This window comes from Parerythrobacter jejuensis (assembly GCF_039536765.1).
Taxonomy (GTDB): Bacteria; Pseudomonadota; Alphaproteobacteria; order Sphingomonadales; family Sphingomonadaceae; genus Parerythrobacter; species Parerythrobacter jejuensis.
Genome location: NZ_BAAAZF010000001.1, coordinates 1,643,801 through 1,755,238 on the forward strand (window position 1 = coordinate 1,643,801; position 111,438 = coordinate 1,755,238).

The 111,438-nt window shown below is 59.9% G+C and carries 118 protein-coding genes (2 of these 118 only partly in view); 55 read left to right on the top strand and 63 right to left on the bottom strand.

Annotated elements, in window-relative coordinates:
* Both ABD653_RS08100 and ABD653_RS08105 read left to right on the top strand, forming a co-directional pair.
* Positions 1–1,012, top strand: the 3' portion of a protein-coding gene (locus ABD653_RS08100; protein ID WP_160778207.1) for a DUF885 domain-containing protein. Its footprint begins 827 nt before the window's first position; only the last 1,012 of its 1,839 coding nucleotides appear in the window; the start codon falls outside the window, past its left edge; its stop codon occupies positions 1,010–1,012.
* Between the two features lie 62 nt (positions 1,013–1,074).
* On the top strand, positions 1,075–1,851 hold the full coding sequence (locus ABD653_RS08105; protein WP_234032120.1) for an aspartyl/asparaginyl beta-hydroxylase domain-containing protein: 777 nt from the start codon (positions 1,075–1,077) through the stop codon (positions 1,849–1,851).
* Positions 1,852–1,881: 30 nt separating this feature from the next.
* Here ABD653_RS08105 and ABD653_RS08110 read toward each other — a convergent pair whose 3' ends face one another.
* From ABD653_RS08110 to ABD653_RS08120, 3 genes are all read right to left on the bottom strand, one after another.
* On the bottom strand, positions 1,882–4,080 hold the full coding sequence (locus ABD653_RS08110; protein WP_160778209.1) for a DUF305 domain-containing protein: 2,199 nt from the start codon (positions 4,078–4,080) through the stop codon (positions 1,882–1,884).
* A 115-nt stretch (positions 4,081–4,195) separates the two neighbouring features.
* A complete protein-coding gene (locus ABD653_RS08115) occupies positions 4,196–5,488 on the bottom strand; it encodes an acyl-CoA dehydrogenase family protein (protein WP_160778210.1) in 1,293 nt (430 codons plus the stop codon).
* A complete protein-coding gene (locus tag ABD653_RS08120) occupies positions 5,488–6,837 on the bottom strand; it encodes a phosphotransferase family protein (protein ID WP_160778211.1) in 1,350 nt (449 codons plus the stop codon). Before ABD653_RS08120 ends, ABD653_RS08115 begins: the two co-directional genes overlap by 1 nt.
* 92 nt (positions 6,838–6,929) lie before the next feature.
* Here ABD653_RS08120 and ABD653_RS08125 point away from each other — a divergent pair, with 92 nt between their 5' ends.
* Together ABD653_RS08125 and ABD653_RS08130 are read left to right on the top strand one after the other, a co-directional pair.
* Entirely contained in the window at positions 6,930–7,337 is a 408-nt protein-coding gene (locus ABD653_RS08125; RefSeq protein WP_160778212.1) for a baeRF12 domain-containing protein, read from the top strand.
* Positions 7,338–7,482: 145 nt separating this feature from the next.
* Positions 7,483–8,499: a serine hydrolase gene (locus ABD653_RS08130; protein WP_160778213.1), complete on the top strand. Its 1,017-nt coding sequence runs from the start codon at positions 7,483–7,485 to the stop codon at positions 8,497–8,499.
* 99 nt (positions 8,500–8,598) lie between these two features.
* Here the strand turns inward: ABD653_RS08130 and ABD653_RS08135 are convergent, their stop codons facing one another.
* The gene (locus ABD653_RS08135) at positions 8,599–8,886 is read right to left on the bottom strand and encodes a hypothetical protein (RefSeq protein ID WP_160778214.1); all 288 of its coding nucleotides are present in this window, start codon (positions 8,884–8,886) and stop codon (positions 8,599–8,601) included.
* A gap of 251 nt (positions 8,887–9,137) precedes the next feature.
* On the opposite strand from ABD653_RS08135, the gene polA reads away from it, so the two are divergent.
* Entirely contained in the window at positions 9,138–11,978 is a 2,841-nt protein-coding gene (polA, locus tag ABD653_RS08140) for a DNA polymerase I (protein ID WP_160778215.1), read from the top strand.
* Positions 11,979–12,043: 65 nt separating this feature from the next.
* A complete protein-coding gene (locus tag ABD653_RS08145) occupies positions 12,044–13,132 on the top strand; it encodes a mechanosensitive ion channel family protein (protein WP_160778216.1) in 1,089 nt (362 codons plus the stop codon).
* Here the strand turns inward: ABD653_RS08145 and ABD653_RS08150 are convergent.
* Both ABD653_RS08150 and ABD653_RS08155 read right to left on the bottom strand, forming a co-directional pair.
* Positions 13,129–15,447: a CDC48 family AAA ATPase gene (locus ABD653_RS08150; protein ID WP_160778217.1), complete on the bottom strand. Its 2,319-nt coding sequence runs from the start codon at positions 15,445–15,447 to the stop codon at positions 13,129–13,131. The genes ABD653_RS08145 and ABD653_RS08150 overlap by 4 nt on opposite strands.
* A 280-nt stretch (positions 15,448–15,727) precedes the next feature.
* Positions 15,728–16,471: a class I SAM-dependent methyltransferase gene (locus tag ABD653_RS08155; protein WP_160778218.1), complete on the bottom strand. Its 744-nt coding sequence runs from the start codon at positions 16,469–16,471 to the stop codon at positions 15,728–15,730.
* Between the two features lie 168 nt (positions 16,472–16,639).
* On the opposite strand from ABD653_RS08155, the gene ABD653_RS08160 reads away from it, so the two are divergent.
* The 4 genes from ABD653_RS08160 (at position 16,640) to ABD653_RS08175 (ending at position 20,090) form a co-directional block, all read left to right on the top strand.
* Positions 16,640–17,347: a CoA transferase subunit A gene (locus tag ABD653_RS08160; protein ID WP_160778219.1), complete on the top strand. Its 708-nt coding sequence runs from the start codon at positions 16,640–16,642 to the stop codon at positions 17,345–17,347.
* Positions 17,348–17,458: 111 nt separating this feature from the next.
* Positions 17,459–18,292, top strand: coding sequence for an HAD family hydrolase (locus ABD653_RS08165; RefSeq protein ID WP_160778220.1), 834 nt, complete (start codon positions 17,459–17,461; stop codon positions 18,290–18,292).
* Positions 18,289–18,933 (top strand): CoA transferase subunit B, encoded by a 645-nt coding sequence (locus tag ABD653_RS08170; RefSeq protein ID WP_160778221.1) that lies wholly within the window; start codon positions 18,289–18,291, stop codon positions 18,931–18,933. The genes ABD653_RS08165 and ABD653_RS08170 overlap by 4 nt, the downstream gene beginning before the upstream one ends.
* Before the next feature lie 8 nt (positions 18,934–18,941).
* Entirely contained in the window at positions 18,942–20,090 is a 1,149-nt protein-coding gene (locus ABD653_RS08175; protein WP_160778222.1) for a CaiB/BaiF CoA transferase family protein, read from the top strand.
* Between the two features lie 46 nt (positions 20,091–20,136).
* Here ABD653_RS08175 and metK read toward each other — a convergent pair whose 3' ends face one another.
* The 6 genes from metK to hisS form a co-directional block, all read right to left on the bottom strand.
* Positions 20,137–21,348, bottom strand: a complete 1,212-nt coding sequence (metK, locus tag ABD653_RS08180; RefSeq protein ID WP_160778223.1) for a methionine adenosyltransferase — start codon at positions 21,346–21,348, stop codon at positions 20,137–20,139.
* A gap of 63 nt (positions 21,349–21,411) precedes the next feature.
* Positions 21,412–22,968, bottom strand: coding sequence for an apolipoprotein N-acyltransferase (lnt, locus tag ABD653_RS08185; RefSeq protein ID WP_160778224.1), 1,557 nt, complete (start codon positions 22,966–22,968; stop codon positions 21,412–21,414).
* A 34-nt stretch (positions 22,969–23,002) separates the two neighbouring features.
* The gene (locus ABD653_RS08190; RefSeq protein ID WP_160778225.1) at positions 23,003–23,662 is read right to left on the bottom strand and encodes a DUF4167 domain-containing protein; all 660 of its coding nucleotides are present in this window, start codon (positions 23,660–23,662) and stop codon (positions 23,003–23,005) included.
* Positions 23,663–23,863: 201 nt separating this feature from the next.
* Positions 23,864–24,703, bottom strand: coding sequence for a peptide chain release factor N(5)-glutamine methyltransferase (gene prmC, locus ABD653_RS08195; RefSeq protein WP_160778226.1), 840 nt, complete (start codon positions 24,701–24,703; stop codon positions 23,864–23,866).
* Positions 24,696–25,763 carry a peptide chain release factor 1 gene (gene prfA / locus ABD653_RS08200; protein ID WP_160778227.1) on the bottom strand — a complete coding sequence of 356 codons (1,068 nt, stop codon included), beginning with the start codon at positions 25,761–25,763 and terminating at the stop codon, positions 24,696–24,698. Before prfA ends, prmC begins: the two co-directional genes overlap by 8 nt.
* Positions 25,763–27,010, bottom strand: a complete 1,248-nt coding sequence (gene hisS, locus ABD653_RS08205) for a histidine--tRNA ligase (protein ID WP_160778228.1) — start codon at positions 27,008–27,010, stop codon at positions 25,763–25,765. Before hisS ends, prfA begins: the two co-directional genes overlap by 1 nt.
* Positions 27,011–27,133: 123 nt before the next feature.
* On the opposite strand from hisS, the gene ppa reads away from it, so the two are divergent.
* Positions 27,134–27,664, top strand: a complete 531-nt coding sequence (ppa, locus tag ABD653_RS08210; RefSeq protein WP_160778229.1) for an inorganic diphosphatase — start codon at positions 27,134–27,136, stop codon at positions 27,662–27,664.
* Here the strand turns inward: ppa and ABD653_RS08215 are convergent, their stop codons facing one another.
* Both ABD653_RS08215 and ABD653_RS08220 read right to left on the bottom strand, forming a co-directional pair.
* Positions 27,665–29,056, bottom strand: a complete 1,392-nt coding sequence (locus tag ABD653_RS08215; RefSeq protein WP_160778230.1) for a mechanosensitive ion channel family protein — start codon at positions 29,054–29,056, stop codon at positions 27,665–27,667. It abuts the gene before it with no gap.
* Between the two features lie 73 nt (positions 29,057–29,129).
* Positions 29,130–29,570 carry a hypothetical protein gene (locus ABD653_RS08220; protein ID WP_344705324.1) on the bottom strand — a complete coding sequence of 147 codons (441 nt, stop codon included), beginning with the start codon at positions 29,568–29,570 and terminating at the stop codon, positions 29,130–29,132.
* 136 nt (positions 29,571–29,706) lie between these two features.
* Between ABD653_RS08220 and lptB the strand changes: the two genes are divergently transcribed.
* From lptB to ctrA, 3 genes are all read left to right on the top strand, one after another.
* Positions 29,707–30,504, top strand: coding sequence for an LPS export ABC transporter ATP-binding protein (gene lptB / locus ABD653_RS08225; protein ID WP_199801075.1), 798 nt, complete (start codon positions 29,707–29,709; stop codon positions 30,502–30,504).
* A gap of 26 nt (positions 30,505–30,530) precedes the next feature.
* The gene (gene rpoN, locus ABD653_RS08230) at positions 30,531–32,003 is read left to right on the top strand and encodes an RNA polymerase factor sigma-54 (RefSeq protein WP_160778232.1); all 1,473 of its coding nucleotides are present in this window, start codon (positions 30,531–30,533) and stop codon (positions 32,001–32,003) included.
* A 150-nt stretch (positions 32,004–32,153) separates the two neighbouring features.
* Positions 32,154–32,849, top strand: coding sequence for a response regulator transcription factor CtrA (gene ctrA, locus ABD653_RS08235; RefSeq protein ID WP_160778233.1), 696 nt, complete (start codon positions 32,154–32,156; stop codon positions 32,847–32,849).
* Between the two features lie 65 nt (positions 32,850–32,914).
* Here the strand turns inward: ctrA and ABD653_RS08240 are convergent, their stop codons facing one another.
* Positions 32,915–34,138, bottom strand: a complete 1,224-nt coding sequence (locus ABD653_RS08240) for a mechanosensitive ion channel family protein (protein WP_160778234.1) — start codon at positions 34,136–34,138, stop codon at positions 32,915–32,917.
* Between the two features lie 101 nt (positions 34,139–34,239).
* Between ABD653_RS08240 and trmB the strand changes: the two genes are divergently transcribed.
* Positions 34,240–34,968: a tRNA (guanine(46)-N(7))-methyltransferase TrmB gene (gene trmB / locus ABD653_RS08245; protein WP_160778235.1), complete on the top strand. Its 729-nt coding sequence runs from the start codon at positions 34,240–34,242 to the stop codon at positions 34,966–34,968.
* Entirely contained in the window at positions 34,961–35,671 is a 711-nt protein-coding gene (locus ABD653_RS08250) for a DUF3592 domain-containing protein (RefSeq protein WP_160778236.1), read from the top strand. The genes trmB and ABD653_RS08250 overlap by 8 nt, the downstream gene beginning before the upstream one ends.
* 17 nt (positions 35,672–35,688) lie before the next feature.
* Here the strand turns inward: ABD653_RS08250 and ABD653_RS08255 are convergent, their stop codons facing one another.
* Entirely contained in the window at positions 35,689–37,950 is a 2,262-nt protein-coding gene (locus ABD653_RS08255) for an NADP-dependent malic enzyme (protein ID WP_160778237.1), read from the bottom strand.
* Between the two features lie 115 nt (positions 37,951–38,065).
* On the opposite strand from ABD653_RS08255, the gene mutS reads away from it, so the two are divergent.
* The 3 genes from mutS to ABD653_RS08270 are packed head-to-tail and all read left to right on the top strand — an operon-like array spanning position 38,066 to position 41,578.
* The gene (gene mutS, locus ABD653_RS08260; protein WP_160778238.1) at positions 38,066–40,693 is read left to right on the top strand and encodes a DNA mismatch repair protein MutS; all 2,628 of its coding nucleotides are present in this window, start codon (positions 38,066–38,068) and stop codon (positions 40,691–40,693) included.
* 36 nt (positions 40,694–40,729) lie between these two features.
* A complete protein-coding gene (locus tag ABD653_RS08265; protein WP_160778239.1) occupies positions 40,730–41,089 on the top strand; it encodes a hypothetical protein in 360 nt (119 codons plus the stop codon).
* Positions 41,090–41,125: 36 nt separating this feature from the next.
* A complete protein-coding gene (locus ABD653_RS08270; protein WP_160778240.1) occupies positions 41,126–41,578 on the top strand; it encodes a YidH family protein in 453 nt (150 codons plus the stop codon).
* On the opposite strand, the gene ABD653_RS08275 is transcribed toward ABD653_RS08270, so the two are convergent.
* The 5 genes from ABD653_RS08275 to gluQRS all read right to left on the bottom strand — a co-directional run bounded on the left by ABD653_RS08275 (position 41,575) and on the right by gluQRS (position 44,585).
* Positions 41,575–41,919, bottom strand: coding sequence for a hypothetical protein (locus ABD653_RS08275; RefSeq protein ID WP_160778241.1), 345 nt, complete (start codon positions 41,917–41,919; stop codon positions 41,575–41,577). The genes ABD653_RS08270 and ABD653_RS08275 overlap by 4 nt on opposite strands.
* Before the next feature lie 57 nt (positions 41,920–41,976).
* Complete coding sequence (locus tag ABD653_RS08280; RefSeq protein ID WP_160778242.1) at positions 41,977–42,846, bottom strand: 3-hydroxyacyl-CoA dehydrogenase family protein; 870 nt, start codon at positions 42,844–42,846, stop codon at positions 41,977–41,979.
* Between the two features lie 63 nt (positions 42,847–42,909).
* Complete coding sequence (locus ABD653_RS08285; protein WP_160778243.1) at positions 42,910–43,494, bottom strand: cob(I)yrinic acid a,c-diamide adenosyltransferase; 585 nt, start codon at positions 43,492–43,494, stop codon at positions 42,910–42,912.
* 20 nt (positions 43,495–43,514) lie between these two features.
* Complete coding sequence (locus tag ABD653_RS08290; protein WP_160778244.1) at positions 43,515–43,745, bottom strand: HIG1 domain-containing protein; 231 nt, start codon at positions 43,743–43,745, stop codon at positions 43,515–43,517.
* A gap of 9 nt (positions 43,746–43,754) precedes the next feature.
* On the bottom strand, positions 43,755–44,585 hold the full coding sequence (gluQRS, locus tag ABD653_RS08295; RefSeq protein ID WP_160778245.1) for a tRNA glutamyl-Q(34) synthetase GluQRS: 831 nt from the start codon (positions 44,583–44,585) through the stop codon (positions 43,755–43,757).
* A gap of 151 nt (positions 44,586–44,736) precedes the next feature.
* Between gluQRS and ABD653_RS08300 the strand changes: the two genes are divergently transcribed.
* The gene (locus ABD653_RS08300; RefSeq protein ID WP_199801175.1) at positions 44,737–45,330 is read left to right on the top strand and encodes an HNH endonuclease; all 594 of its coding nucleotides are present in this window, start codon (positions 44,737–44,739) and stop codon (positions 45,328–45,330) included.
* Positions 45,331–45,332: 2 nt separating this feature from the next.
* On the opposite strand, the gene ABD653_RS08305 is transcribed toward ABD653_RS08300, so the two are convergent.
* The 8 genes from ABD653_RS08305 to dksA all read right to left on the bottom strand — a co-directional run bounded on the left by ABD653_RS08305 (position 45,333) and on the right by dksA (position 51,398).
* Positions 45,333–45,782 (bottom strand): GFA family protein, encoded by a 450-nt coding sequence (locus ABD653_RS08305; RefSeq protein ID WP_160778247.1) that lies wholly within the window; start codon positions 45,780–45,782, stop codon positions 45,333–45,335.
* Positions 45,779–46,996, bottom strand: coding sequence for a kynureninase (kynU, locus tag ABD653_RS08310; RefSeq protein WP_160778248.1), 1,218 nt, complete (start codon positions 46,994–46,996; stop codon positions 45,779–45,781). The genes ABD653_RS08305 and kynU overlap by 4 nt, the downstream gene beginning before the upstream one ends.
* Positions 46,989–47,636 carry an arylformamidase gene (gene kynB / locus ABD653_RS08315; protein ID WP_160778249.1) on the bottom strand — a complete coding sequence of 216 codons (648 nt, stop codon included), beginning with the start codon at positions 47,634–47,636 and terminating at the stop codon, positions 46,989–46,991. Before kynB ends, kynU begins: the two co-directional genes overlap by 8 nt.
* Positions 47,633–48,424, bottom strand: coding sequence for a tryptophan 2,3-dioxygenase (locus ABD653_RS08320; RefSeq protein ID WP_160778250.1), 792 nt, complete (start codon positions 48,422–48,424; stop codon positions 47,633–47,635). The genes kynB and ABD653_RS08320 overlap by 4 nt, the downstream gene beginning before the upstream one ends.
* A 60-nt stretch (positions 48,425–48,484) precedes the next feature.
* Positions 48,485–48,901: a DUF4112 domain-containing protein gene (locus tag ABD653_RS08325; protein ID WP_160778251.1), complete on the bottom strand. Its 417-nt coding sequence runs from the start codon at positions 48,899–48,901 to the stop codon at positions 48,485–48,487.
* A 17-nt stretch (positions 48,902–48,918) separates the two neighbouring features.
* Positions 48,919–50,385, bottom strand: coding sequence for an ABC transporter substrate-binding protein (locus ABD653_RS08330; protein WP_160778252.1), 1,467 nt, complete (start codon positions 50,383–50,385; stop codon positions 48,919–48,921).
* A gap of 44 nt (positions 50,386–50,429) precedes the next feature.
* On the bottom strand, positions 50,430–50,804 hold the full coding sequence (locus ABD653_RS08335) for a PilZ domain-containing protein (protein ID WP_160778253.1): 375 nt from the start codon (positions 50,802–50,804) through the stop codon (positions 50,430–50,432).
* 135 nt (positions 50,805–50,939) lie between these two features.
* Entirely contained in the window at positions 50,940–51,398 is a 459-nt protein-coding gene (dksA, locus tag ABD653_RS08340; protein ID WP_160778254.1) for an RNA polymerase-binding protein DksA, read from the bottom strand.
* 300 nt (positions 51,399–51,698) lie between these two features.
* Between dksA and ABD653_RS08345 the strand changes: the two genes are divergently transcribed.
* Positions 51,699–52,025: an SEL1-like repeat protein gene (locus ABD653_RS08345; protein ID WP_160778255.1), complete on the top strand. Its 327-nt coding sequence runs from the start codon at positions 51,699–51,701 to the stop codon at positions 52,023–52,025.
* On the opposite strand, the gene ABD653_RS08350 is transcribed toward ABD653_RS08345, so the two are convergent.
* Genes ABD653_RS08350 through ABD653_RS08370 form a run of 5 tightly spaced genes read right to left on the bottom strand, consistent with a single transcriptional unit; the run spans position 52,026 to position 55,266 of the window.
* A complete protein-coding gene (locus tag ABD653_RS08350; RefSeq protein ID WP_160778256.1) occupies positions 52,026–53,177 on the bottom strand; it encodes a GNAT family N-acetyltransferase in 1,152 nt (383 codons plus the stop codon).
* Positions 53,174–53,902, bottom strand: coding sequence for a glycerophosphodiester phosphodiesterase family protein (locus ABD653_RS08355; protein WP_325065360.1), 729 nt, complete (start codon positions 53,900–53,902; stop codon positions 53,174–53,176). The genes ABD653_RS08350 and ABD653_RS08355 overlap by 4 nt, the downstream gene beginning before the upstream one ends.
* Positions 53,895–54,356, bottom strand: coding sequence for a RidA family protein (locus ABD653_RS08360; protein WP_160778258.1), 462 nt, complete (start codon positions 54,354–54,356; stop codon positions 53,895–53,897). The genes ABD653_RS08355 and ABD653_RS08360 overlap by 8 nt, the downstream gene beginning before the upstream one ends.
* Positions 54,353–54,979 (bottom strand): HAD family hydrolase, encoded by a 627-nt coding sequence (locus ABD653_RS08365; RefSeq protein WP_160778259.1) that lies wholly within the window; start codon positions 54,977–54,979, stop codon positions 54,353–54,355. The genes ABD653_RS08360 and ABD653_RS08365 overlap by 4 nt, the downstream gene beginning before the upstream one ends.
* A complete protein-coding gene (locus ABD653_RS08370) occupies positions 54,976–55,266 on the bottom strand; it encodes a DUF3572 domain-containing protein (RefSeq protein WP_160778260.1) in 291 nt (96 codons plus the stop codon). Before ABD653_RS08370 ends, ABD653_RS08365 begins: the two co-directional genes overlap by 4 nt.
* Positions 55,267–55,312: 46 nt before the next feature.
* On the opposite strand from ABD653_RS08370, the gene ABD653_RS08375 reads away from it, so the two are divergent.
* From ABD653_RS08375 to spt, 3 genes are all read left to right on the top strand, one after another.
* Positions 55,313–55,681: a response regulator gene (locus ABD653_RS08375; protein WP_160778261.1), complete on the top strand. Its 369-nt coding sequence runs from the start codon at positions 55,313–55,315 to the stop codon at positions 55,679–55,681.
* Between the two features lie 115 nt (positions 55,682–55,796).
* Entirely contained in the window at positions 55,797–56,036 is a 240-nt protein-coding gene (locus ABD653_RS08380) for an acyl carrier protein (protein ID WP_160778262.1), read from the top strand.
* A complete protein-coding gene (gene spt / locus ABD653_RS08385) occupies positions 56,036–57,286 on the top strand; it encodes a serine palmitoyltransferase (protein WP_160778263.1) in 1,251 nt (416 codons plus the stop codon). Before ABD653_RS08380 ends, spt begins: the two co-directional genes overlap by 1 nt.
* 56 nt (positions 57,287–57,342) lie before the next feature.
* On the opposite strand, the gene ABD653_RS08390 is transcribed toward spt, so the two are convergent.
* Complete coding sequence (locus ABD653_RS08390) at positions 57,343–58,194, bottom strand: sterol desaturase family protein (protein ID WP_160778264.1); 852 nt, start codon at positions 58,192–58,194, stop codon at positions 57,343–57,345.
* 139 nt (positions 58,195–58,333) lie between these two features.
* Between ABD653_RS08390 and ABD653_RS08395 the strand changes: the two genes are divergently transcribed.
* The gene (locus tag ABD653_RS08395; protein ID WP_160778265.1) at positions 58,334–58,924 is read left to right on the top strand and encodes a Crp/Fnr family transcriptional regulator; all 591 of its coding nucleotides are present in this window, start codon (positions 58,334–58,336) and stop codon (positions 58,922–58,924) included.
* A gap of 11 nt (positions 58,925–58,935) precedes the next feature.
* Here ABD653_RS08395 and ABD653_RS08400 read toward each other — a convergent pair whose 3' ends face one another.
* The gene (locus tag ABD653_RS08400) at positions 58,936–59,583 is read right to left on the bottom strand and encodes a YqaA family protein (RefSeq protein ID WP_234032121.1); all 648 of its coding nucleotides are present in this window, start codon (positions 59,581–59,583) and stop codon (positions 58,936–58,938) included.
* 222 nt (positions 59,584–59,805) lie between these two features.
* On the opposite strand from ABD653_RS08400, the gene ABD653_RS08405 reads away from it, so the two are divergent.
* The 19 genes from ABD653_RS08405 to ABD653_RS08495 all read left to right on the top strand — a co-directional run bounded on the left by ABD653_RS08405 (position 59,806) and on the right by ABD653_RS08495 (position 75,611).
* A complete protein-coding gene (locus ABD653_RS08405; RefSeq protein WP_234032122.1) occupies positions 59,806–60,282 on the top strand; it encodes a hypothetical protein in 477 nt (158 codons plus the stop codon).
* A complete protein-coding gene (locus ABD653_RS08410; RefSeq protein WP_160778267.1) occupies positions 60,279–61,607 on the top strand; it encodes a DNA-packaging protein in 1,329 nt (442 codons plus the stop codon). Before ABD653_RS08405 ends, ABD653_RS08410 begins: the two co-directional genes overlap by 4 nt.
* A 58-nt stretch (positions 61,608–61,665) precedes the next feature.
* Positions 61,666–62,820, top strand: coding sequence for a phage portal protein (locus tag ABD653_RS08415; RefSeq protein ID WP_160778268.1), 1,155 nt, complete (start codon positions 61,666–61,668; stop codon positions 62,818–62,820).
* Positions 62,817–63,125 carry a DUF6127 family protein gene (locus ABD653_RS08420; protein ID WP_160778269.1) on the top strand — a complete coding sequence of 103 codons (309 nt, stop codon included), beginning with the start codon at positions 62,817–62,819 and terminating at the stop codon, positions 63,123–63,125. Before ABD653_RS08415 ends, ABD653_RS08420 begins: the two co-directional genes overlap by 4 nt.
* Complete coding sequence (locus ABD653_RS08425) at positions 63,122–63,511, top strand: HK97 family phage prohead protease (protein WP_160778270.1); 390 nt, start codon at positions 63,122–63,124, stop codon at positions 63,509–63,511. The genes ABD653_RS08420 and ABD653_RS08425 overlap by 4 nt, the downstream gene beginning before the upstream one ends.
* A gap of 58 nt (positions 63,512–63,569) precedes the next feature.
* A complete protein-coding gene (locus ABD653_RS08430; RefSeq protein WP_160778271.1) occupies positions 63,570–64,718 on the top strand; it encodes a phage major capsid protein in 1,149 nt (382 codons plus the stop codon).
* A 131-nt stretch (positions 64,719–64,849) separates the two neighbouring features.
* Positions 64,850–65,395, top strand: coding sequence for a head-tail connector protein (locus tag ABD653_RS08435; protein ID WP_160778272.1), 546 nt, complete (start codon positions 64,850–64,852; stop codon positions 65,393–65,395).
* A gap of 158 nt (positions 65,396–65,553) precedes the next feature.
* Positions 65,554–65,946 carry a tail completion protein gp17 gene (gene gp17 / locus ABD653_RS08440; RefSeq protein ID WP_160778273.1) on the top strand — a complete coding sequence of 131 codons (393 nt, stop codon included), beginning with the start codon at positions 65,554–65,556 and terminating at the stop codon, positions 65,944–65,946.
* An 18-nt stretch (positions 65,947–65,964) separates the two neighbouring features.
* Positions 65,965–66,372, top strand: coding sequence for a phage tail tube protein (locus tag ABD653_RS08445; RefSeq protein ID WP_160778274.1), 408 nt, complete (start codon positions 65,965–65,967; stop codon positions 66,370–66,372).
* An 11-nt stretch (positions 66,373–66,383) separates the two neighbouring features.
* Entirely contained in the window at positions 66,384–66,677 is a 294-nt protein-coding gene (locus ABD653_RS08450; RefSeq protein WP_160780302.1) for a gene transfer agent family protein, read from the top strand.
* Entirely contained in the window at positions 66,674–66,868 is a 195-nt protein-coding gene (locus ABD653_RS08455; protein WP_160778275.1) for a phage tail assembly chaperone, read from the top strand. Before ABD653_RS08450 ends, ABD653_RS08455 begins: the two co-directional genes overlap by 4 nt.
* The gene (locus ABD653_RS08460; RefSeq protein WP_160778276.1) at positions 66,861–67,439 is read left to right on the top strand and encodes a tail tape measure protein; all 579 of its coding nucleotides are present in this window, start codon (positions 66,861–66,863) and stop codon (positions 67,437–67,439) included. The genes ABD653_RS08455 and ABD653_RS08460 overlap by 8 nt, the downstream gene beginning before the upstream one ends.
* 12 nt (positions 67,440–67,451) lie before the next feature.
* Positions 67,452–69,776: a DUF2460 domain-containing protein gene (locus ABD653_RS08465; RefSeq protein ID WP_160778277.1), complete on the top strand. Its 2,325-nt coding sequence runs from the start codon at positions 67,452–67,454 to the stop codon at positions 69,774–69,776.
* Entirely contained in the window at positions 69,773–70,591 is an 819-nt protein-coding gene (locus ABD653_RS08470) for a DUF2163 domain-containing protein (RefSeq protein WP_160778278.1), read from the top strand. Before ABD653_RS08465 ends, ABD653_RS08470 begins: the two co-directional genes overlap by 4 nt.
* The gene (locus ABD653_RS08475) at positions 70,588–71,016 is read left to right on the top strand and encodes an NlpC/P60 family protein (RefSeq protein ID WP_160778279.1); all 429 of its coding nucleotides are present in this window, start codon (positions 70,588–70,590) and stop codon (positions 71,014–71,016) included. The genes ABD653_RS08470 and ABD653_RS08475 overlap by 4 nt, the downstream gene beginning before the upstream one ends.
* Before the next feature lie 3 nt (positions 71,017–71,019).
* The gene (locus tag ABD653_RS08480; protein WP_160778280.1) at positions 71,020–73,197 is read left to right on the top strand and encodes a phage tail protein; all 2,178 of its coding nucleotides are present in this window, start codon (positions 71,020–71,022) and stop codon (positions 73,195–73,197) included.
* A 26-nt stretch (positions 73,198–73,223) separates the two neighbouring features.
* On the top strand, positions 73,224–73,679 hold the full coding sequence (locus ABD653_RS08485) for a DUF2793 domain-containing protein (RefSeq protein ID WP_160778281.1): 456 nt from the start codon (positions 73,224–73,226) through the stop codon (positions 73,677–73,679).
* Between the two features lie 191 nt (positions 73,680–73,870).
* Positions 73,871–74,992 (top strand): OmpA family protein, encoded by a 1,122-nt coding sequence (locus tag ABD653_RS08490; RefSeq protein WP_160778282.1) that lies wholly within the window; start codon positions 73,871–73,873, stop codon positions 74,990–74,992.
* 91 nt (positions 74,993–75,083) lie between these two features.
* Positions 75,084–75,611, top strand: a complete 528-nt coding sequence (locus ABD653_RS08495) for a superoxide dismutase family protein (protein WP_160778283.1) — start codon at positions 75,084–75,086, stop codon at positions 75,609–75,611.
* Between the two features lie 16 nt (positions 75,612–75,627).
* On the opposite strand, the gene ABD653_RS08500 is transcribed toward ABD653_RS08495, so the two are convergent.
* The 7 genes from ABD653_RS08500 to ABD653_RS08530 form a co-directional block, all read right to left on the bottom strand.
* A complete protein-coding gene (locus ABD653_RS08500) occupies positions 75,628–77,202 on the bottom strand; it encodes a spinster family MFS transporter (protein WP_160778284.1) in 1,575 nt (524 codons plus the stop codon).
* Positions 77,199–77,918, bottom strand: coding sequence for a 7-cyano-7-deazaguanine synthase QueC (gene queC / locus ABD653_RS08505; protein WP_160778285.1), 720 nt, complete (start codon positions 77,916–77,918; stop codon positions 77,199–77,201). The genes ABD653_RS08500 and queC overlap by 4 nt, the downstream gene beginning before the upstream one ends.
* Positions 77,919–77,963: 45 nt before the next feature.
* Positions 77,964–78,380 carry a DUF3617 domain-containing protein gene (locus ABD653_RS08510; RefSeq protein ID WP_160778286.1) on the bottom strand — a complete coding sequence of 139 codons (417 nt, stop codon included), beginning with the start codon at positions 78,378–78,380 and terminating at the stop codon, positions 77,964–77,966.
* 82 nt (positions 78,381–78,462) lie between these two features.
* The gene (gene hslO / locus ABD653_RS08515; RefSeq protein WP_160780303.1) at positions 78,463–79,356 is read right to left on the bottom strand and encodes an Hsp33 family molecular chaperone HslO; all 894 of its coding nucleotides are present in this window, start codon (positions 79,354–79,356) and stop codon (positions 78,463–78,465) included.
* A 46-nt stretch (positions 79,357–79,402) separates the two neighbouring features.
* Positions 79,403–80,332, bottom strand: coding sequence for an ornithine carbamoyltransferase (gene argF / locus ABD653_RS08520; protein ID WP_160778287.1), 930 nt, complete (start codon positions 80,330–80,332; stop codon positions 79,403–79,405).
* Positions 80,332–81,525, bottom strand: a complete 1,194-nt coding sequence (locus ABD653_RS08525; RefSeq protein WP_160778288.1) for an aspartate aminotransferase family protein — start codon at positions 81,523–81,525, stop codon at positions 80,332–80,334. The genes argF and ABD653_RS08525 overlap by 1 nt, the downstream gene beginning before the upstream one ends.
* Before the next feature lie 123 nt (positions 81,526–81,648).
* Positions 81,649–82,461, bottom strand: coding sequence for a cold-shock protein (locus ABD653_RS08530; RefSeq protein ID WP_160778289.1), 813 nt, complete (start codon positions 82,459–82,461; stop codon positions 81,649–81,651).
* Between the two features lie 355 nt (positions 82,462–82,816).
* Here ABD653_RS08530 and ABD653_RS08535 point away from each other — a divergent pair, with 355 nt between their 5' ends.
* The gene (locus ABD653_RS08535) at positions 82,817–83,257 is read left to right on the top strand and encodes a protein tyrosine phosphatase family protein (RefSeq protein ID WP_160778290.1); all 441 of its coding nucleotides are present in this window, start codon (positions 82,817–82,819) and stop codon (positions 83,255–83,257) included.
* Here the strand turns inward: ABD653_RS08535 and ABD653_RS08540 are convergent, their stop codons facing one another.
* Positions 83,258–84,679, bottom strand: a complete 1,422-nt coding sequence (locus ABD653_RS08540) for an amidohydrolase (RefSeq protein WP_160778291.1) — start codon at positions 84,677–84,679, stop codon at positions 83,258–83,260.
* Positions 84,680–84,772: 93 nt separating this feature from the next.
* Between ABD653_RS08540 and ABD653_RS08545 the strand changes: the two genes are divergently transcribed.
* From ABD653_RS08545 to ABD653_RS08555, 3 genes are read left to right on the top strand one after another with little or no spacing between them, the layout of a single operon-like run.
* Positions 84,773–85,177, top strand: coding sequence for a hypothetical protein (locus ABD653_RS08545; RefSeq protein WP_160778292.1), 405 nt, complete (start codon positions 84,773–84,775; stop codon positions 85,175–85,177).
* A complete protein-coding gene (locus tag ABD653_RS08550) occupies positions 85,170–86,117 on the top strand; it encodes a sterol desaturase family protein (RefSeq protein WP_160778293.1) in 948 nt (315 codons plus the stop codon). The genes ABD653_RS08545 and ABD653_RS08550 overlap by 8 nt, the downstream gene beginning before the upstream one ends.
* A gap of 25 nt (positions 86,118–86,142) precedes the next feature.
* Positions 86,143–87,735: a GMC family oxidoreductase gene (locus ABD653_RS08555; RefSeq protein ID WP_160778294.1), complete on the top strand. Its 1,593-nt coding sequence runs from the start codon at positions 86,143–86,145 to the stop codon at positions 87,733–87,735.
* A 128-nt stretch (positions 87,736–87,863) separates the two neighbouring features.
* On the opposite strand, the gene ABD653_RS08560 is transcribed toward ABD653_RS08555, so the two are convergent.
* The 13 genes from ABD653_RS08560 to hisN all read right to left on the bottom strand — a co-directional run bounded on the left by ABD653_RS08560 (position 87,864) and on the right by hisN (position 100,687).
* Positions 87,864–89,201 carry an ammonium transporter gene (locus tag ABD653_RS08560; protein WP_160778295.1) on the bottom strand — a complete coding sequence of 446 codons (1,338 nt, stop codon included), beginning with the start codon at positions 89,199–89,201 and terminating at the stop codon, positions 87,864–87,866.
* 32 nt (positions 89,202–89,233) lie between these two features.
* Complete coding sequence (locus ABD653_RS08565) at positions 89,234–89,572, bottom strand: P-II family nitrogen regulator (protein WP_160778296.1); 339 nt, start codon at positions 89,570–89,572, stop codon at positions 89,234–89,236.
* Positions 89,573–89,711: 139 nt separating this feature from the next.
* On the bottom strand, positions 89,712–90,413 hold the full coding sequence (locus ABD653_RS08570; protein ID WP_160778297.1) for an endonuclease/exonuclease/phosphatase family protein: 702 nt from the start codon (positions 90,411–90,413) through the stop codon (positions 89,712–89,714).
* A gap of 2 nt (positions 90,414–90,415) precedes the next feature.
* Positions 90,416–90,991, bottom strand: a complete 576-nt coding sequence (locus ABD653_RS08575; protein ID WP_160778298.1) for a pyridoxamine 5'-phosphate oxidase family protein — start codon at positions 90,989–90,991, stop codon at positions 90,416–90,418.
* A gap of 32 nt (positions 90,992–91,023) precedes the next feature.
* Positions 91,024–92,544: a peptide chain release factor 3 gene (locus ABD653_RS08580; protein WP_160778299.1), complete on the bottom strand. Its 1,521-nt coding sequence runs from the start codon at positions 92,542–92,544 to the stop codon at positions 91,024–91,026.
* 18 nt (positions 92,545–92,562) lie between these two features.
* A complete protein-coding gene (gene pheT / locus ABD653_RS08585; RefSeq protein WP_160778300.1) occupies positions 92,563–94,929 on the bottom strand; it encodes a phenylalanine--tRNA ligase subunit beta in 2,367 nt (788 codons plus the stop codon).
* Positions 94,926–96,026: a phenylalanine--tRNA ligase subunit alpha gene (gene pheS / locus ABD653_RS08590; RefSeq protein WP_160778301.1), complete on the bottom strand. Its 1,101-nt coding sequence runs from the start codon at positions 96,024–96,026 to the stop codon at positions 94,926–94,928. Before pheS ends, pheT begins: the two co-directional genes overlap by 4 nt.
* Positions 96,027–96,126: 100 nt before the next feature.
* Complete coding sequence (locus ABD653_RS08595) at positions 96,127–97,020, bottom strand: helix-turn-helix domain-containing protein (protein ID WP_160778302.1); 894 nt, start codon at positions 97,018–97,020, stop codon at positions 96,127–96,129.
* Positions 97,021–97,183: 163 nt separating this feature from the next.
* Positions 97,184–97,996, bottom strand: a complete 813-nt coding sequence (locus ABD653_RS08600; RefSeq protein WP_160778303.1) for a helix-turn-helix domain-containing protein — start codon at positions 97,994–97,996, stop codon at positions 97,184–97,186.
* Between the two features lie 169 nt (positions 97,997–98,165).
* A complete protein-coding gene (locus ABD653_RS08605) occupies positions 98,166–99,035 on the bottom strand; it encodes a helix-turn-helix domain-containing protein (RefSeq protein WP_344705325.1) in 870 nt (289 codons plus the stop codon).
* A 135-nt stretch (positions 99,036–99,170) separates the two neighbouring features.
* On the bottom strand, positions 99,171–99,530 hold the full coding sequence (rplT, locus tag ABD653_RS08610; protein WP_160778305.1) for a 50S ribosomal protein L20: 360 nt from the start codon (positions 99,528–99,530) through the stop codon (positions 99,171–99,173).
* A gap of 28 nt (positions 99,531–99,558) precedes the next feature.
* Positions 99,559–99,762: a 50S ribosomal protein L35 gene (gene rpmI, locus ABD653_RS08615; RefSeq protein ID WP_160778306.1), complete on the bottom strand. Its 204-nt coding sequence runs from the start codon at positions 99,760–99,762 to the stop codon at positions 99,559–99,561.
* A gap of 154 nt (positions 99,763–99,916) precedes the next feature.
* A complete protein-coding gene (gene hisN, locus ABD653_RS08620; protein WP_160778307.1) occupies positions 99,917–100,687 on the bottom strand; it encodes a histidinol-phosphatase in 771 nt (256 codons plus the stop codon).
* Positions 100,688–100,811: 124 nt separating this feature from the next.
* Here hisN and ABD653_RS08625 point away from each other — a divergent pair, with 124 nt between their 5' ends.
* Positions 100,812–101,810: a helix-turn-helix domain-containing protein gene (locus ABD653_RS08625; RefSeq protein WP_160778308.1), complete on the top strand. Its 999-nt coding sequence runs from the start codon at positions 100,812–100,814 to the stop codon at positions 101,808–101,810.
* A 7-nt stretch (positions 101,811–101,817) separates the two neighbouring features.
* Here the strand turns inward: ABD653_RS08625 and ABD653_RS08630 are convergent, their stop codons facing one another.
* Both ABD653_RS08630 and glpX read right to left on the bottom strand, forming a co-directional pair.
* Positions 101,818–102,753 (bottom strand): ribose-phosphate pyrophosphokinase, encoded by a 936-nt coding sequence (locus ABD653_RS08630; RefSeq protein WP_160778309.1) that lies wholly within the window; start codon positions 102,751–102,753, stop codon positions 101,818–101,820.
* Between the two features lie 131 nt (positions 102,754–102,884).
* Entirely contained in the window at positions 102,885–103,874 is a 990-nt protein-coding gene (gene glpX / locus ABD653_RS08635) for a class II fructose-bisphosphatase (protein WP_160778310.1), read from the bottom strand.
* A gap of 56 nt (positions 103,875–103,930) precedes the next feature.
* Here glpX and ABD653_RS08640 point away from each other — a divergent pair, with 56 nt between their 5' ends.
* The gene (locus ABD653_RS08640) at positions 103,931–104,386 is read left to right on the top strand and encodes a hypothetical protein (protein ID WP_160778311.1); all 456 of its coding nucleotides are present in this window, start codon (positions 103,931–103,933) and stop codon (positions 104,384–104,386) included.
* An 8-nt stretch (positions 104,387–104,394) separates the two neighbouring features.
* Here the strand turns inward: ABD653_RS08640 and ABD653_RS08645 are convergent, their stop codons facing one another.
* The 3 genes from ABD653_RS08645 to ABD653_RS08655 form a co-directional block, all read right to left on the bottom strand.
* Complete coding sequence (locus ABD653_RS08645) at positions 104,395–105,714, bottom strand: homoserine dehydrogenase (RefSeq protein WP_160778312.1); 1,320 nt, start codon at positions 105,712–105,714, stop codon at positions 104,395–104,397.
* Entirely contained in the window at positions 105,711–106,127 is a 417-nt protein-coding gene (locus tag ABD653_RS08650; protein ID WP_160778313.1) for an acyl-CoA thioesterase, read from the bottom strand. Before ABD653_RS08650 ends, ABD653_RS08645 begins: the two co-directional genes overlap by 4 nt.
* A 95-nt stretch (positions 106,128–106,222) precedes the next feature.
* Positions 106,223–107,080, bottom strand: coding sequence for a hypothetical protein (locus ABD653_RS08655; protein ID WP_160778314.1), 858 nt, complete (start codon positions 107,078–107,080; stop codon positions 106,223–106,225).
* 327 nt (positions 107,081–107,407) lie between these two features.
* Between ABD653_RS08655 and ABD653_RS08660 the strand changes: the two genes are divergently transcribed.
* From ABD653_RS08660 to ABD653_RS08680, 5 genes are all read left to right on the top strand, one after another.
* The gene (locus tag ABD653_RS08660; RefSeq protein ID WP_160778315.1) at positions 107,408–108,082 is read left to right on the top strand and encodes an energy transducer TonB; all 675 of its coding nucleotides are present in this window, start codon (positions 107,408–107,410) and stop codon (positions 108,080–108,082) included.
* Between the two features lie 41 nt (positions 108,083–108,123).
* Positions 108,124–108,894 (top strand): MotA/TolQ/ExbB proton channel family protein, encoded by a 771-nt coding sequence (locus tag ABD653_RS08665; RefSeq protein ID WP_160778316.1) that lies wholly within the window; start codon positions 108,124–108,126, stop codon positions 108,892–108,894.
* A 79-nt stretch (positions 108,895–108,973) separates the two neighbouring features.
* The gene (locus ABD653_RS08670; RefSeq protein WP_199801076.1) at positions 108,974–109,504 is read left to right on the top strand and encodes an ExbD/TolR family protein; all 531 of its coding nucleotides are present in this window, start codon (positions 108,974–108,976) and stop codon (positions 109,502–109,504) included.
* Positions 109,505–109,539: 35 nt separating this feature from the next.
* Positions 109,540–109,992: an ExbD/TolR family protein gene (locus ABD653_RS08675; protein WP_160778318.1), complete on the top strand. Its 453-nt coding sequence runs from the start codon at positions 109,540–109,542 to the stop codon at positions 109,990–109,992.
* A gap of 181 nt (positions 109,993–110,173) precedes the next feature.
* Complete coding sequence (locus tag ABD653_RS08680; RefSeq protein ID WP_160780304.1) at positions 110,174–110,551, top strand: biopolymer transporter ExbD; 378 nt, start codon at positions 110,174–110,176, stop codon at positions 110,549–110,551.
* Here ABD653_RS08680 and ABD653_RS08685 read toward each other — a convergent pair.
* Positions 110,548–111,438, bottom strand: partial view of a ligase-associated DNA damage response DEXH box helicase gene (locus tag ABD653_RS08685; RefSeq protein WP_160780305.1) — the 3' end only. 1,551 nt of this gene lie beyond the right edge of the window; the window shows 891 of its 2,442 coding nt (coding positions 1,552–2,442); its start codon lies beyond the right edge, outside the window — the gene reads right to left on this strand; it ends in the stop codon at positions 110,548–110,550. The two genes, ABD653_RS08680 and ABD653_RS08685, sit on opposite strands and share 4 nt — an antisense overlap.

Here is a 111,438-nt window from a genome sequence, read left to right on the forward strand (position 1 = left end):
GCAGGGCGTAAGCGCCCTCGCCAACGGGGCAGACTTTTACAATTATCGTCTCAATGCGATGACTACGACCGATTTGACGGCGGAGGAAATCCACCAGATCGGCCTTGATGAAGTGGCCCGCATTCGTGAAGAAATGGTCGCGATCAAGGACCAGGTCGGCTTCGAAGGGGACTTGAATGCCTTCTTCACCTTCATGCGTGAAGACGATCAGTTTTATTTCCCGGACAATGATGCCGGCGCACAGATGTATATCGACCAGGCGAAGGAACACCTCGCTTTCATCGATACCCGCCTTCCGGATTTCTTCGGCATCCTGCCCAAAGCGCCGCTGGAGGTTCGCCGCGTCGAGCCGTTCCGCGAACAGGATGGGGCCGCCCAGCATTATCGCCCCGGCACGCCGGATGGATCACGCCCTGGCATCTATTACGCCCATCTTTCCGATATGCGCGCGATGTCCATCCCGGCCTTGGAAGTAATCGCCTATCACGAGGGCAATCCGGGCCATCACATGCAATTGTCGATCGCGCAGGAACTCACCGGCATCCCCAAATTCCGCGCACAAGGCGGATATATTCCGGCATTTGGTGAAGGCTGGGGCCTCTATTCGGAGAAGCTGGCGAAGGAGATGGGAGCCTATGAGGACCCCTATTCCGACTTTGGCCGCCTGACGACCGAGATCTGGCGCGCGATCCGCTTGGTGGTGGACACCGGGTTGCACTCCAAGGGATGGACCGAACAGCAAGCGATCGACTATTTTCTGGCCAACTCACCCATTCCCGAAGCAGCGGTGAAGTCGGAAGTACGCCGCTACATCGTGATGCCGGGCCAGGCGACTGCCTACAAGATCGGGATGATCCGCATCCAGGAATTGCGCGCCAAGGCGGAGCAGGATCTGGGCGAAGATTTCGACATTCGTGGCTTCCACGACACCGTCTTGGGCGGTGGTCCGGTGCCGCTCAACATCCTCGAAAGGCGCGTGGACCAATGGATCGAAAGCGTGAAGGCCGCATAGTCGCTGCGAGAAATGTCGGAAAATTACAAGGGTTGAGCGCGCCAGCTTGATACTATGTGCGGATGCATCGCGGAGTGGACAGGCTCGGCGGTGAAGCAGGGTCGGGTGTCGAAGACGCTGGACGCACAGCCTATGTGCGGCCGAGGCAGTCCGTGCTGGTCCGGTTCGGAAAGCGCATTCGTGACCCGGTAAATGCCTGGTTTGCACGCCAATCACTTATCGCGACCGATCCGGTCGTCGAAGCTGCAGCGTTGCCCGCGATCCAACCGCTTTCGCACAGTTGGCGGGTGATCCAGCGCGAAGCGCAAGCGCTGCTGGACGGGCAGGAAGACATCCCTGACTTCGGCAAGATTTCTCCCGACCATCGCCGCATCGCCAATGGCCCACAATGGAAGAGCTTCTTCTTCGAAGGGTATGGGTTCAAGTCTGCCGCCAATCGATCCAAGTGCCCACATACGGCCGAGTTGCTGGACGGCATCCCTCGCCTTGTCGTAGCCTTCTTTTCGATCATGGACGGAAATGCACATGTCCCGCGCCATCGCGGGTTGACCAAGGCTTGGCTCAATTGTCACTTGCCGCTGGTTGTGCCGGACCGGCCAGGGCGATGCGAGATGCAAGTGGCTGATCGAACAGTGCATTGGCACGAAGGAGAATGGTTGGTCTTCGACGAGACCTACCCGCATGAAGTCTGGAACGACACTGGCCAGCCACGCATCGTGCTGATGTTGCAGGTGCGTCGCCCGATGCGCTGGCCCGGGCGTGCCTTGGCGCGCGCTATCTACGAGGCAATCAGGCGGACCGGCTTTGTGCAGGATGTGCGCAAGGCCGTTGGCGCCTGACGCACATCCCGAAATTCACAGTTGTGCGGTTCAGCCGCCCTTGCGACTGGCCTCGACCCGCGCCACGATGTCGTCAGGCCAGGTCACTTGGGTCTGGGTCTGCGGATTGAACAGATCGCCTTCATATTGCGCCGCCTCCGCCGCTGCGATTTCTTCTGCGGTCAGAAATTCGCTTGGTTCCAGCGCAAAGACGTCGAGCCCGCGGGTAATCTCGGTCGCGTAAATGCGGCCATTATACCAATAGGCTGACCAATATCCGCCAGTGACCAGTTGATCCTTGTCGACCGGCCCACGATCGAAATAGGCAATCTCGGTCGGGTTCTTCGCGTCGGTGAAATCGATCACGCTGATCCCGCCCTGGTACCATGCCTGGACGAAGATATCGCGGCCCGGCACGGGAATGATCGAGCCATTATGCGCAACACAGTTTTCCTTGTCACCTTGCGGGGCAGGCAGCTTGTAGAGGCTGCGATATTCGAGCTTGCCGTTCACGATTTCATAGATCGCATTAGCGCCCCAACTCATCGGATCGCCTGCCTGGCAACGCGGACGTCCGCCCCCGCCCCATTCGTCGGTGAACAGCACTTTCGTGCCATCATTGCTGAAAGTGGCGGAGTGCCAATAGGCAAAGCCCTTGTCGGTCACATCATCGATCCGCTTCGGCTTCATCGGATCTGCAATATCGAGGATAATACCGTTGCCCGAACATGCGCCCGCGGCCAGTTTCAACGCCGGGAAAACTGTGATGTCGTGGCACTGGTTGGTGTCGTTGGTTTCCTGGGTTCCCTCGCCGTGATCACCACCACGCCACAGGCCGGCGATATTCCCGGTCTCAAGATCGGCAAAGACCCGCGGGCTGTCGACAATGCGCGATTGCGCTGGATCAGCCAGCGGGATCTCGATCACGTCGATGCTGAACAAAGCAGTCCTGTCATCACCGGCGACATTGCCGACGCAGCCAGCCAGTTCCTCGCCATCGCGGACATAAGATGTGCCCGAGTTATAGAGCACGATCCGTTCGTCATTTGCATCCACAATCGAATGGGTATGGCTGCCCCGGCAGGTCTGGACCTGCCCAACCTGGCGCGGACGCGTGATGTCAGAAATATCGAAAATCCGGACCCCCCGGAAGCGCTCGTCACTGACACGGTCGGGTACGCCATCAAGCCCGCAATCCACCCGGGCGCGCGCATCCTGCACGCTCATGATCAGGATATCGCCGACAATCGAGACATCACCTTGCCCGCCCGGACATACCACCGAGCTGACAAGATTGGGCACGCCGTCCGCACCCAACTTGTAAGCGTTGAAACCGTGGTAATTGCCCGCCACCAGCAAATCCCCGCTGAAGGCCATATCGGTATTGGCAAAACTCAGCAGCGAACCGCGCTCGGCGAAGCTGGGCTTGGCCTCCTCGCCTTCAGCAGGCTCCTCGGCCTTTTCTTCGTCTTTCTTCGCCTTTTCGGGCTGCAAGGACGCGGGATTGGCCGGATCGAAGAAGCCGGTTGGCTTGGGCATCGCCGTGACCAGGCGTAGATTGCTGATTGCTTCTTCCGCATCGCGGAAGCCGGCTGCCAGCGTGGCGCGTGGATCGGCAGACAGTTCGGCCAATAGGATATTCATCCGGTCGATTTCGGACTGCTGGTCTTTCACAATGTCGTTTGTGAATTCGAACATCACCGGATCATATGCCGTGCCGCGCTGGTCGAGCAGGGTATCGACCATCTTGAGCGCGCCATCATGGTGCGCGATCATCAGTTCCAGGAACATAGTGTCGAAGGCCGTGCCATTGACATCAGCCAAGGCTGCCATCTGCGCCGGGCTCGCCATGCCAGCCATCTTGTGATGGACATGATCAGGGTCCATGCCTGCCATCATCAAGGGCTCGCCGCGTTCGGAGAGCCAGCTGGTCATGAACTTGATCTCGTCAGCCTGGCTGGCATCGATCTTGCCCGCCAGAGCGACAATGTCTTCATTGTTGGTGCGCCCTTTGACCAGAGCCGACATTGCCACCGCTTGCTGATGGTGCACGATCATGCCTTGCATGAATTGCGCATCGGCCGGGGCGTAGCTGGTATCCGCCAGTTTCGTCGCTGCTTCTGCAGTGATCACCCGTGCGGGCTGACCGGGCGCGCCCGGCTGGACGATGGTCGCGTCCTGGGCGACGGCAAGGCTCGAAGTGCCGAGCAAGAGCGAGGCCGCAAGGCCGCGAGCGAGTGTTGTGTGCATGTGGTTCAGTCCCCTGACTTGTGTGCCAGCATAGAGCCTTCACGATGCGAAAGAATCAAGGATTCAATCGATCAAATGCCGACGGAGTTCCGCAAGGCGCCAAACAGACGCCGCGCTAGGCGTTTGTGAATTGCCCGCGTCGCGGCCCGAGATAGCCGAACAGATACGCGCCGACCTTGCGCATCTGGATTTCTTCCGCGCCTTCCGTGATCCGGTAGCGGCGGTGATGGCGGTAAATATGCTCGAACGGTTTGTGCCGTGAATAACCGATCCCCCCATGCACCTGCATCGCGCGGTCCGCTGCCTCGCATACCAGCCGGTTCGCCCAGTAGTTACACATACTAACCTTGTCGGAGATGGTCTTCTCGATCTCCTCATGCGGCATATTGTCCATTTCCCACGCCGTCTTGTAGATCAGCAGGCGAAGCATTTCGCACTGGGTCGCCAGCTCGACCAACGGGAACTGAATTGCCTGGTTGCGCGCCAGCTCCTGCCCGAACGGCTTGCGCTCGCGGGCATATTTCACGCTTTCTTCGACGCAGAATTGCGCCGCACCGAGGGAACTCGCCGCTTGCCGGATACGGTTCTGGTGGACGAAGCTTTGCGCCAGCGCGAGGCCTAGGCCCTCCTTGCCCAAGATGGCGCTTTCGGGCACCCAGACGTCCTTGACCGAAAGACGTGGGTGATCGGTGGGCATGTTGAAAGTCCACATCCACTCTTCAATTTCCAGACCGTCGGCCGGGTTAGGAACGAGCAAGCAGGTAATCCCACGCGCATTGCCATCCTCTCCCTCGGTCCGGGCAAACATGGCGCAATGGGTCGCGACATGCATGCCGGTGATCCACATCTTCTCGCCATCGATCCGGTAGCCCGGCGTGCCGTTGCGCGTTTCCTTGACTGCGCGCGTTTCCATATGGGTCGCATCGCTCCCGTGATCGGGCTCGGTCAGGCCGAAGGCGACCCGCCGTGTCCCTTCGAACCCGCCAAGGATGAATTCCTGCTTCTGTTCCTCTGTCCCCCACTGTTCGAACATTTCGACGAAGGGGAAATTGCCGACGATGCTGTGCTCGTTCTGCAAGTCATTGTGCAGCCCGAGGCCTCGCTGGGCAAAGCGATCGCGGATCACGGCCATCCACAAGTTGGATCCATCCTGGCCGCCATATTTCTTCGGTGCGGAAAAGCGCCAATGGCCGGCCTTGTCTGCCCGCCGCTTCGCCTCGACAAGAAGATCCTCCCACTCCTCGCGCGGGAGGCCGCCAGCTTCAAAGTCCGTGCGCGCATATTCGCGGCGATGGTCGAAGAACCGAATATTGTCGTCTTGCTGTTCAAGCGGGGTGATGTCACTTTCGATGAACCTCTCAAGCTCGGCGTAATAGTCTTCCAGCTCTTGCGGGATTGTGAAATCCATCAGTTCTCTCCAGTCCATTTGGCGCGGGCATCTGCGAGCGCGGGATATTTTGGTATGTCTGCCGCCAGCTTGTCGAGCGCGCTGCGGCGGAGGCTGGCAAGCAAGCCGGGCGATGCCAGATCCTTCACGCCTGCAAGCAAGGCTTCGGACAACGCAGCATCGCGTGCCTCAAGCCGGGGATCGTCTCCCCGGGCAATCATGCCCAGCGCATTGCGCGCCACGGCAAGCTGGAAACGGTCATGCCCCTCCATTTGGCCCTTGAGCGTGGCGAGCCATTCGGAAACCGCCATGGCAAGCTCGCCCGCACTCGCTTCGCCTGCTAGTACGGGTATTTCCACCGCAGGTAACAATGGCTGGGCCCGCTCCTTGGCGGGAGCATCCTCCTCCAGAAGGAGCAGCAGATCGAGTTCGTTCTCGCTCGTGCGCCGGGAAATGACCACACGCTCTAGCATCCGGTCTTCTCCTCTTCGCCAGAAGTCCGCCATGCGGATACAGCCAAGCGCCCACCAGACGGTGCGATAGATCGTCCAGAAGCGGAACCGTGCAGGGTCAACCGCCACTCCGCCAGCCTCTTCATATGCTGCGAAATAGGCATCGAGCGGGCCCAGGCCCATCGCCGGGCGATCGTGCCGACTGAAGCGCCAGACCGTCATACAGCCAAATGCCAGATCCTCATGCGGATCGCCGAAATGGACCAGCTCCCAGTCCAGAACTCCGGTCAGATGGCTATTCTCTGCCAGGATATTACCCAGCCGATAGTCGCCGTGATTCAGCACCGGCGTCACCGGCTCTGGCACATTGTCTTCCAGCCATTTCAGGCCCAGCGCGATAATCGGCCTATCGCCTCCTGCTTCGTCGAATTGCGCGCGGAGGCCTGCCACTCCTTCCGAGTAATCAAGGGTGGGAATGGCGTCGGGCAAATCGGCAGGGTCCAGCGAATGGATACGCGCCAGGTCGCCCGCCGCCTCGCGCAGTAACTGGTCCGGCTCCTCCATCGCAAGGATTGCGCGCGGATCGGGAGTGCCCGGCAAGGCCCGCATAACAAAGCCGCTGCCAATCCCGTCTTCCGGGTCCAGTTCCGCCACAACCTCGGGTGCAGTGACCCCCGCAGCATGGGCTGCCCGTATCACTGCGGCCTCGACATCATGACCGAAGGGCCTGCCTTCCATGAAAGCGAGGCTGGGCGCGCGGCGCAGAACAAACCGCTCCCGCCCGACTTCGAAGCGCCAGCTTTCCATTGTCGCACCACCGGTGAGCCGTTGGAGGTTCTCGGGTTGCCCCCTACCCTTGCGCGCAAGAGCGTGGGCCAGGCCGGCCTGCAATTCGCGAATCTCTATGTTCTCTCCCATTGCCGAACAGCTTTGCAGCACTGCTCCTGTGCGACAAGCGCAACATTTTGCTAGCTCGTGCATTGAGTGGGCATGCAAAGGAGCAAGAATTCATGAAATGTCCGCACAATGCCCATGTCGCTATTGTTGATGGCGAGCGATTCATCCTGATGCAGAACACAGGAAAGCCCTTCGAACCGAAGCTGACGGTGATCGAAGAACCGGTCCTGGATCCATCAAATTTCAGCGCCGGGGTGCGCCACCAGGATGATGTCGGCCAGAAACTGGGGCGCACCCAGCTGGACGAACTCGCGCATGGTGCCGCCGTAGCCGAATGGTTGAACGGGAAGGCTATCGAAGGTGATCTGGAGGATATTCTGATTGTAGCCGATCCCAAGTCGCTTGGTGAAATGCGCAATCACTATCACGCCGAACTCGAACGGCGGCTGATTGGCGAGCTCGACAAGACCGTGACGAGCGAATCGTTGGAGCAGATCGCGAAAATCATCGCCAATGCGTGACTTCGTTGCGAAGCTGCGGCTCAATTGATCGTATTTTTGGAATCATCTGTCTTGCAACTGCTCCGTATTTACACGGAGCGCTTGCACCGTTGTGGCAGCGGCCCATTAATCGAATGCAAACCATGCACTGGCTAAGGGTACCCGCATGACGTCTCGCTTTTTCCGCCTTGCCGCAGCTTCCGCAGCCCTCTTTGCCGGGCTGACTGCGAGCCCTGCAGTTGCGCAAAGCAACGACTTGGAGGCTGCGTTTGATCGCACCTTCGGCACGCAAGTCCGTGCACCGCAAAGCTTCGAGGCGCGCTACGAAACGTCGTTCGAGCGCCGCATCGCGCAGCTTGCGGATGGGTCCAAAGGCAGGATCGGCGTCGCCGCCGTCGACTTGTCGAGCGGGGAACAGATCTCGATTCTCGGCAACCAGCGCTTCCCAATGGCAAGCACGAGCAAGATCGCCGTCGCCGCGACTTTCCTCGAGGGGGTCGAGCAGGGTCGTTGGAGCCTGACCAGCGAATTTCCGCTGATGATTCCGATCCGCTCCAAGAAATATTCGAGCCGTGCTGCTCCGGTTCGCAAGGGCAACTACATGCCCGCCATCGACCTGATCGAAATCATGATCACGCGGTCGAGCAATCCGGCAACTGATGCGCTGCTGAAAGTCGTTGGCGGCCCCAACGCTGTCAATGGCTGGGCGCGCCGCAATGGCATCCGCGAATTCAGCATCGACCGTGATATTGCGACTCTGGTTCGCGATGATGGCGAGTATGACCCGGTTTCTTATATCGACCGCCGTGACAGCGCGACTCCTCGAGCCATGGTCGATTTGCTCGCCGGGCTCTATCAGGGCAAGTTCTTGTCACGCGAGAGTAGGCGCGTTCTGATGGGTGCGATGAGCCGCACCCGGACGGGCAAACGGCGCATTCCGGCCATGATACCGGGCGAGGCGGAAGTTCTGCACAAGACGGGTTCGCTCAACAACACATCGAGCGATATCGGCATCATCCGTACACCGGACGGGCGCGCCTTTGCTGTGGCGATCTACGTTACAGGGCAGGGAACACGGCGCAATCGGGAGGCGAAAATCGCTTCGATCGCGCGGGCGCTTTACGATGGCTATCGCGCCAGTCCGCGCCGCCAGTACGCCACGGCAGATTACGGCGGAGACTAAAGGCGCGCGGGTTGCGCCCTCGGCTTCCCATCATGCGGTACATACAAAAAGGGCGGCGCCGCATGGCACCGCCCTCTTCGTTTCGACTAAGCGGAAAGCTTACTCGGTAGCAGCTTCGGCGTCGGCAGCAGCTTCTTCAGCTTCGCCAGCAACAGCGTTGGCAGCGTCGCCAGCAGCTTCAGCAGTCGCGTCGGCAGCGCCTTCAACAGCAGCAGCGCCGTCTTCCATGGCGCCTTCAGCGGTCGCAGTTGCGTCTTCGGCAACCGACTCAGCGTCAGCCATTGCCGAATCGGCAGCTTCGGTTGCAGCTTCTTCGGTAGCTTCCGAGCAAGCAGCCAGGGTCAGAGCGGCGCCAGCAGCGGCAGCAGCGAGAACGATCTTACGCATAATAAACAATTCCTTACTCTAGCGAGTGGATTTCCGTCTCCGGCTTATGCCGGTGCGGTGAAACCTCCCCCATAGGATGGCTTCTGCGCCCTAAATAATGGCCGGATTGTGGCGTAGCAAGCCCTTTTGCCACATTTTGCCATATTTCTGCCTTATTTTACCGCAGATTGCCCGAATTCTGCCATTTTCTGGCCACATAAATTTCGGCTCCGGCCCTCGCTGCACCACCGCGACACTGCTAGCAGTGCGTTATGGCCGATAAACAGCATCTCTATCTCGTAGACGGTTCCGCCTACATCTTCCGCGCATATCACCGTCTTCCCCCTCTGACAGATCCCGAAGGCACGCCGGTCGGAGCGGTTTACGGGTACACCACGATGTTGTGGAAGTTGGCCGACGATCTCGACAAGGCCGACGGGCCGACTCACCTCGCGGTCGTGCTCGACAAATCGAGCCATTCATTCCGCAACGAGATCTACGACCAGTACAAGGCCAATCGTCCTCCGCCCCCCGAGGATCTGGTGCCACAATTCCCGCTCATCCGTGACGCGACGCGCGCGTTTTCGCTGCCGATGATCGAGGAAGAGAATGTCGAGGCCGATGACATGATCGCATCCTATGCGCGCGCCGCCGCTGCCAAGGGCTGGGATGTTACGATCGTTTCGTCCGACAAGGACCTGATGCAACTGGTTGGGCCGGGTGGTGACGGCCATGGCGCGATCGACATGCTTGATACCATGAAGAACGCGCGGATCGGCGTTTCCGAGGTGGAGGAAAAATTTGGAGTCGGTCCCGACCTGGTAGGCGACGTTCTCGCCTTGATGGGCGATTCCGTCGACAACATTCCCGGCATTTTCGGTGTCGGTCCCAAGACTGCGACCAAGCTGATCCAGGAACACGGCTCCCTCACATCGGCACTCGATGCGGCGCCCGAGATGAAGAAGAGCAAGCTCAAGGAAAGGCTGCTCGAGCATCGTGCCGACGCCGAATTGAGCCGGATTCTCGTGACTCTCAAAGAGGATTGCCCGCTACCGATCGCCATTGACGATATGAAGCTGGACGGAATCGCCCCCGGGCCGCTGGCGGCATTCCTCGAAAAGCATGGGTTCACCAGTCTTCTGCGCCGGCTCGATGCCGGGAACGGCAGCCCCGATCGAGCAAATGAGCTCAATCCTGCCAAAGCAGACACGCACGGGGCCGATGCCAGCCCCGAAGGCAATCGTCAGCCCCTGCCCGAATTCCCCGCAATTGATCGCAGCGCGTATGAAACCGTGCAAACAATGGAGCGGTTGGAACATTGGATTACCCAGTGTGAGCAAGCGCGCGAGATCGCAGTCGATACCGAAACAAGTGCGCTTGATGCCATGCAGGCGGATTTGGTGGGCGTTAGCCTGGCGACCGGGCCTAACCATGCCTGCTACATTCCCCTGGCTCATGGCGGCAGTGACATGTTCGCGGAAAAGCCGGAGCAAGTGGGATTTGATGAGGCACTCGCAGCCTTGAAACCGCTGCTCGAAAGCGACGCGGTTCTCAAGATCGGCCAGAACATCAAATATGATCTCAATGTCCTGTCCCGCTACGGTATCAACGTAGCGCCCATAGACGATACGATGATCATCAGCTTCGATCTTGATGCCGGTCGCGGACAAGACGGGATCGGGGGAGGCCATGGCATGGATGAGCTGAGCGAACGCCATCTCGGCCACACGCCGCTGACCTTCAAAGAAATATGCGGCACCGGCAAGAAACAAATACCCTTCGGCGAAGTGCCGCTGGACAAAGCGACCGAATACGCCGCTGAAGATGCCGATGTAACATGGCGCCTGCACCAACATCTGAAGCCACGCCTTGCCATCGAGGGAGGCTCGAGAGTTTATGAGCGTGTCGACCGGCCGCTGGTACCCGTAGTCGCAATGATGGAGCGCAACGGGATCAAGGTTGACCGGACCCGGCTCGCCCGCCTGTCGGAAGAGTTCGCCACCGAAACAGCCCGGTTGGAACAGCAAATCCACGAGCTGGCCGGCGAGGAATTCACGGTCGGCAGCCCAAAACAGCTCGGCGATATCCTGTTCGACAAGCTTGGCTACAAGGGTGGCAGGAAGGGCAAGAGCGGACAGTTCTCCACCGATCAGGCCGTACTTGAAAAGCTATCCGGCCAGGGCGCCGACATTGCCGACAAGGTGCTCGAGTGGCGTCAGCTGACGAAGCTCAAATCGACCTATACCGACGCTCTCCAACAAGCGATCAACCCACATACCGGACGGGTCCACACCAGTTATAGCTTGGTCGGGGCCCAGACAGGGCGCCTCTCATCTACCGATCCAAACTTGCAGAACATCCCGATCCGCACCCCAATTGGCAGGCAAATCCGGGAAGCTTTCGTGCCCGAAGACGGCAATGTCCTGCTGGCAGCAGACTATTCCCAGATTGAATTGCGGCTGGCTGCCCACATGGCGGATGTCGATACTCTGAAGGATGCCTTCGCCAAAGGCGAGGACATCCACAATCGCACAGCGCAGGAAATGTATGGTGCGGTTGATCGTGATACGCGTGCGCAGGCCAAGACGATCAATTTCGCCATTCTCTACGGAATTTCACGATGGGGGCTTGCCGGACGCCTCGGGGTGGAACCAGACGAGGCGCAAGCCATGATTGATCGCTATTTCCAGCGCTTCCCCGGCATCCAGCGTTACATCGCCGAAACACTCGAGTCAGTCCGCGAGCGTGGCTATTCTGAAACGCTGTTCGGGCGGAAAACATGGTTCCCGCGGATCGACTCCAAGAATCAGGCAGAGCGGCAGGGAAGCGAACGCGCTGCCATCAACGCCCCGATCCAAGGAACCAGCGCGGATATCATCAAGCGCGCAATGGTTCGGATGATGCCCGCGCTGGAAGATGCGGGCCTCGGCCACGTGCAGATGCTCTTGCAAGTACATGATGAGCTGGTGTTCGAGCTGCCCGAAAGTGATGTTGCCAGCGCAAGCCCTGTTATCGAGCGGGTCATGGCGGACGCAGCCCTCCCTGCTGTCGATTTGTCCGTGCCGCTTGGCATCGAGATCGGGACGGGGCCAAGCTGGGATGCGGCTCACTAGCACCTGATCGGGGTGACCTTGCTGTCGTATTGCATTCACGCAGCAGACCCCATACCGCTCGCAGCATGTTCGATGACTTGAATCCCGCAAACTTTGATATCGACTGGCATCTGGTGCTGGCCGAAGGGGCGGTATCCCTGCTGGTCGTCGTGATTGCGGTCGCATTGTCTTATGTCGCCTATCGCCTTGTCTTCAAGGCGGTGAGCAAGATCACGCACATGTCTGAAAGCGTGGCAGACGATATCCTGATCCAGCGGATTCGCCAGCCGATCAAGTGGTCTTTCATTGCCATCGGCGTGACACTCGCCGCTCAAGTCGATGACGCGCTTGGCCTGCTGTGGGAACCGTTCGCCCAGTTCCTGAGGCCCGCTCTCCTCGGCTGGATTGCGTACAATATGGTGCGCGCACTGACGGCTGCCTTGCAGGTGCAAGTGGAGGCATCGGGTGACCCTGTCGCGCTGCGTTCGCGCAAGACCCGGGTTGCCGTGCTGTCACGGATTGCAACCCTGGCGATCATTCTAATCACGATCGGCCTCATGCTGTTCTCCATTCCGTCAGTGAGATCCATCGGCACTACTATGCTGGCATCTGCTGGCCTGGCAGCATTGGCGATTGGTGCGGCTGCGCAACCGGCGCTCAAATCCCTGATCGCTGGCCTGCAAATTGCGCTGACCGAGCCGCTGCGGATTGGCGATCTGGTAGTGGTGGACGGGCACACCGGTCGAATCGAAGAAATCCGCATGAGCTTCATAACAGTACGCACCTGGGACGAGCGGGTGATTATCGTGCCCACCAGCCGCTTCCTTGATGAGAGTTTCGAGAATTGGTCTCGTCGCAACGAAATGCTGACTGGCCCGGTCTATTTGCATCTTGATCCGATAACAGACCTCGACCCGATCCGGGCAGAGTTCGAGCGCTTCGTTCATGCGCATGAATTGTGGGACAAGCGCACCGCTGTATTGCTGATGACCGAAGCCCATCCGGAGAGCGTCGAGTTGCGCCTTTCAGTGAGCGCGGGCACCATCGGCGATCTATGGGCCCTGCGCTGCGCCTTGCGCGAGCATATGATCAAGTGGCTGCGTGAAACCCAACCGGAAGCGCTGATCCGCCACCGGCTGGAAGTCGAGTCCGCCAACGATCGCGCTTCGACCTAATCCTCGACCTCGCCGTGCTTCTTGGCACGGGTCGATTCAACCATTCCTTCATGCAAAAAGCCGATTGGCTGCACTTGCGCTGCACGCTTCTTCAGCTCGCCGCGCATTTTGCGATATTCTGCCTCCATCTTGGATGTCACCGACGCGCGTGAGTCTTTGAGCGCTTCTTCAAAGTCCCCCGAGGTCACATCCTGCACATCCGGTCCGACACGGTGGAGGGCGTTGAGGCCTGCACGGCGCACCACATCTTCCAGGTCAGCTCCAGTAAAGCGGGCCGTTTTCCCGGCAATTTTGGCCAGATCGACATCATCGGCCAACGGCATCTTATCGGTGTGAATGCCGAGGATCTGTTCACGCCCCTTTTTGTCAGGCGTTCCGACATAGACCAGCTCGTCAAATCGGCCCGGTCGCAGCAGTGCGGGATCGATCAGAGCGGGGCGATTGGTGGCACCAATCACGACGATGGACTGCATTTCTTCCAGTCCGTCCATCTCTGCCAGGATGGTATTCACCACCCTGCCAGTGACCTGCGGTTCGCCTTGTCCGCTGCCACGGGCGGGCACGAGGCTATCGATCTCGTCGATGAATACCACGCACGGCGCAACCGCGCGGGCGCGCTGGAACATCTTGGCGATCTGCTGCTCGCTTTCGCCATACCATTTGCTCAGCAAATCCGAGCTTTTCATCGATATGAAATTGGCTTCGGCCTCTTTGGCGACCGCCTTGGCAAGAAGCGTCTTGCCAGTGCCCGGCGGCCCGTAAAGCAGAAAACCCTTGGCTGGCCTGATACCCAGTCGCCGGAAAGCTTCCTGGTTCTTCAGCGGCAGCTCGATGCCTTCCTTGAGCTTGCCAATAGCATCCTCGACTCCGCCAATATCATCCCACGAGACATTGGGCATCTGGACCATCACTTCGCGCATGGCGGAAGGCTGGATACGCTTGAGTGCCGAAAGGAAGTCTTCCCGGGTGACGCACAGATCGTCCAGAACCTCTTGCGGGACTTCCCGCTCATCCAGGTCGATTTTGGGCATGATCCGCCGCACGGCATCGATGGCAGCTTCTCGCGCAAGGGCAGCAATGTCTGCACCGACAAAGCCGTAGGTCATCCGCGCTAGCTCCTTGAGATCGACCCGATCACCCAGCGGCATGCCGCGCGTGTGGATGGCAAGGATTTCCCGCCGGCCATTCTCGTCGGGAACGCCAATCACGATTTCCCGATCGAACCGGCCCGGACGCCGCAATGCTTCGTCAATTGCATCAGGACGGTTGGTGGCGGCTATGACGACCACATTGGCGCGGGCTTCCAGCCCGTCCATCAGAGTCAGCAGCTGGGCTACCAGCCGCTTTTCAGCCTCGCCGGGCACCCTGTCACGCTTGGGGGCGATGGAATCGATCTCGTCGATGAAGATGATTGCAGGGGAATTCTTGGCCGCATTCTCGAAGACTTCGCGCAGGGCCTTTTCGCTCTCGCCATAGCCCGATCCCATGATCTCGGGCCCGTTGATGATCGAGAAATCCGCGTCGCTTTCGTTGGCAACAGCTTGTGCCAGTCGTGTCTTCCCCGTTCCGGGCGGGCCATGCAGCAATACGCCTTTGGGCGGATCGACCCCCAGGCGGGTGAAAAGTTCGGGATAGCGCAGCGGAAGCTCGACCATTTCGCGCAATTGCTGGATGGTATCGTCGATTCCGCCGACGTCGTCATAGTTGACGACCGCGCGGGCATCGCGCGGCTTTTCAAACTCGGTCCGCAACTCCACTTCGGTATTCTCGTCAATATGAACGATACCCTTGGGCACGGTGGAAACGACACTCAGCCTGATTTGTGTCAGAGCATAAGCTGGCGCGTTGAACATCCGCCGGACTTCGGGCGGCATGTTCTGGACCGGCTGTTGGCCTGTAGTCGCGACAAGATCGCCGGCAACAAGAGGCTTGCGGAAGAAGTTCTTTTGTAGCGCCTGGGTTGGCCCCTGCAGCCGCATTTCGCGACTGGCCGGAGCGAACACTACGCGGGTTGCGGCACGCGATTCAGCGGATGTGATCTTTACGTGCTCCCCCGATCCGGCCTCTGCATTGCCGCGCTGGAGACCATCCAGCCGGACCACATCCAGTGCCTGGTCTTCATCATAGGCAGCCATGGCAATCGCGGCGGTCTTTCGCTTGCCTTCGATTTCGACAACATCGCCTTCAGTAATGCCGAGCGTCTGGAACGCTGATCGCGGCATGCGGGCGATGCCTTGTCCGCTTTCTTCCTGACGGGCTGCTGCAACCTGCAACCGGACTTTCTTTTCTTCTACCGCAGCGTCCGCATCGGCCATTAGTCCGGGCTCCTCATCTCAGTTTGGCATCGTCTTGATGCGCCTAGCTAGGAAGCCCAGCGCTATCATGCAAATGATGGAGGCTAGAACCCGGTTCCTTGCCCGCGGGATTCGACGGTTGCGGCAGGCAAGAAAAAAGCCCGGCTGGAGAACCAACCGGGCTGAAAAGTTTGGGAGAGGATGCCTGAAAGGCCCGCCCGATATGCTGATCGGGTCAATATTGTGCAAGTGCGAAAAGAGACAGGATGGTTGCAAAATACGCAACTAGAGAACCTCTTCCTCAAGCAGGCTTCTGAAATTTCAATATAAACCTGTCCGTCTTGCCTCGTACCGACTCGTCGAACACGTTCTTGGACTGATCGTCATTGGTGCGCTGCAGCATATCGGATTGATCAATCAGTCGAAAACCAGCCTCCTGCATAGCGCTCACAACGGTAGCTGGCGCGATGCGATGAAGGTCGGCAGTGACTTTTCGCGTGTCTCCGGCGGGCCCGGTGTGATCAATCACAATTACCGTTCCGCCCGACTTCACTGCTGCGAAGAAGTTCGCGAGCATGAATTTCTCGTCAAGGCGCGGAAAATTGAATCGCTCGGACTCCCAGTACAAGTCATGGAATACCAGATGCGTGAAGATCGTATCAACGCTCTGGGGAGCCAGCTGCATCCCTCGCGGCTCGGTCACGATGGGCCGGATGTTGGAATGGGCCGCCATCCGCTGTTTCCACGCCGCTGCATCATGGAAACCAGTCGGGTTGATGGCATAGACCAGTCCATCCTTGCCCACGATATCGGCGATCAAGGCGGTATAATACCCACCGCCTGCCATGAAATCCGCTACTCGGTCGCCTTCGCGAATGCCTGCAAAGCGAAGTACATCCGCCGGTTGTCGGCTCTCGTCCAGAGCCCTGTCAGCCTCGGTCCTGCTTTCGCTGGCGACCGCCGCGTCCGCTTCCTGTGTTTGCGCAACCAATGGCGATCCGGTTGCCAGCCCCACCATGACTGCAATGCTCAAAATGCCCTTCATGCGTACTCCCTCCTGTCTTCTGCGTTGTAACAGCATAGGGATTGCAGGTTCTGCCGAACAAGTTCGGGTCGACCAACGGCCACCCAGCGCCGTTCGATGGGCGGATGACAGTGCGCGAGCTTGACGCTATGCCGCGATCAAATTGCATACCCATTCGATGAGGAACCGATGCAGAAGCTCTATCCCGATGCCGCGAGTGCCCTGGACGGGCTGCTTTCCGACAACCTCCTGATCGCGAGCGGAGGCTTTGGCCTGTGCGGCATCCCTGAACGCCTGCTCGATGCGATCCGCGACAGCGGTGTAAAGGGCCTTACCTTCGCCAGCAACAATGCAGGCATCGACAATGAGGGGATCGGCAAGCTTCTGCGTACCAAGCAGGTTGCCAAGATGATCAGTTCCTATGTTGGCGAGAACAAGGAATTCGAGCGGCAATTCCTGGCGGGCGAGCTCGAAGTTGAATTCTGCCCGCAGGGCACGCTTGCCGAGCGGATGCGGGCCGGCGGCGCCGGCATACCCGGCTTTTACACCAAGACGGGCGTCGGCACCCAGGTCGCCGACGGCAAGGAAGTGAAGCAATTTGATGGCGAGGACTACATCCTCGAGCGCGGTATATTCGCCGATCTTGCCATCGTGAAGGCCTGGAAGGCTGACGAGACGGGCAATGTTATCTTTCGCAAGACCGCCAGGAACTTCAACGTGCCTGCTGCCACTTGCGGCAAAACATGCGTGGTCGAGGTTGAGGAAATCGTACCGACAGGGTCGCTCGACCCAGACTGCATTCATCTGCCGGGCGTGTTCGTCCAGCGTATGATTGTCGGGGCCCCCTACGACAAACAGATCGAATTCCGCACCACCCGCGAACGCGAGACGGCATAGGCCGGTGCAAATCCGTTGAAAACCAAAGCCTCCCTTTTCTTGCTGATAGCCGCGGGCCTCTCGCTCTCGGGCTGTGTCGCTGCGCTTATCCCGGTCGCGGCAGGGGCTGGGATGATCGGTTCGACGCGCGGTGGTGAAGCCAATCGCGCGGCCGATCCCGTGTCCGTAGAACCTGGGCCTGCCATGGCCAGTAATGACGGTTCGGCCGGGCAAGAACAGACCAAAGGTGAAGCAGCAGAGCTTCTACCGACATCGCAGTTGGCGCTCGCGCAAATCGAGGGGCGGCAGGAAACAGCGGTAGCGGTCGCAACGAAACTTACAGCTCTTCCCCCGCCAACAACCGGACGGGCTACAGTATCGAAAGACGCAGCCACATATGCGGCTTTTGCGGCCTATGCCTCGGAACTCGCCGCGCGGGACCCCTTGAAGGACAAGCTGCGCGAGTCTGCTCTGCTGGCAGAGCCGGGCCTGTTGGTGGCCCGTCGTGCGCCATGCCGGTTTCTTGGCAATGCGGTAATGATTGATCTCGATCCCTCGCAAGGCTTATTTGATCCTGACCAGCTGGCATCGAAACCGGCCCTTGCCAGCGCGCTTTCACAATTGCGCGATCAGGATGTCGCCATCTTCTGGAGTTCGGGCCTGACCGCAGATCGCGCTGGCGATGTCAAGAACTGGCTGCGGACCACAGGCCTCGATCCCGTTGGCAAGGATCAAATTCTGCTGCTGCGCTATAGTGATGATCGCAAGCAAACGCGCCGCGAGGAGGCCGCCAAGGAGCGATGCCTGATCGCGATGCTAGGCGACGAGCGCAGCGATTTTGACGAATTGTTCGACTATTTGAAAAACCCCGATGCAGCGATTGGCCTTGACGCCATGCTCGGCAAGGGATGGTTCCTGGCCCCGGTCCAGAGCCGCCCCGATCCCAACGAAGGACAAAGTGAATGAGCTGGACCCGCGATGAAATGGCAGCACGCGCCGCGCAGGAATTACAGGATGGCTATTACGTCAATCTGGGAATCGGCATCCCGACCCTGGTGGCAAACCACATTCCTGACGGCATGCATGTAACCCTGCAAAGCGAGAACGGGATGCTCGGCATCGGCCCCTTTCCCTTTGATGACGAAGTCGATCCCGACCTCATCAATGCCGGCAAACAGACGATCAGCGAGCTCGACAACAGCGCCTATTTCGACAGCGCCACAAGTTTTGGCATGATCCGCGGGGGCCATATCGACCTGACCGTTTTGGGCGCGATGGAAGTCGCGGAAAACGGCGACATCGCCAACTGGATGATCCCAGGCAAGATGATCAAGGGTATGGGCGGCGCCATGGACTTGGTCGCCGGAGTGAAGAAGATCATTGTCGTGATGGATCACAATTCCAAGGCCGGTGACCCCAAATTTATCCCGCAATGCACCCTGCCGCTGACCGGTACCAATGTGGTCGATATGATCATCACCAATTTGGGCGTGTTCCACCGTGTGGACCATGACAGCCCGTTCCGGCTGATCGAATTGGCCCCTGGCGTTACAGTCGAGGAAGTGTCGGCCAAGACGACTGCGCAATTCGACGTCGCACTCGGCTGAGCGATCCCATGTGGTTCGACCAGCCCCGCAACCCGAACAGTCCGCTGGCGGGGCTCAAGGTACTGGAACTGGCTCGGGTGCTCGCCGGCCCTTTTGCGGGCCAGATCCTCGCTGATCTCGGGGCCGATGTCATTAAGGTAGAAAGCCCCGAAGGCGATGGCACCAGGCTCTGGGGCCCGCCTTGGGTCGAACGTGAGGATGGATCACGCGAGGCAGCCTATTACCACGCCTGCAATCGGGGTAAGCGTTCGATAGTCGCCGATTTCCGAAACGCCGCAGACCTTGATCGAGTCAAATCGCTGATCGCCGATGCCGATGTCGTCATCGAGAATTTCAAGACTGGCGCACTTTGCAAGTTCGCGCTCGATTTTGCCAGCCTCGCGGCCAATCACCCGCGGCTCGTCTATTGTTCCATCACCGGCTTCGGACAAGACGGGCCACGCGCCCACGAGTCAGGGTATGATTTCGTTGTCCAGGGGATGAGTGGCTTTATGTCGCTGACCGGGGAGCCGGACCGGGTGCCGGTGAAAATGGGGATTTCAATCTCGGATCTGTCGACCGGTGTCTGGTCGGCCAATGCAATCCAGGCCGCCCTACTGATGCGTGAGAGAACCGGCAAGGGCCAGCATATCGATATGGCCCTGCTCGATTGTTCCGTGGCCCTGCTGTCGAACCAGGCGACCTATCATTTCGCGACGGGCGAAAACCCGCCCAGGATGGGCAACGCCCACGCGCAAGTCGCGCCCTATGGGGTATTTGCCACCAGCGACGGCCATGTCATTCTTGCCCCCGCCAATGATCGCTTGTTCCGACGGTTGGTCGACATGCTTGGCCGTCCTGAGCTGGCAGAAGACCCTCGCTTCGTCAGCAATGCGGGCCGCGTCGAAAACGCCCAATTGCTGGACGCGGAGATTGCCGAAGCGACTGCGAAATGGCGCAAGGCAGACTTGCTGGACACCTGCCAGCGACACGGTGTTCCCGCCGGGTCAATCAACAATCTGGACGAGGTCTTTGCCGATCCGCAGGTAATCGCGCGCAAGCTCAAAGTCGACGTGGGTGCGCTTCCGGCTGTGCGGAGCCCGTTTTCCTTCTCGGATGCCGAGCTGGCACTGGATCTCCCGTCGCCAGCGCATGGCGCCGATCAAGAGCAAGGCTAAACCGCACAACGCAACAGCCCGCGATCTGTCCTGACGGGTTTTGGCGTCAGCCCAACGCGGCTTTAATGTCCTCGATCAGATCGGTCCGCTCCCACGGGAAATAATCACCCCGGGCAGTCCGCCCGAAATGCCCATAGGCCGCACTCTTGCGATAAATCGGCTTGTTCAGACCCAGATGGGTACGGATCCCGCGCGGCGTCAGGCCGCCCAGTTGGTCGATACTCTTGATGGCCTGCTCCAGCGTGTTGTCATCCACCGTGCCGGTGCCATGCGTGTCGACATAAAGCGAAAGCGGGCGCGACACACCGATCGCATAGGCCAACTGGATGGTGCAGCGCGTGGCAAGCCCAGCAGCGACGATGTTCTTGGCGAGGTAGCGCGTAATATACGCCGCCGAGCGATCGACCTTGGTCGGGTCCTTGCCACTGAATGCGCCGCCGCCATGGGGCGAAGCGCCCCCATAGGTATCAACGATAATCTTGCGGCCGGTCAGCCCGGCATCGCCATCGGGGCCACCGATTTCAAAGGTACCTGTGGGGTTGATATGCCATACGGTGTCGCCGGACAGGAAACCTTCGGGCAAAATCTCCGCCACCACGCCTTTCACATAGGCGTGCAGTTCGGCTTCCTTCTCGCCGTTATCATATCCGGCCGCATGTTGGGTGCTTACGACTACCGCAGTGCAGGCCACTGGTTTCCCGTCAACATAGCGCAGGGTTACTTGGCTCTTGCTGTCAGGTTCCAGGAACGGGGCTGCGCCCGAATGCCGATCCTTGGCGAGCCGGTGCAGGATCTTGTGGCTGTAATCAATAGTTGCGGGCATCAGGTCAGGCGTTTCGTCGCATGCAAAGCCGAACATGATGCCCTGGTCGCCTGCGCCTTCATCCTTATTGCCGCTGGCATCGACACCCTGCGCGATATGCGCGCTCTGGCCGTGCAGGTGGTTCTCGAAAGTCAGCGTTTCCCAATGGAAACCGTCTTGCGCATATCCGATATCCCTCACGGTATCGCGGACAGTCCGTTCAATTTCGGCTTCGATCCCCGGAGCCCAATTGCCATCAGTGTCCATGATGCCTTGGCCGCGAATCTCGCCGGCCAGCACAACTCTCTGGGTGGTAGTCAGGGTTTCGCAGGCCACGCGCGCTTCAGGATCTTTCGACAGGAACAGATCGACAATGGCGTCGGAAATCTGGTCTGAAACTTTGTCCGGATGGCCTTCGGAAACGCTTTCGGAAGTGAAAAGGTAGTCGCTGCGCATCGTCCCTCGCCGTCAATTCGATCCGGTGGATATAAAGATAACTTTATGTCTGCTTCGCGTGTCCTAGCCGCGCCTCCGGCGCATGGCAACCAACGACAAAGCGAGAAAAAATCCGGCCCATAAAAGGGCCAGTACGTTGCCCAGCCGGCTGAAGAGTGTCGGCTGCTTTGCTGGTGGGATGAACCCGTGCAGCGCATCCATTTTTCGTGAGCCCAGAGACGCACGGACGATGCCGTCCGCATCGATCACCCCGCTGATGCCAGTGGTGGTTGAGCGGATAACCGGCAGCCCTTCCTCTATTGCCCGCATACGTGCTTGCGCAAAGTGCTGGGGAGGCCCCCAAAGCCCGAACCAGCCATCATTGGAGGGATTAAAAATGTAATCCGGTCGCTCGTCCCGATCCGTAACCTGCCCCGAGAACACTATTTCGTAGCAAATCTGGATGCCCGCGCGGCCATACAGGCCCAGATCAAGCGTTGCCGGCCCCGGCCCTGGCCAGAAATCGATCGTACCCGCGACCAGCCGCGTTGCCCCGAGCGGCTCCAGCAACCAGCGCAAGGCTAGATACTCGCCATATGGCACCAGATGCGCTTTGCGATATCCCGCCGCAATCGTGCCATTGGTGTCGAGAGCCGTCACAACATTGTAGGCGGCCTTGGCCCTTTCGCCTTCGATTTCGAGGTCGACGGCCCCGGTCAACAGCATGCTCGTATCATCGAGGACTTGGCCAATTCGTGCGCGCGCCAACAGCGGGTCACCACCTGCGGTTGTCGCGCGATAATATCGCTCTGGATACCCTTCGCGGAGATAGTCGGGCAGGCCGGACTCTGGCCAGAAAACGACCCGCTCGGCAGATCCATCTTTGCGCGTACTCAAAGCCGAAAGCGTCAGAAATGCCGGTTCGTATTCGCGCGGATCGTTCAGTTCGCGCTGGTCGAGATCGGGCTGGACAACGGTGTAGCGCAGCGTGCCTTCCTCTCGCTCGCCGCGTGGCAGATACATACCGGCGGTTACCAGTGCAGCGATGGCAAGAGCCGGGATGAAGCGTCGCCCGGCAAACAGTGCCACCACGCTTATGCCGATCAGGATGGCAAAACCTGACAGTGCGTAGGTTCCGAACCACGGGAGTAGCATGGCCAATCCCGGCACAGCTTCATGACCCAGCAAAGTCAGACTGAAGGGGGCCCACGCATAGCCTGTAAAGACCCAACTCCGCAGCCACTCGGTGACAATCCAGAGACCGGCGAACACCAAGGCAAAGACAAGGGGACGATCTGTGGGCGCGAACCGTTGGGCACCAGCAGCAGCCAGGGCCGGATATATCGCCAGATAGAGTGCCAAGAGCGGCACCGCGAGCCAGCCGAGAAATTCTGGCATTTCCGACTGGTGCGTAAATGCCGTTGCGATCCAGTTATTGGTCAGTGTGAAATGGCTGATCCCGAACAGCCAGCCGAGCAAAAGCGCTCGGCGCCAGGTTTCCGCGCGCTGCACGACGAGTACAAACAGGCCCATCGCAAGCAGGGCAACGGGCCACAATTGCAAGGGAGGGAAACCAAGCGCTGCCAGCCCCCCTAGAAGGAAGCTGGCAGATTTTGGAAAACGAAAGAGAAACCGCTCCATCACAGAAGAACCGCGCCCTCTTCCAATGACAGAATCAGCCCACTGCGCTCAGAGTTTCACCATCATCATCGTCATCGGCCTTGCGACGACGGCGACGCGGCTTCTTCTCGGCTTCTTCATCATCACTGTCGCCAGCAATCGCCGGCGGCAGAACCGCAGCGTCGATTTCGTCCGACTCTGATTTGCGCGGCTTACGGCTGCGGCGCGGCTTCTCGCCCTCTTCGCTTTTCTCGTCAGAGCGCGTGTCGGACCGGCTGCGACGACGGGTAAAGGGGTTTTCTTCACCCTCGCCATCCGATTCATCCTGGCGCTTATCCTGACGATCATCACCGTCATTGCGGCGACCGCGTGTATTGCGACGACCACGGCGGTTATCCTCGCCATCCTCGTCTTCTTCATCATCGCCGCGGCTATGGCCACGCTCGGCATCGCGCTTGGCGCGTTGCTCGTCCTGGCGGGCCTTGTTGTCGGCGATCACACGGAAATAGTGATCAGCAAACTGCAGGTAGTATTCGGCCTGCACCCGGTCGCCATTGTGCTGGGCATCCTGCGCAAGCTTCTTGTACTTGTCGAGCAATTGCGGCGCATTGCCCCGTGCCCGGCTATCGATCCGGTTGGCGCTGTTGCCACCGCCACCCTGGTTACGATTATTGCGGCCGCGGCCACGACGGTTATTATTACGATTGTTATTCAAGGAATACTCTTCCTCATCTGCTGGCTAGCCAACGTGACTATCCAAGGTGATCCGCCACGCCTGGGCCCCTGCACAGGTCGCAGCCCTCCATCTGCATTGCTGGCAAGCGCCAAGGCGCCTACGCGTATTCGCAAATGTTGGATCCAGGCCGGTGAGAGCAACGCAATCGCCTGGCCTATGGCCAGAGTTAGCCCGTGATTCTTACTTTGCCAACCCCCAGCGCAGAATCATCGCCCTTGGGCGCCCTGCCAAATCATGCTTAAGCTCTGATTTCGCGCCATTTTCCTGTGCAATTGCGGCCACTGCCGCGGACTGTTGATAGCCGATTTCCAGCACCAGCACACCGTCAGGATTGAGCAGCTCCCTGCATTGCGGGATCAGGCGGCGATATTCGGCAAGACCATCCTCACCCGCGAACAGAGCGTTTGCAGGTTCGAATGCACGCACCGATCGATCCAGCTTGGCGCCTGTTCCGATGTAGGGCGGATTGGCTATGATTAGGTCGAACCTGCCAAGATCCTCCGCCCAGTCCGGATCAGTCCAATCGCGGCGCAAGATCCGCGCACGGTCTGCAACACCCAAGCGCGCCGCATTGGCAGCTGCTACAGGCAGAGCAGCGAAGGCGGCATCGATCCCCGCACCTGTGGTCCCGCTGCGTTCGGCGAGCAAAGTCACCAGCAATGCGCCCGAGCCTGTGCCGCAATCCAGAATCCGCGCGTCCAAAGCCATGTACCCGAGCGCAGCCTCGACGACCTGCTCGCTATCGCTGCGTGGAATCAGGACATCCGGCGAGACAATGAAGCTGCGGCCGTAGAAATCCTGTTCGCCCGTGATGTAAGCCAGCGGCTCGTACGACAGGCGGCGATCCACCAGCCCGCTATATGCCAGCGGCTCAGGGACCTGCTGGTGGCCCAGCAACATGGAGGAGCGCGTTACGCCCAGTGCATGCGCCATCAGATACTCGGCGTCCAGCCGGGCAGTATCGCTCACCTGCTCCAGACGCGCCGTCGCGGCCCGCAGAGCGGATGCGACATTATTCATTGAGGGCGGCGAGCCGCTTGGCCTCATCCTCGGCAATCAGGGCGTCGATCAGCTCGGTTAGCCCGGACCCCTCAAGAACTTCGGGCAGTTTGTGCAAGGTCAGACCAATCCGGTGATCGGTCACGCGGCCCTGCGGGAAATTGTAAGTGCGGATGCGTTCGGACCGGTCTCCGCTGCCGACCATGGCCTTGCGCGCTTCCGCTTCGGCCCCCTGTGCTTCATCGCGCTGGGTTTCGAACAACCGGGCGCGCAGAACCTTCATCGCTTGTTCGCGATTCTTGTGCTGGCTGCGCCCGTCCTGGCAGGTGACAACCGTATCGGTTGGCAGGTGGGTGATCCGGATCGCACTATCCGTCGTGTTCACGTGCTGGCCACCGGCTCCGCTTGCTCGATACGTATCGATCTTGAGGTCCGACGGGTCGATTGTGATGTCCACCTCGTCCGGCTCCGGCAGCACGGCTACGGTCGCGGCAGAGGTGTGAATACGTCCGCCACTCTCGGTCACCGGCACCCGCTGGACACGGTGCACACCGCTTTCGAACTTCAACTTGGCGAACACGCCCGTGCCGCGGATATTGGCAACCACTTCCTTGAAGCCGCCGACTTCGGAAGCGCTCATGCTGACAGGTTCGACTTTCCAGCCCTGTTCGGCGGCGAATTTCTCGTACATCCGGTAGAGGTCACCGGCAAAAAGCGCAGCCTCGTCGCCACCTGTTCCCGCGCGGATTTCCAGCATCGCAGGCTTGCTGTCGGCACTGTCTTTCGGAAGCATGGCGACCGCAAGTTGACGCTCCGCTTCGGGCAACCGGTCGCGGATCGCAGCCAGCTCTTCTTCCGCCATCGCTTTCATCTCGGGATCGGCGAGCATGTGCTCCAGACCGGCGATTTCTTCCCGTGCCGCCTTAACTTCGGCTGCGATCTTCGCCACCGGCTCCAGCTCGGCATAGTCCCGGCTGGCCTGGACGAATGCGTCTCCCTCCAACGTCCCCGAAGCCATCCGCGCTTCGATCTCCGCGAAGCGGTTGGCAATTTGATCAAGACGTTCTGCGGGGATTTGCATCAATCGAGATTCAAACTCTTGAGCTGGGCGGCAACTCGCTCGCAATCTGCACCTTCTGATCGAAAGCGCAATCGACGTTCGCCATCGCTCATCGAGAGAATAGCATGGCTGCCGACCTTGGTGGCCTTATCGTAACGCTTCTTCTTGCCGCCGCTTGCGATAAATTCTGCAGATAGCCCGGCATTCCGGATCGCGCTCACTGCTTCTTGGCCAACCTCGATCATTTCGTCGTCTTCAACGACGACAACGATATCTGCAGCGGCTTCGGGCCTGTCCCCTACCAGCATTGCCAACCGTTCGATCCCTGCCGCCCAGCCGACTGCCGGAGTGGCAGGCCCGCCGAGGCTTTCCATCAGTCCGTCATAGCGTCCGCCGCCCAGCACAGTACTCTGCGCGCCCAGTGCCTCGGCTGCTGCGCTGCCTTCGTCGGGAATGAATTCAAATGCCGTATGGCGATAATAGTCGAGCCCGCGCACCAGGCTTTCGGCGCGAATCCAATTGACGCCGGCAGCATCGAGCCCGCTTGTCACCGCTTCGAAGAAAACGCGTGCGTCCTCGCTCAGGAAATCATCGATCTTCGGTGCGTCGGCCAAGAACGGCCGGTCGCGGCGGTCCTTGCTATCGAGAATGCGGAGCGGGTTTTTCTCCAGCCGTTCCTGGCTATCTTCGCTCAGCTCGCCCTTTACTGCCGAGAAGTAGTCGATCAATGCCGCACGCCAGGCTTCGCGGCTTTCGCGATCACCGAGCGTGTTGAGGTGCAAGGTCACGCCCTCAATGCCCAGCTCCTTCAGCAGCTGGTCCGCCATGGCCAGCAATTCCACATCGGCTTGCGGTTCTGCCGCACCGATGATTTCGGCATCGATCTGGTGGAACTGGCGGTAGCGGCCTTTTTGCGGGCGCTCGTAGCGGAACAGCGGACCATGCGTAGCCAGCTTCAAGGGGGCATGCTGCTGCCAGCCATTGGTCAGATAAGCGCGCGCGATGCCGGCCGTGAATTCAGGGCGCAGCGTAAGCGAGTCCCCGCCCCGATCCTCGAACGAATACATCTCTTTCGAAACAACATCGGTCGTTTCGCCCAGTGAGCGGGCGAAGACTTCGGTTTTCTCGAACACCGGCATTTCTGCCCGCCGAAAACGATAGAGCTTGCGCACGCGCTCAAAGGTTTCGACGACAAAGGCAAAAGCTTCTGCATCGGGTCCGAAAATGTCCTGGGTGCCACGAATGGCTTTCGGCGTATTCTTGCTCATGCAGGCGCGCCTACGACCAAGGAATGGCTTTCGCAATGGCGAGCTAGCGGCTAATGGCGCGCCCATACATTCCAGGTGCGCCTTTTGGGGGAGAGGGGCATCGCAGCAAGACGAGACATATCCATGCGCATCGACAAGATCCCAACCGGCAGCAATCCACCCGTAGACCTCAACGTCATCATTGAAGTGCCGACCGGCGGCGAACCGGTAAAATACGAATTTGACAAGGAATCCGGAGCGCTATTCGTCGATCGCATCCTGCACACGCCAATGCGCTATCCGGCCAATTACGGTTTTGTACCGCACACGCTCAGCCCCGATGGCGATCCCCTGGATGCGCTGGTCATCGCGCGCAGCCCGTTCATGGCAGGCTGCGTCGTGCGTGCGCGCCCCATCGGCGTGCTGAATCTGGAAGACGAGCATGGCGGTGACGAGAAACTCATCTGCGTGCCGGTCGACACAACCTTCCCCTATTACTCCGATGTCGGTGAAACGAAGGATCTGCCTTCGATCATTTTCCAGCAGATCGAACACTTCTTCACCCACTACAAGGATCTGGAGGCCGAAAAATGGGTCCGGATCGGCAAATGGGGTGATGCTGCCGAAGCCCGGCAAGTGGTCGTCGAGGCAATCGAACGAGCGCGCGCCGCCTAACTATTCGACCGGACGCTCTGCATCGAGCAAATCGCTCGCCTCGCTGTCAGTCGCACGTTCGGCCTCGACCATCTGCGCAATGCCGTCTTCTGGCGAGACATCGTCGTCTTTATCATGTGTCTTGGCCGGGGCGGCCGGTTTGCGTTTTTCCGGGCTCGGCTTTGGCGTATCGCGCCCAATCTTTTCTCCAATATTCTCAAACGGCAGCGGCATTGTCCTGGAATCGAAGCGCAACCGGTAAATCGGCTCGGGTAGACCGAAGCCTGCATCTTCAAGGGCATCTTTGACAGCAGGGATCGCACGGCTGCGTGCCTTTTTGTAATCAGCCTCGCGTTGGTCGATCCACCCAAGGAAGCGGATCGAAATGTTTGAGTCTCCAACTTCTTCGATCACCGCTTCAGGGGGTGGGTCGTTCAAGATGAAGGGCAGGTTTTCCAGGGTCGCCTTACCGATGTCCCGGGCGGAACGCGGATCATCATCAGCATCAACACCCAGCATGAAGTCGAGCCGACGTTGCGGGTTGCGCGTATAATTGGTGATGATCGCCTTGAATACGGTCGAATTCGGGATCCGCAAATGATTGCCATCCATTGTCATCATGACCGTAGCCCGACTGGTGAGCCGAATCACACGCCCTTCAAGATCATCGATCAAAACATGGTCGTTCGCACGAAACGGTTGGCGCAAACTCAGCATGAGGGATGCGACATAGTTTTCTACCGTGTCGCGCATGGCAAAGCCCAATGCGATACCAATAACCCCGGCGCCGCCCAGCACCGCACCGAGCAAGGCACCAGCCCCGATCATGTCGAGTGCTACTACCATCCCTAGTATCACGAAAACGAAGCGGATGGCGCTGGCGATCAGGTCCGCCAGAAAGCTGTTGGGAGTTATTTTGCGCCACAACCATCCCAGGCTGGCAATCACATAGCCCAGCAGCGAAATAGCAAGGGCCACTAGCAACGCGAAACCGATCAATGGCAGGAGCTTTACCCAGCTGGCCAACTGCGTCGTAAGATCGCTGAGCGCTCCGATCCCGTCTCCTACAGTCAGGTCACGCTCGATCTGATTATCGATGGTAACCACGCCTTCAATCCTGCCAGCAATGCTCTCTGCCCTGGCGATGTCGGCTGCATCATCAACCGCGCCCTCAAGCCGGACAACTCCTTCGCTGACGCTCACGTCTAGGGCCTGAAAAGCTGGCAGCTCTGCGAAAATGCCCTCGATCCGCTCACGGATGCGTTTGTCCGCTCCTTCGTCGCGCGTATCGTCAATCGTCTGGGTGGCGGCGGGAACGGCGTCTGCTGGACTTTCGGCCGGTGTCGGCAGGAGAGCGTGGGCTGGGAAAGTGAGCGCGACAAGCGCCAGTAAAGAAAGCCAGAAACGTATCATGAAACTCCCCGCACACAGAGATGAGGAAGCGTATGCGCACGAAGAATGTTCCCGAACATGTCGGGTAGTATGGTCAATTGGTTACGGCGAAAACCGCTTTCAAAACACCGGTCAGGAGGAATGGGAGGCCGACAGCCAGGATCCAGAGGAAGATCTGATCACGACGAAACTCGCCGGCCCGCGCAGGATCATGGGCATCATCATCACTGAGGTGGATCCAGCGCCGCTCAAACGCCCGGCACGCGGGAATAATACCAGCCACAAGGATTATCAGGGCGAAATAAGGGAGGATCGAACTGACCCCTGCTTTCATAGCCTGGATGGTCACGAAAATTTGCAATGCGGTGTAAACCAGCAATGCGTAAGCGACATTGTCGCTCATCGATTTACGCCAGTCGCGTGTCGAGACAGTGTCCTGCTCTTGCGATTCGCCGTTTAGCGCCTTGTTCATATGCGCCTTTCTCCCCCAGTTCTCTCCGGCGGCGAGTATCCCAGAGAGATCGGCCTTGATCAAGTGCCGGTAACCAATCCGCAAGAATCGCAAAGGAGGAAGACATTTCCTGCTGCATCATGAAAACCATGCAGGAACCTTGCCAGTTTTGCCTCCGAGGGGTTTTCCAGCCTGAAACGCCTGCTACATAGAATGGTGTATGAGCATGCTTGAAACCAATAGCGACACGGCCACAGCCGGAGACCTGGATCGCAATGCGGCTCCGCCAATCCCGCAGGGCGGGCTTGAAGTCGTCTCTATCGCCAAGAGCTATGACAAGCGCGCGGTGCTGACCGATATCTCCTTGTCTGTCGGCAAGGGTGAAGTGCTCGGACTGCTTGGTCCCAATGGTGCGGGCAAGACGACGTGCTTCTATTCCATCATGGGTCTGGTTCGCCCGGATGCGGGCCGTATCCTCATGGATGGGGAAGACGTTACCAAACTGCCTATGTACCGGCGGGCCATACTGGGCCTGGGCTATCTGCCTCAGGAAACCAGCATTTTCCGCGGGATGACGGTAGAGCAGAATATCAATTCGGTGCTCGAAATGGTCGAGCCCGACGCTGCGACACGTGCAGCAGAGCTTGAACGTCTGCTCGATGAATTCGGGCTTATTGGCCTGCGGTCGTCACCGGCCATGGCGCTTTCGGGCGGTGAACGGCGTCGCTGCGAAATCGCCCGTGCGCTGGCCGCTAAACCTTCCATCATGCTGCTGGACGAACCATTCGCAGGCATCGATCCGTTGTCGATCAGTGACATCCGCGACTTGGTGAAAGACCTGAAGACGCGTGGCATCGGCGTTCTCATTACCGACCACAATGTCCGCGAGACACTCGAGATCGTCGACCGGGCCTGCATTATCTATGGTGGGCAGGTGCTGTTTGCCGGCACTCCGCAAGAACTCGTAGCTGACGAGAACGTCAGACGCCTCTATCTTGGCGAGAGTTTCACCCTGTAATGCTTCAGCGCAGCGGAATTTAGATCATGGCGCTGGGTCCCAGGTTAGACCTCAGACAATCCCAGTCGCTGGTGATGACGCCGCAATTGCAGCAGGCGATCAAGCTGCTCGCCCTGTCCAATCTTGAGATCGAGACCTTTATCGGCGATGCCCTTGAAGCCAATCCGCTGCTGGAAGCGGGCGAGGTTCGGCATGAGGACGGCGATGGCTCAGACACCGAGGCCTCTGCCCCGCGCGAAGAATCTGCTGCAGACCAGCTTATCGGTGAAGGCGCAGGCGAAGCGGATGCGCCGCTGGATATCAACACAAACGCTATGGACCGTGACCGCGATACCGGGGATGGCGAATGGGGTGCGGCAGGTGCCGCCTCACGGGCCGATGATTTGACACCGATCGAGGACCGCCGGTCCTCCGACACGACCCTGGCGGAACATCTGCACGAGCAAGTCGGCGCCGTCGCGTTCAATGCGAAAGAAGAATTCCTCGCCCGCAACCTTGTCGATCGGCTGGATGAGGCAGGATATCTTCGGGGCGACCTGAGGCAGATCAGCGCGGATCTGGGTGTCGCTCTCACCGAGATGGAAGATGCGCTCGAGCTGATTCATGCGTTGGAGCCGACCGGGGTCGGCGCGCGCGACCTGGCTGAGTGCCTCGCCCTGCAAGCGAAAGAGGCAAACCGATACGATCCCTGCATGCAACGGTTGATCGAGAACCTTGACCTGGTTGCGCGTGGGGAAGTCGCCCGCCTGAAACGGATGTGCGATGTCGACGACGAAGATTTTGCCGACATGCTGTCCGAATTGCGCGAATATGACCCGAAGCCCGGCCTGGCGTTTGGCGGCGGTGAAGCAGCAGCCGTGGTGCCCGATATCCTGTTGCGAAGGGATGATCAGGGGCACTGGAAAATCGCCCTTAACCAGGCGACGCTGCCTCGGCTCGTGGTCAACCGCAGCTATTTCCTCGAATTGCGCGAGGGCTGCACCGACAAGGACAGTAAAGGCTGGCTGAAAGAGAAGCTGTCCGATGCCAACTGGCTGATCAAGGCGCTCGACCAACGACAGAAGACCATCCTCGCGGTGTCTTCTGAAATCGTCAAGAAACAGGCTGGCTTCTTCCGGCAAGGCGTCAGCGAATTAAGGCCGCTGACATTGCGTGAAGTGGCTGAAGAAATCGAAATGCATGAGAGCACGGTGAGCCGGGTCACCAGCAACAAATATCTCCACTGCGATCGCGGCACATTCGAATTGAAGTACTTCTTCACCAGCGGCGTCGGCAGTGCCGATGGCGAAGGCGCGAGTTCCGAAAGTGTGAAAGCCCGCATCAAGGCTTTGACCGATGCCGAAGACCCCAAGAAGATCCTGTCAGACGACAAGTTGGTCGAATTGCTAAAGGCGGAAGGCTTCGACATTGCCCGGCGGACGGTCGCGAAATACCGCGAGGCGATGGGGATCGGAAGCTCCGTCCAGCGGCGCAGAGCGAAGAAATTGGCGGCTCTCTGACAGCCCGCGACTCGTGGAGTCAGCTGGGTTTACGCGATATTAACCTTTTCCGTTCAGACCTTTTGTGGTTAATCCAAGGCAACACCTCTGAACGAGGGGTTACCAAAGCCCGATCGGGGCAACAATTTGAGGGCAAGGGGGACTTACCCGATGCGTGTACTGCTGATCGAAGACGAGCCGACAACGGCAAAAGCCATTGAGCTGATGCTGACCACGGAAGGCTTCAATGTCTATTCGACCGACCTCGGTGAGGAAGGCCTCGATCTGGGCAAGCTGTATGATTACGATATCATCCTGCTCGACCTGAACCTGCCGGATATGCACGGCTACGATGTGCTCAAGAAGCTGCGCGTCGCCAAAGTGCAGACACCGGTCCTGATCCTTTCCGGCATTGCCGAAATGGACAGCAAGATCCGGTCGTTCGGCTTTGGCGCCGATGACTATGTGACCAAGCCTTTCCATCGCGAAGAGCTGGTGGCCCGCATTCACGCCGTAGTGCGTCGTTCGAAGGGCCACAGCCAGTCGATCATCCGCACCGGCAAGCTGGCAGTGAACCTGGATGCCAAGACTGTCGAAGTCGATGGCGCACGTGTACACCTGACCGGCAAGGAATACGCGATGCTTGAGCTGCTTTCGCTGCGCAAGGGCACGACATTGACCAAGGAAATGTTCCTGAACCACCTCTATGGCGGGATGGACGAACCGGAACTCAAGATCATCGATGTGTTCATTTGCAAGCTGCGCAAGAAGCTCAGCCACGCATGTGCCGGCGAGAATTATATCGAAACGGTCTGGGGCCGCGGATACGTCCTGCGCGACCCGGACGAGCAGTCCGAGGCTGCCTGATTTTTCGACTTACCCGAGACGGGGGGATTGCGACGGCCCGCTTCCGAAAGGGAGTGGGCCGTTTGCTATTGCTTGCGTTGCCCCGTGCCGATTTCCTGTACGTCCAAACCGCTTGGTTCCTGAAAAATCCTGAGACCGAATTCGGGCAGGATCGCGATAAGATGGTCGAAAATATCGGCCTGGATCCTCTCATACTCGGCCCAATTGGTTGTCCCGGTGAAGCAATATAGCTCGAGCGGCAGGCCTTGCGAGGTCGGGTCAAGCTGGCGCACCAAGAGTGTAAAACCCTCCGTCGCGAGGTCTGGATGGACCCGTAAATAAGCGATCATATAGGCGCGGAAGGTGCCGATATTGGTGATGCGCCGCGCATTAACGGGATTGCCTCCTCCTTCCAATTCACGCGCGTTCCATTCCTCCAACTCGCTATCTTTGCCTGCAAGGTAGTCTTTCAGCAGGCGGAAGCGTCGCAAGCGGTCGACTTCGGTGTCGGTCAGGAAGCGGACAGAGTTCTGGTCGAGTGGCAACGCGCGCTTGATCCGCCGCCCGCCCGCATCGGACATGCCGCGCCAGTTTCGGTAGGAATCTGATACCAGTCGATGGGTTGGTACATAGCCGATTGTCTTGTCGAAATTCTGCACTTTGACGGTGTGCAGCGAGATATCGACGACATCGCCATCAACATTCATGCTGGGCATTTCGATCCAGTCCCCTACCCGCAGCATGTCATTGGTGGTCAGCTGGACGCTGGCAACCAGCGACAGGATCGTGTCCTTGAAGACCAGCAGAAGTACAGCGGTAACCGCGCCAAGCCCCGACAGCAGCAGTAACGGCGATTCATCGATCAGTGCAGAAATCATGATAATTGCCGCGCCGCACAAGACGATGATTTTCACGACCTGCAGGAAGCCCTTGATCGGCCTGTTCCGCGAACGCGGCAGCCGCTCATAGAGCTCGTTGGAATATGTCACTGCCTTTACGATCGCCATCGCAATGGAGAGAACGATCAGCGCCTGGGTGACATTCGCAATCACCGTGACGATCGAACCTGGCAGGTTCGGAACGACATTGATTCCATTGGAAATGATCAGCAACGGCGCGACGGTTGCCAGCCAAGCGGCAGACTTATCGATCGTAAGCGAGTCGCGATCAAGATAGGGCGCAGCCAATCGCAGGATGACATGTTTGAGCAGGTAGTTGAGCGCAACCGCTGCCCCGATCAATAGTGTCAGGCTTAGCGCGGTCTGTGCCCAAGCGGGTTGCGCGGCAAATAAATTGGTGAGTTCAGACATAGCCCGAGCGGTACAGCCGATCACACCATTGGCTCAACCCCGCATTGGCATCCCGGCTTCCGGTCTGGACAAGGACGCGATGCTGCGCCAAGCGCCGCGTCATGAGCGCTTACAAAGAAGGTGACCCGACAACCCTCAACCGGTTGTATGGCCGCAGCATCGGCAAGCCGTTGCGCGCGCATCAGCAGGATTTAGTCGATAACCTCCTCCCCCAGATCGCAGTGCCGGAGGAAGGGCCAGTCGACGCGGAGCGCCTGTTCGGCGAGGATTGCCCGCTTCATTTTGAAATCGGTTTCGGCGGCGGCGAACATCTCACCTATCGGGCCGACCTGCTGCCGAACCACGGCTTTATCGGGGCCGAACCCTACATCAACGGCGTGGCTTCCTGCCTTACCCAGATCGAAGAACAGCGGCTCGCCAATATCCGTCTTCACGATGGCGATGCGCTGGAAGTGCTGAACCGCGTCCCGGACGGCGGTTTGACCATGCTCTATCTGCTGCACCCTGATCCCTGGCCCAAGAACAAGCATGCCAAACGCCGCATGATGAACGATGGCCCGGTGAAGATGTTCGCCGACAAGCTGAAACCGGGTGGCGAGTTCCGGTTCGGCACCGATCATCCTGTTTATCTGCGCCACGCCTTGATGGTCATGCGACGCCACACTGATGCGTTCGAATTGGTCGCCGAGGGCCCAGAAAGCTGGCAGAACCGCCCTAGTGGCTGGCCCCAGACACGCTATGAGCACAAGGCCCGCACGGTTTTCGGTCACGAAGTCTGGTACTTCCGCTTCCGGCGCAAGGCTGGCCCGAGCCCACAAGCGAATGTCTAAGGTCTACCTTTGGATCGGCGGAATTTTCGCGCCCGTCGGTTTGCTATTCGTATCATTTGCCGCTGCATTCCTGGTCAGCGATCGTGAATTCGTGTCGTCGGCCGTAGCCGGGACAGGCACGGTCATTGCAGTGTCGGGCGGGCGCGCCCCGGGCGGCGGCTATGCACGTGGGCCGATTGTCGAATTCTATTCCGAAGACGGCGTACGTCACCAATTCTCGAGCAACACCTCCAGCAATCCGCCATCTTTTAGGCGCGGAGAAACTGTCAAAGTGCTCTATGATCCTGTAGAACCGTCACGCGCGGTAATAGATACGTTTCTGCATCGTTACCTTATGCCAGCCATTTTCGGCGGGATCGGGTCTGTGCTTGCCGCGGTCGGAATCGGAATGCTGCTGGCCTATTGGCGCCGTAAGAAAGTCATCTCCAACCTTCTCGTCGCCGGAGTTCCGATCAAAGCCCGATTTACACACTGCTTCCTCGATACAAGCACCAAGATAAACGGTCGCAGCCCCTACAAGGTGCTGGCACAAGGAACGAACCCCTTCACTGGCCAGTTGGAAAGCTATGAGAGCGAAGCAATCTGGCTTGATCTCACAGCGGAGCTGAGCGGAAGCGACGTTCCTGTCTTGATCAATCCCAACAAGCCAAGGCAGCATTTTGTCGATCTGCGGGAATGGGTCGGCCCGGATATGCGGGCCTGATCCAGCCGCGCAACCGGTTACCCTACGACCCCTGCAGCGGCCAGCACCGCCAAAGTCAGCACATCGGGCGCAATGGCAGTCATCGGCGCAATCTGGACCGGCTTCTCCATCCCGATCAGCATCGGGCCGATCGTGGCATTGCCCGCCAATTCGCGCAGGAGCTTGGCCGAGAGGTTGGCTGACTGCAGCCCTGGCATCACCAACACATTGGCAGGACCAGAGAGGCGGCTGAAAGGATAGAGCTCCATCACTTTCGGATTGAGCGCGGCATCGGGCGCCATTTCGCCTTCATATTCAAAGCCGACTTCCTCTTCATCGAGGATCGCAACAGCATCGCGAATATTGCCCAGCCACTGGCCCGAGGGATTGCCGAAGGTGGAATAACTGAGGAATGCCACGCGCGGCTCGTGGCCCATACGCCGAGCCACAGCCGCAGTTTCCTTGGCGATATGGGCCAGCAATTGCGCGGTCGGACGTTCATTAATGGTCGTGTCGGCGAGAAAGGTTGTGTGGTTCTTGCCGATCATCATGTGGATACCGAAGGGCACGGCACCCGGCTTGGGATCGAGCACACGGTTCACTTCGCGCGCGGTCTGGCTGAATGTCCGGGTCAAACCCGAAATCATCGCGTCACCATGGCCGAGGGCAACCAGCAATGCTGCAAAGACGTTGCGTTCCTGGTTCACCATGCGGCGCACATCACGCTCGGTATAACCTTTGCGCTTCAGCCGATCATAGAGATACTCGACCATGCCCGGGACATGCTCGCAATCCGCCGAGTTCTGGATTTCGAAACTGCCCGGATCGGAGACGCCCAGCATGTGCAGCCGGTCGACCACATTCTTGGTCCGGCCCACCAGAATCGGTGTGCCATAGCCAAAGTCGCGATACTGGATGGCCGCCCGCAATACGACATCCTCTTCCGCCTCGGCAAAGACCATCCGTTTGGGATTGGCCTTGCATTCCTCGTATACGCGGGTGAGCGCGGAAGTGGTCGGGTTGAGCCGCGCCTTGAGCGACAGGCGGTATTCTTCGAAATCCTCGATCGCGTCCTGAGCGACGCCTGTATCCATTGCGGCCTTGGCCACGGCAGATGATACGACTTCCATCAGACGGGGATCGAAAGGCGCAGGGATGATGTAGTCCGTACCGAACTTGTGATTCATGCCATAGGCTGCTGCGACTTCATCCGGCACGCGTTCGCGGGCCAGATCGGCAATTGCCTTGGCCGCAGCCATTTTCATCTCTTCATTGATCGTGGTGGCCCGGACATCGAGCGCCCCGCGGAAAATGAACGGGAAACCGAGGACATTGTTGACCTGATTCGGGAAGTCACTGCGCCCTGTGGCGATAATGGCATCGGGTCGGACCTTCTTGGCCTCGTCAGGCATGATTTCGGGGGTCGGATTGGCCATGGCGAAGATAATCGGCTGGTCCGCCATCTTCTCCACCCATTCCGGCTTGAGCGCCCCGGCTGCCGATAGGCCGAGGAAAATGTCGGCCCCTTCCAGCGCTGCTTCGAGATCGCGCGCCTCGGTCGGGACGGCATGTGCACTCTTCCACTGGTCGACGTTTTCGCGTCCGGGATAAATCGGGCCGGAGCGATCACATACGATCACGTTCTCATGCGGTATGCCGAGCGACTTGATCAAGGCGGTGCAAGCGAGCGCCGATGCTCCGGCACCATTGACCACCATCTTGCAGTCTTTGAGATCGCGCCCGGTCAGGTGGCAGGCATTGATCAGCCCTGCCGCAGCAATAATGGCGGTGCCATGCTGGTCATCATGCATGACCGGAATATTCATCCGTTCACGCAAGGCTTGTTCAATAATGAAGCATCCCGGCGCAGCGATATCTTCCAGATTGATGCCGCCAAAACTTGGCTCCATCAGGGCAACCGCCTCGATGAACTTGTCGGGATCTTCAGTATCCAGTTCGATGTCGATGGAATCGACGTCGGCGAAGCGTTTGAACAGGACTGCCTTGCCTTCCATCACCGGCTTGGACGCAAGCGCGCCGAGGTTGCCCAACCCCAGGATGGCTGTTCCGTTCGAAATGACGGCGACAAGGTTCGATCGCGCGGTATACTTTGCCGCCAGAGCAGGATTCTCGGCAATCGCTTCGACCGGGGCGGCAACACCAGGCGAATAGGCCAGGCTAAGATCGCGCTGCGTGGCCATCGGCTTACTGGCGATGATCTCGATCTTACCAGGACGGATCGTCTCGTGGTAAAACAGTGCCTCGCGCGTTGTAAAACCGGCTTGTTTTTCGTCAGCCACTTATGGCTCTCCTGTCGTTTGCCCGCCCGATACCCAATGCAGCGCAGCAGCGATAGGGGGAAAGCTGCCTAGGCCCGCTTCCCGAATCGAGCGAGAGGCCGCTACGGCATCGTGTATGGCGGGAAAAACGACCCCGATGATGGAGCAATATCTGGCGTTGAAGGCCGAGGCCGAAGGCTGCTTGTTGTTCTACCGCATGGGCGATTTCTTCGAATTGTTCTTTGAAGACGCCAAGATTGCTTCGCAAATCCTCGACATTGCATTGACCGCAAGGGGCAAGGATTCCGGCGAACCCGTACCCATGTGCGGCGTTCCGGTCCATGCCGCCGAGGGCTATCTGGCGCGTCTGATCAAGGCCGGGCAACGAGTCGCAATTGCGGACCAGGTCGAAACTCCAGACGAGGCCAAGCAGCGAGCAAAGAGGGAAGGCAAGCCGACCTCCAAAGTGCTCGTCCAGCGCGATATCGTGCGGTTCGTAACGGCTGGCACGCTGACGGAAGAAGCCCTGCTGGAACCTCGGCGCGCCAACATCCTGACCGCAGTGTGCGAAGTCCGCAATCTGGTCGGCATCGCGCATTGCGACATTTCGACCGGGCGGATGGAGCTTGAAGAATGCAGCCTCGAAGCGGCTTCATCTGTTTTGGCGCGGCTTGGCGCAAGCGAGGTTGTCGCTCCGGAAAACTGGGCGGGTGCACCAGACGGCAGCATTGACCGGCCGCAGAGCGAATTTGCCAGCAACGAGGGAGAGAGGCGGCTCAAGGCGATCCACGAGGTGGCCACCCTAGACGGTTTCGGTGATTTCAGCCGCGCCATGCTCGCCGCCGCTGGAGGGCTGCTGGCTTATCTCGATCACGCCGGTCGCGGAAACCTTCCGCTGCTCCTGCCACCGATCGTCGCCGCGGGGGCCACCCGTCTCGCCATGGATGCCGCGACACGCACCAGCCTGGAGGTTCTGGCAAGCCAGCAAGGCGGCCGTGATGGCAGCCTGATTGCCGCGATTGATCGCTGTGTCACAGGTGCCGGTGCCCGTCAGTTGGCAGAGGACTTATCTGCTCCACTCACCGATCAGAGCTCGGTCGAAGAGCGACTTTCGCTGGTCCAGTTCTTCCATTCCGATCCGTTGCTGCGAGCGGACCTGCGCGAGGTCATGCGGGCGGTGCCCGATATCGCGCGCGGGCTCGGGCGGATTGTGGCCGGACGCGGAAGCCCGCGCGATCTGGGCCAGATCCGTGATGGCCTGTCAGAAGGAAGGCGCATCCGTGATCACCTGGCCGGCAAGGAAGACCGCCCAAATCTGCTGGAGGAATTGCTACCGCACCTTGGCGGCCATGGCGCTTTGGTTGATCATCTGGAATGGGCACTGGTGTCGGCACCGCCGACCGAGCGAAGCCAGGGTGGCTTTATTGCCGAGGGATTCGATGCGGCACTGGATGAACTGCGTCAGGTCTCTGGCAATGCACGGCGGGCCATTGCCGCGCTGGAGACCCGTTATCGGGGCGACACCGGGATCGATCGGCTCAAGATCAAACATAACGGTGTGCTCGGATATTTCGTCGAAGTACCGGCAAAGCACGCGGATGCCCTGATGGCGCCTGACAGCGGTTTTACCCACCGCCAGACCATGGCTGGCGCGGTGCGGTTCAATTCGCTCCAGCTGCACGAAGAAGCCAGCCGCATCAGCGAAGCTGGAGGTCGGGCGGTCGCCGCAGAGGAGGCTCATTTCGAAGAACTGGTCGAAACGATCACGCAGCAGCGCCAGGCAATAGCGACGACCGCAGCAGCGCTAGCCCGGATCGACGTCGCAGCAGGTCAGGCCGAACGCGCTGCGGAAGGGCGCTGGGTTCGCCCGGACATTTCCAAAGATCGCACCCTGCACATTACCGGCGGCCGCCACCCGGTTGTCGAAGCATCGCTCGGAGTGACGGGGGACCGGTTCGTCCCCAATGATTGCACCTTGGAAGATACGGACCGCCTGTGGTTGATCGGCGGTCCCAATATGGGCGGCAAATCTACATTTTTGCGACAGAACGCGCTGATTGTCCTGCTCGCTCAGGCTGGCGGATTTGTCCCGGCGACTGCAGCCAGAATCGGCTTGGTCGACCGCCTGTTTAGCCGGGTCGGCGCATCGGACAATCTCGCCAGGGGGCGCTCAACCTTCATGGTCGAGATGGTCGAAACGGCCGCCATCCTTGCACAGGCAACCGAGCAGAGCTTTGTCATCCTCGACGAAGTAGGCCGTGGCACTTCAACTTATGATGGCTTGGCACTTGCGTGGGCAGTGGTCGAAGCGGTCCATGAAAACAATCGCTGCCGGTGCCTGTTTGCCACCCACTACCACGAGCTGGCGCGGCTGGCGGAGACTTGCGATTCTCTGTCACTCCATCACGTCCGGGCACGCGAATGGAAGAGCGAGTTGGTGTTGCTGCACGAGCTGGCAGAAGGTCCTGCTGACCAGAGCTACGGCCTCGCTGTGGCCAAGCTGGCGGGCGTGCCGCCGGGCGTCGTAATGCGCGCCAAGTCAGTCCTCGAACGGTTGGAGAAAGGCCGGGCAGAAACCGGCGGGCTGGCGGCTGGTCTGGGAGACCTGCCTCTCTTCGCCGCTGCTCAGGACACGGGCAATGAAGACGAGATCGACATCCTGCGCGAAAGACTGAAGGCCATCGATGTTGACGCGCTCGCCCCTCGGGAAGCGCTTGAGCTCTTGTATGAATTGAAAGCCGCCGCAGACGACACGCATCCTTAACCCCGACCTGCCATGCTGCCATGCATGAAGGGTTACATGTTCCAGAATCGTTTCGGGGCGCTATTCTTCGTCGGCATCACGGTGCTCGGCGCAGCTGCGCTGGTGGGAACCGAAGAAAACGGTGGCACAATCAGCGACGCGAAAGCCAAGATCGAAGAGCAACGGACAGAATTCCTCGACGAGGCCGACAAAGTCTCGAGTAGCTCCGCAAGTGTGGGTTCCACCGCACCTGGTTCGAATATGCAGGTGGAAATCGAATTCACCCCTGATGCAGATCTGGTCCAGGATCCCGCGGGTATCAACCCTGCGCCGATCATGCCGGACCCCTTTGCGGCTGAGATCGTTTCTGTAGAACCGGCACAGAACCAACAAGGATCGGACCTTCCGTCAAGATAACGCGTTGGGCACTCGGAGATATGAGGGGCGAAGACGATGACAAGAGCCGAGCCAGATGCGAACGACGGTTACAACGAGGGCGATAAGTCTCACGGATCGGGCGGGGAAAAGCGCACCGATCTCGCCGTAGATCGCACTGACATGGCCGAGGATCGTACGATCATGGCAGTCGAAAGAACCTTCGCCGGCTGGATCAGAACCGCATTCGCATCAATAGCTATCGGGCTGGGATTCCGAGCTCTATTTGGCGAACTCGATCCCCCATGGTTAGCACGAGTCATCAGCTCAATGTTCATCGCGCTGGCTATTTGGCTTGCTCTGTCTGCAGCCTCACGTGCCTGCAAGTCTCTAGAGCGAATGGACACTCATGCGGTCAATCGACCGCGTGGCCTGCATATGCGTTACATATCCTGGGCTGTCGCCGTCGGTGCAGCAGTATTGCTAGCGGGCCTCTGGTTCCTGAACGATGGCAGCCTGAAGCAGGTCTAGGTCCCGTCGCCGCGCAGACCATCCAGTTTGTTGTCTTCGCCATATTTGTCGACATTGTCGTCGTGATTAGGTTCACCGTTGAACGCGCCCATATCGACGCGCCCCGAACTTTCCATATCGCGCATGCGATCAATCGTATCTTGTTCGGAAGATCCAATTGGCGTTGTCCCATCACCTTTCCGACTATCAGTCGGGCTTGTCATGGCCGAACGGGGATCCTGAGCCTGCTGCGCTACTTCTTGCGCTTGCGAGCGGTGGTCGTCCTGCTCGTCATTGTGGGTCTCGGGCGCAAGCGAGGCTTGGCGGGCTTCCTGGCTCAGTGGCTTACTCTTGTCCGTCATCGGAATATCTCCTTTGCCGAACCAACGGGCCGCTACCCACACCTGTTCCAAGAAAAACTAGCGGGTCGGAGCAGGTGCCTCGCCGGAGTAGTCGTAGAAGCCTTTGCCAGTCTTGCGGCCGAGCCAACCGGCCTCGACATATTTCTGCAGCAACGGTGCGGGCCGGTACTTGCTGTCACCGGTCGTGTTATAAAGCACCATGATGATATCAAGACAGGTGTCGAGACCGACAAAATCCGCCAGCTGGAGCGGTCCCATCGGGTGGTTGAGGCCGAGGCGACAGCCTTTGTCGATGTCTTCAATGCTAGCCGTCGACTGGCCCAGCACAAAGACCGCCTCGTTGATCATCGGCAACAGGATCCGGTTGACGACGAAGCCAGGCTCGTCTTGCGAAAGCACCACCTGTTTTCCCAGGCCTTCCGCAAACGCGACAGTCCGCTCCTCGACATTCTTGCTCGTGGCAAGACCAGGAATGACTTCAATCAAACCCATTACCGGGACAGGATTGAAGAAGTGCAGCCCGATGAAACGTTCAGCATCGGGCGCGTAATTGGCCATCCGCGTGATCGGAATGGAGCTGGTATTGCTGGCCATGATCGCGTCGGCAGAAAGGACTTTGCCAGCACTTTCGAAGATGGTCTGTTTGATCTGTTCCTTCTCGGTAGCCGCCTCGATGATCATATCGGCATCAGCCATCGGCGCGTAGTCCGCCACCGGCGTAATCCGGGCCAGGATTGCCTCTGCATCATTGGCTTCCAGCTTGCCGCGCCCGACGAGCTTGACCAGAGATTTCTCGATTCCCGCTTTCGATTTTTCCGCCACTGCCAGATCGATATCGGCCAGCATCACCTGCATTCCATGCTGGGCGATCGTCTGTGAAATGCCCGAGCCCATCTGGCCCGCACCAATAACTCCGACAGTGCGCATGTATGATCTTTCTCTTCGCAAGTGCAGCAAAGCGAGCCTGTTAGCGGGGGCAAGACCGATTGACTAGCGGTTTGCGCCGGGCACCCATTTCACATCTGCAGCGCCATCATTGTTGGCCACGCGCGCGAGCACGAACAACAGATCAGACAGGCGGTTGATGTAGGCCAATGCAGCGGGATTAACCGGCTCCGATTGCACGAGCTCAGCCATGCACCGCTCCGCCGCGCGCGTGGTCGCACGCGCAACATGGATGCGGGCCGCGCCTTCACTTCCGCCGGGAAGCACAAAGCTCGTCAATGGCTCTAGACGGTCGTTCAGTGCGTCGATTGTGCTTTCCAGCCAGTTCACCTGGGCAGAAACAATGCGCAGCACCATTTCGGAAGGCTCGAAATTGTCGCCACCAAATTCGCCTAGCGGCGTGGCGATATCCGCGCCGAGATCGAACAGATCATTTTGGATACGGAACAGGATTGCCGCATGATCGGTCTCTTTCAGCGCGACTGCTGCAAGACCAATGGCGGAATTAGCTTCGTCCACCACACCAATCGCAGTCATGCGCGGATCATGTTTGGCACGCCGTGACCCGTCGACGAGGCCGGTCGTGCCATCATCGCCGGTCCGGGTATAGATCTTGTTGAGCTTGACCACAGGTCCGCCCCTTCGGGATATTACTGGGATACGGCCAGCAGGATCGCAACCACTACGATGGCCAGCGCCTGGAACTTGATGCGATTGAACATCATCTTGTTCTGCAGCATCTGCATCTCGGTGGAGTTCTCGGCTGCGCCGGTCTCAAGATCAATCTTTGTGCTTTGCAGGAACGCGACAATGCCGCGTACCAGCGAATAGAGGACCAGACCGCAGAGGATCACGAGGGCTATGATGAGGATCGTTGTCATGGCAAATATCTAGGTACTCCCGAGCGAGATGCCACATGGCCAATGGTCCATGCGCAGCCTGTCCGCCCAATCGCGACTATTCTCGCCCGCTTTGCGATAATCTGCAAGCGCCTTCGATCCGCGTGTTTTGGCGAGCTTCTTGCCAGCCCCGTCCAATAATAGCCCGTGATGGTGCCAGCCGGGCACGGGCAGGCCGAGAAGTTCCTGCAACAGGCGGTGGATATGGGTCGCGGCAAACAGGTCCTGTCCGCGCGTTACCAGTGTTACCCTATCCGCGGCATCGTCCAATGTAGCGGCCAGGTGATAGCTGGCAGGCAGATCCTTGCGCACCAGCACAACATCACCCAACGCGTGCGGCTCGGCGGTTTGCTCCCCTGCCAGCGAGTCTTGCCACATCAGCGCTCCAACCTCGGCCAGCGCTTGCTCCACATCCAGCCGCAGCGCTGCTGGCTGAGAGAGGTCTACGTCTTTGCCCTTGCAAGTGCCGGGATACACCAACCCCTCCGGCCCCGGCTTCGCGCCTGCAGCTTCGATGTCCTTGCGGGTGCACGTGCACGGGTAGAGCAGGCCACGTTCGCGCAGGCTTTCCGCCGCACCGGCATAGCTTTCCAGCCGTGCCGATTGGGCAGGCACCTCATCCCACTCCAGCCCGAGCCATTCGAGGTCACGGCGAAATGCGTCGGGCAAATCGGGCCGACTGCGCGGGCCATCAATATCTTCAATCCGCAGGAGGAAGCGCCCACCCTGCTCCGCCGCCAGATCATGCGCGATGATCGCCGAATAGGCATGGCCCCAGTGCAAGGGGCCATTGGGGCTGGGGGCGAAGCGCGTGACGATCATGGGTGCAAAGAGCCATAGCGAAAACGTGTGCCGGACCAAATGCCGGCGACGAAAAGCGGGGCAAGCCTGTTTGAAATGGGGTTGACGCTTTCCCGTGCAAATGATTCTCTTGCGCCAAATCGGAGGACCGTAACACGTGTTCAAGGCCGAACTGATCGAGAAGGCGGCGCGCTTCAGAGGTGCCGAGGAAGATCCAACGCGCAGCTTGCAGGCGTGCCCTGCCCTGGTGCTCAACGCGGATTACACCCCACTATCCTACTACCCGCTCAGTCTGTGGCCGTGGCAGACCGCGATCAAGGCGGTGTTCCTCGACCGGGTCGATATTATCGAGAGCTATGATCGCGAGGTTCACTCGCCCAATCTCGATATGAAGATTCCCAGTGTGATTGCGCTGCGGCAATATGTGAAGCCGAGCGAGTTTCCAGCCTTCACCCGGTTCAACCTGTTCCTGCGTGACCGCTTCGTGTGCCAGTATTGCGGCAGCGACAAGAGCCTGACCTTCGACCATGTCATCCCGCGCCGTGCTGGCGGACGTACCACATGGGAGAACATCGCCACCGCCTGCGCGCCATGCAACATGAAGAAAGGCGGCCGGACGCCGAAGGAGGCGCATATGCAGCTTCAGTGCGAACCGATCCGTCCGACGCATTGGCAGCTGCAACAATACGGCAAGCAATTCCCGCCGAACTACCTGCACGAGACATGGCGGGACTGGCTCTATTGGGACATCGAGCTGGAGGCCTGAGGCTACCTTCCGGCGATCCGCTTCAGTTGGCGCCAGAGCAGTTTCGGACCCCATTCGAACGCCAGCGCTAAGCTTGTTTTCTTCTCACTCTCGGCTTCGAAGCGGTAGTATGGCGGCTTGCGTTCAAAGAAGATTTCCCGCTCGATAACAAAGTCCGACTGATCGAACAGGCCAGCGGATATCGCCAGCTCCTGTCCGCCGATTGGTCGATGAAAGATCGCGCTTCCACACGCCCGGCAAAACCCTCTCTCAGCGAAGCTAGATGATTTGAAGATCGTCAGAGTTTCGCCCTCGATAGTTGCGTTGGGACATTGCAACGCCATCCAGGGTCCGCTCGTCCAGCGCCTGCACATGTCGCAGTGGCAGACGCCGACATCGGTAAGTTTCTTGGGAAGGGTCACCTTCACTCCGCCGCACAGGCATGAACCGTGACTCTGTGCGTCGTGGCTCATGTCACAGCCGCTCTATGTTTGAACTCAGGCGTATCCCACGCACTTTTCGCCAGAATATCCGCCAATTCCTCCGCCGTGCGCGCCATGTCTTCGAAGCGCAGATAGGCCGGCGCAAAGCCCAGTCGCAGGATATCCGGCGCGCGGAAATCACCGATGATCCCGCGGGCGATCAGGGCCTGGCACAGGGCGTAGGCTTCTTCGTGGCGGAAGGAGAGCTGGCTGCCGCGCTTCATCGGCTCTTCCGGGCTGACAAGCGGGAGATCGACGCCTGCTTCGGCCAGACACTCGAGGAAAAATTCGCTGAGTGCGCGAGATTTGGCCCAGAGCCGATGCACGCCGATTTCAGCTATCAGGTCCACGCCAACTTCCAGCGCGCTAACCGACAGGATCGGCGCAGTGCCGCACAGCAAACGGTCAACCCCCGGAGCCGGACTATAGTCGTCGGAGAATTCAAACGGCGCAGCATGCCCCATCCAGCCCGATAGGGGTTGGTCGATCGCGTCATGATGCCGCTCGGCGACGAACGCATAGGCGGGCGCACCCGGGCCGCCATTCAGATATTTGTAGCCGCAGCCGACCGCGAAATCGGCGTCGCATCCGTTCAAATCGACCGGTAACGCGCCGCCGGTATGCGACAGGTCCCACAGCACCAAAGCGCCCACATCGTGCGCGGCCTTGGTCAGCGCGGCCATGTCGAAAATCGCGCCGGACTTGTAATGCACATGGGTCAAGAGCAGCAGCGCCACGTCGCCATCCAGCGCTTCGACTATTGCATTGCGTTCCGCCAGCCGTTGGGTGGCGAGACCCTGCCCCTCCAGCCCCTGGATCATGTAAAGATCGGTGGGGAAATTGCCCGGCTCGCTCAGGATCACCCTGCGCCCGGATTGCATTTTCAACGCCGCGCTGATCAACTTGAACAGGTTGACCGAAACGCTATCCGCCACGATCACCTCATGCGGCTGCGCTCCGATCAGAGGCGCGATCTTGCCGCCGACCCGCTGGGGGAGATGGATCCAGTCGGCGGAATTCCAGCTCCGGATCAGGTCCGTGCCCCACTCTTCCCGCATCACTTGCTGCAGGCGTTCAGTCGTTGCCTTAGGCAGGGCCCCGAGCGAATTGCCGTCGAGATAGATCACACCATCGGGAAGATCGAAACGGTCGCGATATTCGGCCAGCGGGTCTGACGCATCCAGCGCGCGCGCCTGGTCAAGCATCGGCCAACTCCCGCAGGATCGCGCGGCACAGGCCAGCGTCACCGCCAGCAATCTTGAGTGGAAGCGCGATCAATTCGTAGCGGCCTGCCGGAACATCATCGAGCACCAGCCCTTCGAGGATACGCATATCGTGTTTCAGGACTGCCTTATGCGCATCCATCGTCTTGCTATCCTGCGGATCGACCGATGGCGCATCCGTTCCAACCAGTTTGACGCCCTGCAACGCAAGCCATTCGATCATATCTGCCGCCAGCGGCGTGAAATCGCTGCGCCAGTCATCGTGCGGAAAACTCTCAAACGTGCGGAACAGCACGCGATCAACGCTATCGAGATGCGGCAAGTCAGCGACACTCACCGCACCAGCAACTGCGCGGGCATCGATGACCAGGCATTCGCCCAGATAGGGATCAAGCTCCATGCTGGCCGCATCCAGCCCGTCCTGCGAATAGTGCAGCGGCGAGTCACCATGCGTGCCCGAATGTGTGCTCATCGTCATCCGCCCGACATTGACGGGGGAGCCATCCTCCATTTTCCAGCTCCGTTCGAACTTGAAGTCGGTATCGCCCGGCCAGACAGGCAATCCGGGGCGCAATGTCTGCGAAATGTCCCAGATCCTGCGGGAGGATTGCCACGAGCTCATATCGCCGTCCTCACGCTGAGCAATTCCGGGAAGAAAGCCTGTTTCAGGACGCCCTCAAGATAGGGCACACCTTGTGTGCCGCCAGTGCCGCGTTTGAACCCGATGATCCGCTCGACCGTTTTCAAATGACCGAAGCGCCAGCGCTGGAAATGGTATTCCAGATCAACCAGCTTTTCGGCCAGCTCGTACAAGTCCCAGTGGCTTTCCGGATCGCGGTATATTTCGGCCCAGGCCGCCTCGACGTCGTCGGAACGCTCCCATACCGTGTTCAACTTGCGCTCCAGAATGGCGTCGGGAATGGCAAAGCCACGGCGTTGCAGCAAGCGCACCGCTTCATCGTAAAGGCTGGGCTTGTCCAGCTCAGCGCGCAGCTGCGCAGCCACGTCGGGCGTAGCCTCATGCATGGTGACCATGTCGGGATTGCGCCCGCCGAGCAGGAATTCCATCAACCGGTATTGCGCAGACTGGAAACCGCTGGAGCGGCCCAGATGTGGGCGTATTTGCGAGTAGTCATGCGGGGTCATGGTGCTCAGCACATCCCAGCTCTGTATGAGCTGGGTCTGTGCACGCGCGACACGACTGAGCATCTTGAATGCCGGGCGTAAAGTGTCGATCCGGATGCACCTTCGCGCCTCGACCAGTTCATGCAGGCAGAGCTTGAGCCACAGCTCGCTAGCCTGGTGGACGATGATGAAGAGCATCTCGTCATGGGCGTCTGAAGAAGGGTGCTGGGCCGACAGGATACTGCCGAGATCAAGGTACGAAGAATAGGTTACATCGCTTGCCATGGGCGCAGCCCTAGCGCGCATTGGTTGCGAACGAAACTAGGCAGACACGAACCCGGCCGGTCACTGGGTAATCGTGCGCGCCGCCGGATGATGCTTGTCGAGGTGCTTCTTGACGATGCGCAGATTTTTAGTGTTGGAGCGATAGATGAAGTCGAGCGCGTCGCCCACGACCGGGACGGCGCCGACCGCAGTATCGATTGCGATATTGCCAGCCATCCGTGCCAGTTTCCACTTCGGCAGGCCAAGATTGCGCCCTTCCCACACGATATAAGCCCCCATCGCAGCAGCAATGATGTCCCCCACAACAGGTACGAGGCCAATGATGGAATCGAGCCCGACCGGTATCTTGGTGCCGGGCACTTTGAAGCTTCGCTCCAGCAGCAGTTCCATTGCTTCGATCCTGCGGCGGATAGAAACCGGGTCCGTACCCGTCGGCATTTCAAGCCCCATCGCCTGCAAACGCGGCTCTTCGTTCATCTTAACGCTCCCTTTTATTAAGATATGGGGGCTATTGCGAACGGAAACAAGGGGTGGCGGGCCCATTGGTTCTCCGAGAAGCCGTCCAGTCCGCCCCGGACGAGCGACCAGCGAATCGGCGCGCCAAGGGGGATGAAAGCTTCGGCAGCTGTCAATGCCCCCTCCGCTTCGGCCAGCAGGGTCGTGGCTTCTCCCACCGTCGCGGCATCAAGCGATTGATCGATGAGCACATCGGCATCAGGTGAGCACAGCGGTTGCGACAAGTCGCAATTGAACTGGTTCAGGAACCAGCGCGGGGAGGCATACCGAGCTAACCGATCGACCAGGACGAGATCGGCAGCTTCGGCATTCTCTGCCCGTTCGAGCGTTACACCGATGACCGAAAAATCGTCTGCAAGCTCGGACAGCAGGATGTCGGAGCCCGGCCCTTCCGGCAGGAGGATCTGCAAAGTGTTGCTGCCCCCGCTTGCAGTCCAGGCGTTGATGCGGCTGGCAGCGGTGGCGCGCCTTTGATCAAGAGACTGGCCGAACCATCGCTCGGCCAGCAAGCTTGGCGCGCCGGGCAAGGCAGGTGACACAATCCGCGTTGTCGGGATCCAGCCGGCGACGTTGAACGGTTGAAGCAGGGTCGAGCGATCAATCGCCATTGAGAGCGCTTCGCGCCGCTCAGCACTGGCCAACAATCCACGCGCATTCGAAAATGACAATCCGAATACGCCCAGCGCAGCATCAAGCCGCACGGTACCGCGCGAGAGTGGCCCAGTATCAGCGAGCGGGAGCGAGCTGATCCGGCCATTGACCACCGCTTCCACTTCGCCGTTGCTGAAGGCTTCGACTGCGGCAGGTGCCGCCATCGCCCGCACACGAACGGCCAGAACCTGATCGGCCCAATCCGGCTGCTCTGGTAGACCTCTCGCTTGTGGAGGAACCGCTGTCAGAAGCGCCGCCTCTCCCTCACGCTCGAGTGTGAATGGCCCGACACCGCTGCCAACGCGGCGCAGGCCAAGTTCGGGTTGCGAAAGCAATTGCAGGAACTCCGGCATCGGGCTCTTCAGCCGGATTTCTATCACGCGCGCGGTCATCGCGCGGATTTCGTCAATCTTGGCGAGATCCAGGCCAAGCGATGTGCCACGCAAGTCCCTGATATTGCGCAGAAGGGCCTGGCGTACTGAGTTCGCCGTGATTGGTTCGCCATTGGTCCAATCGGACCCGCGCAGGCGGAAAATGAAGCTCAAACCGTCGTCAGTGACAATCCAGCGTTCTGCAATCGCAGGGACGACCTCGCCTTGGGCATCGATGGAAACCAGCCCTTCGGTGGTCGCTTCGCGAGTTAATTGGCCAGCATAAGCCAGCCGCATATCACTATCGAACAGCGCGCCTTGTTCGCCAATCACGGCTATCGATACCGTCCCGTCATCGGCGCGCGAATTGCACCCGGCAAGCAGGATACAAGCTGACAATGTAAAGGCAACGGCACGACGCATTGGCCCTGCCTAGCAGTGATCACCGAAATGGTCAGCGAAAAGGATCAGATTTTGCGGAGCGAAGATTTGTCGACCTGGCCGGTCTGGTATCCAGAAGTGCGCATATAGCGCGGGGCCGAGGCTTCATCCGGATTGGTTGCAGGAGCACGAGCAAGTGCGGGATCAACTTCGTTGTCGAAGGCGATACCAAACCGATTGTCCTGGACCCATGCCACATGGCCATCGACCCATCCGATATTACGTAAGTCAACCGAAAGTCGGGACCCGCGCAGTACCTTGGCGCCCCCTTCGGCCATCATCCCGCCGGCAGATAAATTGCGAACCTTGATCCGGTCGCCGGAATCGGCGCCTTCAAGGCGTACTTCGGCCATCAGGAACATGCTGTCCCGGGAAATATTGCGCGTATCGACGGCAGACATGGAGCTACGCAATCCTTGTTCAATCTTCGCGTCACCCAAAAAGTCAGGTGAGCTTCAACCGCAACAGCGATACACCGGATTAGCCTAATGAAGCTTTAAGCTTGTTGGGACTCGGTCCCGAGACACACGCAAGTATCAGTCGTCGCGGGAAATTTTCTCGCGACGTTCATGCGCTTCTTGGGCCTCAACCGTCATGGTTGCGACGGGACGCGCCACCAATCGCTTCAATCCGATCGGGTCGCCGGTCACTTCGCAATAGCCGTATTCTCCCTCGTCGATCCGGCGCAGGGCCGAATCAATCTTCGAGATAAGCTTGCGCTGGCGGTCGCGGGTGCGGAGCTCGATGCTCCAGTCGGTCTCGCTGGAAGCCCTGTCATTCAAGTCCGGCTCGCGGATCGGCCCGTCTTGCAGCGATTGTAGAGTTGTATCGGCAGCCAGGTGGATCGAACGCTTCCACTCGACCAGCAGCATGCGAAAATAGTTCTGCTGCTGCTCGTTCATATATGGCTCGTCATCATGCGGCACATAGTCGGCATCGAGCGCATCTTTCGCCCGTTTCAGGATGTCATTATCGTCTCGCGCCGAAGCGACCATCTGCGTCCTCTCAACCAGCTTGCCCCATCAGTCTGCCCATCCTGCTGCTTCGAATTCTCGATAGCACCGACAAACCAATCTGAGCGCGCCTATAGGCATCACCTACATAGCGCACAAGCGCCAATGCGCAGGCTGTGCATGCTTTGCCAGCCTGCACCTTAAGCGCTGCCGAACAGACGCAGGAATGATCCGTGTCGAGGATTTTCTCGGTCCATGGTTAACCAAGTTTTTACCATAAAGGTCTTGAACTCTTCGAACAGCAGGCGGGGACACCGTCAGCGACTAAAGGGGGGATACCAAATGCAACTTACACCCATCGAAGGCGGCCAACCGATTGCCGGAACAAGCGCCGACATCAGTTTCGTCGTTGCCCAATGCCTGGCAGCAGCCGCAGCGGGAGAGACAATCGCTCTTTATGATCTGGGCGTGATCTATTCCACCGGCAGCCATGGCGCCGAGTACGACCTCATCGAAGCGCACAAATGGTTCAATCTCGCAGCCTCGCGTGGCCATGAAGAAGCGTCCTGGTGCCGGGCCGATATTGCCGACGAAATGACAGCGCGCGAAATCGCCGAAGCTCAACGTCGCGCCCGTGACTGGCTCGCAGCTGAACGCAAAGTCGCCTGATCAAGACGCCTCTTGGGACCCCCGTCTGAAAGGGGTCCGCTTGTCGAGATAGACCTGGTCGACAGAGACGCCTTCGCGCTCGCGTTCCAGAAAATCTGCCACGGCTTCGCGAAAGCCGGGATCAGCAATCCAGTGTGCGGACCACGTCTTGGCCGGTTCATAGCCCCGGGCCAGCTTATGTCCGCCTTGCGCACCCGCCTCGACCCGGGCCAGCCCGCGTGCAATCGCAGCATCAATGGCCTGATAATAGCACAGCTCAAAATGCAGGAACGGGATATTCTCGTTGCACCCCCAATAGCGGCCATAAAGGGCATCACCCCCAATCACGTTTAGCGCTCCGGCCACAGGCTCATCATCGCGATAGGCCATAATCAGCAACAGGCGGTCAGCCATGCGCTGCCCCAGTAATGAAAAGGCCTCCCGCGTCAGATAGGGCGTGCCCCATTTCCGGGCGCCGGTATCCTGATAGAATACCCAAAACGCATCCCAATGGTTTTCGGTCAGATCAGCGCCGCTGATGTGGCGGATATCAACGTGTGCCTGTGCCTTGGCGCGCTCTTTGCGCAGCGCTCTACGCTTGCGGCTCGCCAGCTGCGCGAGGAAATCGTCGAAGCAGGTATAACCGCGGTTCTCCCAGTGGAATTGCAGGTCGCTTCGCAACAGCCAGCCAGCCTCTTCGAAGAACGGCAGTTGAGTCGGATCAATGAAAGTGGCGTGGGCCGATGATAGGGAATTCTGCGCACATAGTTGCTCGGCGGCGCGCAACAGCGGAACGCCCAGCCCCTCGTCAGCCAGTAGCAGCCTGGGCCCGCTGGCTGGGGTGAACGGCGCAGCGATTTGGAGCTTGGGGTAGTAGCTTCCACCTGCCCGCTGAAATGCGTCTGCCCAGCTGTGGTCGAACACATATTCGCCCTGGCTGTGACCTTTGAGATAGGCAGGCATCGCCGCTAGCGGGATGCCGCCATCCCCCTCGATCACGATCGGCGCGCTTTGCCATCCGGTGCCCGGGCCGACGCTTCCGGAATCCTCCATCGCGGTCAGGAAAGCATGGCTCATAAAGGGATTCCCGTCACCCGCCAGCGCATCCCAGACCGCCGCATCCACATCGCGTACTCCGCCGAGAATGCGCGCCGAGAATTCTGTCTCGCTCATCCTAGCCCTTCAGCTTCGCTGACAAGCGCGTCGCAATGGGCCAGAGCCTGGCTGCGCAACTCCGGCGAATTAACCGTCCAAGTCAGCACGGGAAGTCCCTTTGCGCGCAAGCCAGCCACCCATTCGCTGGGCAGCGCGAGAATGTGATAGGCAAGGAAATCGGGCTTCGCGATCATCAGGGCGAGGCGCCGTTGCCAATGCTTCTGGGTGTAGCCATGCTCATCTTCGCGCATCACCAGCCCGCTTGGGGTGCCGGGCGCATGGCGGCGGAACCAGCGGGAAACTCGCGGATCAAAGCTCATCACCGCATGATCACCATGATAGCTGGCCAATTCCTCACGTACCCGTTGGCAGGTGCGTTCGACATCATAGCCGCGTTTCGATTTCAATTCGATCAGGAGCGGCACGCGGCCGCCGACGAGGTCCAGCAAGTCCGCCAAGCTGACAGGCCCCTCGTCGCTATCAAGATAGCGCAACGGCTTGAGCTCTGCCGCCGTCCGGCCATCCGTTGGCCCTTGCTCGCCCGTCAGCCTGAGCAGATCCCAATCGTGGAAGACCATCGGACAATCGTCGAGGCTGCGCTGGATGTCGCATTCGATGCCCATTCCGGCATCGATGGCGCGTCGAGCGGCCTCCAGCGAGTTTTCGATTGCTCCGTCACCGTGCAGGCCGCGATGGGCGTATTCCCAGCGCGTCAGCCAGTCGGGAGCGGAACGGTTACTCACCCGCGAGCGCAACAATCGCGTCAATTTCGACTGCAACACCCAGCGGCAGCGTCGGAACCCCCACCGCACTGCGCGCATGGCGGCCCTTTTCGCCGAATACGTCGAACATCAGTTCGGAGGCGCCATTGGCGACCTTGGGCTGGTCGGTGAAATCGGCGGTGGAATTGACGAATGCGCCCAGCTTGACCACGCGCTCTACCCCGTCGAGCGGGATTAGAGCATTCTTAAGCTGTGCGATGATCATCAGGCCGCAGGCTCTCGCAGCAGCGACACCTTGTTCGAGCGAAACGTCCTCGCCCAGACGACCCTTCACCAGCTTGCCATCGATAAAGGGCAATTGGCCCGAAAGGTGGGCGAAGCCGCCATGGACCACGACGGGGACGTAACTCGCCACCGGAGCGGCTGCTTCTGGCAGAACGATGCCAAGTTCTTCCAGGCGTGCTTCGATGCTCATACGTCCTCCTCCAATTGTTCAAGTATCCACGGCAACGCATGCTCCCACTCGTCAATCCGGGCGTGGGCATGTCCGGCCTTTTCGCCACAGGTGATATGGGGAGCGATGGCGGGCTCGCCGCACAAATGCAGGCGCGTGATATGCGGCACGACATCTTTGGCCGAACCGTGGTGCTGGGCGAGATCGTCGATGAAGATAGCGCTGCTAGGCTGACGTTCTTCGAGGATCGCGGCCAGCGCCGGACCCTTTGGCCCCTGGTTAGTATAGACCGGCGCATGAATGCCAAACTTGCCGAGCTGCTCGGCCCGCTTTGCTCTGCGCTCATCCAGCAGGTTCGTCAGGATCACGACATCGGCTTGCTCGGCAATCGTCCCAATCGCTTCGACCGCACCTTTGATCGGGTTCTGGCTATCCATCTCGGTATCGAAGAACATATTCAGGAACTTCCAGATATCCTTCTGTTCCAGAACCTCGTTGCTGTCTTTCCAGCGCAGCGCATTCGCGAAGTCATTGCCCGCCAGGTTGAAGCTGACGCCGTGAGACGTATCGAGCCATTCACGAAACGGGCTGACCATGTGCAGCAGCACTTCGTCACAATCGGAGATTACAAGGGGTCGGCTCATCTGGTCAGGTGCTCTCGTGCAGAAAGGAGGGCCTGCGGTTCAACCTCGAGGGCATCCGCCGCAAGCAACAAATCGGGTTCATGGTTCGCCAGGAAATCCAGCACCGCAGCAAGCACCGTGCGATCCGTTAGCCGTTCTCGCAAGATATCTGGGGTCAATCCAGTCAGCGACAAGAGCCGCTCTGCCCGCGAATCATCGGTGAGAACCCAGCCTAGTGCGCCCAGCGCCAGTGCATCGGGGTCTGACGATTGATGCTCGGGGGATTGGGGCGAACGGATAATTGGCAAGGCTCCATAGCTGGCCTAGGGCGGCATTCGAAAAGGAGCGGCCCCAGTGGCAAAGAGAATACTGGTTGTCGAGGATAACGACCTAAACCGGAAATTGTTCTGCGACGTTTTGCGCGCGAAAGGCCACGAGGTGCTGCCATGCGATGATGGCAGCAAAGTTATCGGGGCAGCGCAGGACTTTGCGCCCGATCTGGTGATCATGGATATCCAGTTGCCGAATATTTCAGGCGTCGATCTGATCACGGCGATGAAGAAGGATGCAACACTGGTCACCATCCCGGTGTTGGCGGTGACAGCCTATGCCGGCAAGGGCGATGAGGAGCGGATCCGGGATGCGGGCGCTGCCGACTATCTTTCCAAGCCGGTTTCGATTGGCCCCTTCATGGCTGCGGTGAATGCCTTGATTGGCGAATAGCGCGTCGGCCCCGGCCTTTCGGCACGCTTGACAATCAGCCGCGAAACCCGCTTTCCCCGCGTCAGAGTTTTCGGCGTATTTGCAGAATGCGCCGCATTGAAAAGGAACCGCTTCTATGGATCGCGCCCACGTCGACACCCGCATCCGTTCTTTGATCGAGCCCTTCAACAAGAAGGGGGTCGATATCGGCGAGGCTACGACATTCCAGAATGATCTGGAGTTCGACAGCCTAACTGTGATGGATTTCGTTGCCGAGATCGAAGACGAATTCGATATCATCATCAGCATGAACCAACAGGCCGAGATCGAGAATTACGGCCAGCTGGTCGACGCAGTGGCGAAGCAGGCCGACTGATGAGCGAAGGTATTTCCCAGCCGGACCAGCCTGTCGAGCAACAGGGCGGAGAGGTCGATCTGTTCAGCAAGTTCGACGACATCATCCAGATGCGCGAAGGACTCCTCGCGAGCGGGGTCGAGGATCCGTTCAGCCTGGTGATGGAAAAGGTCCTTTCGCCAACCAAAGCGATTTGCAACGGTCGCGAAACGATCCTGCTCGGCACCTACAACTATATGGGTATGACCTTCGATCCAGAGGTGATCGAGGCGGGCGAACAGGCGCTGCGTGACTACGGCACGGGCACGACCGGAAGCCGCGTTCTCAATGGAACGTACCAAGGTCACAAAGAGTGCGAAGACGCGCTGCGCGAATTTTACGATATGGACCATGCGATGGTCTTCTCGACAGGCTATCTGGCCAACCTCGGAATCATTTCGACGATCGCCGGAAAGGGCGATTACATCATCCTCGACATTGATAGCCATGCCAGCATCTGGGATGGCTGTGCGATGGGCAATGCCGAGGTTGTGCCGTTCAAGCATAACGACGTCGTGGCAATGGAAAAGCGGCTCAAACGCGTGCCCGAGGGCGCGGGCAAGCTGGTTATCCTCGAAGGTGTCTATTCGATGCTCGGTGATGTCGCCCCGCTCAAGGAAATGGTCCGCATTGCCAAGGAACATGGCGCGATGGTGCTGGTCGACGAAGCGCATTCGATGGGCTTCATTGGCGAGAACGGGCGCGGCGTGTGCGAAGATGCCGGGATCATCGACGATTGCGATTTCATCATCGGGACGTTTTCCAAGAGCGTCGGCACGGTTGGCGGGTTCTGCGTCTCCAACCACCCAAAATTCGAAATCATGCGCCTGGTGTGCCGTCCCTATGTCTTCACTGCCTCACTGCCACCCAGTGTTGTAGCAACGGCAGCAACCAGCATCCGCAAGCTGATGCATGGTTCCAACAAGCGGGCACATTTGTGGGAGAATTCCAGGAATCTGCATGGCGGTTTGCGGCAGCTTGGCTTTGAGCTCGGGACCGACGAGCCCGAAAGCGCGATCATTGCCGTGATCATGCCCGACCTGGAGCAGGGTGCGGCAATGTGGGAGGCGCTCCTCAAAGAGGGCCTCTACGTCAATCTCGCACGACCGCCAGCGACGCCGGCGAATATGACCTTACTGCGCTGCTCGCTTTGTGCAGAGCATAGCGAGGAGGAGGTGCGCACCATCCTGGGCATGTTCGAACGTGCTGGAAAGGCCGTTGGAATCATCTAGGTCGGGGCATGCGCCCAATCCGAACATGACACTACCACACCATCGCAGCGCGGCGGCTAAGCAGCTGTTGAGGTAGTGTCGCCAGCGACCTCTATTGCGGGACCATTATCCTTGTTCTCCGGGAACACAGGCCACATCAATTGCTGGCCAAGCGTTGCCGGAGCGAGGTTTTCTACCCCGTAGCTTTCGGGGAACGTCCGGGTGATCTTTGCAGTGCCGAACAGAACATCCCAGAAAAACAGCAGATTGCCGTAATTGCCCTTGTAGTGGGTGCCCGGATCTTCGGCATGGCGGCCATGATGGGCGTGATGCGTGGCAGGAGTCGAGATTACCCGTTCGACCACCCACATCACGGGTGACAGCCATTTGATGGCATATAGAGGCTTGTCCCAGGCGACGTCGGAATGGGCCCCGATGATGACCGTCATCTTGACGATGATATAGCCAGCATAGACCCAGCCCAACCCGAGATAGAGCAGGATCCCCGCGAACCACAGACCGGGCATCATCATGTAATAGAACAGGTTGTTACGGTAGACGAGCCGCATGGACATGTAGCGGGCATTGTGATGGGCGCGATGCAGATTGTAGAGCCATGCAAAACTGTGGCTGGCCCGGTGCCACCAATATTGGGTCATGTCATCGAAAATCAGAAAGAGCGCTATCGCGGCGAAGATATTGAGATCAGTGAGCGCGCCGGCGAATTGCGGGGCGACAAGTCCGGCGAGGCTGGCGGAAACAAACAGGATGGCCGGCTGGGTAATCACGAGCAACATGGCCATGCTGACAGCTTCGACGATGCCATCATCCCGCGTCTGTTCAGCCTTTGCAAAGAGGTTGGAGCGCCACAACTCAAGCACCCCGAATCCCAGATAGATTACCAGAATAGCAATTGCGTAGTTTGGCATGGCCCTCTCCTTTGACCTGGCGAGGCATAGGCCTTAGTCAACAAGAGAAATGTCAAATAATTTACATTTGAATGCGCGATCGACTTCTGCGCCGATGCTGTTTTCCGCGTTGCCGGAGGACCTGCAGGCATCTCTGCTCATGGCATCCCCCTCTCGCAAATATGGCAAGGAGCAACTCCTGCAACAGAGGGGCGATCACGCCGATGGATTCTGGGTGATCGCAAAGGGCAGCGTGGCCGTCGGATTCTTCCATGCAGACGGAGAGTTCCGCGCCGTAGCATTGCTGGGGCCAGGTGATTCCTGGGGCGAGTTAGCGATGTTCGCAGGTCGACCACGGGTCGTTGACGCCATCGCGCGGACCGGGAGCGTCGTCCATTTTGTGCGCGCGGCCGCATTTGAAACAATTCTGGCCGAAAGACCTGCAGCCATGCGCACGCTCTTGGGGGCATTGTCCGCCCAGCTGCAGGAAACGCTGGATGTCATGGCCGGGATCAGGAGCGGCTCGGCGAAAGGCCGGGTGGCCGGGATGCTCGGCGCATTGTCAGGAGGGCAGATGGGCTCAATGACAATTACGATTTCGCAGCAGGAGCTTGCCGAGCTGTTGGGCCTGACAAGGGCGACTGTTAGCGCAGCGCTGCGCGATCTTGAACATGCCGGTTGGCTGAAACGCGGCTACGGAAAGATCGAGCTCGTCCATCCTGACGAGCTGGAACTCGCGGCCCTTAGCTGAGGCTCGAACGCCTAGCTGGCTTGCACCTCGGTCGCGCTCTCGCATTTGTCGGCGATTTCATCGTCACTGCTCGAAAACTGGGTGAGTGCAATGAAGCCACCGACAACCAGCAAGATAAAGACGGTGGTTACGGTACCGAGATATTTGTCGATCACCCGTTTGATCGGTGCACCGAAAACCCGGAACAGGATACCGACCGTCATAAAGATAAGCGCTCTGGCGGCGAGGCTGGCTAGAATGAAGGGCAACAGTGCCATCTCGATAAAGCCGGCCGTGATGGTCAGCAATTTGAAGGGAACAGGCGTCGCGCCTGCGACCAGAATCGCCTCGACATCATATTCACGCAAATAACATGCTGCGACGGGGAAGCTCTGGGTCAATCCAAGCAGATCGATCAGCTGCTTGCCAATCGTATCGTACACACCCCAGCCGATCGCATAGCCAAGCAAAGCGCCCGCCACGGACGACAAGGTTGCAACGATCGCAAAGCGGATCGCCTTCTTCGGTTCCGCCAGACACATAAGGCCCAGCAGTGGGTGCGGCGGGATCGGGAAGAAGCTCGATTCGACAAAGCAGAAAAAAGCCAGCCACCACACCGCATGCGGATGCGCGGCCTTTTCCATCGTCCAGTCGTAAAGGCTGCGCAGCGGCTTCATCATGGTGGGAAATCTCTCCGGTTTGGCGCCGATTAGGGCACACCGCCAAGACACGCAAGTTCTAGCATAATTAACCTATTTGGAACTTTGAGTTTGACATCGTCACGCTCTTTGGTTAGAGAAGCGGAACATCGCGAAATACCGATTCGAAATCAGGCGGCCCTGCACCACGCAGCGCCGCCTGTTTGCGTTGATGGATCGCTGCAAGACGGGATGAGCAGGCAAGTGGCACGATCGCGTACACGCACCAAAATCAATCCGGCGCTCAGGGCAGGCGAAACCAATAAACTCAACCGCCACTGGCGCACCCTCTTTCTCGACAAGCTGGCGGAAACGTCCAATGTCACCGCAGCAGCCCGCGAAGCCGGCATCAACCCCGGCCGGGCCTACAAAATCCGGCGCGAGGAACCCGACTTCGAACGGCAATGGCATGCCGCCGTTGTCGAGGGATACGAACATCTGGAGATGGAACTGCTGGCCCGGCTGCGTGACGGCGAAGCGAAAGACGGACCCAAATTCGATAATGGCGCGGCACTGCGCCTGCTCGCCCTGCACCGCGACACCATGTCGCGCGAACATGGCCAGCGCCGCAACCTCGATGCCCGGGCAGCGCGCGCCATCATCGATATGAAGCTGGAAGAGCTGCGCCAGCGCGTGATCGCCCGGCAGTCCGCGGACGATTTGGGAACCCCTGCGCAATGACGGACGAGTTTGCCTTTCTGTTGCAGACCACGGCGAAGGAGCGCCAGCAGATCGCAACCGGGCTGGACCGCCGGGATGCCAATGATGCCGCCCGGTACTGGGACGATCATTTTCGCCTGTTCGCCCATGACGGGCAAAGCCCCCCTGCCGGGGCCTGGCGGGTTTGGATGGTGATGGGCGGCCGCGGCTTCGGCAAGACCCGTGCCGGGGCGGAATATATCCGCTCCATTGCCGAAGGGGATCCGAGTGCCCGGATCGCATTGGTCGGGGCCTCGCTGGGCGAAGTGCGCAGTGTCATGGTTGAAGGCGAGAGCGGGCTGATCGCCTGCTGTGCCCCGCAAGAGCGGCCGGATTTCGAACCTTCGCTGCACCGGCTGCGCTGGCCCAACGGAGCGCAAGCGCATCTCTATTCGGCGGCAGAGCCGGAATCACTGCGCGGGCCGCAACACAGCCACGCCTGGTGCGACGAGATCGGCAAGTGGAATGCTGCTCATGATCGGGCCAACCGGTGCTGGGACAATCTGACGCTGGGTCTGCGGCTGGGCTCGGATCAGCGCGTGGTGGCCACCACGACACCGCGCAATACTGCGTTGATCCGTCGGCTGCTGGAAAGCAACGATACCGTGACGACCGGGGGAGCAAGCGCAGCCAATGCGCTGAACTTGCCGAAGGCGTTTCTGCTCGCGATGGAGCGCGAGTATGGGCAGACGTTGCTCGGCAGGCAGGAACTGGGTGGCGAGATGATCGACGAAGTCGAAGGCGCCTTGTGGAGCCGGGACCTGCTGGAGCGGTGCCGTACCGAGAGCGGCGCGACTGCCATGACCCGCATAGTTATAGGTGTTGATCCCCCTGCCTCAGCCAGCGGCGATGCCTGCGGAATTGTCGTTGCGGCGCTGCTGCCCAATGGCACAGGGCGTGTTCTGGCCGATTGCTCGGTCGAAAAGGCCAGTCCGGAGCGCTGGGCCAGGGCCGTCGCCTCCGCCGCACAGATTTGGCAAGCCGACCGTATTGTGGCCGAGGCGAACCAGGGCGGCGCGATGGTGGGCAGCGTCTTGCGGGCAGCCGATATCGCGCTGCCGGTGAAACTGGTCCATGCCAGCCGCGGCAAGGCCGCACGGGCGGAACCGGTCGCCGCGCTTTATGAAGCGGGCCGGGTGCAACACGCAGGCTTGTTCGCAAAGCTGGAAGATGAGCTGTGCGGCCTGATGGCAGGCGGCGGATATGAGGGCCCCGGCCGGAGCCCCGACCGGGCCGATGCGCTGGTGTGGGCGCTGAGTGAATTGATGCTGGGAAGGTCCAGCGAACCCCGAGTGATCAATATTTGATCGTCACTGCCCCTGCTCTTGCGAGCAGGGGTTTCTGGTGACTGACGAAAGGTAGCCAATGTCATTCCTCTCCTCCCTGACCTCCGCCTTCAAGGGTGGGGGCGGCAGCCGCGTGCCTGTTGCGCGCGGCTTTGTCTCGCCTTGGGCAACTGCATTCGAAGGCAGTGCGCGCAGGCCGTTCGACTATGGCGCGTCTCTGCGTGAGGCTTTCGTCGAGAATCCGGTGGCGCAGCGCGCTGTGCGGATTGTTGCCGAGGGAGTCGGCAGCGCGCCGCTGGCGCAAAGCGATCCGAAGCTGGCCGCCCTCTTGATCGCCCCGAGCGCGGGGCAATCGCTGGTCGAAACGCTCGCGCTGCATCTGCTGCTACATGGCAATGCCTATTGCCAGATTGCCAAGGACGCTAGCGGCAGACCGATCGAGCTCTATGCCTTGCGGCCCGAGCGGGTCTCGGTTGTGCCCGGGGATGACGGTTGGCCGAGCGCCTATGCCTATCGCCTGGCCGATCGCACCCTTACCATCCCACTGGAGGACGATGGCGGCTGGCCCAACATCATTCATTTGAAGAGCCTGCATCCCGGTGACGACCATTATGGTGCGGGGTGCCTGTCCGCTGCGCGACAAGCGGTCGCGATCCACAACGCTGCCAGCGAATGGAACCGGGCCCTGCTCGCGAATTCAGCCCGGCCCTCCGGCGCCTTGATCCATGCGACCGACGATAGCGGCGGGCTCTCCAGCGATCAGTTCGACCGACTCAAGGCAGAGCTGGAGCAGGCTTTCTCCGGCAAGCCCAATGCAGGGCGGCCCATGCTGCTGGAAGGTGGGCTGAGTTGGCAATCGATGGCGATGAGCCCGGCAGACATGGACTTCGCCACCCTCAAGGAGGCTGCCGCGCGCGACATAGCACTCGCATTCGGGGTCCCGCCGATGCTGCTGGGCCTGCCGGGTGACAACACATACGCCAATTATCGCGAAGCGAACCGCGCCTTGTGGCGCCTTACCTTGTTGCCATTGGCAGCGAAGATCCTGGGCGGACTGACCGACGGCCTGTCGCCCTGGTTCAACAACACCGCGCTGGCTGTGGATCTCGATCGCATCCCGGCCTTGTCCGAAGATCGTGAGCGATTGTGGTCGCAAGTCAGTGAGGCTTCCTTCCTGACCGATGCCGAAAAGCGGGAAATGCTGGGCCTGCCAGCGGAAGGGAGCACCACATGACGCGCGAAGACATGTTGGCCCGGCTGATCGCGCAGGCCACGCATGAAGGTGGCGATCTCGTGACTTTGCGGGCGATGGTCGAGGAATCAAGCGAGATGGGCGCCGAACGGGTGCTCAACCGTCTCGGCCTCTCCGACGAGAATGCGCAGGATGATATCGACGAATTGCGCGAGCTCCTGCAGGCGTGGCGTGATGCCAAAGCCAGCGCCTGGAAGGCTGCACTGGAGTGGTTCGTGCGCGGACTTCTCGCTCTCCTTCTGATCGGCATCGCCTATCGCCTCAATGTCCCGGCCCTGCTCAAATGAGATTGGCCGGATATGCCGCTGTGTTCGGCACGCCTGATGCAGCGAACGACATCATCATCCCCGGAGCCTTTGCCCGAACTCTAGCGGTCCACGAGGGGCCGCTCCCGCTGTTCTGGCAACATCGCCCCGACCAGCGAATTGGAAGCATCGAGCATATGGGCGAAGATGATCGCGGCCTTCGCGTCGTCGCCGTGCTCGACAACGCGACCAGTCAAGCCGCTGCGATGCTGCGCGCCAGGTCTGTCAGTGGCCTCAGCTTCGGATACCGGGCCCGCCGCTACCGCAAAACTGCGCGCGGGCGCCTGCTCGAAGAGATCGACTTGTTCGAAATCAGCTTGGTGACCCATCCACTGCAACACGCAGCCCGGGTCCACTTCGTCTCGTAACCCACCCCGTTTCTTGTCCCTCCCCCCACCAAGCCCCCTGCTGAAAGGTGAACTGCCCATGGATACTCCAACCCCCGAAACTGTGCCGGCCGACGCAATGGACGAAAGCTTCGATATTGTTGCCCGTCAGGATCAGTCCGAAGCCGACATCAAGGCGCTTCGTTCCGACGTCGACGAGGTCAAGGCGCGGGTCGACAAGATCGGCCGGGCTGCTGCACGGCCCTCGATCTCCGGCGCATCGGCCGATGCTGCCGAAGTGAAAGGCTTCGTCGATGGCTATCTGCGCAACGGATCGACCGCTGAGGTCAAATCCGTATCCGGCGCCGCTGCTGCCGATGGCGGCTATGCCGTGCCGCGCGAAATCGACGCGATGATCGCTCGCGAATTGACCGAGATCAGCCCGATCCGCGCCATTGCCCAGGTCGTGCAGACGGGCAGCGCCGGATATCGCAAGCTCGTCTCCACCGGTGGCACCGCGAGCGGGTGGGTCTCCGAGACGGCTGCGAGGCCCGAGACGGACACGCCCCAATTCAGCGAGATCGCCCCTCCGACCGGCGAACTTTATGCCAATCCGGCAGCGAGCCAGGCGATGCTCGACGATGCAGGTTTTGACCTCGAAAGCTGGCTGGCAAGCGAGATCGCGATGGAGTTTGCCCGCGCCGAGGGCGCAGCCTTCGTCAATGGCAGCGGCATCGATCAACCCGAAGGTTTCCTGCAGGTCCCGACATCAGTCGCTGCGGATGATGCACGGGCTTTCGGCTCGCTTCAATATGTTGGCAGCGGCGACGATACCGGCTTCGGGTCCAGCCCGGAGGGCAAGCTAATCGACCTGGTCCACACGATGAAGGCCGGGCATCGCCAGGGTGCGAGCTTCGTGATGAATTCGGCGACGCTTGCCGAAGTTCGCAAACTCAAGACTGCCGATGGCGCATTCTTGTGGCAGCCGGGGATGGTCGAAGGTCAGCCGGACCGCCTTCTGGGCTATCCAGTGATCGAGGCGGAAGACATGCCCGACGTCGCCACCGGCGCTTTCCCGGTCGCATTCGGAAACTTCCGGCACGGCTATTTGATCGCCGAACGCACGGCGACTCAGGTCTTGCGGGATCCGTTCACCAACAAGCCCTTCGTCCATTTCTACGCGACCAAGCGGATCGGAGGACAGGTGCTCGACAGCAACGCGATCAAATTGCTCAAGATCGAGCTCTAACCTCCCGTTCCCGGCGGGGTTGAGCCCCCTTCTCCCCCGCTGGCACCCGCGCCCGCGCCGCTGCGCGAACCCCTCTCCCCCGCGAACGGCGCGGGCGCACCCTCATCAGACCATTTCCTCGGGAGACCGCCATGAAACGGGCTATCGTCGCGCCTGCCATCCTTGGCGGCGCACCCCTGGCAGAGCTGAAGCACTGGCTCGCCATCAGTACATCGAACGACGACGCATCGCTGGAGGCGCTGCTGCGATCGGCCTTGGAAACGTGCGAGGCTTTCACCGGCACCATGCCGCTTGCCGCGACCGTCGAGGAAACCCTGCCTGCAAGCCGCAACTGGCAAGGGCTCCATACTTGCCCGGTCAGAGCCATTCTCGCGGTGGAAGGCATTCCTGCCGAAGGTTCCCGTATCACCTTTGCGATCGAGGACTATGACATCGATCTCGATCCCGACAGCCGCGGATTGGTCCGGCTGTTGAAGGCCAGCGCCGCCGGCCGGATCGCCGTCCAGTTCGAAGCCGGACTCGCTGACGACTGGGAGGAGCTCCCCGACGGCTTGCGGCACGGGATCTTGCGACTGGCGGCGCATCATTATCGAAGCCGGGAAAGCGGTGCCGACCCCACACCGCCCGCTGCAGTGGCTGCATTATGGCGCCCCTGGCGACGCATGCGGATCGCATGATCCACGCCGAAACCACGCCATCGCGGGCGCAACTGGTTCAATCCTTGACTGCCAAGGCACGCAAGCTGTCGCTCGCCCGACATGCTGCGCGCAAGCATCCGCAGTGGAAATGGCGATCACCCTCATTGCTGTGGCCGTTCTTCCAGGGAGACTGACCGATGGAAAATCAATTGCGCATCGCCCTTCTCGAATGGCTGCGGAGCGCCCCCTATCCGATCAACACGCTGAACCTGATCGACGAGAGAGGGACGTCACGATCAACTCTGCCCTGGCTTGAACTCGTGTCCAGCGCATCAACTGAATGGGGCACGAAGGACCGCCAGGGCCGCGAGGTGCGGGTCGCGCTGGAGCTCAACACCCGCGACGATGATCCAGCGACGGCAACGGCGCTGGTCGCCACCATCGAGGCCAGAGTTGCTTCTCTACCATCCCAGCAAGGCGGCTTGCGCGTCGTCAGCAATCGCTTCCTGCGGGCCCGGACCGAGCGCCGCACAAACAATATTCGCGCCACGCTGATGGAATTCCGGTTCCGCCTGCTGGCTGCCACCTGACACGCGAAAGGACACATAATGACCGCACAGAATGGCTCCGCCTTCCTCCTCAAGATCGGGGGCGGTGCCCAGCCGCCTGCCTACGAGACAGTCGCCGGCCTTCGCACGACCCAGATGTCGATCAATGGCGACCCCGTGGTTGTGACGCACAAGGAATCCGGCGGATGGCGCGACCTCTTGTCAGGGGCTGGAACCCGTTCGGTCAGTGTCAGCGCTGCGGGTATTTTCCTAGGGAGTAGCGCCGAAAACCGCGTTCAGACGCACGCCTTGGCCGGTACCATCGACGACTACGAACTGTCTTTCGAGGACGGTGCGAAATTGCGTGGGCGCTTCCTGGTTCAGCGCCTCGACTATGCCGGCGATTTCAATGGTGAACGCAATTACACGCTCCAGTTGGAAAGCTCGGGCGCCGTGGTGACCGCGTGAGCGCCAACGTGATGCGCGGCGAAGCCAGCCTAACGGTTGCGGGCCGCTCCTATCTGTTGCGCCCGACCTTCGCAGCTCTGATCGCTGCTGAGGAAGAACTCGGCCCCCTGTTCGCGCTGGTAGATCGGGCGGGCTCTGGGAACCTGAAACTGGCAGAGATGGCATCGTTGTTCTGGCATTGCCTTGATGAGCCTGCTGATCTTTCGCGAGAAGATATTGGCCAGGCCGTCATCCAGCATGGCCTCGCCGGATGCGCGGAACCCCTGCGCAACGTTCTCGGTACCATTCTGCAAGGCCGCGGATGAGCGAGACACTGAGCGATGCTATTCCGCGCCTGGCGGCACTGGCATCGCAAGTTCTCAGGTGGAGGCCAGCAGAATTCTGGTCGGCCACTCCAATGGAGCTTTCGGTCAGCCTGGGCCCAATCGAACCGTCTGATGCCCCGCTTTCCCGCAATGAGATCGATGCAATGATGGAGCGCGATTCCAATGGATGACTCGGTTGAAGAAATGCTGGTCGAGGTTCGTGCCAGCACGCAGGGCTTTTCGGATGACATTGCCCAAATGCGGGGAGCATTCGACACTCAGCTGGTGGATGGATTCAGCAAGGCGGGATCCGTTCTCGAACGCGGGCTCGTTTCTGCCATCCGCAAGGGGAGCCTGAGTTTCGAAGACTTGCGGCGAAACGCCTCCCGTGTGCTCGACCAGATTGCGTCCGAGGCGCTCCAGCTTGGGCTGGACAGCATCTTTGGCGGCGGCGGCAACAGCTCTGGTGCTGGCGGCCTTCTGGGCGGATTGATTGGCGGTATTTTAGGCCTGCCAGGGCGTGCGACAGGGGGGCCAGTGTCTCCAGGACGCGGATATTTGGTGGGTGAGCGCGGGCCGGAATTGTTCGTCCCTACCAGCGCAGGGAAGGTTCAGGCCAACGGGGCCACCGGTGTATCGGCGCGGTCAGTCAACGTGGCCATCAAAGTCCAGTCACCACGCGGCACCGACAGCCCGGTCGCGATGCAGCGATCTTCCCGGCAGGTCGCCAGCGCCGTGCGGCGCGCCCTAATAGAATTCTAGGAAGGTCCGTTCATGGCATTCTGGCTGGCCCGTCAACGAAACGGGCAAGATCATGACTACATCCAGCGGTTCGATCCACGTTTCTGGACGGTCAATTTTCCGCGCCCGATGATGGCATCCGTGGTCTCTACCGGCCCGGCTTCGCTGCGGGTTGATTGCGAATTCCACAATGCAGGCGAACTCGCAGGATTGATTTGGGCGAGTACCGACACACTGGACCACCCTCTCGCAGGGTATGGCGAAGACCACAATTACGAGCATACCACGCTGCGCTTCCGATGGGTTTCCGATGGGGTCATCCCGCTTGACGCTGTGCATGGCCCAACCCTGACAATCGAAGGGCGCGACGCCAATGGCGATGTCCGCGCCTGGTATGTACGGCTTTGCAACTATGCCACCGGCACGCCCGAAAACGCACAGATTGTTTTGCCCTTCTCGGCGTTGCAGAGTGGCTTCACGCTGCCCGGAGAGAAAGTCTATCCGAGCGACATAGACCGGATGTTCATTTCGCTTGTTCCGACGGGATACGATCCCGGAAGCACAGCTCCTTTGGCCAGTCGCATCAATGGCTGGGTCGAGTTGACCGATATCACCTGTGAGGGTGAACGGGCGATGCTCGAAATCGGTGATGTGCTGATGGCACCGCATGGCGAACAGATCGCCACTGCCTATGATGATGCCTTCAATCAAACCCCGGCCAGGTTGCTGCGCAATATCCGGGCGTTGGGTTATCGTGGGCGGATCATACATTATTTGGGGATGAGTCACTTCTTCCGGCTGACTGATGTAGCTGGAAGCCTGAAGGTTTCGGAAGACGGTGCTCTATGCGAACCCGCAATCGCGTGGCACCGCTCGTTTTTCGAGCAGTCTCGGGCCCTTGGCTTCGATATCATCGCGTCCCTGTCTTACGAGCTTTTTGCCGAGCATTGCCCCGAAGAATGGCAGCAACGCGCCTATGACGGGACCCCGGCGCGCACCGGATGGGTGCCCCCCTCCGCCTTGCTGTCTCCGGCGAATAGCGATGCGATGGGATATCTTCATGCCGTGGCGACAGAGTTTGTCGTATTGATGGAAAGTGCTGGGTTGCCGGTGCTTTTCCAGATCGGCGAGCCCTGGTGGTGGGTGATCCCAACAACCCGGGCACCCTGCCTCTATGATGATGCGGCGCGTGCGGCCCTCGGCGGCGATCCGCCGGTCATTGCTGACATGCGCGACCTGCATGATCCGGCCCGATTGGACCTTCTCGACGCGGCAGGCACCATCCTGGCCCAATCGACTATCGATCTTGCCAATGCTGTGCGCACGGCGGCCAGCAGTTCTGCCGAGATCCTGCTGCTCGCATTCACGCCCACGATCCTCGATCCCGACATGCCCGAGCTGAAACGCGCTAACCTTCCGGTCGAATGGGCATGGCCCACATTCGACCGCCTTCAGCTTGAAGATTATGACTGGCTGACAGGCGGCGCAACAGCATTGCGCCGGGCTGCCTATCAAGAAGTCGTTGCCAGGCTCGGTTACCCGATAGGCCGGCAAGATTATCTGTCGGGCTTCGTCTTGCTCGCCGAAGATGCCGACACATTCTGGCCGCCAATCGATGCTGCCCTCAGCGAAGCGAAAGCGCGCGGGATCACGCAGCGGTTCGTGTGGGCACTGCCTCAGATTTCCCGCGATGGCTACACACGCCTCGCACCTTCTCAGGAGGATAAGGTGCAAGCCTTTGATGATGTAATCTACCCTCTCGCGCTTGGCCGCGATGCCGGCGTCAGTCCGGAGTTCTCAACCAATGTCGCCGTCACAGCGTCTGGCCATGAACGGCGCAATTCGTTGTGGTCGGATGCCAGGTTGCGCTACGACGTTGGCCCCGGCTTGCGATCTGAAGACGAGCTTGGGATTCTAATTCGCTTCTTCCGTGCGCGCAGGGGAGCTGCCCGCGGTTTCCGGTTGCCGGACCCGTTCGATTTCAGTTCGAACGGAATGACTGGCACACCCGGTCCGAACGATCAGCGCATCGGGACTGGCGACGGTCTGCAGGCGGATTTCGCGCTCATCAAGAATTACGGCGATGGCGATGACCCCCAGGTTCGGCCCATCACCCGGCCCCGCACCGAGACTGTGCGGGTCAGCATCGATGGTGCCGAAACCCAGGATTGGGCAATGGCAGATGGGGGCGTGATAACATTCGGTTCACCTCCTGCGTCTGGCGCGGCTATTCGGGCCGGTTACATGTTCGACGTGCCTGTGCGATTTGCAGAAGACAGGCTCGATGTCACTGGCGCTGCCTTTGCTGCTGGCGAAGCACCATCGGTACCGCTGGTGGAAGTGCGCGAGCGGACATGAGCCGGACATTCTTCGCGTCCGAACTCGAAGGCGTGGCGACGTGGTGGCGGATAGAGCGTCAGGATGGTGTAACCTTGGGTTTCACCAGCCATGATCGTGACCTCACTTTCGACGGGGTCACATATCGGGCCGCCCCGGGCGTCTTGCCTTCGGCCATCCGCAAGACCTCAGGCCTGTCCGGAGACAGTGCGGAAATGGCCGGCCCTCTGTCGCATGACAGCATATCGTCAACCGATCTTGCCAGAGGAAGGTTCGACAACGCCAGGGTGAGTATCGGAGCGGTTGATTGGGAAACGCTCGAACGCGTGAACCTCTATAATGGCTCGATAGGAAGGGTAAGCGAAGAGGCGGATGGCTTCTCGGCTGAATTGCTGTCCTCTAAGGAACAGCTGAGTTTCGATCACATCCCCAGGACCAGTCCGACTTGTAGAGCTGAATTTTGTGGGCCGGGCTGCACTCTATCGGCGGCCCGCTTTAGCCGGGAATGCACTGCCATTGCTATTGACCACCAGGCCAACACGGTCACGTTTGATCATAGTGCCGGTAGCGAATTGGTCTACGGACAGATCCGCTGGCTGGATGGCCCGCAAATCGGTCAGAAGCAGGAAATTGTTGCCGTTGCGGACGGTGGCGTCATCGTCGATTCGCAAATCGATCCTGCAACTCTGCCAGGAATGCGAGCGGTCGTGCGCGAAGGCTGCGATCATACCATTGCCACGTGTTACAACCGCTTTTCCAACGCGGTCAATTTCCAGGGCGAGCCCTTTTTACCCGGCAATGACCTGTTGGCCCGCTACCCGACTCCAGCCGGATGACGGATTGCCAGCGGCTGGCGCAAGCCGCCGAAGAATGCATTGGTGCGCCGTACCGGTTGCGCGGACGGAGCCTGGCAACCGGCGTCGATTGCATTGGCCTGGTTGTTACTTGTCTTGCCAGGATCGGGCGCTCCCTCGACATTCCGGCGAATTATCAGCTCCGCAATAGTGCAATCGCATCTCTGGTCGACAAGGTCGATTTTGCAGGGGTCCAGTTGGCCCAAGGTGACATCGCATCAGGGGACATAGTGCTGGCCCGGCCCGGCCCGGCCCAGCATCACTTACTGATCGCAACATCTCCTGACCGGTTCGTGCACGCCCATGCCGGACTGCGCCGAGTTGTCGCGATGCCGGGGCCCATCCCCTGGCCCGTCCTGAGCCGTTGGCGGCTTTCCGAAACGCCTGTAGCCGAAGTGGAGATCTGAAGAATGGCGACCCTTGTACTCTCGGCTGTCGGATCGATCGTCGGCGGACCTCTTGGCGGTTCTATCGGGGCCTTGATCGGGCGCGAGGTCGATGGACGCATCATCGGCGGCAAGACCAATGAAGGCCCGAGGCTGAAGGAACTCCACGTCACAACCTCAAGCTATGGCCAGCCCATTCCTCGCTTGCATGGCAAAATGAGAGCCTCCGGCAGCATCATCTGGGCAACCGACCTGAACGAAACCAGCGAAACGAGCGGCGGGAAGGGAAAACCCAAGACGACGACGTATAGTTACAGCGCATCCTTTGCCATCGCGCTGTCCAGTCGCCCCATCAGAGGGCTGGGGCGGATATGGGCCGACGGCAACTTGCTCAGGGGAGAGGCCGGGGACCTGAAAACTGGCGGAGCGCTTCGATTCTATGAGGGCCGAGGCGATCAACCAGTCGACCCGATCATTGGTGCAACCGAAGGGAGCAACTGCCCCGCCTTCCGTAACTGCGCCTATGCGGTCTTCGAGGATCTCGATCTGTCCGATTTTGGTAATCGAATTCCCGCACTGACATTCGAAGTGATTGGCGACGATGGCGGGGCGAAGTTCACCGACCTGGTGGAGCATCAGATTACTTCACATTCCAACACGGCAACAACAGAAGGCCTGCAAGGCTTCGCCATCGAAGCCGGACCGGTCGCGGCCAACCTTGATGCCATTGGCAGCGTATTTCCCTTGTCTTGCGAAGCGGGCGAACACGGCCTTACCTTTCGCGATCCGGAAAAGGACGTCACCCCGGTCATATTACCACACGCGATTACCACGCCAACTTCCGGGGAATCTGACGCTCCCAGCGGGCGGCAAGGCATCAGGCAAGCCGCTGAGAACGGGCCAACGGCATTGCGCCACTATGATCCAGAGCGCGACTATCAGCCAGGCATCCAGCGCGCAGCGGGGCCGACCGGATCCCGCGGCCAGCAATTCCTTGAATTCCCCGGCGTGCTTTCTGCCGACACCGCAAAGGCCTTGGCTGAGCAAGTTACTTTGCGCGACCGCTGGCGCAGAGAGCGCATGTCTTGGCGGGTTGCTGAGCTGGACCCGGCCATCCAGCCTGGTGGCATTGTCAAGCTTCCGGACCGCCCGGGAGAATGGCTGGTCGAATCCTGGGAGTGGCGCGACAAAGGGATCGAGCTCGAGCTTGTAAGGCGCAGCGCCACAAATGTGCGAGGTGGTGGTACTGATGCAGGTGCCTATCTGGCGCCAATTGACGCGCTGCCCTTCCCGACCATTCTCGATGTCTTCGAGCTACCATGGGATGGCACCGGCAGTTCAAACCAGCGCCAGATATTTGCTGCAGCTTCTACTCCCCTCGGCCGCGCTAGCGTTTCGCTGCATGCAGAGATTGGCAATGCACTGGAGCTGCTGACGACCAATCCTCGCACAAACTCCCTGCAAGGTTCACTGCGGTCCCCACTGGCTGGCTCGCCTGCGTTGAGGGTGGAGCCCCTCCAATCCATTGAGGTTTCGATTGAGAATCATGATGCCGATCTGACGGATGCGACGCTCGAAGAACTGCTCAATGGAGCAAATCGAGCGCTGGTAGGGTCCGAAGTGATGCAGTTTGCCACAGCAACACCTCTCGGCGACGGGAACTGGCGTCTTTCTTGTCTGCTGCGGGGGCGCGGAGGCACCGAAGCCGAATCACAGAAGGGCCACAATGCCGACGCGCCGTTCGTCATTCTCGACCGGAATCTGATCGAGCTCGGCGCCGTTTCGACTCAGGCCCTGTCCGGCGATCGAATGGCGGCTATCGGCCCAGGCGACGAAGATCCGGCCTACGCGCCATTGCGAAACAGGGGTGCCAGTATCCGTCCTTTGACGCCCGTCCACCCGCGAGCCAGAATCGAGAACGATGGCTCTCTGAAACTGTGCTGGACACGACGGGCTCGCGGAGCCTGGGCATGGCATGATGGGGTCGAAGTCCCTCTAGTTGAAGAAATTGAATCGTATCTGGTGGGCATTGGCTCGACCGATTCGCCGTCTTCAAGCTGGATCACACCCATCAACGCTTTGAGTTTCGACCCTGCCGGATGGAATGACATCCAGTTAGCCGCGCCCGGTGCAGTCATGTGGGTGCGTCAGATCGGAAGTTTTGCCCACTCTGAGCCGCTTTTGCTGATGCAAATCCCCTGATCTTTTCGACTTTGAAAGGGAAAACCATGACCCAACCGATCGAATTTCAAAGCACCTCTGCCCGCCATGGCTTGCCGCTTCTTTTCGCGGCACAAGCCCAGAAGGAAGCCATCGTGAACGAGGGCCTGCTCCGGATCGATGCCCTGCTGCACCCGAGGGTAGAGGAGCAGATATCGACCCCTCCCGCTACAGCTGGCGAGGGCCAGATCTGGCTCGTCGGCCAGAGCCCGACGGGCGCCTGGGCCGGTCAGGAAGACTGCCTTGCGTCTTTCAGCGGCGGTGATTGGCTCTTCCTCGACCCGACAGAGGGAATGCAGTGCTATGATGCGACCAGAGGCCAAATCCTCCACTACAGCGGACAGTGGGAAGTGCCGGCCAAACCGCTCACCCCTTCTGGAGGGCAATTGGTCGATGCCGAGGCGCGTGCAACTTTGGAAGCGCTCATAGCAGCCTTGGTTGCTGTTGGCGTTTTCCCGGCCTGAGGTCGGAACAAGGGCGCAGGTTCCTTGTTGAGCAGCTGACGGGCCGAGAATTCCGGCTGTTTGTCCGGATGTTGCTAAAATTGCGGCATTCTTGCAACAGGTTGGAGCGTTTGCCTGCTTGCTTAGCCACTGGGGAAAAGTTAGATGAGAATCTCTTGGTGGCTCCAATTCGCTAAAAGGGGAATTACATAATGAGGAAACTCGTCATCGGAATGGCGATGGCCTCCACTGCCCTCGCATCACCGGCCTTGGCCCGTGACGATGCTTGGTACGTCGAGGTAGACGGCGGCGTCATGGTCGTCGAAGACATCGATCTCAACGTCAACGGCAACAACGACTCGCTGACAGTCGCAACCACCGAAGGCTACGACTTCGGCGGCATCGTCGGGTATGACTTCGGTCCTGTCCGTCTTGAAGCCGAAGCAAGCTACCGTGAAGCAGAAGTTGATGGCGTCAATGTTGGTACTGCAGGCTTCCCTGCAGGCCCGGCTGGCCGTCTTGCTCCGTCGGGCGCTTACCCGGCCAATGGTAGCGTCAGCTCGCTGAGCTTCATGGTCAACGGTCTCGCGGACTTCGGTCCCGACGACGGTATCCAGGGTTTCGTCGGTGGCGGTATCGGTGTTGCACGCACTGACATCAATGCAACGATCAATACCACTGGCACTGCCGGTCTCGACGATTCCGACAGCGGTCTTGCATGGCAGATCATTGGCGGCATCCGCGCACCGCTGAACGATAACTGGGACGTCGGTCTCAAGTATCGCATGTTCACGGCTGAAAATGTGGTACTGGTGGATCGCTCAGGTCGCACGGTCGACGACAAGTTCCGGTCGCACTCCATTCTTGGAACGCTGACCTATAACTTTGGCTCGGCTCCGCCTCCCCCGCCACCTCCGCCGCCGCCGCCTCCGCCGCCGCCTCCACCACCCCCGCCGCCGCCGCCGCCTCCAGCTGCGCCGACGTGCAACACGGGTCCTTACATCGTATTCTTCGATTGGGATGAGTCGGCAATCACTCCGGAAGCAGCGACGATTCTGAACAATGCAGTTACGGCATATGCCAACTGTGGTTCGGCTTCGGTCATGCTTGCTGGTCACGCAGATGCGTCGGGCTCCAAGACTTACAACGTGGGCCTGTCCCAGCGTCGTAACGCCTCGGTTCGCGATTACCTGTCAGGTCGCGGCATCCCTGATGCCCGTATCAGCAGCGAAGCGTTTGGTGAAACCCAGCTTCGCGTTCCGACCGCAGACGGCGTTCGCGAACTGCAGAACCGTCGCGTGGAAGTTACTTACGGTCCGGGTTCGGGCATGTAAGCCAAGCTTTTACGAGCAAAATGAATTGGGGGCCGGAGCAATCCGGCCCCTTTTTCGTTATAGGGTCAGGTGAACAACACAGGACCTCTTTATGAAACTCTTTGCTGTCGCGGCTATGGCTGCCCTCCCTTTGCTCGCATCCTGTTCAACAGCGAGCCAGCTACCAACCGAGCGGCTTGGTAGCGCGACGGTCAGCCTCAGCAACGGCGTACCTGCCGGGACGGCCCAGCTGTTGGCGACCGGTGATATTGTATCTCTGACCGTGGCAGTTTCCGGCATCCCTGCCGGCCCGCATGGATTCCACCTTCATACGACCGGGAGGTGCGAGCGGCCTGGATTCCAATCCGCCGGCGGGCATCTCAATCCTACGGGTGAAGGCCACGGCCTCGAGGATGATGATGGAAGCCACTTGGGTGACCTGCCCAACCTTGTCGCACAATCAACAGGCCTCACAACAAAGACGGTAATGCTGCGTGGCACCAGACAGATGATCCTGACCGAATTGTTCGATCAAGACGGCACCGCAGTCATGATACACGCTGATCCCGATGACGGCACTAGCGAACCCTCCGGCAATGCCGGGCGACGGATCGCCTGCGGCGTGCTCAAACGCAGCTAGAGCTAGAGCAAGAGCTTTAGACAGCCTCGCCCGCCGCGCGAGCGCGTTCGAGCAATGTCCTCTCTGCCTCAGGCACGGTTCTATATGCCACAAATAGCAAGATCAGACCGATAGGTACCGCTACCAGAAGGCTCAGTCCTCCCGTCGAGAGGCTATCCGTCACGGTGGATACCTGCCCTGCCAGATAAGGCCCAAGGGCCAGGCCAACCAGGGTGGTCGAGAGGAAGAAGGTCGCTGTTGCCGTCCCGCGCATGCGGGGAAGCACCAGATCCTGAGTTGTGGCCGCAGCTCCGCCGAGGGCAGAACTGCCAAACAGAGACTGCAAGAACGCGGCGATATAGAACACGACCGGATCCTGCGCCGTAAACATGATGTAGAGAAACGGCGCTGCACCGACGAGACCGACCGCAACCATGATCAGGCGCCCAGCCGGATTGCGTTTGCGCAACCAGTCTGCTGCCCATCCACCGAGCACCACACCAAGAAAGCCACCTGCGGCTCCGGGTCCGCCAATCCAGAAGCCCGCCAAAGCCGGTGCTTCGCCAAGGATACGAATGGCATAGGGGGCAGCCCAGAATGACGCCGCATATGACATGAACGCCACCATGCCGTATCCCAGGATAGTCGTCAGGAATGCTGGGGTACCCCAGATCAACTTGAAGGCTGCCTCATCGCGGCGCTTCAAGGTCGAAGCCCAGGAGAAGATGGCGTAGTACCCGATCCCGACAGCAATCCATTGCTGGTAGTTGCCGGTAAGCTCAGCGAGCGCGAATGCGGTACCGCCGATGACCAGTGCCCCGGCAAGGTTGATCAAGATGCCGCGCGTCCCAGCCTGGGCCGCACCGATAAGCGTGAAAGGCGGAATGACAGCCACCAGCTCGCGCAAAAAGCCGCGGAAAGGATCTTTGACTGGTTCTGCAATCAATCCTTCGCTCTGCCCACGCAGCGGTTCGCGCAGAGTGAAAACAAGCATTGCGAGCAGCAAGCCAGGCAGACCGACGAGAATGAAGGCGGCTTGCCATCCGGCCAGACCTAATGGCGCGTCGACTGGATATGACTCGTTCCAACGCTCCACGATCGCACCGCCGATCAGCAGTGAAACGCCGCCACCGATATAAAGGCCGGACGAGTAAATCGCGAGCGCAGTGGCCCGCATCTTCTTGGGAAACCAGTCTGAAATCAGCGAATAGGCACTCGGGCTCGCCGTCGCCTCACCCACACCCACACCAATCCGGGCCACACTGAGAGCGGTGAAGCTCTTGGCGAAGCCAGAGAGCACAGTGAATGCCGACCAAATCGCAAGGCCTGCCGTCATCAAGCGAACCCGGTGCCAACTGTCAGCCAGCTTGCCGAGCGGAATGCCAAAGAGAGCATAGAAAACGCCAAACGCTGTCCCGTAGAGGAAGCCGATCTGGTCATCGCGCAAGCCGAGATCTGCCTTGATATCCTCAGCCAGGATCGAAATGATGTTTCGGTCTACAAAGTTGAGGACATAGACGATCACCAAGATGCCCAGTGCGTACCAGCTATATGCGGGCACCTTCTCGGTTTGCGATGCGGCGACGGGCGCTTGATCGTCAGATTCGCTCACACATTCTCTCCCTGGATCGGCGGAGCATCCGCCGGATACATCAAACCATCAGTCAAACCGGCTTCGCTAAATCCCTTGCGGCGCAAGCGACAGCTGTCACACGCACCGCAGGGTTGTGCCCCTGGGAGCGGATCGTAGCACGACCAGCTCCATGCTGAATCCAGCCCAAGCCGATCTGCCTCACGTGCAATGTCGGCCTTGGTCATATTCTGCAAGGGGGTATGGATATGAAAGGGTGCACCTTCTTCAACCCCAGCTTTGGTCGCGAGATTCGCCGTCGCGGCGAAACTCTCGATAAATTCGGGCCGGCAGTCGGGATAGCCGGAGTAATCGAGCGCATTCACGCCAATAAACAGGTCGCGCGCGCCTGATGCCTCGGCAAAAGCGGTCGTCAATGACAGGAAGACGAGGTTTCGAGCGGGAACGTAAGTTACAGGTATATCATCCGCGACGCCCGTCTTGGGAACATCGATATCGGCAGTAAGCGCCGAACCACCGAATTTGCGAAGATCGAGGGATATTTCAACGTGTCGCTCAGCTCCAAGCTTCGTCGCAATAACGCTGGCGGCGTCCAGTTCGATCCTGTGGCGTTGGCCATAGTCAATCGAGAGCGCATGAATGGCAAAACCCTGCTCGCGCGCGATGGCTGCCGTAACCATGGAATCAAGGCCGCCCGAAAGCAGGACAGCTGCCGCCTTGCGCGAATTGCCACTCATTAGTTGCGGCTAGCGCAGAACCATCCGGCGCCCAAGCGCAAAGTTCTACCGACAGGCCCCGACCCGGCGACCTTCGGCTGTGAATGAGAATGGCAGCCCACCCTCGATGCCCTGAGACTCGATCTGGACCAGCAGATTGCTTTCGCGGCGAATACTCGTTCTTCCGTAGCCATTCCCACGGCAGGTATATTGCACGGTCACTTCTGCTTGCCCGTCCTCGACGACAAACCGATTGCATTTCGGCGTCCGGTGGCGAAGCTGGATAAGGTCACGGCCACTACCCAGGCAAAGTTTGCGTGCAGGCGAGCCATCACGATAGCGAATCTCCCACTCACCTGGTTGCAGTTTGTCCAGCATGGCGAGCGAAGGTGCCTGCGCCTGGGTCGGCACAGTCAACGCAACAATGGATGCACCCAAAGCAATCACTGCCGATTGCAGCCGGGCGCGAGAGAGCATTTTCATATCCATCCCTTCGCCTGGCGACCTCACAATTTCATAGATTTACAAGCTTTGCGGCAATCTGAACAGCCGCAACTTCGAAACGTCAGACCGCCACGGAGAAAAGCTTCGAACAAAAGGCGCAATCGACCACGATAACGCCCTCGTCATTGCGCATGGCATCCCGCTCTGCAGGCGGGAAGCGGCCGAGAACTTGCTCGTAATGCTCGGCAGAACAGCGGCACCCGCGTGACAGAGCAGCGCCATGCTGTGTCCTGATTTCGTCCTCCTCGTGGAAGAGCCGCCACACCAGGGCTTCCATAGACAAAGCCGGATCCAGCAATTCATCATGGCGAATGCTGCCCGCCATAACCGAAACGTACTCCCATTCGGGATGGTCCAAGCGAACATGCAGTCGTTCGCGACCTTCCTCGCCATCGGCAAGGTGTTGCACCAGCATGCCAGCCCCGACACAACCACTGTCGCCAGATTTGATGGCGACACGAATCAGCGTTGGCACCTGCTCTGACTGCACGAAATAGCTCTCGCAAGCCTGCGAAAGGCTCTCGCCCTCCAGCGGCACGATGCCTTGATAGCGGCCTCGTTCGTCTGCCATGTCGAATGTGATCGCGAGATAGCCTTCGCCAAATAGCGCTGAGAGCGACGGGTTCGCGCCCAACGCTCCGAACCGGCCCTCGTCAAAATCGACATAGCCACGGACTTCACCATTGCGGAAATCACATACGAGCAGATTGACGACGCCGCCCTTGGTCTGGGCCTGCATCGTCATTTGCCCCTGATCCTGCTTGACCAGGCTGCCGATCAATGTTGCCAGCACCAAGGCTTCGGCCAGCAAGTGTGTGATCGCAGGGGGATAGTCATGGGCCGACAAGACCGTTTCAAGCACATCATCGAGCCTCACCACCCGCCCGCGCACATCGCGCGAGGGGATCGTGAACCCCAGGGTTCGATCCGAGAAAATCTCTGTTGGCTGCTGCATGGGCGACATATGGGGTGGCTCAGGCAGAAAGAAAGCCTGCCAGCCTCTAGAGCTTTCCCAGAGCCCACAGCAGGATCGACTTCTGGGCGTGAACCCTGTTTTCAGCCTCGTCAAAAACGACAGACTGCGGGCCCTCGATAACCTCTTGTGTCACTTCTTCCCCAACATGGGCGGGTAAGCAGTGAAGGAAAATGGCATCTGCCTTGGCCTGCGCCATCAGATTGGCATCAACCCGAAAGGGGCTCATCGCTTCGATCTTTGTCGTCGCATGGTCCTGTCCCATCGAAACCCAAGTGTCGGTGACCACCACGTCGGCCCCGTCTGCGGCTGCAACAGGATCGTCTGTTAGCGTCACCGTTGCACCACCGTCACGCGCCATCGCGACGAATTCTTCGTCCGGCTCGAAACCCTTTGGGGTGCCGATCCGGACATTGAATTTCATCAGGCCGGCAGCTTCCAGCACCGAGTGCAGGACATTGTTGCCATCACCGAGCCACGCCATCTCGAGCCCGGGCAATGGCTTGCCCCGCTCGATAATTGTGAGCAGATCGGCGACAATCTGGCAGGGGTGGGATCGATCGGTCAAACCGTTGATGACCGGCACACTGGCATACCGGGCCATTTCCTCGATCTTGTCATGATCATCGGTCCGGATCATGATCGCGTCGACCATCCGGCTCAGGACCCGAGCCGTGTCCGCGATCGATTCGCCCCGTCCCAGCTGCATCGAGCCGGAATCCATGACCATGGCGCTGCCGCCCAACTGGCGCATGGCCATGTCAAAACTGACGCGCGTCCGGGTAGAGCTTTTCTCGAAAATCATCGCCAGCACATGGCCATCCAGCGGCGCGTCTGCATCAGACCGACCACGCGGCCAGGTAGTCCGTGCCGATTTGCGATCTTGCGCATCATTGATCATCGCCGCGATCGCATTGCCGCCTGCATCCGACAGATCGAGGAGGTGCCGGATGGTCATCAGGCTGCCTCAGGGATCACGTAGTCAGACGCACCGGCGGAAAGCTTCTCGAAAAACTCGTCTATTTCCGCGTCACCGATCACCAACGGGGGCAAGACGCGCAAGGTGTTGTCCCCGGCAGCGACCGTCAGCAACTTATGGTGGTCACGCAGATGGACAAAGAACGGGCGGCTTTCGACCTTCATCTTGATCCCGAGCATCAGGCCTTTGCCGCGAACGAGCTCGAAGAGATCCGGATAATTGCCGATGAATTGCTCGAGCCGGGCGCGGATGCGCTCTCCCTTCTCACGCACTTCGGCCATAAACTCATCATTCGCGACAGCGTCCATGACGGCCATGCCCGCAGCCATAGCCAGCGGATTGCCGCCATAGGTCGATCCATGGGTGCCAAAGGTCATGCCCCGTGCAGCCTTTTCGGTCGCCAGCGTCGCACCAAAGGGAAATCCGCCGCCGATGCCCTTGGCCGTCGCCAGGATATCAGGCACGATCCCGTATTGCTCATAAGCATACAGAGTTCCGGTCCGTGCCACGCCGCATTGCACTTCATCGAGCACCAGCATCAGGTCATGTTCGTCGCACAGTGCGCGCAAGCCGGTCATGAACGCGTCCGAAGCCGGACGTATACCACCTTCACCCTGAATCGGTTCGACCAGGAAGCCGGCTGTTTTTGGCCCGACCATGGATTTGGCCATCTCCAGATTGTCGAACTCGCAATACTGGAAACCCTCGAGCAGGGGCAGGAAGCCCTTGTGCATCTTTTCCTGATTGGAGGCAGAGATGGTCGCCATCGTGCGCCCGTGAAAGGCATTGGTGAAGGTGATCAGTTCCGTGCGTTTCGGATTGCCATCTGCATGCTGGTGATAGGCACGAGCCGCCTTGATCGCCGCCTCGACAGCTTCGGCACCCGAATTGGTGAAGAAAACGGTATCGGCAAAGGTCTTCTCTACCAGCCGCGCGGCCAATTGCTCGCCTTGCGGGCTGCCATAGAGGTTGGAGACATGCATCAACGTCTCGGCCTGATTCTGGATCGCGCCGATCAGACCCGGATGCGAATGCCCCAGCAAGTTGACCGCGATACCGCTGGCAAAATCGAGGTAACGGATGCCGTCTTCATCAATCAGGTGACAGTGCTCGCCGCGAACCGGGCGAACCCCGCACCGGGGATAGACGGGCATAAGCGGTGTGATAGCCATGAGACGATGTTCCTCGAGAATTCAATTTCAAACAACAAATGGCGACCTCCGCAGAGGCCGCCATTTGCAATTGTCTATGCGCTTCGCCGCGCCCGGTCAAACAGGCTGGCAAGAAGCGGGCTGTCAGCCTTCGGCCGGAACCAGGTTGACTGCCGAATGCTTGCCTCGTCGGTCAACTTCGAGGTCGAATTCGTAGCGCTCGCCCTCATTGATCTGGCTCAGGCCGGACCGTTCGACAGCACTGATATGTACGAATGCATCAGGCTGGCCATCATCCCGTACCAGGAAGCCGAAACCCTTCATTGAATTGAAGAATTTCACGGTGCCGGTTGCCTTTTCGCCGGTAAGCTCGCGCTGCGGCGGGCCTCCGCGATCGCCTTCGGGAGCGCGTCCACCGCCGCCCTGCACTTCGATCACATCGCCCACAATCTGCAGATCCTGTGCGGAAATCTTGCCGCCACGATCGATCAGGTTGAATTCGAGGCCCTGACCTTCGGCCAATCCTTCCAGTCCGGCGCGTTCTACGGCGCTGATATGTACAAACACATCTTCGCCGCCCTCATCCTGCTGGATGAAGCCGAAGCCCTTTTGCGAGTTGAAGAATTTTACGGTGCCTTTGCCGGTACCGACAACCTGGGCCGGCATGCGGTTGAAACCGCCGCCACCGCCGCCGCCGCCACTACCGCCGCCGCCACGCGGACCGCCGCCGAAGCCGCCACGACCTCCGCCGCCGCCGCCGCCATAGCCACCACGGTCACCGCCACCGCCGCCGAAGCGGTCTCCACCGCCTCCGCCAAACCGGTCGCCGCCACCGCCAAAGCGATCACCGCCGCCGCCGAAATCGCCGCCACCGCCGGGAAACGGTTCGTATCCATCTTCACCGAAACCATCCCGCTTGTCGCGTCCGCGACCGCGGCGCCCTCTATCGTAACCCATAACTCAATTCGTACCTTGTCAAGCGCGCCCCGTCAGTCTCGATACGGCTGGCCTGGACGGCGAGGCTGGCCGATCGTCAGGTGGAAGTGACCGGACAATTGCCGGATTCTCCACCCACAGATTTTCATTCATAGCGCAGAAAGGCGCAGCAGGCGAATGTTTTAGCGTCGCAGCGTAGTATCGCGTTCAAATGTGACAATTCCATAACCAGCCACAGCAATGTTCGCGTGACGCTTTACTGTGCAATCCGCTGCTTGCGATTGGACAATTGCAGGGGCATTGACGATGGCGAAGGGGTCGCGGCTGATAGTCAACGCGGCACCCAATGCACGACCATAATTCCGGAGCTTTGATCATGAGCGATTTCCGCGCCTTGTCCGAAACCACGATGGCAAGTCCGCAAATCACACCTGCTGACGTGCAGGAAGCCTGCGATCAAGGCGTTACCTTGATCATAAATAACCGCCCTGACGGCGAGGAAGCTTCCCAGCCTGAAGGTTCCGCGATCGAGGATGCGGCGCGCGCTGCCGGCTTGGACTATGTCGCGATTCCTGTAACTTCGGCCGGTTTTAGCGAGCCTCAGGTCGCGGCAATGCGCGCGGCGCTGGACGGGGCCGCGGGCAAGGTTCTTGCCTATTGCCGGTCAGGCACCCGCTCGACATTGCTATGGTCGCTGGCACAGTCGAGCGCAGGTGTTGATCCGGAAGCGATCTCCGCCGCAGCGGCCAACGCCGGCTATGATGTCAGCCCGATTCGTCCCGCGATGGATATGTTCGCGGCCCGGTCCAAGGGCTGACTATTTGCGATAGTCGAGCGGAGGGTCGCGATCGCCCAGTAGCGAGCGATAGACATAGTCCTCGCCTCGCGATGCATCGAATTCGGCCCTGGCAGCCGAGCGCAGGTCCGGTCGCGAATAGAGTTCGATCGCCATCAGGGTAAGGGCTTTCGCCGCTACCTGTGCGCCCTTGGCGCCGATTGAATGGCCACTTGCGGCAACTGCCTGCCAGCTATGGGCGCTTGTTCCCGGCACCCAGGTCGCCGTTCGCACCCCGACAGTCGGTGTGGCCCACGAAACGTCCCCGACATCCGTCGATCCGTAGCCGAGCGACTTGCCATACGGCTGGATTGCCTCGGCCGAATCAAGCGGCTTGGCCCCTTCGCCCAGAGATTTGCTGATCTGGGCAGCCCATTCGCGCTCCTCCGGTGTGTAGGTCACCCCGCCGACTTGGCGCAGCTTTGCATCCATCACCTTGGCCAGCGTCTCGTTGACCAGCAGGGGATTGTTGCCGTGAATGATTTCCCATTCGACTTCGGTACCAGTCCCGATCGCGGCACCCCGGGCCGTATCCTCGAGCCGGTTCCATAGCGTGCGGACCTCGTCAGCATCGGAATGCCGGACATAGTAAAAGGACTCGGCAAAATCGGGGATTACATTGGGCGCCGCGCCGCCCTTGGTCACGACATAGTGGATGCGCGTATCCATGCTCGTATGCTCGCGCATCATATTGACCATCATGTTCATGGCCTCGACCCCGTCGAGCGCGGACCTGCCCCGTTCGGGAGCGCCGGCGGCGTGGGCTGAAATTCCCTTGAACCGGAATTTGGCCGAACGATTGGCAAGGCTGGTACGGGCCGCTGCGCTGTTACGATCAGCCGCATGCCAGTGCAGCGCAACATCGACATCATCGAACAGGCCGGCCCGGGCCATGTAGACTTTGCCCGAACCGCCCTCTTCCGCCGGCGTGCCATAGAGCCGGATGCGGCCCGGCGTCCCGGTCGCTTCAAGCCAGTTCTTGATCGCGATGGCAGCCGTCAGCGAACCAGCTGCGAACAGGTTGTGCCCGCATGCATGCCCAGCCGGCTTGTCATCCATGATCTCCCGTGTGGCGGAGGTTGACTGGCTGATCCCCGGCAGGGCGTCATATTCCGCCAAGACTCCGATAACCGGCCCGCCCTGCCCCCATTCGGCAACAAAAGCTGTCGGGATTCCAGCGACCCCTTCGGTAATGGTAAATCCTTCGCTGCGCAGCTCGCTCTGCAACAGGTTGGTCGAGCGCAATTCGAGATATCCGAGCTCGGCCCAATCCCACAATTGTTTGGCAACTCGTGTGGTGCGCTCTTCTTGTGCATCGACCGCCGCAATCGGATCTTCAGGCGCGGCCCATGCTGGAGGAGTGACAGCCATGGCCATCGTTGCCAAAAGCGCAAAGCGTTTCATTTCCAATCTCCCTGTTGCCCTGCTTGTGCCAAGCGCAGGCGCAAATGGGAAGTGGCCCTCGACACAGCATGCCGCACATGCCAACCGCGCCGCATGGATCCTGTGCAACTTGGCGGCTCCCTGATTGCCATTCTCTTGTTGGCGGGCCTGACGGCGTGGCTCAAGCTGGGCGCATCCCCGCGCCTGCACGACGAATCGGACGCGCGACGTGCTGCGGACCAGGTTGTAAGCGGGTTCGAGGCAGAGGAATTCGCGATCGATCGCGACGGAGAAGGGGCGATACTGCGCGGACCGAACGGGCAGATCATGGTCCTGAGGCCCCATGGCAGCCACTTTGCCGGCCGGGTCCTGACCCCAGAGGCAAGAGCGCAATTGTCTGGCGGGCAGCTGCATATTCACACCGGGGAGCGCCGCTTTGGCGACGTTTTCCTGACGCTGGAAGACGGACCATATTGGGTTGCAGCAATCAACGGGCTAGAGACACCCCGCGATGCCTGACTTCTCGCCCACCCAATACGCCGTTCCGGCCTTTGTTGTGCTGGTACTGATCGAGATGGTCTGGGCCTGGCGCAGCCGTCCCGAAGCCTATGAGCCAAAGGACACCCTGGTGAGCCTTTCCTTCGGGCTCGGCAGCACCATTGCAGGCGCGTTGTCTGGCGGTTTCGCGGTGTTTGTTTTCATGACCGCCTATGACTATCGCCTGCTGGATTTCGGCCCCGAATGGTGGGCCGTGTGGTGGGCATGGCCGCTTTGCTTCGTGCTCGATGACCTCAAATATTACTGGGTTCACCGCGCCGGGCATCGCATCCGCTGGATGTGGGCGTCCCATGTGAATCACCATTCCAGCCAGCATTACAATCTCTCGACCGCGCTGCGGCAGAGTTGGACCGGCAGCTTTACTTTCGGCCTGCTCTTCGCACTGCCACTAGTCTTCCTCGGCTTCCATCCCGGCATGATTGCCATCGTTGGCGGCTTCAACCTGATCTACCAATTCTGGATCCATACCGAGGCGATTGACCGGATGCCGCGCTGGTTCGAAGCGGTGTTGAATACGCCGAGCCACCACCGGGTCCATCATGCCACCAACCCGCGCTATCTCGACCGGAACTATGCCGGCGTTTTCATTATCTGGGACAAGATGTTCGGCACGTTCGAGCCCGAAACGAACGAAGAAGACATCCGCTACGGCATTGTCAAACAGCTCGGCAGTTTCAACCTGCTATGGGCCGTGCTGCATGAATGGATCGGCATGGTTCAGGATATCTGGCGCGCGCCATGGCGGCACAAGCTGGGCTATCTGCTGCGCGAACCCGGCTGGACGCATGATGGCAGTCGCGACACGTCCGACATGATTCGCGAACGCTGGCAAGATCGGGAATCCGGCAAAGACAGGACTACGGACCAAAAGGCGATTGCAGCGAGCCACGAGCCTGCGTAACCCTCCTCGATCAGAGGAGAGCTTGATGAACCAGTATGACTATATCGTAATCGGTGGCGGCAGTGCGGGCAGCGCAGTGGCCGGCCGGCTTGCGGTAGACGGGACCCGCCAGGTCTGCCTGCTGGAGGCTGGCGGCCGCAACAACAATATGCTGGTCAAGACCCCCGGCTTCATGCCGTTCCTGCTGAAGAATACGAACTACCGCTTCGACACCGTGCCGCAAAAGGGCCTGAACGGTCGCATCGGATACCAGCCCCGCGGCAAGGGGCTGGGCGGATCGTCTGCGATAAACGCCATGGTCTACATCCGCGGGCACAAATGGGATTTCGACAATTGGGCCGAGATGGGCTGTGATGGCTGGGCCTACGAAGATGTCCTGCCCTATTTCAAGAAGGCAGAAGCCAATGTGCGCGGCGCCGACGATTTTCACGGCGCTGGCGGGCCGCTCTTTGTGTCCGATCAGAAATGGCCCAACCCCACCAGCACCGACTTTGTCGAGGCCGCCACCCAGTTGCAGCTGCCGCACAATACCGACTTCAATGGGGCGAAGCAGGAAGGGTTCGGCCTGTACCAGGTAACCCAACGCGAAGGCGAGCGCTGGTCCGCCTCGCGCGCCTATGTCGAGCCGATCCGCAATGAAGCCAATATCGACATCCGTACCAAGACGCTGGTCGAGCGCCTGATCATCGACGACGGGAAAGTGACCGGCGTGGCAATCCGGACCGGCGGATTTGGTAGCAAACGCCAGGTCCTGACTGCACGCAAGGGCGTGATTCTCTCTGCCGGTGCTTTCAATTCCCCCCAGATCATGATGCTGTCCGGGATCGGGCCGGCTGACCACCTGAAAGAACACGGTATCGCTGTGAAGGTGGACAAGCCTGCAGTGGGCAGCGAGTTGCAGGACCATATCGATTATGTCTCCGGCTGGGAGACGCAGAGCAAGGTTCCGATCGGCGATTCCATCGAAGGGTCGGCACGCATGGCCAAGGCGATCCTCGAGCACCGGCGCAAGCGGACCGGGATCATGACCACACCCTATGCCGAAGCTGGCGGTTTCTGGAAGGTCATGCCCGATGCCCCTGCTCCCGATGTGCAATGGCATTTTGTGCCTGCCGTGCTGGAGGATCATGGCCGCGAAAAAGTGAAGGGTCACGGCTTCTCGCTCCATGCCTGCGTGCTGCGGCCCGAAAGCCGTGGCACCGTGCGGCTCAATTCGGGTGATGCGAAAGACGCACCCCGGATCGACCCGAACTTCCTCGACGATGATCGCGATATCGCCACCTTGCGTGAGGGGATCCGCCTGTCACACCGGATTGCCGATGCGCCCGCGCTGGCGGAATACGGTCCTACCGACCGCCATCCGATCGACCTCAATGATGATGCTCAGCTCGACGAGCTGATCCGCGACCGCGCGGATACAGTCTATCACCCCGTCGGCACCTGCCGGATGGGGGCCGACGATGGTGCTGTAGTAGATACGAGGCTGAAAGCGCGCGGGGTCGAGGGGCTCTGGATCGCCGATGCCTCTGTGATGCCCAAGATTGTCTCGGGCAACACCAATGCTCCGAGTATCATGATCGGCGAACGCTGCGCCGATTTCATCCTCGCCGCCGAGTAACGACCAATAAGACGAAAAAAGGGGCCGGAGCGCTATGCTCCGGCCCTTTGAAGGTGTTGTTCGCAGGAGGAACAAAGATTGGCGGACCGGGAACGGGAGAGGATGCTCCCGGCCCGCCAATTCGGGTGTTAGTTGTAGGCACGCTCTCCGTGTTCGGAGATATCGAGCCCGTCGACTTCGGTCTCTTCGGAGACGCGCAGGCCGATCAGTGCTTTGACAATGAAGGCAGCGATCAGGGTGCCAAGGCCGGCCCAGGCGATCGTGACCAAGACACCGTATGTCTGGATGCCGAGCTGTTCGACCACACCGGTCGAACCATCGCCAGGTCCGCCGAGAAACGGCTGGTAGACAATCGCGGTGCCGATCGCGCCAACAATGCCGCCCACGCCGTGGATGCCGAAAGCATCGAGCGAGTCATCATAGCCGAACTTCGCCTTGACCTTGGTGACGGCGAAGTAGCAGACGGCCGAGGACGCAATACCGAGCAGGATGGCGCCGAACGGACCACTATTGCCTGCGGCAGGGGTCACCGCGACGAGGCCGGCGATGACGCCTGAGCAGAAGCCGAGGGCCGAGCCCTTGTGGCCCGCGAGACGCTCCAGCACCATCCAGGCCAGAGCGCCGGCAGCCGTTGCGACGAAGGTGTTGATCATGGCGAGACCGGCAAAGCCGTCAGCCTCGAGAGCGGAACCGGCGTTGAAACCGAACCAGCCAACCCACAGCAGGCCAGTGCCTACCATCGTCATCGTGAGGGAGTGCGGCGGCATCGGTTCGGCGGGATAGCCGCGACGCTTCCCGAGGAGGTAAGCGAGGACAAGGCCCGATACACCGGCATTGATGTGCACCACAGTTCCGCCAGCGAAATCGAGGGCGCCGTCTTCAAACAACAGGCCGCCACCGGCCCACACCATGTGTGCGATCGGGAAATAGACAATCGTCAGCCAGATCGGCACGAACGCCATGACTGCGCTGAACTTCATACGCTCTGCGGTGGCGCCCAGGATCAGCGCCGCAGTAATCGCGGCGAAGGTCATCTGGAAGCTGACGAAGACATACTCGCTGATCACTTCGTCAGTGAAGGTCGCCGCTGTCGTGCTGGCATCCATGCCAGAGAGGAAATAGCTACCACCACTGATGAAGAGGCCCAGCGTGCCTTCATAGCTGGTCGAACCGAAAGCCAGGCTGAAGCCCCACATGACCCACACGATCATCGCCAACGCGGCGGTCGCACCGATCTGGGTCATGGTGGAGAGCATGTTCTTGGAGCGGGTTAGGCCGCCATAGAACAACGCCAGTCCCGGAAGGATCATGAGCAGGACGAGAACGGTTGCGGTCATCATCCAGGCATTGTTGCCGGGATTGGGCACGGCTGCGGCCGCTTCGGCAGCCTCCTGTGCGAAGGCAGCGGTGGAGGCGAGGCCGGTAACGGCCAGCGCGCCTGCGCTGCGAAGTAGAGTGCGGATCATCTGGATTTCCCCTGATTTCGATGTCGCCGGCATCACAATGCTGTCTCACCGGTCTCGCCGGTGCGGATGCGGGTTGCGCTCGCAAGATCGAGCACGAAAATCTTGCCGTCGCCGATTGCTTCGGTTCCTGCGGTTGTCTGGATGGTTTCGACCACTTGCGCTGCCAGGTCATCGCTGGCGGCAATTTCCAACTTCACCTTGGGTAGCATGTTGGTCGAGTATTCGGCTCCGCGGTAAATCTCGGTCTGGCCTTTCTGTCGGCCGAAGCCTTTGACTTCGGACACAGTCATACCGGCGACGCCGATCCCGCCGAGTGCCTCACGCACTTCGTCGAGCTTGAATGGTTTGATCACGGCGATGATGAATTTCATCATTCCCCCCTTGTGCAATGCCGGGACCATCCCGGTGTTCGCATGTGCAGCAAGAGGTGTGCCAATCGGCAAAAGGGCAGGAATCAGCCGATCCCAAGGCCGGAGAGCCGATCCAATATGCTTAAAAATTCATCAGTGATTACAAATTGGGCAGTCGCACTGTGGCCCAGACGGGCAGATGGTCCGATGCCCGCGATGCAAGCGCGCTGTGATGAACGCCGTGATTGAGCAGCTTCCAGTGCGGCGAGAAAACGAGCCGGTCGAGCCTGGCAATCGGCCGACCACTCGGAAAACTCGGCCCTGGCGACAAGGCCAGCCAGTTCTCGTCAAACTGTCGCATGGCTCCGCTGCGCGCAGACCATTGATTGAAATCGCCCAGCATGATCTCCGGCATATCGGGATGTGCACGGTGGAGATGATCGAGGATGGCGCGAATCTGATCCGACCTGCGAACACCGCTAAGATCGAGATGGGCACCGACCACGCGGAAGGCCCCTGAACCATTGCCGATATCTGCGCAGGCTGCCCCGCGCGGTTCCAGCATCGGCAAATCGAGGGCCTCGCTGTCGAGAACATTCATCTCGCGGCGCACGAGCAGAGCATTGCCGTGCCATCCGATTGATCGCGGACGCTTGGCGACCGGAACCACTTTCCACGGCGTATCGTCCAGCGCTGCCCGCTGCAGGACGCTTGCCCGCTGACCGAACCGCATATCCGCTTCCTGCAAGGCGATGACATCAGCATCGATTTCGCGCAGGACATTCAGGATGCGCGCAGGGTCACGCTTCCGATCCGTACCGACCGCCTTGTGAATATTGTAGCTGGCGACCGTGATTTGCACGGTTAGTCAGGACGCGTCCCGGGAGCACCTTCGATATAGCGATCGGTTGGCCGCGTTGGCAGACCGTCTATGCTCTGAGTTCTGCCTTTGGTCTTTTCCATCCACGCCTCAGGATCCAGTTTGGAATGGGCCTTCAGCAAGGTCGTGCGTTCCGCGTCAAGCGACATCAGCGGCACACCCCAGCCGCAACTGCTCTGGACAGCTTCGATATCGATCACGAAGATTTGTCGTGTGCCGGGCAAGAGGGTGAATTGGCTCGCCACTTCGTCCCACTCGGCATCTTGCGGCAGCACCGGGCGCCCCTTGCCATAGATCCGCAGGATCAGCGCCGGCTGCTCGAAATTGCAGAACATGATCGTGATCCGGCCATCAGCCGCCAGGTGGGCGTGAGTCTCGTTACCCGATCCACCCAGATCCAGATACGCCACCTGTTTGGGGCCGAGGACGCGAAAAGCATCATAGCCTTTCGGACTGAGATTGATCCGCGCATCCGGCGCCGCTGTCGCAACAAAGAAGACCGGTTGCTTCGCGATCATTCCGATATGGGCATCGCCCAGTTCTTCGAAGAATTCTGCCATGCTGGCGACGCTAGAGCCGCATCGGCTGCTTGTCACCGTTCCTTTGTGGCAGAGAAGGTCAGGTCCGGGTTCTTTTCCTGCTGGTAATTCACATCCCACGGGCTCTTGGCCATGAACACCAGATCGCCGTCGCGGTCCTTTGCCAGGTTCGCCCGGTTGAAGCCCTCGAATTCATCGAGCGCCTTTTGCTCGCCGGTCACCCAGCGCGCGGTGGCGAACGGCGCCGCTTCAAGACCAGCCTCGACCTTATACTCTGCCGACAAGCGCGAAACGAGCACTTCGAGCTGCAATTGCCCGACCACGCCGACAATGTGCTGCGCGCCCAGTTCCGGGTAGAACACCTGAATCACGCCCTCCTCAGAAAGGTCGTCCAACGCCTTGCGCAATTGCTTGGTCTTGGTCGGGTCCTTCAATTGCACCCGGCGCAAAATTTCTGGAGCGAAATTGGGTAGGCCGGTGAAGCGCACCTCGTTCTTCTCGCTCAGCGTATCGCCCACCCGCAGCGTACCGTGGTTAGGGATGCCGATAATATCGCCCGCCTCCGCAGTGTCGGCAATCTCCCGATCCTGCGCGAAAAACAGGATTGGCGAATGGACGGCAATGGGTTTGCCCAATCCACTCGGCGTCAGCTTCATGCCGCGTTTGAACGTGCCCGAGACCTGCCGCATGAAGGCAATCCGGTCGCGGTGGTTCGGGTCCATATTGGCCTGCACCTTGAAGATGAAGCCGGTCACCTCGTCCCGCTCCGGGCTGATTTGTTCGTCTCCGGCAGGCTGCGGGCGCGGCGGCGGCGCGTATTTGGCAATCGCTTCGATCAATTCTGTCACGCCGAAATTCTTGAGTGCCGACCCGAAATAAACCGGCGTCAGGTCGCCATTGCGATACGCGTCGAGATCGAATTCGGGATAGCCGACCTGCGCCAGCTCCGCCTCTTCAGCAAATTCCTCAGGCAGCTCGGGGCTTGCGTCCCGCTGGCCCTGGAATTCCTTGCTCGGCCCTTCCGGGCGCGCGACCGACCCGCTGGCGTAGTCGAGAATACCCTCGAACTGACCGCCCATCCCGATCGGAAACATTTGCGGACTGACATCGAGCGCGAGCATGTCGGCAATTTCGTCCAGCAACACAAACACAGGCCGTCCTTCGCGGTCCACCTTGTTGACGAAAGTGATGATCGGCACGCTTCGCAGACGACACACCTCGAACAATTTGCGCGTCTGTGGCTCGATACCCTTGGCCGCATCGATCACCATGATGGCCGAATCGACCGCCGTCAGCGTGCGATAAGTGTCTTCCGAAAAGTCTTCGTGGCCCGGCGTATCGAGCAGGTTGAAGGTCACGCCGTTACGCTCGAACGTCATCACCGAGCTGGTGACCGAGATTCCGCGTTGCTGCTCGATCTTCATCCAGTCCGAGCGCGCCCGCCGCGCCTGCCCCCTTGCCTTGACCTCTCCAGCCAAATGGATCGCGCCGCCTTGCAGCAGCAACTTCTCGGTCAGCGTGGTCTTACCCGCATCGGGGTGCGAGATGATCGCGAAAGTACGGCGATTGGACATGGCGTTTCGGCGCGCGGGTCAGCCGCGCAATTCCGCTCCCAGCTTGGCGACAGCGGCAACGACCGCGTCTGAAATCGCCTTCAGTTCTGCATCCTTGTAGCTTTGGTCCTGCGGCTGCAGCATGACTTCGATTGCGATCGATTTCTTGCCTTCTGGAACGCCTTGGCCTGCGAAAACGTCGAAGACGCGGGCGTCCACCACGTTCTTCTTGTCTGCACCCCTGGTCGCGCGAACCAGATCGGCAGCAGCAAGATCATCGGGAACCAGGAATGCGAAGTCGCGAGTCACGGCCTGCAACGCCGGCGGCGCGTAAGAGGAACGGGCGAAGCTCGCGTTCTTCTTCGCCGGAATCTCGTCGAGGTGAATGCCCAACGCAGCGACCGGCACATCGACGTCGATTGCCTTGAGCGTTGAAGGATGCAGCATGCCGAAGCTGGCGATGCGCTTCTTCGGCCCCAGCCGTAGCGTCGCTGACTGGCCAGGGTGATAGACATCGCCTGCTTCGCCCATAACCATCAGATTGCCAACCGGCGCACCGGCAGCCTCCAATAGGCTGAGACAAAGGGCTTTGGCATCAAACGCATCGAAGTGTGCAGGCTTGCCACCGTCCCAGCTTCGCGCATGCTTTTCTCCAGCCAGCAAGCACACCAGCGTGGGATGCTCGCCGCTTTCGAGATAGCGCCGCCCGATCTCGAACAAGCGGACCGATGATGCCCCGCGGTCGAGATTGCGTTGCACGGCGGACAACAGGCCCGGCAGCAGCGAAGGCCGCATGACCTTCATGTCTTCGCTGATCGGATTTTCGAGCGACCAGCGCCCGCCGCCGACAAGAGCGGCCTGCTCTTCGGAGATGAACGACCAGGTGATCGCTTCGTTGAGGCCGCTAGCGGCTGCAGCGCGGCGCAGCTTTCGCTCCATCGCCTGCTGCGGCGTCGCCGTTGGCTGGGCGACGCCATCTGGACGCGGCAGCGGCACGCTTGCGACCTTGTCGAGCCCGTGGATGCGCACGATCTCTTCGACCAGGTCAGCCGTACCTTCGATATCGTGGCGACGCAATGGAACGGTGACGTTCCAGTTCTCGTCCACGACGAAGCCCAGCCCGATCAGGATGGCGCGTTGCTCTGGAACGCCAACCTCGACTCCGCCGAGCTTGGCTACCAGCGCGGGATCGAAGGTAAGCGTCATCGCGTCAGTCGGCGCCGTACCTGCCCGCACCGTTTCGCTTGGTTCACCGCCAGCCAATTCGACAATCAGCCCGGTCAATAGATCAAGGCCCGCATCGAGGAATTCCGGATCAACGCCCCGTTCGAAGCGCGTGCGGGCATCCGAGGCCAGGCCCAGTTTGCGGCCCGTTACCCCGATCCGCTCGGGGTCGAAATAGGCGATCTCGAGAAGGACATCGGTCGTACTATCGGTCACGCCGGAATCTTCGCCACCCATGATCCCGGCAATGTCGTGCACCCCGCTATCATCGGCGATCACGGTCATGCTCGAATCGAGTGCGTACGTCTTCTCGTTGAGCGCCAGCACTCGCTCGCCATCTTGCGCCCGGCGCGCCACGACGGCACCGGTCAGCTTGGCCAGATCATAGGCGTGGGCCGGCCGGCCATAGGCGAGCATCAGATAGTTGGTGAGGTCGACCAGCAGCGAGATCGGGCGTTGCCCGGCGCTGGTCAGGCGCTGCTGCAGCCAATCGGGTGATGGCCCGTTGGTGACCCCTTTGATCACCCGGCCATAAAATGCCGGACAACCGTCAGCATCGTCAGTCCGGATTTCCACCGGGCACGCGCCGCTTGCAGCAAAGTCAGGCGTCGCAATCGGCTTCAACGTGCCCAGACCTGCCGCCGCCAAGTCACGGGCAATCCCGTAGACGCCCATGCAATCGGGCCGGTTCGGCGTAATCGCAACATCGAGGACCGGCGAAGAGCCGGAATAATCGGCAAAGCTGTGGCCCACGGTTGCATCCTCGGGCAGTTCGATAATGCCGTCATGCTCGTCGCCCAGCTCCAGCTCGCGCACGGAGCACATCATGCCGTTGCTCTCGACACCGCGAATGGCGCTCTTGCGCAATTGCATCCCATTTGACGGAACTGTCGCACCCGGCAAACCGAGGACACCTTTCATACCGGCTCGCGCGTTGGGCGCGCCGCAAACGACTTGCAGCGGATCGCCTTCGCCCGTGTCGACGGACAGAACCTGGAGCTTGTCGGCATCGGGATGCTTTTCAGCGGCCAGCACTTTTGCCACCCGGAATCCCGCCAGGCGTTCTGCCGGATCTTCGATGCCCTCGACCTCGTGACCGATACGGTTCAACGCCTCGGCGATTTCGGCGAGACTAGCGTCGGTCTCGAGGTGATCCTTGAGCCATGTGATCGAGAACTTCATGCGCTCGCTCCTACACCGCCCGACAAGGTGGGCTGATCGAAGGCCGAGAAACCGTAATGCGACAGCCAGCGCTGGTCGCCATCGAAGAAGGCGCGCAGATCATTCATGCCGTATTTCAGCATGGCCAGGCGATCGACACCTACGCCGAACGCGAATCCCTGCCACCGGTCTGGATCGAGCCCGGCCATCTCGATGACACGGCGATTGACCATACCGCTGCCAAGCAACTCCATCCATTGATGGCCATCATCATCGCCCGAGCCACCGACAACCCGGCGCCCGCTTTCCTGCCGGTAGCCGACATCGACTTCCACGCTCGGTTCGGTGAACGGAAAGTAGGACGGGCGCAGCCGCAAGACGATATCATCACGTTCGAAATAGGCCTTGAGGAACGTCTCGAGAGTCCATTTGAGATGGCCAAGATGGATGTCGCGATCGACCACCAGACCTTCAATCTGATGGAACATCGGCGTGTGCGTCGCATCGCTGTCACTACGATAGACACGGCCGGGTGCAATAATCCGGATCGGCGCCCCCTCGGCCTTCATGGCACGAATCTGGACCGGCGAAGTGTGGGTGCGCAACAACATGCGGTTGCCATCACCGTCCCGGTCGGGGAAATAGAAAGTGTCATGCATGGCGCGGGCCGGATGCGTTTCGGCCATGTTGAGCGCGGTGAAATTGTGCCATTCGTCCTCGACTTCCGGGCCGGTGGCGACGGCAAATCCGAGATCAGCAAAAATCTCGGCCAGCTCATCCATCACCTGGCTCACCGGATGGATCGAGCCCGCCGGAGTTTGCGGGCCGGGCAAGGTCAGATCGAGTGTCTGCGTGGCGAGTTCGGCTTCGAGCGCGGCATTGTCGAATGCTTCTTTGCGAGCCGTGATCGCGTCTGCTGCTGCAGTCCGTGCCCCCTGAATCTTGGGCCCTTCAGTCTGGCGTTCCTCCGGCGTCATCTTGCCCAAAGTCTTGAGCAATGCCGAGATCGAGCCCTGCTTGCCGAGATACTCGACCCGCAATGCTTCCAGCGCATCTGCGTCGGCTGCCGCCGCAATCCGCTCCAGCGCGGTGTTCTTCAGTTCGTCAATCGTGCTCATGATCAATCCTGCCCGGCCCGGACATCATCTATGCTGTGTGGTGAGGCCTCTAGCGGGGAGTGAGGCGCATCCCAAGCCCCAATCGCGCCCCAATCGCGCCTTATGCATCGGCCGGCCGGTGAAGCGCCTGCATCGCCTCGCCCGCCGCTTCCATCCTGCCGCGCATGGCCGCCATCAGGATGGGGTGCTCCAGCCTGGAATAGGCTGATGGGCTCATTTTCATGAAGCGATGGAAGTCACGTACGAAATGAGCCTGATCGTGATAGCCATGGTCGAGGCTCGATATCCAGCTGAGCGAAGGGTCAAGCATATAGCGTGACAGGCTGCGCAAGAACCGCTGCCGCCGCAAGAGCAGCTTGGGCGGGAAGCCAAAGACGCGCTTGCACAGCCGCTCCAGCGTGCGGGGTGTCATCGCGGTATGATCGGCAAATTCGCTGACCGACGTCACTTCGGGGTCGACTAGGGCCGCATTCACTTTGCTGATGCGGTCTTCACCCGCAACCGGGCGGTCAAGCAAGCGGCCGAGCCTTCGCTGGAGCATTTCGGCCTCGGCATGAATGTCGCCATCTGCGCGGAACAGGCCATCTCCTACTGCTGCAATCTCCGCCAGCTTCGGATCATTGGTCGCATCGCAAAACCTGTCACGGTGATCCGATGCATTGGCGGAGCAGAATTTGGTCCATCCCAACGGCAGCAAGCCCACACCCCAGAATCTTCCCTGCCGCGCCCGGAACCGTGTGCACATGCTGGTGGGACCTGTCATCACGACTTCAGGGACTGAACAAAGCGGGGAATCGCCGATGCCGGCTTCAAGTGGGGTCTGGTTGCGGAACCGCAGATTGGCCCACTCAGGATGCAGCCAATCTTCCAGATAACCGTCGCGCACCGAGCCGATTTGCATGTGGTAGAGTGTCGTCACAAACGGGGCAAGCTGTGGTCCGGGCATCACAAACCGGATCGTCACAGCGGGCGCATCAAACGCGATGTTTTGCATGGTGCAACCTCCCCGTTGCAAAAAACAGTCGTGTTTTCACAGTATTGACGGCCCAACCCCTTTCTACCTGACAGGTAGCATCAATCAATGGATTAAGTCGGCATGATGGCAGCGCGCTAGCTGAAGCTGTGCCAAGAGGTTGCCCCAGCAGGGCGTTGATCCCCTAGCCGTCGGGGCCTTCGAGTGTTTGGGTGGCAGCGCCTTTGAGCTCCGATCGCTGCCGGATCAACGCGTCCAGAATAGGCGTATCGAGCGCGGCATAGTCCCGCGGGGACATCCCCATAAAGGAATGGAATTCTCGCACGAAATGGGCCTGGTCATGGTAGCTGCCATCGATCACCTCACTCCATTTCCGGTCGGTCGAAAGCATGTAATCCATCAGGCTCCGCATCAGCCTCTGGCGGCGCAGGAGCACGGCTGGCGGAAAGCCGAAATGCTTGTTGCAGAGCCGTTCGAGAGTTCGCTTCGACAAGTCCAGCTTCGCGGCGAACTCGGCAACATTGACGGTTGCGTGATCTACCAGTGCACGGTGCGCCTGCACGATGCGATCGGTATCTCGATGCGGCCGATGCAAGCTTCTGAGATGCTGCACGATCAGGCGGTATTCCTGCTCGTCATCGGCGCCATCGCGGAAAAGCATGTCCGCAAGCGGTGCAAACCTCGACCATGCCGGATGAGCCGCGGCATCCACGACTGTGTTCGCAATATCCGATGCATCGACTTGCATCAGCCGGGCCCAGCCCAGCGGTAGCAGGCCAATTCCCCACAGCCTGCCACCATGAGTGTGGTATTGCGTCGGAGCGGTGGTGGGGCCTGCCGCCATTGCCCGGGTGCCCTCGATGACGCTGCCATCGGGCCCTGTGACATCGACTGGCGGATTGGCGAAGAACCGGATGCTGGCCCATTCGGGCTGCATATGGTCGGCAATAGCCTGGTCGCCATGCACGGTCACATCGATCCGGGTGATAGCCGTCAAACATCCCGAAAAATCGTCCGGAATGGCGAAAAAGCGTTGGTCGATTGAAATCGAACCCTGCGGCAGCGACCGTCCCCTTGTGCGTGCCGTTTTCCGGCCCTGTCACCTGAGTAAGTCAGAAACGTCGGATAACGCAATCGATTTGCGGCATTTCAGAGCATACCACATGCTATGCCTGAGGTGGCGCACTGTCTTCAGGGGCATCGCGCGATGGAGCTGGCTTACCCCATGATTGTTGCCGGTTTCCCATGAATGCGTCCATGATCGGATGCGGTTGCTCCGCATATTCGGTCGGGCTCATGCCCATGAAGTAGTGAAACTCGCGCACAAAATGCGGCTGGTCATGGTAATGGCGATCGATTGCCTCGCTCCAGCTGGAGTTCCCTTCGTTCATGAAGGCTGCCAGGCTGCGGATCAGGCGCTGACGCCGCAACACCACGTTGGGTGTGAAGCCGAACCATTTCAGGCACAAACGCTCAAGAGTGCGCGTGCTCACTCCGGCACGTTCTGCGAAGTCGGGTATCTGGAGAAGGTAGGGATCCACCATTGCTTCCTGCGCCGCCCTGATGCGGTGTTCTTCGCGTGGCATTGCTGCATTTTTTAGCAGATAGTCTGAAATGGCCTTGAATTCCTGATCATCGCCCGGCCCTGCATTGTCCAACGCAGTCAATAAGCCGCTCAATCGGGAATAGGCCGGGTGGGTTGAACCATCGAGGCAGGTATCGGCCAAGGCGGAAGCAGGCTCCCCGACATAGGTCGCCCAGCCCAGAGGGAGCAGACCCATTCCCCACACTCTGGTCGCACCGATCGAGAAGGGAACCGGACGGCTAGACGGACCGGTGGCCTGGAAACGGCATCCGTCCAGTGGCGGCCCATCTGCTGTATCGACGACCGGAGGATTGCTACGGAAGAAGCGCAGATTGCCCCATTCAGGAAGCAGCAAATCGCTGACCGTCTGGCCCTCCGGCAAGTCAACTTCCAATCGGTAGATCGTGCTCAGGCAATCCGCCAACGCGGCTGGCGGATCAAAGAACCTCAAGTCTAGGGAAGGACATGCGCTCATATGCAATCGAAGATTCCCTCGCGAAACGACTCCGGGCCGAGCCCGCTATAGCAGAAAGGCGCCGCAGCCGATGCTACGACGCCTTTCTGGTCGATTCGAAAGTGCAACCGGTTACGCCGGAAGCGCGGCTTTTGCCTGACCGATAATGGCCTTGAATGCCGCCTCTTCGTTCATGGCGAGGTCGGCCATGACTTTCCGGTCAAGCTCGATTCCCGCCAGCTTCACGCCGTGCATGAACTGCGAATAGGTCAGGCCTTCGGCGCGAACCGCTGCGTTGATGCGCTGGATCCACAGGGCGCGGAAGCTGCGCTTCTTAACCTTGCGGTCGCGATAGGCGTACTGGCCAGCCTTTTCGACGGCCTGGCGCGCAATGCGAATGGTGTTCTTGCGACGACCGCGATAGCCCTTGGCTTGATCGAGTAGGCGCTTGTGTTTCTGGCGTGTGGTCACGCCGCGTTTGATGCGAGGCATATCTTAAACTCCGTAAAACCGTGCGTGCTCAGCTGAGCCCGTAAGGGGCCCACTTTTTCACCGTCTTCGCATCCGGATCGGCTGCTACTGTGGTGCCGCGGTTCTGGCGGATATACTTGGCATTGTGGCTGATCAGTCGGTGACGCTTACCAGCGACGCCGTGCTTGACCTTGCCGGTTGCGGTGATCTTGAAGCGTTTCTTCACACCGCTCTTGGTCTTCAGCTTGGGCATTTTCATCTCCTGTTCGGATATCGGTTCGGAGACACGTCCAACCAGCCCTGGCAGCCCTAACGGCCAGACCGGAAGATGAATCACGTGTCAGTGAAGTGCGCGCGTCTAGCGGTATGGCGGGAAAATGCAAGCGCTGTGTCGCCTGCCGAACTGGCTATTGCAGTGCGTCGACAACATCTTCCAGCCGCGCCGCATCGCCCAGCGCAATTACGTGACCACCCGACCCTGCATGAAGCGGATCACCATTCCAGTCTGACATCACGCCGCCGGCCCCTTCGACGACCGGTACCAGGGCTGCGAAATCATGCAGTTTGAGGCCCGCCTCAACCACCATATCGAGATGGCCGCTGGCGAGCATCGCATAGTTGTAGCAGTCTCCGCCCATCACCATGCGTTGGTGATCGGTCGCTCCGGCCAAATTCATGAAGCGCTGGCCATCCTCCGGGCTGAAATAATGCGGACCGGTGGTCGCGAGTGTGGCATCTTGCATTTCCTTGCACACCCGAGTGCTGACAGGCGTGCCGTTCAAAGTCGTGCCCTGACCGGTTACGCCGATCCAGCGCTCGCCCAGAATCGGTTGGTCAATTACGCCCAGAACCGGGAAACCGCGATCAACCAAGGCAATCAGCGTGCCAAAGATCGGTCTTCCGGCCAGAAAACCCGTGGTGCCATCGATCGGATCAAGCACCCACTGACGGCCCGTTTCGCCCTCTTCCTCGCCAAATTCCTCGCCGATCACGCCATCGCGGGCCGCCTCCGCCTTGAGAATACGGCGCATCTCTTCCTCAGCGGCACGATCCGCGATCGTAACCGGAGAAGCATCGGATTTCCGTTCGGCCGTTACAGTACGGTAATGCGGGCGGATGGCATCACGCGCAGCGTCGGCGAGGCGATTGGCAATGGCAATCTGGTCAGTCAGGTTCATCCTGTGCCGATGGGCGGGGTCGCGACAATGGTCAAGAGCGCACGCCCACTCTGATAAAAAGGGATGCGGGCACAACATGTTAAGCATACTTGCCAGCTCGCAGCAGGTGACGTTAGGCAATTGAATGGGGTCGCGCCCGGGGGCACACAACGTCACGACTATGCCGTCACAGGCCGAATATCCGGTTTTCGTACCACGAACTGGCGCCACGCCGGATGGCGTTCCGCTGTCGGTCAACCGCGCCCCTGCGGCCGACCTGGAACCGTGGATTTCCCGGGTTATGGTCGCCATTGCCGATGCCCCCACGGACGTCGCTTCGATCGGATATCTTTGCAACGATGCTGGCTATATCCGGACCGCTATTGATGCGCATTGGACCACCTATACCGCAGAAGGCGCGTTGCACTGGCGTAACCAGTCATTCCTGTGTGGCCAGCACTCGGTCGCAATGAAACTGACCAGCCGCGGGCCGATCAAGGTCTCCGGCATCATGCTGAAGCCCGGAGCCATGCGGGTGCTTTGGGGCATCAATGACGGCGCATTGCTCGACAAGATTCGCCCGTTGGGTACGACTGGCACCGATGATCATGCGCTAACCGGGCTATACGAGAATGGCATCACGCCCGAGGAATGGCTGGAACGGATCGAGGACTGGCTACGTTCCGAAATTGCCGCGCGCGGAGCGCCGAAGCCCGAGCGGATTGCGCAGCAATTGGAGGCGGCAGCTTTCGCTGATCCCAATATGTCCCCTGGCGATTTCTGCGAGCGGGAAGGCATCGCGCCGCGACGCATGCAGCGCATCTGCAAGCGCGATTTCGGCCTTTCTCCCAAACAGGTTCTGCGCCGCGCCCGCACGCTGGATCTCGCCGCCCGTATGTGCGGTGTCGCAGACAAGGACGAGGAGCAGGAATTCCTGCTCCGCTATTTTGACCAGTCCCACCAGATCCGCGATTTTACCGCGCTGTTTGGCCGTAGCCCCCAGCAATTCATGAACAATCGCCAGCCCTTGCTGACGCTAAGCCTCGAGATCCGTCAGGCGCGGCGTCTCGAGCTGCTAAACCGGATCGCACCGGACGCCATTCGCCCGTGGATGCGCGAGCCATTCAGACCCCTGGCGGCGTAATCGCAGCCTAGTCGAAGAGCGAGCTGACCGAGCTTTCATCGGCGATGCGGCGCACGGCTTCACCGATCAGCGGCGCAATCGTAAGATACCGAATACGGTCCGAATCCGAAGCTGCATCCGTGGCGCCGATCGTGTCGGTAATCACCAGCTCTGTCAGCGCCGAACTATCGACGCGGGACACGGCAGCGCCGGAAAGCACTCCATGTGTGATGTAAGCTGCCACCGACTTGGCGCCCTGGTCGAGCAAAGCCTGTGCCGCGTTGCACAGCGTCCCGCCCGAATCGATAATGTCGTCAATCAGAATGCAATGCCGCCCCTTCACATCGCCGATGATGTTCATGACTTCGCTTTCGCCAGGGCGGTCGCGGCGTTTGTCGACGATTGCCAACGGCGCATTGTCGAGCCGCTTGGCCAAGGCCCGCGCACGCACCACGCCGCCAACGTCGGGCGACACAACCATCAGGTCCTGGTCGCCATAGCGCGCCTGAATATCCGCCGCCATTACTGGCGCTGCATAAAGGTTGTCCGTGGGTATATCGAAAAAGCCCTGGATCTGGCCCGCATGCAGATCGACCGAGAGGACACGATCAGCACCCGCCTCGGTAATCAGGTTGGCAACCAGCTTGGCCGAGATCGGGGTCCGCGGGCCTGGCTTCCGGTCTTGCCGTGCATAACCGAAATAGGGCACGACAGCAGTGATCCGGCGGGCCGAAGCGCGGCGCAGCGCATCGATCCCGATCAGCAGCTCCATCAAATTGTCATTGGCCGGAAAGCTGGTCGACTGAACCAGAAACACATCCTCACCGCGCACATTCTCATGGATCTCGACGAAGATTTCTTCATCTGCGAACCGGCGCACGCTGGCATCGGTCAGCGGAATTTCGAGATAGGCGGCAATCGCCCGGGCGAGCGGCAAATTGGAATTGCCGGCCATGATTTTCATGAAAGCTGTCCCCAGTCATACAAGAGCCACTTGTGCGACTCGGTAGGCGCGCAGGATTAGCCGCACCTCCGGCGCTTGGGAACATGGCGATGCGGAGTTTTAGTCCGGTTTTGGGAAAAGCGAGATCGCGCTTATGTACGGTGTTCGCCCCTGATCCACCGAACCGTGCCGCTGGAGGCCCGCATGACAACGCTTTCGGTGGTCATTACACCACCGCGCTTGCGTTTGACCCCGTCGAGGAGCGAGCCCGAAGTGACGCCGGTGGCGGCAAAAATGCAGTCTCCCTTGGCCAAATCTTCCAGCTTGTAGATCCGGTCAAAATCCGCATCGGCAATGCCCCATTTCCGGGCACGAGCCTTCTCGTCGTCATTGCGGAAAACGAGGCGCCCGTTGAACTGGCCGCCAACACAGCGCAGCGCTGCCGCGGCGAGCACGCCTTCGGGCGCTCCGCCCTGTCCCATATACATGTCGATCGTGGTGTCTTCGTCGGTCACCGCGATCACGCCGGCAACGTCACCGTCGCCGATCAGCACGACGCCGCATCCAAGGCCCCGAAGTTCGGCAATCAGGTCGGCATGGCGCGGGCGATCGAGCACGCAGACGATAATGTCCTGCGGCTCCACGCCTTTGGCCTTGGCGACTGCCTCGACATTTTCGGTCGGCGATTTGGCCAGATCGATAACGCCCTCGGGATAACCGGGGCCGACCGCGAGCTTGTCCATATAGGTGTCCGGCGCGTTGAGCAGGTTGCCCTCTTCTGCTGCAGCCAGCACGGCAAGCGCATTGGGCCCGGCCTTGGCCGTAATGGTGGTGCCTTCCAGCGGGTCCAGCGCGATATCGATCTTGGGGCCCTTGCCGGGTGCGCCGCCAACTTTCTCGCCGATATACAACATCGGGGCTTCGTCGCGCTCGCCTTCTCCGATTACCACGGTGCCGTCCATATAGAGTTCGTCGAACGCCTCGCGCATGGCTTCCACTGCGGCTGCGTCGGCGGCCTTCTCGTCGCCGCGCCCGATCAGGCTAGAGGCGGCAATGGCGGCCTTTTCGGTCACCCGGACCATCTCCAGCACGAGGACCCGGTCGAGAACCGAGCTGGCGGCAGTCTTTGTGGATGTGTTCATGGCGAATTCAGTCCCTCTGGTGCGTTTGGGCGGCGGATTAGACGGGGAGTGGGGTATTGTCGATACGTGCGGGGGTTCTGGCCACACTTGTGCTGCACATGCCGCTAGCTGCCCAGCAATCGGGAAATCCATCGCCAACCGCCGAACAGGTGCTGGAAGAAGCGAAAGAAGAATACGGCCCGCCGCCGCCCGACCCGCCGAAACGGGTCGAATGCGACGACCCAATTGGCAACGAGATCGTGGTCTGTGCGGAGCTGGAAGAGCAATCGCAGTTTCGTGTACGGTCGAGCCTTGACGAAGGCGATGATTCACACCTGAAATGGGAGGGCGATCCCCCCAACGTCGCTGGCCCCGGCATCTTCACAGGCAAGGCGACTGTTTCAGGCTGCATCAAAGGCGTGAATTGCCCGCCGCCACCGGTCTACTATTTCGATATTACAGCCTTGCCCGAAGCGCCCGAGGGCTCCGACGCCGACAAGATTGCAAAAGGTGAGAAGAAGCCCGGTCCTTAGGGTGGCAATCAGCTGCGCAGGATTGGCATGATCAGTGGATCGTCGGTCAGGCTGTCGCTGCCAGCAAGCATCTCTATCGCTGCACGCACATTGCGCACCGGCCCCTGATGGGTGACCATCGCCACCAGCACGCCGTCGGCCCCGTCCGCTTCGCCTTCCTGGATCAGGCTCTGGATCGACACCCCCGCATCGCGCATCGCCGCAGTAATCTCTGCCAGGACGCCGGGCCGGTCCGCGACCGTGAAGCGGATATAGGAGCGGCTTTCGCGTGCACCCGAATCCGCCTTGGGCATTGCGACCAACTGCTGCGTCGGCACAGAGAACGCTGCGCCCGCATCGCCGCGCGCCAAATCGATCAGATCGGCAACGACAGCGCTTGCCGTCGGACCGTCACCTGCCCCGGCACCCTGGAACAGCAGCCTGCCCGAAAAATTCCCTTCCGCGACTACCGCGTTGGTCGGGCCATCGATTGGCGCAAGCGGATGATCTTTTGCGACCAGGCATGGTCGCACGCGCTGGAGCATGCGGGGGCCTGCGGTGGATTGCTCCACGTCGGCCACACCGATCAGTCGCACAACATAGCCAAGCGCGTCAGCCTGCGCGATATCGGCCGCCCGCACCCGTCGGATGCCATCGATCTCGACGCTTTCGAAATCGATCTGTGCGCCGAACGACAGAGCCGCCAGAATCGCCAGCTTGTGGGCCGCATCCACGCCATCGATATCGAAAGCCGGATCAGCCTCGGCGAAGCCAAGCCGTTGCGCATCGGCCAGGGTTTCGCCGAAATCTGCGCCGGAGCTTTCCATCGCGGTGAGGATGTAATTGCAGGTCCCGTTGAGGATTCCGTAGACGCGGTCGATCGCATTGGCGGAGGCGCCTTCGCGAAGCCCCTTCACCACCGGGATACCACCTGCGACAGCGGCTTCGAAACGCAGCCCGGCGCCATTCGTCTCGGCCGTGCCCGCCAATTCCATGCCGTGATGGGCGATCATCGCCTTGTTGGCCGTCACCAGGCCTTTTCCCGCGGCCAGCGTATCGCGGGCCAGGGCGAGCGTCGGGCCATCGGACCCGCCAACCAGCTCTACCACCACATCGACATCGTCACGCTTGGCCATTTCGGCCATGTCGTCGCACCAGGCAAAGCCCGACAGGTCGACGCCGCGATCCTTCGTCCGGTCGCGTGCACTGACGGCTGCGATGGTGATGGGCCTGCCGGCCCGGGCTTCGACCAAAGCGCGGTTTTCTTCCAGCAACCGGATAACACCGGCACCGACAGTCCCGAGCCCGGCAATCGCCAGCCGTAGCGGTTTTCGGTCCAGACCGGTCATGCCGCCACCAGCGTATCGGCGAAGAGGCCCCGGACCCGGTTAGGAATGGGAACAGGCATGCCGGTCTCCAGATCGACATGCACCTGGACCAGGTCGATGGCCGCGCGAAGATCCTCTGCACCGCCTTCGCCATGCAGCTCGATCCGCTGGGCCATCGAAGAATTGCCGATCCGCGTTGTCACAGCACGGCCTTCGACCCATTCGCGCAGCCGGATCGGTTTCTTGAACGTCACATTGGCTTGCGCGACGTGGAATTCCAGAGAGTCCTCGCCTGCAACATGAAGGCCTGCTGCTTCCCAATATTCGGTCACCAATATGTCGGCATATTCGAGATAGCGCGAATTGAAGACCACACCCTGCGGGTCAACTTCGGCATAGCGCACACGGAAACGGTGTCGAAATGATTGTGTCATGGTCGATGCCTCTAGCGGGGCGCAGGGCAAGGACGGAACCACTTAATCTTGTATCGCTGCTAGCTGCCCTTGAGAATTGGCACATGTAGCAGTCATCAGCCTTGCGGCGGCGTGCGGTTGCGGTCGCACGGGCCGAGGCTGCCCATCACAAAGCGGTAATCTTCCGAAGCCTGTGCACGATTCGCCGGATCACGGGATAGATTGGCGGGTCCCGGCAAGACAGCAGGCAGGAAGCAGGCAAGCCGGTACCAGGCCAGTGTTTCACGCTGCGGAACGCTCACGGCCTGATCGACGATTTCGGAATAGGAAACGCCCCATGCAGGGGCCATCCCCGGCCGTCGGACCACACTCATCGCCAGCGGTTCGCCATCCGTCGTATCGAGAAAAAACTGCGTTTCCGATTCGCCCGACAAATTTCCTCTGACAGACAACGCATCGCGAATGCCGGCCAGCTCAGGCGCGGCATCACGCTCGGCAAAGGCAGAAAGAATCGGACGCAAGCGTGCTTCCAGCGGCTCGCTCCACAGCATTTGGGCATCGCGCGCGACCAGCTGAACATCACCGGTCCGCCCTGGCACAGGCCGTGCAAACAGCAAGACTTCCAACCGCTTCAGCTTGGGCGGTTTGCCACGCGAATCAAGCGGCAGGTCGACGAGGTAACGCAGTGATTCGCCCACTGGTACCGTGCCGGCAATCAGCGCGAGCGTTTCCGCTTCGACATACAGGCGCACATTGCCCGGCGCGACGCCGCGCGCACGCTCGGCCGGAACGATCGCTTGCTTCTTCACCTTCGCGCGCACGACCAGATCCGATGCATCCGCAAGATCAGCCAGATCAGCCCAGGTGGCGCCTGCTTCCGCAGTGGGAAAGGCAGATTGGGCGTGGGCGGGATGCCCCGCCGCCAGGGCAAAAAGGCCCACGGCAATCAGGCAAGACTGGCGAATCGCGATCATCAGGATAGTCTCCTTCGTCCTGCCCGACTCGGAATACTGCGCAGGATTTTCGCAAGTATCCCATGCCTGTGCGGCGTGAATCATCCCTTAACCGATAAAGCGTTTGCGCGCGTCATACATCCTAGCTAAAGCCCTCCGCTCCGGGGCTGGAGAGAGACAATTTCCCGGAACAAATGCATCCAGGGTGCTTGGGGAGCGCCGTATCGACTCTAAGTGTCGATTCGACTTTCCGCGCGCTTCCTGCGATGGATTGAAGGATCGCCGTCCGGTGCAGCCGCCGGACATTAGAAGCCGGGTAAACCGGCGCTGACGGAGTGATGCGACTGCATGGCCTACGCTGACCAACAGATGAGCGGCAATCGAGTGATTGCCATTGTCATCGTTGCTCTTATTCACGTCGTGATCGGCTACGTGCTCATCACCGGACTTGCCTACGAAGCGGCCGTTAAGGTCATCGAGCGGGTAACGACGGTTGATATCGAGGAGCCGCCACCACCTGAAGACGAGCCGCCCCCCCCGGAAGAGATTCCGGAAACGGCACCACCACCGCCGGTGGCACCGCCGCCACCGATCAATATCGCGCCGGCACCGCCGCAGATTCAGACCCAGCCAAATATTCCACCGCCGTCACCACCGGCTTTGCGAATTCCTCCGGCTGCGCCTGTGGCACCACCTGCCCCACCACCGCCTCCGCCTCCGGCTTTCCAGCCGAAGGATCCGACGCCGCGTGGCAATCCGGGCCGTTGGGTGACGACGAACGACTATCCTTCGCGGTCCATTCGTGAAGAGCAGGAAGGCGTTACTTCGGTACGTCTGACTGTGGGAACCAATGGCCGTGTTCAAAGCTGCCAGGTGACCCGCTCGAGCGGACATTCGCAGTTGGATGATGCGACGTGCAAGAACATGCAACGTCGTGCACGTTTCCGCCCCGCGACTGACGGGAATGGCGACGAAGTCGTGGGCACCTATTCACAATCGGTGCGCTGGCAGTTGCCTGAGTAACCGGATTTTCAATTTTTCTTATTTTCGAGAGGATCTCGCAAATGATTATCAATCTTCTTACAGCTGCTGCCGGTGAATCCGCGCCGCAGAACCAGTTCGGTTTCTGGGAAGCCATGGAACAAGGCGGCGCAATCGCCTGGTTCATCTTCGGCGTCCTCGTGATCATGTCGATCGGTTCGTTCTACATCCTGATCACCAAGCTGCTCGAGCAGAACAAGATCATGAAGCAGTACAAAGGCGTCCGCACCAATTTCTGGAAGGCTCCGAGCCTGAAGGACGGCGCGACCAAGCTCGACAAGAACAGCGCATGGCGCCAGATTGTCGACGACGCCCTGAAAGCCGATGAAGACCACTCCAAGATGACCGATCAGCGCGAAGCGCATGATTACCTGCACGGTTCGCTGCAGTCGTCGGAAGACTCGATCAATGCCAAACTTGCGGGCGGTCTGCCGTTCCTCGCATCGGTCGGCGCAACCGCACCGTTCATCGGCCTGCTCGGCACGGTGATCGGTATCTATCGCGCCCTGATCAACATCGGTCTCGCCGGCTCGGCTTCGATCGACAAGGTCGCAGGTCCGGTTGGTGAAGCCCTGATCATGACCGCGATTGGTCTGCTCGTGGCTGTGCCTGCTGTGCTTGCCTATAACTGGTTGCAGAGCCGTAACCGCCGGATTGCCGAACTCCTCACCGGGTTCTCGACCGACGTGCTTGCGTTCATCAGCTCGGACGGCAAGGTCAAGCCGACTGTCGTGGCAGCACCCGCTGCCAAGCCGGCAGCTGCCAAGCCTGCTGCACCTGCAGCCAAGAAGTAAGGTGGGAATGCGGGCGGTCAGCCAGATGGCGGCCGCCCGCTCATCTCTTCTCTTAATGACTAACAGATAGGATGTAGTCATGGCTATTTCAGCAGGAGGCGGTGGAGACACCCCAATGGCCGACATTAACACTACCCCACTGGTGGACGTTATGCTGGTTCTCCTGATCATCTTCCTGATCGCGGTTCCGGTCGCGATCCAGACCATCGAGAAACTCGAGATTCCGATCATGGAATCTGTCGAGTCGAAAGATAAGGTTGAAAACCTGACGCTCACGGTCAGCACGACCGACGCCAGCGGCCTCAGTGCCGGTGAGCCAGGCTATGCCGGTGCAGCCCGCGAGGGCGAGTGCCGGGTGTACTTCAACAATATCACGCCGGTGACCTCGGAAGAACTGTATGATCAGGCATTCGAACGTCTGGACGCAATTGTGACCCGTGCCGGTGGCCCGGAAGCAATCATGGAAGATCCGGACTTGATCCCGCAGGTGCACATCCGTGGTGACGTAAACGCTCCATGGCGTTGTGTTGCCGGGACCATCTATAACGTGCAGGCTGCCGGTTATCCGACCGTTGGCTTCATCTCCAACCCCGTCGACCCTAACGGTTGATCGGCGCGGGAAAGAGACAGAAGGAGTAACGCACTATGGCAATGTCAGGCGGCAAGGATGATGGCGCCCCGATGCTGGATATGAACATGACGCCGTTGATCGACGTCCTGCTCGTGCTCCTCATCATGTTCATCATCACTATCCCGGTTGCGACGCACTCGGTCGATATCGACCTTCCGCAGCCGAACCCGAATCCTCCACCAGAGGACATGATTGACCCGATCAAGAACAAGATTGTTCTGACGCAGACCGGTGAAATCCTGTGGAACGGGACCTCGATCGATCAGGGCGAACTGGTCCGCAACCTGAACCTGACGCGGGATATCGTTCCCGAGCCAGAGCTTCAGTTCGAACCGGAAGCCCAGGCGAGCTACGATATTTCGGCCCGCGTCCTGAACGTCATCAAGACGTCTGGCGTGACCAAATTCGGTTTCGTCGGGAATGAACAATATCGTGTGTTCGGGAAACCGGCCGGCGGGCAGCAGTAAGCGCCCAGCAGCACCAACACCAAGAGAAGGGGGCGGAGCGATCCGCCCCCTTTTTTGTGTCTATTATCCTGCCGTTTCGCGGATCCGGAGTGTTATGTTATGCTGTAACATCAGCAAAGGGAGAGTATGCATGCGACTGCGCAGAATGCCCTACCGCCGCCCGCCGCACACGACTGGCGCCATGAACATGACTCCTTTCATCGATGTGCTGCTGGTTTTGATCGTGATGCTCCTGCTGTCGATCCCCATCGCGACTCACAATCTTGAAGTGCCGCTCCCGGGAAAGGGACTGGTCAAATTTGCGGTGCAGGCCCAGAACTCGGTAACAATCGACAGGAGCGACCGCCTGTTTTGGAATGGTAACAAGCTCAGCCGGGATGATCTGGGCGCGCAATTGACGGCCGCAGCCGGTCTGGAAGATCAACCAGTGATCAGGTTCGAACCGGAAGCACTGGCCAGCTATGACCGCTCCGCCAAAACCATCGCTCTGATCAAGGATTCCGGGATCGAGAAGTTCGCCTTCGTCGGCAATGAGCGTTATCGCGAGTTCGGGCGCTAGGGCTGATCATCCACCCGCATCGCGGCGCTTGCCAGGCTCTCCGCTTCCAGCAGCAGCTCGTCATCCACCGCCCCCTGCGGCACGCTTTCGCGGCCGATCATGACCATCACCGGCACCGCGAGCGGGCTGACTCGCTCCAGTTCGACATGCAGCAATTGATCCTGTGACCGCTCGAGCAGTTCCTGTAGTCGCCCGATATCGGTTAGCCGCTCGCGGGCGTCGGCCCAGGCGGCCTCCAACAGCACATGGTCGGGCTCGTATTTGCGCAGCACGTCGTAGATCAGATCGGTCGAGAAGGTGACCTGTCGCCCGGACTTGCGCTTGCCCGGATGTTGCCGTTCTACCAGACCGCCGATCACGGCAACCTCGCGGAAGCTTCGTTTCAGCAGGTAACTCTCCTGCACCCACTCGACGAATTCATGCGCCAGAATGTCGGGCGACAAGAGCGGGGCCGGGTCCGCCACTGGCTTCAGGCCCCACACCGCCAGCGAGTAATCATTAGCCACGAAACCGCCTGGCATAAGCCCGCGATCTTCCATCCGTTTGGTGATCAGCATGCCCAGCGACTGGTTCGCATTCCATCCAGTGAAAGTGTAATAGACCGTGTAATGCCGTTTCGAATGCGGGAAGCTCTCGACCAGCAAATTGTCGGGTCCCGGCATCTGGCTGCGCCAGTCCTGCACTTCCAGCCATTCGCGCACATCGTCAGGAAAACGTGCCCAGCCTGCACGATCAACCAGCATTGCCCGAACCCTGTCAGCCAGATGGGTCGTAAGCGGCATCCGCGCGCCGCCGTAAGACGGGATCATGGCCGATTTGGCCGTAGCGCGAACGATCACGTCCATATCCTTGACGCTTTCGACCTCGAGTGATTGGCCAGCAAAGGC

Excerpts from the sequence above, each read along its gene's own strand:
- ABD653_RS08105 (WP_234032120.1), top strand. The coding sequence starts at position 1,075 with ATGCATCGCGGAGTGGACAGGCTCGGCGGTGAAGCAGGGTCGGGTGTC.
- ABD653_RS08110 (WP_160778209.1), bottom strand. The coding sequence starts at position 4,080 with ATGCACACAACACTCGCTCGCGGCCTTGCGGCCTCGCTCTTGCTCGGC.
- ABD653_RS08115 (WP_160778210.1), bottom strand. The coding sequence starts at position 5,488 with ATGGATTTCACAATCCCGCAAGAGCTGGAAGACTATTACGCCGAGCTT.
- ABD653_RS08120 (WP_160778211.1), bottom strand. The coding sequence starts at position 6,837 with ATGGGAGAGAACATAGAGATTCGCGAATTGCAGGCCGGCCTGGCCCAC.
- ABD653_RS08125 (WP_160778212.1), top strand. The coding sequence starts at position 6,930 with ATGAAATGTCCGCACAATGCCCATGTCGCTATTGTTGATGGCGAGCGA.
- ABD653_RS08130 (WP_160778213.1), top strand. The coding sequence starts at position 7,483 with ATGACGTCTCGCTTTTTCCGCCTTGCCGCAGCTTCCGCAGCCCTCTTT.
- ABD653_RS08135 (WP_160778214.1), bottom strand. The coding sequence starts at position 8,886 with ATGCGTAAGATCGTTCTCGCTGCTGCCGCTGCTGGCGCCGCTCTGACC.
- polA (WP_160778215.1), top strand. The coding sequence starts at position 9,138 with ATGGCCGATAAACAGCATCTCTATCTCGTAGACGGTTCCGCCTACATC.
- ABD653_RS08145 (WP_160778216.1), top strand. The coding sequence starts at position 12,044 with ATGTTCGATGACTTGAATCCCGCAAACTTTGATATCGACTGGCATCTG.
- ABD653_RS08150 (WP_160778217.1), bottom strand. The coding sequence starts at position 15,447 with ATGGCCGATGCGGACGCTGCGGTAGAAGAAAAGAAAGTCCGGTTGCAG.
- ABD653_RS08155 (WP_160778218.1), bottom strand. The coding sequence starts at position 16,471 with ATGAAGGGCATTTTGAGCATTGCAGTCATGGTGGGGCTGGCAACCGGA.
- ABD653_RS08160 (WP_160778219.1), top strand. The coding sequence starts at position 16,640 with ATGCAGAAGCTCTATCCCGATGCCGCGAGTGCCCTGGACGGGCTGCTT.
- ABD653_RS08165 (WP_160778220.1), top strand. The coding sequence starts at position 17,459 with ATGATCGGTTCGACGCGCGGTGGTGAAGCCAATCGCGCGGCCGATCCC.
- ABD653_RS08170 (WP_160778221.1), top strand. The coding sequence starts at position 18,289 with ATGAGCTGGACCCGCGATGAAATGGCAGCACGCGCCGCGCAGGAATTA.
- ABD653_RS08175 (WP_160778222.1), top strand. The coding sequence starts at position 18,942 with ATGTGGTTCGACCAGCCCCGCAACCCGAACAGTCCGCTGGCGGGGCTC.
- metK (WP_160778223.1), bottom strand. The coding sequence starts at position 21,348 with ATGCGCAGCGACTACCTTTTCACTTCCGAAAGCGTTTCCGAAGGCCAT.
- lnt (WP_160778224.1), bottom strand. The coding sequence starts at position 22,968 with ATGGAGCGGTTTCTCTTTCGTTTTCCAAAATCTGCCAGCTTCCTTCTA.
- prmC (WP_160778226.1), bottom strand. The coding sequence starts at position 24,703 with ATGAATAATGTCGCATCCGCTCTGCGGGCCGCGACGGCGCGTCTGGAG.
- prfA (WP_160778227.1), bottom strand. The coding sequence starts at position 25,763 with ATGCAAATCCCCGCAGAACGTCTTGATCAAATTGCCAACCGCTTCGCG.
- hisS (WP_160778228.1), bottom strand. The coding sequence starts at position 27,010 with ATGAGCAAGAATACGCCGAAAGCCATTCGTGGCACCCAGGACATTTTC.
- ppa (WP_160778229.1), top strand. The coding sequence starts at position 27,134 with ATGCGCATCGACAAGATCCCAACCGGCAGCAATCCACCCGTAGACCTC.
- ABD653_RS08215 (WP_160778230.1), bottom strand. The coding sequence starts at position 29,056 with ATGATACGTTTCTGGCTTTCTTTACTGGCGCTTGTCGCGCTCACTTTC.
- lptB (WP_199801075.1), top strand. The coding sequence starts at position 29,707 with ATGAGCATGCTTGAAACCAATAGCGACACGGCCACAGCCGGAGACCTG.
- rpoN (WP_160778232.1), top strand. The coding sequence starts at position 30,531 with ATGGCGCTGGGTCCCAGGTTAGACCTCAGACAATCCCAGTCGCTGGTG.
- ctrA (WP_160778233.1), top strand. The coding sequence starts at position 32,154 with ATGCGTGTACTGCTGATCGAAGACGAGCCGACAACGGCAAAAGCCATT.
- ABD653_RS08240 (WP_160778234.1), bottom strand. The coding sequence starts at position 34,138 with ATGTCTGAACTCACCAATTTATTTGCCGCGCAACCCGCTTGGGCACAG.
- trmB (WP_160778235.1), top strand. The coding sequence starts at position 34,240 with ATGAGCGCTTACAAAGAAGGTGACCCGACAACCCTCAACCGGTTGTAT.
- ABD653_RS08250 (WP_160778236.1), top strand. The coding sequence starts at position 34,961 with ATGTCTAAGGTCTACCTTTGGATCGGCGGAATTTTCGCGCCCGTCGGT.
- mutS (WP_160778238.1), top strand. The coding sequence starts at position 38,066 with ATGGCGGGAAAAACGACCCCGATGATGGAGCAATATCTGGCGTTGAAG.
- ABD653_RS08265 (WP_160778239.1), top strand. The coding sequence starts at position 40,730 with ATGTTCCAGAATCGTTTCGGGGCGCTATTCTTCGTCGGCATCACGGTG.
- ABD653_RS08270 (WP_160778240.1), top strand. The coding sequence starts at position 41,126 with ATGACAAGAGCCGAGCCAGATGCGAACGACGGTTACAACGAGGGCGAT.
- ABD653_RS08275 (WP_160778241.1), bottom strand. The coding sequence starts at position 41,919 with ATGACGGACAAGAGTAAGCCACTGAGCCAGGAAGCCCGCCAAGCCTCG.
- ABD653_RS08280 (WP_160778242.1), bottom strand. The coding sequence starts at position 42,846 with ATGCGCACTGTCGGAGTTATTGGTGCGGGCCAGATGGGCTCGGGCATT.
- ABD653_RS08290 (WP_160778244.1), bottom strand. The coding sequence starts at position 43,745 with ATGACAACGATCCTCATCATAGCCCTCGTGATCCTCTGCGGTCTGGTC.
- gluQRS (WP_160778245.1), bottom strand. The coding sequence starts at position 44,585 with ATGATCGTCACGCGCTTCGCCCCCAGCCCCAATGGCCCCTTGCACTGG.
- ABD653_RS08305 (WP_160778247.1), bottom strand. The coding sequence starts at position 45,782 with ATGAGCCACGACGCACAGAGTCACGGTTCATGCCTGTGCGGCGGAGTG.
- kynU (WP_160778248.1), bottom strand. The coding sequence starts at position 46,996 with ATGCTTGACCAGGCGCGCGCGCTGGATGCGTCAGACCCGCTGGCCGAA.
- kynB (WP_160778249.1), bottom strand. The coding sequence starts at position 47,636 with ATGAGCTCGTGGCAATCCTCCCGCAGGATCTGGGACATTTCGCAGACA.
- ABD653_RS08320 (WP_160778250.1), bottom strand. The coding sequence starts at position 48,424 with ATGGCAAGCGATGTAACCTATTCTTCGTACCTTGATCTCGGCAGTATC.
- ABD653_RS08325 (WP_160778251.1), bottom strand. The coding sequence starts at position 48,901 with ATGAACGAAGAGCCGCGTTTGCAGGCGATGGGGCTTGAAATGCCGACG.
- ABD653_RS08330 (WP_160778252.1), bottom strand. The coding sequence starts at position 50,385 with ATGCGTCGTGCCGTTGCCTTTACATTGTCAGCTTGTATCCTGCTTGCC.
- ABD653_RS08335 (WP_160778253.1), bottom strand. The coding sequence starts at position 50,804 with ATGTCTGCCGTCGATACGCGCAATATTTCCCGGGACAGCATGTTCCTG.
- dksA (WP_160778254.1), bottom strand. The coding sequence starts at position 51,398 with ATGGTCGCTTCGGCGCGAGACGATAATGACATCCTGAAACGGGCGAAA.
- ABD653_RS08345 (WP_160778255.1), top strand. The coding sequence starts at position 51,699 with ATGCAACTTACACCCATCGAAGGCGGCCAACCGATTGCCGGAACAAGC.
- ABD653_RS08350 (WP_160778256.1), bottom strand. The coding sequence starts at position 53,177 with ATGAGCGAGACAGAATTCTCGGCGCGCATTCTCGGCGGAGTACGCGAT.
- ABD653_RS08360 (WP_160778258.1), bottom strand. The coding sequence starts at position 54,356 with ATGAGCATCGAAGCACGCCTGGAAGAACTTGGCATCGTTCTGCCAGAA.
- ABD653_RS08365 (WP_160778259.1), bottom strand. The coding sequence starts at position 54,979 with ATGAGCCGACCCCTTGTAATCTCCGATTGTGACGAAGTGCTGCTGCAC.
- ABD653_RS08380 (WP_160778262.1), top strand. The coding sequence starts at position 55,797 with ATGGATCGCGCCCACGTCGACACCCGCATCCGTTCTTTGATCGAGCCC.
- spt (WP_160778263.1), top strand. The coding sequence starts at position 56,036 with ATGAGCGAAGGTATTTCCCAGCCGGACCAGCCTGTCGAGCAACAGGGC.
- ABD653_RS08390 (WP_160778264.1), bottom strand. The coding sequence starts at position 58,194 with ATGCCAAACTACGCAATTGCTATTCTGGTAATCTATCTGGGATTCGGG.
- ABD653_RS08395 (WP_160778265.1), top strand. The coding sequence starts at position 58,334 with ATGGCATCCCCCTCTCGCAAATATGGCAAGGAGCAACTCCTGCAACAG.
- ABD653_RS08400 (WP_234032121.1), bottom strand. The coding sequence starts at position 59,583 with ATGATGAAGCCGCTGCGCAGCCTTTACGACTGGACGATGGAAAAGGCC.
- ABD653_RS08410 (WP_160778267.1), top strand. The coding sequence starts at position 60,279 with ATGACGGACGAGTTTGCCTTTCTGTTGCAGACCACGGCGAAGGAGCGC.
- ABD653_RS08415 (WP_160778268.1), top strand. The coding sequence starts at position 61,666 with ATGTCATTCCTCTCCTCCCTGACCTCCGCCTTCAAGGGTGGGGGCGGC.
- ABD653_RS08420 (WP_160778269.1), top strand. The coding sequence starts at position 62,817 with ATGACGCGCGAAGACATGTTGGCCCGGCTGATCGCGCAGGCCACGCAT.
- ABD653_RS08425 (WP_160778270.1), top strand. The coding sequence starts at position 63,122 with ATGAGATTGGCCGGATATGCCGCTGTGTTCGGCACGCCTGATGCAGCG.
- ABD653_RS08430 (WP_160778271.1), top strand. The coding sequence starts at position 63,570 with ATGGATACTCCAACCCCCGAAACTGTGCCGGCCGACGCAATGGACGAA.
- ABD653_RS08435 (WP_160778272.1), top strand. The coding sequence starts at position 64,850 with ATGAAACGGGCTATCGTCGCGCCTGCCATCCTTGGCGGCGCACCCCTG.
- gp17 (WP_160778273.1), top strand. The coding sequence starts at position 65,554 with ATGGAAAATCAATTGCGCATCGCCCTTCTCGAATGGCTGCGGAGCGCC.
- ABD653_RS08445 (WP_160778274.1), top strand. The coding sequence starts at position 65,965 with ATGACCGCACAGAATGGCTCCGCCTTCCTCCTCAAGATCGGGGGCGGT.
- ABD653_RS08450 (WP_160780302.1), top strand. The coding sequence starts at position 66,384 with ATGCGCGGCGAAGCCAGCCTAACGGTTGCGGGCCGCTCCTATCTGTTG.
- ABD653_RS08455 (WP_160778275.1), top strand. The coding sequence starts at position 66,674 with ATGAGCGAGACACTGAGCGATGCTATTCCGCGCCTGGCGGCACTGGCA.
- ABD653_RS08460 (WP_160778276.1), top strand. The coding sequence starts at position 66,861 with ATGGATGACTCGGTTGAAGAAATGCTGGTCGAGGTTCGTGCCAGCACG.
- ABD653_RS08465 (WP_160778277.1), top strand. The coding sequence starts at position 67,452 with ATGGCATTCTGGCTGGCCCGTCAACGAAACGGGCAAGATCATGACTAC.
- ABD653_RS08470 (WP_160778278.1), top strand. The coding sequence starts at position 69,773 with ATGAGCCGGACATTCTTCGCGTCCGAACTCGAAGGCGTGGCGACGTGG.
- ABD653_RS08475 (WP_160778279.1), top strand. The coding sequence starts at position 70,588 with ATGACGGATTGCCAGCGGCTGGCGCAAGCCGCCGAAGAATGCATTGGT.
- ABD653_RS08480 (WP_160778280.1), top strand. The coding sequence starts at position 71,020 with ATGGCGACCCTTGTACTCTCGGCTGTCGGATCGATCGTCGGCGGACCT.
- ABD653_RS08485 (WP_160778281.1), top strand. The coding sequence starts at position 73,224 with ATGACCCAACCGATCGAATTTCAAAGCACCTCTGCCCGCCATGGCTTG.
- ABD653_RS08490 (WP_160778282.1), top strand. The coding sequence starts at position 73,871 with ATGAGGAAACTCGTCATCGGAATGGCGATGGCCTCCACTGCCCTCGCA.
- ABD653_RS08495 (WP_160778283.1), top strand. The coding sequence starts at position 75,084 with ATGAAACTCTTTGCTGTCGCGGCTATGGCTGCCCTCCCTTTGCTCGCA.
- queC (WP_160778285.1), bottom strand. The coding sequence starts at position 77,918 with ATGAGTGGCAATTCGCGCAAGGCGGCAGCTGTCCTGCTTTCGGGCGGC.
- ABD653_RS08510 (WP_160778286.1), bottom strand. The coding sequence starts at position 78,380 with ATGAAAATGCTCTCTCGCGCCCGGCTGCAATCGGCAGTGATTGCTTTG.
- hslO (WP_160780303.1), bottom strand. The coding sequence starts at position 79,356 with ATGCAGCAGCCAACAGAGATTTTCTCGGATCGAACCCTGGGGTTCACG.
- argF (WP_160778287.1), bottom strand. The coding sequence starts at position 80,332 with ATGACCATCCGGCACCTCCTCGATCTGTCGGATGCAGGCGGCAATGCG.
- ABD653_RS08525 (WP_160778288.1), bottom strand. The coding sequence starts at position 81,525 with ATGGCTATCACACCGCTTATGCCCGTCTATCCCCGGTGCGGGGTTCGC.
- ABD653_RS08530 (WP_160778289.1), bottom strand. The coding sequence starts at position 82,461 with ATGGGTTACGATAGAGGGCGCCGCGGTCGCGGACGCGACAAGCGGGAT.
- ABD653_RS08535 (WP_160778290.1), top strand. The coding sequence starts at position 82,817 with ATGAGCGATTTCCGCGCCTTGTCCGAAACCACGATGGCAAGTCCGCAA.
- ABD653_RS08540 (WP_160778291.1), bottom strand. The coding sequence starts at position 84,679 with ATGAAACGCTTTGCGCTTTTGGCAACGATGGCCATGGCTGTCACTCCT.
- ABD653_RS08545 (WP_160778292.1), top strand. The coding sequence starts at position 84,773 with ATGGATCCTGTGCAACTTGGCGGCTCCCTGATTGCCATTCTCTTGTTG.
- ABD653_RS08550 (WP_160778293.1), top strand. The coding sequence starts at position 85,170 with ATGCCTGACTTCTCGCCCACCCAATACGCCGTTCCGGCCTTTGTTGTG.
- ABD653_RS08555 (WP_160778294.1), top strand. The coding sequence starts at position 86,143 with ATGAACCAGTATGACTATATCGTAATCGGTGGCGGCAGTGCGGGCAGC.
- ABD653_RS08560 (WP_160778295.1), bottom strand. The coding sequence starts at position 89,201 with ATGATCCGCACTCTACTTCGCAGCGCAGGCGCGCTGGCCGTTACCGGC.
- ABD653_RS08565 (WP_160778296.1), bottom strand. The coding sequence starts at position 89,572 with ATGAAATTCATCATCGCCGTGATCAAACCATTCAAGCTCGACGAAGTG.
- ABD653_RS08575 (WP_160778298.1), bottom strand. The coding sequence starts at position 90,991 with ATGGCAGAATTCTTCGAAGAACTGGGCGATGCCCATATCGGAATGATC.
- ABD653_RS08580 (WP_160778299.1), bottom strand. The coding sequence starts at position 92,544 with ATGTCCAATCGCCGTACTTTCGCGATCATCTCGCACCCCGATGCGGGT.
- pheT (WP_160778300.1), bottom strand. The coding sequence starts at position 94,929 with ATGAAGTTCTCGATCACATGGCTCAAGGATCACCTCGAGACCGACGCT.
- pheS (WP_160778301.1), bottom strand. The coding sequence starts at position 96,026 with ATGAGCACGATTGACGAACTGAAGAACACCGCGCTGGAGCGGATTGCG.
- ABD653_RS08595 (WP_160778302.1), bottom strand. The coding sequence starts at position 97,020 with ATGCAAAACATCGCGTTTGATGCGCCCGCTGTGACGATCCGGTTTGTG.
- rplT (WP_160778305.1), bottom strand. The coding sequence starts at position 99,530 with ATGCCTCGCATCAAACGCGGCGTGACCACACGCCAGAAACACAAGCGC.
- rpmI (WP_160778306.1), bottom strand. The coding sequence starts at position 99,762 with ATGCCCAAGCTGAAGACCAAGAGCGGTGTGAAGAAACGCTTCAAGATC.
- hisN (WP_160778307.1), bottom strand. The coding sequence starts at position 100,687 with ATGAACCTGACTGACCAGATTGCCATTGCCAATCGCCTCGCCGACGCT.
- ABD653_RS08625 (WP_160778308.1), top strand. The coding sequence starts at position 100,812 with ATGGGGTCGCGCCCGGGGGCACACAACGTCACGACTATGCCGTCACAG.
- ABD653_RS08630 (WP_160778309.1), bottom strand. The coding sequence starts at position 102,753 with ATGAAAATCATGGCCGGCAATTCCAATTTGCCGCTCGCCCGGGCGATT.
- glpX (WP_160778310.1), bottom strand. The coding sequence starts at position 103,874 with ATGAACACATCCACAAAGACTGCCGCCAGCTCGGTTCTCGACCGGGTC.
- ABD653_RS08645 (WP_160778312.1), bottom strand. The coding sequence starts at position 105,714 with ATGACCGGTCTGGACCGAAAACCGCTACGGCTGGCGATTGCCGGGCTC.
- ABD653_RS08650 (WP_160778313.1), bottom strand. The coding sequence starts at position 106,127 with ATGACACAATCATTTCGACACCGTTTCCGTGTGCGCTATGCCGAAGTT.
- ABD653_RS08655 (WP_160778314.1), bottom strand. The coding sequence starts at position 107,080 with ATGATCGCGATTCGCCAGTCTTGCCTGATTGCCGTGGGCCTTTTTGCC.
- ABD653_RS08660 (WP_160778315.1), top strand. The coding sequence starts at position 107,408 with ATGGCCTACGCTGACCAACAGATGAGCGGCAATCGAGTGATTGCCATT.
- ABD653_RS08665 (WP_160778316.1), top strand. The coding sequence starts at position 108,124 with ATGATTATCAATCTTCTTACAGCTGCTGCCGGTGAATCCGCGCCGCAG.
- ABD653_RS08670 (WP_199801076.1), top strand. The coding sequence starts at position 108,974 with ATGGCTATTTCAGCAGGAGGCGGTGGAGACACCCCAATGGCCGACATT.
- ABD653_RS08675 (WP_160778318.1), top strand. The coding sequence starts at position 109,540 with ATGGCAATGTCAGGCGGCAAGGATGATGGCGCCCCGATGCTGGATATG.
- ABD653_RS08680 (WP_160780304.1), top strand. The coding sequence starts at position 110,174 with ATGAACATGACTCCTTTCATCGATGTGCTGCTGGTTTTGATCGTGATG.